Below are 114912 nucleotides of genomic sequence, written 5' to 3' on the forward strand. Positions count from 1 at the left end.
CAGCCCCATGCAGGACATAGAGATCGCCGACACCACCGATTTTGGCAAGCTCATGCGCATAGACAGTGCCATGATGACTTCAGAAAAAGATGAATTTTTTTATCATGAATGCCTGGTACACCCTGCGGCCATGAGCCATCCAGAACCACGCACCGCCCTCATCATAGGCGGCGGTGATGGAGGTTCTTGCGAAGAATTGCTGAAACACCCCAGCATCAGCAGCATCACCCTGTGTGAAATTGATGTAGAAGTTGTCAAGATGGCGCGCCAGCACCTGGGCAGCATTCATCGCGGTGCGCTGGATGATCCAAAAATACAACACCGCTACGAAGATGGCTTTGCCTATGTCCATCACAGTACAGAACAATTCGACCTGATACTGCTGGACCTGACCGATCCAGTCAGCCCAAACGGCAGTTCACTGGCAGCCACCTGCATGACAGAAGAATTCTTCCGGTCATGTGCACGTAGACTGACAGCGCAAGGCATGCTGGTCTTGCATCTGGGCAGCCCCTATTATCACCCGCAACGCTTTGCTGAGACCTTGAAAAAACTCAGCCTGGTGTTTCCGCAATTGCATCCCTATACAGTCTTCATTCCCCTGTATGGCGCATTGTGGGGCATGGCGATTGCCAGCAAGTGCAGCAATCCATCCGCCATAGTACCGTCAACGGTAAATCTTCAGATTAAACACCGTGGTTTGCCATTGTTAAAGTATTACAATGGTGAAGTGCATCAGGCATTATTTGCTTTACCCAATTATGTTAAAGACCTGATGCCCTAATCTCTACATAGGGAAACAGGAGAAATCGTGAGTGCCGGAAAAACTAAACAATATGGCAAACGCAGAGTCAGCCACACCCTGCCGCTCATGCTGGTGACCAGTGCAGCCCTGACTGCTTGCAGTGTCAGCAGCGATAATGCTGATGCCAGCAATAGCAGCGGCAGCCAGGAGCTGACTACCATACGTGATCAATATAAAAGCCTGGAAGACTGCCGCAAAGACTGGGGCGATGGCACGGCTTGTGAAACCGTGGCCTCCAGCACTGACTTGAATGCCGCCAGCATGCCAGCCACCTCTACAGGCAATAGCTACACAGGTACAAACGGCAGCAATGGCAGTAATTACACTGGTTACTCCCACAGCTTTTTTGGCCCCTATTATTCACCAGGCTATCGTGACACCGTGCAAAGAAATTTTGGCGTGAGCAACACAGGTAGCGATCATGCCATCAGCCGCAGCACGACCAGCAGTCGCAGCGGCGTCAGCCGCGGTGGCTTTGGTGGCACAGCCCACGGTCACAGCGGGGGTGGTTAATGATACGCACTTCATTGACACCGCGCGCAGGCTGGCAACAGCAATTTGAATCTCTGGGCTTTAGCTATCATTCGATTGATGGCCTGTACTGGGATGAGCGCTATGCCTATCGTTTTACTGCCGAGCAAGTCGACACACTCGAGCAAGCCAGCCTGGACTTGCACCAGATGTCGCTGCAAGCGGTGGACCATGTGGTCAAGCAGGGCATGCAAGAAAAATTTGCCATACCCCAGGCTTTCTGGTCGCAAGTCGAAGACAGCTGGCGCGCAAAAGAATTTTCCCTGTACGGTCGTTTCGACCTGAGCTGGGATGGTACAGGTGCACCCAAGATGCTGGAATACAATGCCGACACCCCTACCGGTCTGGTCGAATCCAGTGTCGCCCAATGGTATTGGCTGCAGGATGTCTTTCCCGACGCCGACCAGTTCAACTCGCTGCATGAAAAACTTATAGAGCAGTGGAAGAAATTCCCAGGCAAAGGCCTGTTGCATTTTGCCTGCGCGGGCGGCAATGAAGAGGATGAAGGCAATCTCTCTTACTTGCGCGACACTGCCATACAGGCGAGCTTTGCCACCAAACAATGCGCCATAGAATCCCTGGGTTGGGATGAAGATGAAGGCGTATTCGTCGATGACGCAGACAGCAGGATAGATAATCTGTTCAAGCTCTACCCCTGGGAATGGCTGTGTCGCGAGGATTTCTCGAATCACTTGCTCAAGCGCCCCATGCGCATCATAGAACCGGCCTGGAAGATGATCTTGTCGAACAAGGCCATATTGCCGATATTGTGGGAACTGTTCCCGAATCACCCCAATCTCTTGCCCGCCTATTTTGATGCCTGGCGCATCAGTGGCAATCATGTGAAAAAACCTTTGTACTCACGTGAGGGCGAAAACATTTCCATCTACGCCAATGGTGAAGTGATGCATACTGGAGGTGATTACGGTGAAGAAGGCTATATCTACCAGGCGTATGCGCCGCAGCCCAAATTTGATGATGGCACCACACCCGCTTATACATCGATCGGTGCCTGGATAGTGGGCGATGAAGCTGCGGGCATAGGCATACGCGAGGATGAAACCCTGATCACAAAAAACACCAGCCGTTTCATTCCCCATTATTTTGTCGAATAGGATGCTCCATGAGTGAACAATTACTGACACACGGGCTATTTGCCTTCTTCAGTCATATTGCTGCCGCCCTGGTCTTGCTGGCGATATTTGTAGTCATCTACATCTTCATCACACCTTATCGTGAAATCGCCTTGATACGCGCAGGCAATATGGCGGCCGCCGCCAGCCTGTCTGGTGCCGTGCTGGGTTATTGCACAGCGCTGGCCTCGGCCATTGCCAATAGTATCAGCCTGATTGATATGTGCTTTTGGGGAGTGATAGCCCTGGTCATACAATTGCTGGCCTTTGGCATCGCCCGTTTGCTGATACCTGGCATCGTCTCGGACATACCAGAAAATAAAATTTCCTCTGGCATCTTCCTCGGTGCCTTGAGCCTGGGTTTGGGTATGCTCAACGCTGCCTGCATGACCTACTGAACAATAAAGTAAAGTTACCGAATATAGAGAATTTGCATGCCACGTTTTTACTGCCCTCTCCCTTTAAGTATAGGGGCCACCATAGCGCTTCCAGATGAAGTCGCCCACCATGTTTTTGTGTTGCGCCAGAATGTAGGCGATAACATCCATATTTTTAATGGCGAAGGTGGCAGCTATGTCGCCACCCTGACCCAGGTCGCCAAGAAAAATGTGACGGCGGAAGTCAAAGTATTTTTGCCAGAAGAGTGCGAATTGCCTTATTCGCTAAACCTGGTCCAGGCCCTGCCTGAAGCCTCAAAGATGGACTGGATCATAGAAAAAGCCATGGAGCTCGGTGTCAGCGCCATCCAGCCCTTGGCGGCACAACGCTGCGTAGTCAAGCTATCGGCAGAACGTGCCGAAAAAAAACAGGCACACTGGCAAGGTATCATCGTCGCCGCCGCCGAGCAGTGCGGTCGCAACCGTCTCGCCCACCTGGCACCACTGATGAATTTCAGCCAGTGGCTGGGACAGCAGGACATGCATCAGAGAATATTGCTGACGCCACGCGCAGAACAATCACTGGCGGACTGGTCACGCCACCATCCGGCACAAGCCGTCAGCCTCATGGTCGGGCCTGAAGGTGGTTATTCCGACGAAGAAGAAAACCTGGCCATCAAGCATGGCGTACTGGCACTGGGGATGGGCCCGCGCATCTTGCGTACCGAGACTGCGGGCCTGGCCGCCATCGCCATACTCAATGCCGCGTGGGGCGGCATGTAAGCACATAAATTGCTGCCCTGCCACCAGGCAAGATTTCACTAGCCGTAAAACATTGTCAAATTTCATACAGAATTCACAATTCCTGCCGATACCCGGATTTACACTTGCTGCACTTTATTAATTCAGAAAGGAAAATCATGGGCTTACTCGATAGCGCTTTAAGCATGTTGAGCAGTACGAATCAAAATGATGGTGGTAAGGCCGCACTGATGCAGGCGGTAGTGAGCATGCTGGGTGATAAACAACCAGGTGGTGTAGGCTTGCAATCCCTGATCAGCGCATTTCATCAGGCTGGTCTGGCCGACATCGTACAATCCTGGGTAAGCTCAGGACAAAACATGCCCATCTCTGCCGCACAAATCCAGCAAGCTCTGGGGGGCGGACAGCTACAGCAACTGGCGGATGCTGCCGGTATTTCGCATGAAGGTGCGGCCAGCCATCTGGCTGACTTTTTGCCTGGCATCATTGACCACCTGACACCACACGGACAAGTGCCAGAAGCGGGCAATATCAACCCGGCGGCGGTGCTGCAACAGTTTTCTTCTTTGTTTGGGAAATAAAGCGCGGTTGCTGATCACGATAAAACAGCGACGTACATAAATGGATGTCGCTGTTTTTTTAAGGTGCCAGGTAAATCTCCACCCTCTCCTTACCCCGCCCTATATTATTGCGCTTCAACCTGATCTGACCTAGTTCACCCGTACGTTTGACGTGCGTACCACCGCAGGGTACGCGGGAAAATCCGGCAATTTCCCAATAGCGTTTTTCTGTTACCTCATCTTCAAAAGCACACTGAATATCAAGATTGGCATCTATGATAGCTTGCACTTCCTTGGTGTAAGCCGGCAGCAAGGGAGCTATGCTCTCGCCCCAGACAAAGTCTATACGTGCCTTGTCCTCAGCGATATGTGCCCCGACTTTTCCTATGTCAGGAAATGATTTGTAAAATAATTCCAGCACCAGTTCAGCAGCAAAATGAAGACGCATGAGGCGGTAGCGTCTTGCCCAGTCTATGCTGACTTCTACTTCCTGCCCTACCCACAAGCCATGCCCCTCTGCCAAGGTATAGACCAAGTCCTGCCCTTCCTTACGGGCAGCTAAAACAGTGTGCCCGGCTATACTGCCCGCATCACTTTCCTGCCCACCTGAGAATGCAAAGAAAATCGTCGAGGCGAGGTAAATATCATTGCCGTCAAGCTTGCTGACCTGGGTCTTCAAGCTGGTTTGATAGGGGTCATCCCAAAACTTTTTTTTCGTCAACTTATACATCCTCTGGTCGCCAGATTTAATCCTTACAATTTCCCAGTAGCTTACGAAGTTCTTCCACAAATTGCTCAAGTTCACGCTTGCCCTGCGTGTCTCCCTTCAAGTGACTCAGACGCAATTTGACAAAATTATTATTCAATCCTGTCAAATAAGTGTAAGACGATAATACCTTGTCTCCCATATCCAATTCATAAGCACGCCACATGAATTGTGGGCCGCAGCCTTTAAAATTTGAAATAGTGCTCCCTCCCGCCAGATTGACTGCCTTGACTTGTCCGGTTGTTGCAAGCTGCTTGACTTCATTAATGACCTGGATAAAATGCTGATGAATGATGGGCGAACCAACACCAGTCGGGATTTGACTGAGTCCAGAGTTATAAATATAAATTGACCCGACAACTGGGCCACTGCCCAGATAGCGGATATTCACGCCCAGTTCTTTCTTGGGAAATTCTTTCTTTTCGCTGAAAGTCAGTGTCGCCACTTTATCGGGAAAAGTAATATTCACTGAATTTTCATGGACACTTGCCACAGCATTGCCAGCAATGCAAAAAAGTGCAAAAGAGAATAAATAGCGGTGCATGATCTGACTTCCTTAATAAAAAAATCTTGCCTGAAATGTTGATTGAATTGATTTTTTACTGGTTTGCACTGTCCTGATATACATCTGCACGACCGCAAGCATCGCATTTATTTCAGATTTCATGCATCCTTGATGCTATATCCTGCACCTTTCAAAATCGACAGGCCATCTTCTATACTGTGCGTCTGGCGCGAGGCTTTCCAGCCCGGCTCCAGTCCAGCGATTATCAGCAAACGCGCAAAGCTGGGGAGGTGTAAATTGACTTCGCCAATTCCAGATGTCAGCCAGTTACCCATCGCCGTCGCGCTGGTGTGGAAATGAATATACAGAGCCGTCGTCTTATGTGCTTCCAGAAAGGCGGTAAATTTCACATGCACAGGATAGTCAATCATCGTTGCGGTGCGTGGCAGATGCGTATCCTTTACAGTCCAGAGAAAACTGTCACCGCCTATCTTCAATCGTCTTAATTTTGATTTCGCCATACGCTTGCTGTTGGTGGCTGTTGATGGCTCATGACGCGACAGGGCAACTGCGCCGGATTGATTCATGACTCATTAAAAATTTCCAATAATGTTCATAGTCAGGCAAATCAGTCACTGCCACCCCAAGGTCCACGGCCTTGCGATAGATGATGGCGACGAAAATATCAGCCTGAGTGAATTGTGTACCAACGGCAAACTGACTGCCCAGCCATAAGCGTGACTGTAGCTTTTGCAGATTCATCAACAGCCACTTTGCTCTTAGCGGACGCATCTGCTCCCTGCTCCAGTCTGGATGGAAAAATCGCACCGTGCTACCGTTTTGCTGAGGATGTATGGATGAATTGACTGCCTCGCAAATTTCACGCACCTGTGCTCGGGCAAAGGCTGCTTGGTATTGCAAAGCTGGACTGGGGGCGATCTCTTCTATGAATTCTGCCATGGCCATGGATTCGCTTAAAGCGACTCCATCCACTTCCATCACTGGCACGCGAGCAAAGGGATTCAGCAATCTGACTTGATCGCCAACATCACCCAGCCCGACATCAATACGCTCGTAATCGACTTGTTTGTAATCGAGTATCCATAACAAGCGTTCGCAGCAGTTGGCGTCTGGCGCATGATAAAACCTGATCTTCACAATTGCCTCCAAGCATTCATTGGGTAGCATATCTTACCTCGATTTACCAAAGCAGATTATCGTGGCACCTTCAGCCTAGATTGAAAACATTTTGCATCACATGTATAAAAAAACCCGCCAGGTCTGGCGGGTTTCTCTTTTCGACTTGAACGATCTGTTCAAATGTATTTACTGGGCGATGAGCGATATATCATCCAGCAGGAAAGAAGTCGCAGTCATACTGCCTTCCACCCCAACAAAATACACACGTATGGTCTGGCCTTTATAACTGCTCAGATCAAAGCTCTTATTGACATAGGTGCTACCCTTATTCAGGTTGGAGTAAGTCGCCAATGTCGCCAATACCGTGCCGCTGCTATTTTGTATTTGCAGTTTCAGGGTATCGTAAGCCTGTGTCGTCGTGGTTTCATCCGAGCTGACCTTCAACCAGAAACTCAGGCTGGCTGAGGTTGCCGCAGCAGGAATAGTCACTTGCTGATACAAGGTATCAGTATGAGCACTGCCATAGCCATTGAGCCAGGCTTTGTAGCTGCCCGTGCGCGAGACTTCTGACCCACTATTGCTGATCACACCGGAACTGGCAGTCCATGAACTGGCACCACTCTCGAACCCACCATTGGCGATCAATTGTGTGGAAGTACTGTTATTGACAGTAAAACTCACTGCCGATGAAGTACCCACATTATTGGCGGCATCATAGGCTTTGGCCACCAGACTGTGGCTGGCATTTGACAAGGAAGTAGAATTTAAAGTCGTTGAATACGGTGAAGTCGTACTGGTCGCCTTCAATGCTCCATCAACATAAAACTCTACCTTGGTCACGCCTACATTATCTGTCGCAGTCGCTGACAAAGTAATATTACCGCTGCTGCCGCTTTCACTGGCCGAGACCGTAGGTGGGGTCGTATCACTGACAGGGTTATTGATGGTGAAGCTGACTGCCGATGAAGTACCTACATTATTGGCAGCATCATAGGCTTTGGCAACAAGGCTATGGCTGGCATTGCTTAAGCTTGTCGAATTCAAGGCTACGCTATAGGGGGTGCTGGTGGCTGTGCCTTTGAGTGCACCGTCAACATAAAACTCCACCCTGCTGACACCGACATTATCCGTTGCGTTTGCAGACAAAGTGATAGTGCCACTGTTGCCGGATTCCCCTGCGCTGACTGTAGGCGGCGTGGTATCTGCACTATTTGACTGCGTTACCCAGACAGGTGCAGACCACAGTATATTGCCATCATCCTGGGTGATTTTTGCATAATAAAAATGCTCGCCCAATGTTGGTGTAATAGTCGTGGTTGCCGTGCTGGACATTTGCGTCACCGTGCCATTGCGGCCTGGTACACCTTCGTAAATCGCTACTGTCGAAGCAGTGCGGCCACTGGTGCTGGCAAAATTGCTGACCAGGGTCAGTGCACCACTGTTGGTGAAGCGTTCACCCATGATATGGCCATTGGCAGTCAAGACAATTTGCGAATTCTTGTCCATAGTGGCAAAGATGCGGCGGGCCTTCAATGCTTCAATAAAGTTTGCCGTAGTCAGTGCGGCACCGTTGGCCAGCAGGACGCCTGTGCGATTGGTATAAGAAGCACCCCAGTTGGCACAGTGATTATCCTGGTCCGTCGTAAAGGCAACGTGGTAACCAGCTTCCAGCGCCTTGTTGCAAGCACCTTCATAACTGCTGCGGCTGGTTTCTGTCTCTGTGGTATTGGTCGAGAAGGCTGAGCTATTCAAGACTTCGCAAGCGACCATGGCCTGGTCGCCATCTGCCGTATAACCCAGGGCAGTGCCGTTAACAATGAACTGACCACTGGTGGAGGGATGATTAAACTGTCCTATCCAGCCACGCTGGCGCATCAGGGTGTACAGGCCAGCGTAATCGTTTTTCGCAGTCAGCGTATCAGCAATCAACTGGTTGCTGCTGTTGTATTCCCACCCCAGTAACTCACTGGAGTTGAAAATATTCATGTGACCGCCGTTGCTGATGACACCCCACTCCAGACCGTAAATCGCCAGAAAGCCAGCATGACCAGAATTAAAGCTGGCGGCAGCCGTCAAGCCAGATTGAAACAGGTTTTTGGCAGTGACTGGGTTGGCCGAAGCATTGGTGCCATCAGAACCATCATACATATGATTGTGTTCAGACGTCATCAGGAAATCCAGGCCCTTGTTCAAGGCATACTGATAGGCATCAGTAGGGCCATACGCAGCAGATTGCGGGTTTTGCGCACCAGTACATGAAGTCAGCTCACCACCGCCATCACTATGATTGGTTTGGCTATGCAGGTTGCCGTAATAGATGGTGTAAGGCAGTGAACCTGTGGCAGGTGCCGGTGGTGGTGCCATGCCAGCCACGGCTGGACGTGTCGCCTTAGCTGATGCAGCAGCCAACTTGCTGGCCTTGGTTGCCAAGCCTGCGAAGCCAGGCATTTTCGGTGCGGCCACATTACCTACTTGCAGCGGCCAGCTTTGCGTGATGATTTCGCTGTCATGTTTGGCCAGTGCACGCTCTACCGTTGTAGCAACTTCACCGGCCGGTGCTGCCTGTATAAGGGCTGTGTCAGTCGCCTTGGCAGTCAGCCTGACTTGATAGATGCCATCCTTCAATGCTGCACCGGTGGGACCACGCCCACTCCAGAACATTTGCGCAGTCACGGTTTTTTTGAATAGTTTTTCCGTGCCATACCAGCGATCAACTACGCGGCCATCTGCACCTAATAATTCCAGACGCCAGGTAACTGTCTGTTCCTTGCTGACATAAGGATATTCGAACTCCATCGTAAAATAACGGGACTCGGCACCCGCCTTGGCATCAGAGCGATATGGTACGTGCAGGCTGGCATCAAATTCATGATGATCCGGGATCGATGCCTGGGCGGAAGGCATGATGGCAAAACTGACTGTAAAAATAAGGCCCATTTGTAAGGCCAGCGTTTTTAGTTTGCTGGCTTTATGTAGATCTTGCATGAAAAATTTCCCCTGAATGATTATTGATATGTGTGGCTGTCCCATATACATCTTCATTCAGTTGGAATTTTCAAAACAGAGAAAAAAACCAATTTACGCCAGTGCACGTGACCGCAGCACTGTGTTCTCTCGCTTCTTGTATTCCAGCCTTGTTCAGATATCTGTAAGCAGCCATTCTTGTACATCTCTACCTATTCTTCTTACCACCATGCTGTTTGCAGCTTCCTAGAAACGAGATTTAACGACAGTTGAATTAAGCAATCGTTTGCGCAAACGATTACTAGATTAACATTCGCTTATGTCAATTTTGTTACCAAGGTTTGACTTTTTTTAACATATTTGTGAAAAAACCACTCTTGCTTATCTGTTTTGTGCATTTCCATGAGTTTTGCACCAAAATTGCTGCAAGTGCACCAAAACAGACAAGGGAATATTTTTCCATAGGGAAATTTAAATTACTTTGATGCAATATTTATCTTGAAAAGAGCGGAAATAAATGTCTGGAGAACAGGCTTTGCTGTTTCAGGCTTGCAATGTGGATTGATGTTTCTTCAACCAAGCGATTTGTTCCTCAGTATCAGGAACCGTAACACCACGGGCCTTGCTGATCATGGCCAGCGCAGCCTCAGCATCAAGCCCATGTCGCATCAATACTGTCGCTGCAAGCAATCCAGTCCGTCCTATCCCGGCACGACAATGGATCACCGTATTGCGCCCTTTGACAACATCATCATGCAATTGCATCACCAGTTTCTGCGTGGCAGAAAAAGAAGATGGCAGGCCTCTGTCCTTGATGGGGAAATGCACAAATTCGACCTGATTTTGTGTGCATAGGTTAGGTGCAGTTTGCAAACCCAAATCACGAATTTCATGCGCCTCAAGCAGAGAAACCAGCCTGTTAATACCAAACTGGGCTATTCCGCGCAACTCATCTGCTATCCACTCGCCCGCGACAGGCTTGGCCATGACAGCCAGGAAACCTAGGCCTAATTGATTAACTTTGTAAATGTCGGGGCGCATGGATAAATTTTTTAATATGGATAAGGTGCGCCTACTTTAGCGCATCTTTTAACATCAACTTCTTGATCATTCCCACTGGCGCGCTGCCATAGCTCAGGAATTGCTCATGAAATTGTTTGAGTTTGAACATGTCGCCCTGCTGCTTTTTGAGCTGCTCGCGGAATTCCAGTATCTCGCTATAACCGCTGAAATAGCTGGTCAATTGCACCGAGGTATATTGCACACGCAGCCATTTGCCATCAGATTCTGCCTTGGTCTGGAAAGCCTGGTTCGTCAAAAAGTCCTTGGCCTCTGCCTCTGTCATACCCAGCACATGTACCTGATAATCGAGGATGGTATTGCAGACGGCACGCAAATTCCATTTGTAATACATGAGCCACATCTCTGGCGTGTTGCCGCCATAGCCAGACTCCAGCATCATGCGTTCGCTATACACAGCCCAGCCTTCCACCATGGCACCATTGCCAAACAGGGTCTTGATCACTGATGGCGATTTATTGGCATGTTGCAGTTGGGTGTAATGACCAGGTATAGCTTCATGGATATTCAATATCTGCAAAACCCAGTGATTGTATTCACGCAGGGTGCTTTCAATTTGCTCGGCTGGCTGGCCATCGAAAGGAGTGACATTGTAATAGGTTTTGTCATTCGGCCTGAAAATGCCTGGCGCTTCTATTGAAGCGACGGTCACACCGCGCTGGTATTCTGGCGTTTCACGTACGACCAGGGGCTTCTTGAGGTCCAGGCTGACCAGATCGTGTTCACGTATCCATTTTTCCAGCTGCGGCAATTGCTGGCGGATTTCCGGATACAAGTCCTTCGCTGCCACATGTTTTTCTGACAGTTTATCGATGACCATGGCGATTTTCTTGACGCGATCTGCAGGCCTGGCTTGCGCACCCATGGTTTTATCCCAGAGCTGGTCGGCCAGTTTTTCCATATTATTGTGCGCTTCTTCCTTGGCTGTCAGGGCGCGCTGATAAGTCTGCTCCGCAGTCAGCGAAGACTGGATATCTGCCGTGAATTTCCCCTCATATAAGTCCTTGCCTATGCGGAATGAACGCGCAGTTGCAGGGTCAAATTTCTTTTCCAGGTTTTCCAGGAACTGTACATAGTCACCGACAGCAGCACGGGCGTTTTTTAAACCTTCGTCCAGGGCTGTCTTGTCTTTCGCTGTCAGTTTTTCCTGGCTGGCAGTTTTTTCCAGCTCTGCCAATACAGAAATGGCACCGGCACTTTGCTTGATCGCCAGGCGGGTATGCTCAGGCGTGGGATTTTTTATGCTAGCTTTGGCCGCAGCATAATAGGCAGGCACGGCTTGCAAACGCTGGATGGCGACCAATACCCGTTTGCCTTTTGGCGCAAAGTCAGTATTAAGAATGGCATCAAAACTGCCCGCAATATTGTGTTGCGACGGGTTCCATTCAAATTCACGGAACTGTGTCAGATACCAACGAGTGCCATTCAGGTAATTGCGTATCAGTGCCAGGTCGGTCTGTTCTTTCGCCGACAATTTTTCTGCATCCAGCTTGCCTGTCTGTGCCAGCCAGTTGTCAACAAATGCGATATAAGCATCACGGCTTGCCTGATCTGGCAAAACCAGCTTATTGGCATCTTCGTACCGGCCTGCCGACATCGCCGTATCCGGGTCTTGCTGCCACAATGCCTTCAAGAAAGCTGTCTTGACCAGGGCAAAGCTCTGGTCTGCTTGTTTGCTGATCGTCACTGGAGCAGCAAGGCTGACAGGCCCGGCAAGAACAAAAGAAGAAAGTATGCTGGCAATCAATACTGGGCGGAAAAGTTGGGGCATGACGAGTCTCGCAGGCTTAATATATTAAGAGGCAAGAGGTTAACATAAGTTAGTGATGACTACATGTATTTTTGTTTAATGAGCAGCAAAGAAAATTATCACAAGTGCAAGATCAATAAAGGCCCTGGCCTTAAACCTCATGTGCCAGCTTTTATTTGTTACACTCCAGCCTTGGCAAGGCGAGACAGCCCTGCCCCGACTACCAACAAAGAAAACATGAACAAGCCCTTCCCGGAATTGCACTGGACAGAAAACGATGAAGCACGCTCATGCCGCTGGCATTCCGAAAGTGGTGCACCAGCACCCAAGCGCGTGCAAATTGCCGATGACCGCATGAATGTGGAAACTGCCTACAAGCTGGCTTGCGAAGGCACAGCCCTGCTATGGCGCGGCGACTATCACAATGCCAAGCAGCTATTGCAGGCGCTGGCACGTCGCATCGATAAAAAACCGGCCAAGGCCAGCAAAAAAGCCAAAGTACCTGAATCTGCCAAAGAAGCATTCAACTTGCACCGTCAGGCGCAATCGCAAAGAGCACGCGTGCTGGCCATGGTCTTGATCCCCTTTGAAGCCGACTACCGTATCACCCTGCGCCGTGCGCCGGATGTCACGCTAGCTTGCAAGGAAGTCTATGGTGAGCCCAGCACTGCCTTTGTGGCTTCTCTGCGTGAATTGCTTGGCCTGATAGGCGCGCATGAATGGCGCAAGAATGGTGTGGAAATCGCCGCGCTGGGTGCAAAAATCCATCCTTACTACGGTGTGTTCTCCCCCGTCCGTGGTGAATACATAGACTTGCTGGCGAAAGCCGCGCTGCCATCAACGACACTGGCTTTTGATATAGGCGTCGGTACTGGTGTACTGTCTGCCATGCTGGCTAAACGTGGTATCAAGAAGATCGTCGCGACCGACCAGGACCAACGTGCGCTTGCCTGCGCCCGTGAAAACATAGACAGACTGGGTCTGGCTGCGCAAATTGAATTGGTACAGGCAGACCTGTTCCCGCCTGGCCGCGCCCCCCTGATAGTCTGTAACCCGCCATGGTTGCCAGCACGCCCTAATTCGCCGATAGAATATGCCGTATATGACCCCGACAGCCGCATGTTGCGCGGCTTTTTGGCTAGTGTGGCAGAGCATCTGGAGCCGCAGGGCGAAGCCTGGCTGGTCATGTCTGACTTTGCCGAGCACCTGGGTCTGCGTGGCACCACGGAATTACAGGATTGGATAGCTGCCGGTGGTCTGACAGTCGCAGGCAAGACAGAGATCAAACCGCGCCACCCAAAATCCACCGATGAAAATGACCCCTTGCATGCAGCGCGCGTCAAAGAAGTTACTTCATTGTGGCGTTTAAAATTAAAATAGCAGCTATGATTTGTGGTCAGTAGCTATCAAAACACTGACCACATGAATTGATTAATTGTTTAGAAAATTAGCATCATGATCAACAAACCCGCCCGCATCCTGACCTTTAAATGTAAAAATTGCAGCAAATCCGTCCAGGTATTCCTGCAAAAAGTTTCTGCCTGTTCCCACATCCAGCCTTATCAGGGCATTTGCAACTGCGGTGAAATCATGAAACATGCGACTGGCAACAAGGAAGCTGTGCAGTCTTATCTAAGCTCCAACGATGTTTTGTGGTCACATCATCATTGATTCATACGCCAAATGCTGAGAAATGGAATGATTTCACGAATTAATCCCTTGTGAAATTTGCATTTCTACCTCAGATCAAGTCTATAGCCAGAGGAAAACATTTATAATCCAAGGCTTTGCAGCAGTTTTCTGGAAACAATGAAGGTATTTCGCGGACTCCCAAATGCAGCCTCCCGTGCCCCCTGTGCGCTGGCGATAGGCAATTTTGATGGCGTGCATCTGGGCCACCAGACTTTGCTTGCCCGCTTGCGGGATGCTGCAACTCGTCTGGGCATAGAAGCTGCCGTCATGACATTTGAACCACATCCGCGTGCTTTCTTTGCCCAGATGATGGGGGACTTGTCGAAAGCACCAACACGTATCGCCAATTTGCGCGACAACATGGCTTCACTGGAGGGCGCTGGCGTTGACCGTGTCATCGTTGAACATTTCAATGCCCACTTTGCTGCGCTGTCACCACAAGATTTCATAGAAAAAGTGCTGGTCGATGGCCTGCATGTGAAATGGGTCATGGTGGGTGAAGATTTTCGCTTTGGTGCCAAACGCGCTGGCGACATCGCTACTCTGACTGAAGCGGGCCAGCGTTTTGGCTTTAGCGTTGAAACCCTGCCTTCAGTACAAAACAAGGGCGTGCGCATTTCTTCATCGGCAGTTCGCCTGGCTTTGGCCAATGGTGATTTTGACGAGGCAGAAGCCTTGCTCGGCCACCCTTACCGCATTTCAGGCCATGTGGTGCACGGCCAAAAGCTGGGTCGCACCATAGGCTTTCCTACACTCAACCTGCGTATCGCACATCACCGCCCTGCCCTGAATGGTATCTTTATCGTACAAGTACATGGTCTGGCTGACCAGCCTTTGCCTGCGGTGGCCAGCCTGGGTGTGCGCCCTACCGTCGATGACAGTGGCCGCGTATTGCTGGAAACCCATGTATTTGATTACAGCGGACATGCATATGGCAAAGTCGTGCAGATAGAATTTCTTAAGAAGCTGCGCGACGAAGAAAAATACATAGACCTGCCTACCCTGACTGCGGCCATCAACAAGGACGCTGAACAGGCACGTGCCTATTTTGCTGATAGTCACCGTCCCGCACGCTCTGCCACTGACCGAATTTGAAGCTCACACATCGTTTTAATTCCTTGTAGTTTGTTGTGACTTCATCCCGATTTTAAAAATAGAAAACTCATCATGTCTGAAAACAAAGCGGCGAAAACTGCCAGTAAATACCCGGTCAACATGACCGAAACTGCATTCCCCATGCGTGGCGATCTGGCCAAACGCGAACCCAAGTGGGTCAAGGAATGGCAAGACAAGAAAATCTATGAACGTGTGCGCAAGGCATCTGCCGGTCGCCCGAAATTCATCCTGCATGACGGCCCACCCTATGCCAATGGTGATATCCATCTGGGACATGCCGTCAACAAGATCTTGAAGGACATGATCGTCAAAGCCCGCACCATGGCTGGCTTTGATGCGCCGTATGTGCCAGGCTGGGATTGCCATGGCATGCCTATCGAAATCCAGGTAGAAAAACTGTTTGGCAAAAACCTGCCAGTGGCAGAGGTGCACGCCAAGGCACGCGTGTATGCGAATGAACAGATAGAAAAACAAAAAGCTGGCTTCATCCGTCTGGGTGTTTTGGGTGAATGGGACAATCCCTACAAAACCATGGCGTTTGGTAATGAAGCAGATGAATTGCGTGCGCTCGGCAAATTGCTGGAAAAAGGCTATGTCTATCGCGGCCTGAAACCGGTCAACTGGTGTTTTGATTGCGGCTCTGCCCTGGCAGAAGCCGAAGTCGAATATGAAAACAAGCGCGATCCATCTATCGATGTTGGCTTCCCGTTTGCCGAACATGACAAGCTGGCAGCAGCTTTCAAACTGGACAAGCTACCACTGGACAAAGGTTACTGCGTCATCTGGACCACAACGCCATGGACCATCCCGTCCAACCAGGCGCTGAACATGCACCCTGAAATCACCTACGCCCTGGTCAAGACCCAGCGTGAAGGTGAAGACATCCTGTTGATCCTGGCAAAAGACCTGGTTGAAGCCAGCCTGACCAACTACGGCCTGACGGGCGAAGTCATCGCCACTTGCCTGGGTGCGGATTTGTCTGAAATCAAATTCAAGCATCCCTTGTCAGCACTGGATGCGGGCTATGACCGTTTTTCTCCGGTCTATCTGGGTGAATACGTCAGTACAGAAACCGGTACCGGCGTGGTCCACTCTGCGCCAGCTTACGGTATCGAAGATTTCCAGTCATGCAAGGCGCATGGCATGAAGGATGATGACATCATCGCCCCAGTGATGGGTGATGGCAAGTTTGCATCCAGCCTGCCTTTCTTTGCTGGCATGACAATCTGGGAAGCATCCAAACCTATCTGCGACAAGCTGCGTGAAGCTGGCACCCTGTTCTCGTTCAAGATGTTCGAGCATAGCTATATGCATTGCTGGCGTCATAAGACACCTATCATCTATCGCGCCACTTCACAGTGGTTTGCCAGTATGGACAATACGCCTAAAGCGGGCGGCGACAGTTTGCGCCAGACAGCATTGAAAGCTATCGATGACACGGCCTTTTTCCCGGCATGGGGCAAGGCACGTTTGCATGGCATGATCGCCAACCGTCCTGACTGGACCTTGTCACGTCAGCGTCAATGGGGCGTGCCTATGGCTTTCTTCCTGCATAAGGAAACTGGCCAATTGCATCCACGCACACCAGAATTGCTGGAACAGATCGCCAAACGTATAGAGCAAGAAGGCATAGAAGCCTGGCAAAAAATCGAAGTCACTGATTTGCTCGGCGATGAAGCTGCCATGTATGTGAAGAACCGCGATACGCTGGACGTGTGGTTTGATTCTGGCGTGACGCATCAGACTGTCTTGCGAGGTTCGCATAAAGAGCAGTCGACTTTCCCGGCAGACCTGTATCTGGAAGGTTCTGACCAGCATCGCGGCTGGTTCCATTCTTCGCTGTTGACAGCGTCCATGCTGGATGGCCGTGCGCCTTACAAGGCTTTGCTGACTCACGGCTTCACCGTCGATGGCGAAGGCAAGAAAATGTCCAAGTCTTTGGGCAATACCCTGGCGCCGCAAAAGATATCTGACACCCTGGGTGCAGACATCCTGCGTCTGTGGGTAGCTTCGTCTGATTACTCTGGTGAGCTGTCTATCTCTGACGAAATCCTGAAACGTGTGACGGAAGCTTATCGCCGCATCCGCAATACCCTGCGCTTCCTGCTGGCCAACACCTCTGATTTTGATGCAGCGAAAGATGCTGTTGCGATCAATGAATTGCTGGAGATAGACCGCTATGCCATCGCCAATATGGCAGCATTGCAAAAAGATATCCTGGCGCATTTTGATGCATTTGAATTCCACCCTGTGGTCAGCAAATTGCAGTCATTCTGCTCAGAAGATCTGGGTGGTTTCTACCTCGATATCCTGAAAGACCGCTTGTATACCAGCGGTGCGACTTCGCATGCGCGCCGCTCCGCACAAACGGCGATCTGGCATATCACGCAATCGCTGTTGCGCCTGATGGCGCCGATGCTGTCTTTCACTGCTGAAGAAGCATGGCAATTCTTTGCCGCTGCCGATGCCTACAAAGACAGCGATGAAACCATCTTCACGCAAACTTATTACAGCTTGCCAGAAATCGCTGACGCAGAAGCCTTGCTGACCAAGTATGCCGCCCTGCGTGCAGTGCGCACGGACGTGACCAAGCAACTCGAAGAAGTACGTGTGGCTGGTGGCATAGGCTCATCCCTGCAGGCAGAAGTGACGATCAAGGCCAGCGGCAGCAAGTTTGATGTATTGAAGAGCTTTGCCGACGACTTGAAATTCACTCTGATCACTTCAGCAGCAGGTGTGGAACAAGTTGCCAGCGAAGCAGAAGAAGCGGTAGTTGTCACACCATCCAAATACGAAAAATGCGAGCGTTGCTGGCATTATCGCGCGGACGTGGGCAGTAATGCAGAGCACGCTGGACTGTGCGGCCGCTGCGTCAGCAATTTGTTTGGTAGTGGCGAAGCACGTCGCTTTGCCTGATTTTTGATCCGGTGAGGCTCTGTATTGAGCCTCACGTTTGAGCTTCACTCGTCCCGTCTAAATAACATTTCTCCACCATGGCAACCAAAAAACGCAGCACCGCTTCTGGCCGCCCATCAGGCTCTTTGGCATCTAGCTCAGCTACGGTACTCTGGCTGGGATTTGCCGCCATAGTCATTTTGCTGGACCAGGTCAGCAAGATCACTATAAGCAAAGCCTTTACTTATGGCGAAACCCTGAGCATCACTTCATTTTTCAACCTGACTCTGGCGTATAACAAGGGGGCAGCTTTCAGTTTCCTGGCAGCAGAAACAGGCTGGCAGCGCTATCTCTTTACTGCCATAGGCCTGCTCGCCGCAGCTTATATCACTTATCTGCTAGCAAGCCATGCAGGTCAAAAACTGTTTTGCACTGCCTTGTCTTTGATCATGGGCGGCGCTCTCGGCAATGTCATTGACAGAGTCATGTATGGCCATGTCATCGATTTCCTGGATTTTCACTACCAGGAAATTTATCACTTCCCGGCTTTCAACGTCGCTGACAGCGCAATTTGTCTGGGTGCGGCATTATTCATCCTGGATGAATTACGTCGTGTCAAAAAATAAGGAATAGCACCATGAGTCTGCGACTGGCTGGTAAAAAGATTGTTCTGGGCCTCACTGGTGGCGTGGCCTGCTACAAGATTGCAGAACTGACACGGGCACTGGGTAAGGCCGGAGCTAACGTGCAGGTGGCGATGACAGAATCGGCCACCCATTTCATCACGCCAGTGACCATGCAAGCCCTGTCTGGCAATACGGTCTACACAGATCAATGGGATGCGCGCATCAATAACAATATGCCGCATATAGACCTGACACGCGATGCCGACGCCATCGTCATTGCCCCATGCAGTACAGACTTTATTTTCAAACTGGCGCATGGTGCCTGCAATGATTTGTTGTCTACTTTGTGTATCGCCCGTCCAGCCAGCCTGCCTCTGCTGATAGCACCTGCCATGAATGTGGAAATGTGGCAAAACCCTGCCACCCAGCGTAATGTGCAACAAATCAGGACTGATGGGATACAGATCATGGGCCCTGCTGCTGGCGACCAGGCTTGTGGCGAAACCGGCATGGGCCGCATGCTGGAACCTGATCAATTGCTGGCAGAAATCACTGCCGCCTTCCAGGCCAAGACCCTGGCCGGTAAACATGTATTAATTACCGCTGGCCCTACTTTTGAACCGATAGACCCTGTGCGGGGCATTACCAATCTGTCCTCAGGTAAGATGGGGTATGCAATAGCCCAGGCAGCCTGGGAAGCAGGTGCCATCGTCACCCTGATTTCTGGTCCGACTGCGCTTGACGCACCCTATGGCGTACGTCGCATCAATGTGCAAACCGCCCAACAAATGCATGATGCTGTCATGGCGCAATTGAAGCAGCAAAAACAGGAAGTGTTTGTCGCCGTGGCGGCCGTTGCCGACTGGCGCGTCGCCAATGCCAGTCAGCAGAAGCTGAAGAAAACTGGTGACAATGACATGCCGCAACTGCAATTTGCGCAAAATCCAGACATCCTGGCCTCCGTAGCAGCCATGCCAAATGCGCCTTACTGTGTGGGCTTTGCTGCCGAGTCAGAGAATCTTTTGCAATACGGTTCTGCGAAACGCCAAAAGAAAAACGTCCCGCTACTGGTAGGCAATATAGGCCATCACACCTTTGGCAAGGATGAGAATGAATTGGTACTGTTTGACGTGCATGGCCACACCATCTTGCCACGCGCCGACAAGCAAACCCTGGCCCTGCAACTAATCGCCGAAATCGCCTTGCGCACCAGCCTGATGTAAATCTTCCATTCATGCTCAAAGAGCCTTTCTCTTTGAGCATTATTTATTTGTTCGATATCATGAAAAAAATAGACCTCAAAATCCTCGACAGCCGCATGAAGGACTTCCTGCCATCGTATGGCACACCCGGTAGCGCTGGCCTCGACCTGCGCGCCTGCATAGACACAGCCATCACCATACAGGCGGGCCAGACAGTGCTTATCCCTACCGGTTTGGCGATTCACATCGCCGACCCAGGCTATGCCGCCATGATCTTGCCCCGCAGCGGCATGGGCCATAAAAACGGTATTGTGCTGGGCAACCTGGTTGGCTTGATCGACTCTGACTACCAGGGTCAACTCATGGTATCGACCTGGAACCGCGGCCAGGCAGAATTCACCCTGCAGCCTATGGACAGACTGGCACAAATGATCATCGTGCCGGTGTTACAGGTGGGCTTTAATATTGTCGATGAGTTTGGGCAGAGTGAGCGTGGTGAGGGTGGGTTTGGGAGTACTGGCAAGCACTAAGAAATTTTGCCGGGTTAGTAAGTGCATCATTCTTCAACTTGCGGCATTCATAGCTTCGTCGCTCCAGCCTGCACTGGAGCGACGATACAAGGTTGGCAGTCATTCAAGCGAAACACACATCCAGCCAGCTAGTGCAGCCGTTGTCTCGACTTAAGCAAAAGTAGCCAACGCCGCCACCAATTTAGCCTTCAATTCCTCATTCTTCAATTCCTGTTTTTCCACATCAAAATTATCGTAGAAAGTCGGAATCGACAAACTGGCTTTCAGGTCAGCGCCAAAGAATGGCGCTGAGCCTGTCGCAGCAGTCAATACACTGGCACCGCCACGCGCGCCAGGAGAAGTCGACAGCATAACCACGGGCTTGCCCTGGAAAACCTTGCCATTGGCGCGCGAGCACCAGTCAAACAGGTTTTTATAGGCGGCACTGTAAGAGCCATTGTGTTCGGCGAAAGAAATGAGGATGGCATCGCTGGCAGCGATCTTGTCCAGAAATGCCAGGGCCAGTGCAGGCTTGCCCAGATCAGCTTCTTTATCTACGCTGAACAAAGGCAATTCATAATCATTCAAATCCAGCACCTCCACTTCTGCACCTGCAACCAGTTTGGCAGCATATGTGACCAATTGCTTGTTGACAGATTTTTTGCTGCTGCTGGCAGCGAAAGCGAGTAATTTCATAAACATATCCTTGATAAAAAATCGGATTCGGATTTTGTACAAACAATCCACTTGCGATATTGTAAATCAGGATAGACACTCTTCCTTGCTACATTAACCAGTTAAACCGGATAAAACCTGAATCAGTAATCTGGATTAAAATGCTGACTAAACTACATCACCTGGAAAATGATGGCTGGCATACATGCAGTGACCTTGCCATATGCCGTCCTGTCCTCTGTCAGGAATGACACCAACATCGTAGAAAATTTTCATAGAAAAATCATCATGAGTCTCATCAGCCTGACCATACCTGCACGCAGTAAAGACCTGGGCGGTTTTACTGTCGGGCGCATCCTGCCATTTGCCAAACGCCATTTGGTTGGCCCTTTCATCTTTCTTGATCATATGGGGCCAGCACAGTTCGAAGCCGGGCAAGGCATGGATGTGCGCCCTCACCCCCATATAGGGCTGGCAACTGTTACCTATCTGTTTGAAGGGGGCATGTATCATCGCGACAGCCTCGGTTCACAGCAGGAGATACTGGCTGGCGATGTCAACTGGATGACCGCCGGGCGTGGCATCACCCATTCAGAACGCAATAGTCCTGAACAAAGGGCGCAAACACGTACCACCCATGGCTTGCAAAGCTGGGTAGCCTTGCCCAAGGAGTTTGAAGAAGTTGAACCAGAATTTCATCATCATGCTGCCGACAGCCTGCCAGCATTTGCCATCCATAATGTGGCGCTGAAATTGATCGCAGGTTCTGCTTACGGTCATACCGCACCCGTCAAGATTTTTAGTCCGCTGTTTTATGTGGAAGCAAAAATGCCTGCTGGCACACAATTGCAAGTGCCGGAAGAATATGCAGAGCGTGCCCTGTACCTGATCTCAGGCCAAGTACGTGTAGGTGATGAAGCCATCGCAGAACGCACCATGCCAGTCTTTGCTGAAGGTGCAGATGTCATCATTACTGCCACCAGCGATGCTCACCTGGTTTTGCTTGGTGGCGCGAGTTTGCCTGAACAACGCTATATCTACTGGAATTTTGTCTCCACTTCCGAAGCCCGCATAGAACAAGCCAAAAGCGACTGGAAAAACGGGCGCTTTGCCAAGGTCCCGGGCGACGACGAATTCATCCCATTACCAGAATAGGAAAATCTCTATGTCAGACCAAATCATCTCTGCCCACGTTACAGAAACAGGCGAAAACGCCTTTGCCGTGGACATCAATGTTTCCGGCCATGTAATCAAAGGTGATGAGCCACTGGATGCCGGCGGCGGCAACCTCGGCCCTGCCCCTTTTGATTTATTGACGGCAGCCCTGGGCGAATGTACGGCCATGACAGTGCGCTGGTATGCCAACCAGCATCAATGGCCATTGGACAAGGTTGAAGTTAACTTGACGCATCACAAGGAAGGTGTACAGGACATCTTCAAGAAACAAGTCATACTGTATGGTGAGGGCTTAACTGAAGAACAACGCACAAGGTTAATTGCCATCGCGGCAAAATGCCCGGTGCACAAAACCATCACCAGTTCACCCATCATAGAAACCAGCGCAGGCTGACAAAGCAAAAACCCGGTCCAATTCAATCTGATCCGGGCTTTTTGTTCTTGCCACTATTTTTTCAATTTGCGGCTGCGTCCTGCTGATTCGCGCAAAATGGTGTAACTCCAGTCATCACTATGTGCACCTACAGAGACGCGGAACATATCACCATCCCCTTTCATGCGCTTGCCTAAGGCTACATGCTTTTTGCTGACATCGCTGCGTTCATAGACATCAACCTCGACTTCATTTCCTTCCAGGGCGGCCTGGGATAGAACTGCGTCTATGGTCTTGGTTGTGTATTCCAGTACATATGTGGGAAGTGTCAGGCCTGCCATACTTGTCTCCATCACGCAAAAAAACATACAACCGTCAATGAAATACCCCGGCCGCAGCCGGGGCAGACAAGGGTGGAATTATTCTACTTCGACCACCTCTTGTGATGCCTCTGGTGGGGTGGCGTCGCCTTCAGAAAATTCCAGTTTGACCTGGTCTTTATCATCAAGGTCGACAATCACACGTCCGCCTGTCACCAGCTTACCGAATAAGAGTTCATCCGCCAAGGCTTTACGTATCATATCCTGTATCAAACGCGCCATAGGTCGTGCGCCCATCAAAGGATCAAAGCCCTTCTTGCCAAGGAACTTGCGCAAATTATCAGTAAATGTGGCCTCGACTTTTTTCTCGTGCAATTGCTCTTCTAGCTGCATGAGGAACTTGTCGACGACACGCAAGATGATCTCTTCGTCGAGTGCGCGGAAGCTGATTATGGCATCCAGACGGTTACGGAACTCAGGCGTAAACATGCGTTTGATATCCGCCATTTCATCGCCAGCCTCTTTGCTGTCATTGAAACCGATAGAACGTTTTTGCAAACTTTCAGCGCCCGCATTGGTCGTCATGATAATAATCACATTGCGGAAATCTGCCTTGCGACCGTTGTTATCTGTTAACGTGCCATGGTCCATCACCTGCAACAAGATATTGAATACATCCGGATGGGCTTTTTCAATTTCATCCAGCAGCAGTACTGCATGCGGTTTCTTGGTAATGGCTTCAGTCAGCAAACCGCCCTGGTCAAAACCCACATAACCTGGAGGAGCACCAATCAGGCGGCTGACGGCATGACGTTCCATGTATTCCGACATATCAAAGCGTATCAGCTCTATGCCCAGGGTAAAGGCCAGTTGCTTGGCAACCTCGGTCTTGCCAACGCCGGTAGGACCAGAGAACAGGAAAGAACCTATAGGTTTGTCCGTCTTGCCCAGGCCAGCACGCGCCATCTTGATCGATGATGCCAGGGCTTCAATCGCAGGCTCCTGACCAAACACGACATTCTTCAAGTCACGCTCTATGGTTTGCAGCTTGCTGCGGTCATCCTGATTCACCGTTTGTGGCGGAATACGGGCGATTTTCGAAATGATGTCTTCGATATCGGCCTTGCCTATGGTTTTCTTTTGCTTGGACTTGGGCAAAATACGCTGCGCAGCACCAGCCTCGTCAATGACATCAATCGCCTTGTCAGGCAAATGACGATCATTGATGAAACGCGCAGACAGCTCTGCCGCAGTTGTCAGCGCAGATGCTGAATACTTGACGTTATGATGCTCTTCAAACTTGGATTTCAAGCCGCGCAAAATTTGCACGGTTTGCTCTACCGTTGGTTCGTTGACATCAATCTTCTGGAAGCGACGTGCCAGGGCATGGTCTTTTTCAAAGACACCACGGTATTCTGTATAAGTGGTCGCACCTATGCACTTCAGCTGTCCACTGGACAAGGCTGGTTTCAAGAGGTTGGACGCATCCAGCGTACCACCTGATGCTGAACCAGCACCGATGATAGTGTGGATTTCATCTATGAACAGGATGCCATTCGGTGTGTCTTTCAACTGTTTGAGCACGCCTTTGAGACGCAACTCAAAGTCGCCGCGGTATTTGGTGCCAGCCAGCAAAGCGCCCATGTCCAGAGAGTAGACGATGGCATTTTGCAGGATGTCAGGTACATCACTCTGGGTAATGCGCCATGCCAGGCCCTCGGCGATGGCGGTTTTACCAACACCAGCCTCACCTACCAGCAAAGGATTATTTTTGCGACGACGACATAAGATCTGGATCACGCGCTCGACCTCATTATCACGGCCGATCAAGGGATCTATCTTGCCTTCGGCTGCCAGCTTGTTCAGGTTTTGCGTGAACTGGTCAAGCGGATTTTCCTTGGCCTGTGCTTCTGCCTGGTTTTCTTCCGTGCCTTCGGGGGATTTTGGCGGCTCATTGTGGCTGTCTTTACGCACACCATGCGAAATGAAATTCACCACATCTAGACGAGTCACGCCCTGCTGATGTAAATAATACACAGCATGCGAGTCTTTTTCACCAAAGATGGCGACCAGCACATTCGCGCCAGTCACTTCTTTTTTACCATTCGATGCAGACTGCACATGCATGATAGCGCGCTGTATCACCCGCTGGAAACCCAGCGTGGGTTGGGTATCAACCTCATTGGTGCCCGGCACTGTGGGGGTATTATCGGTGATGAAATTACCCAGGGTTTTGCGCAAATCCTCAATATTGACTGCGCAGGCCCTGAGGACCTCCGCAGCAGAAGGGTTATCCAGCAAGGCGAGCAAGAGGTGCTCTACCGTGATGAATTCATAACGAGCCTGCCGGGCCTCCACAAAGGCCATATGCAGACTAACTTCCAGTTCTTGCGCAATCATACTTCCTCCATCACACATTGCAGGGGGTGTCCTGCCTTACGGGCGTGCGTCAAAACGAGTTCCACTTTGGTCAGCGCAATATCCTTGGAATAGACACCACATATCCCTTTGCCATCCCTATGTACTTTGAGCATGATCTGCATTGCAGTCTCACGATCCTTATTAAAATATTCCTGAACGATCGCCACCACAAACTCCATAGGAGTGTAGTCGTCGTTGAGTAAAATAACCTGATACATGGAGGGCGGTTTTAACTTCTGCGCCTGACGTTCCAGTATCGTACCGTTTTCTTGCTTGTTTCCCATACGTATATTCTAGTACGTTGATTCATTTCAGAGACAAATAATAAGCGAATAAAAACGGCTTAATTTTCTCTCTGGTCAATGTTACGCCCTTTCTGCATTGTTCGCAGATGGTGATTAATTCCTTTAGATCAAGTTTCAATGACAAAACAATTTCTTCATCTTCAGAATAGGAGGATTTTCTTGTCATTAAGTAAAAATACAACAGTACTGCAAAACTACTTCATTTGTAACCAGAAGTTTCTTGACTTTAGCTTTTTTTCCGCCAAGAATGATATTTATTGACAAATAAAGTAGTAAATCGTCAATATGAAGTGAGCAGGTCAAGGGGGAGGTAGCATAGTGCTAGGTTTCTTGCTTTTACGGCTCGTGTGATTAGTTTTTATTTGAAAGATGCATTATGGCAACAGGTACCGTCAAGTGGTTCAATGATTCCAAAGGTTTCGGCTTTATCACTCCGGATGACGGTGGTGAGGATTTGTTCGCCCACTTTTCCGCAATCCAGATGAACGGCTTCAAGACCCTGAAAGAAGGTCAAAAAGTTTCGTTCGAAGTCACGCAAGGCCCTAAAGGCAAGCAAGCTTCCAACATCCAAAACCCTTAATCCTTGATTCTTCACTGATTTTGGTTTTTTAAAAAACCCCGCAATTGCGGGGTTTTTTTTCATTAACTTCACAGATTAAATATTACTATCCAATTTTAAATTGTGCATGAGCTGTCTTCAAGGCTACAGTAGATACCTTTACAAAGCGCGAATCCCATTTTCTGAATGAAGCTCAGGCATAAAATCATCTTGTTGGCAGTTGCACCACTATTACTGGCATTTTCAGGTATCGCGATGGCAGTGTTTTATCAAGCCACTTTTTTGGCCAAACAACAAAGAAGCACGGTAGAGCAAGCCTACCTTTCCAGCAAAGAAGCCGAACTCAAACATTATGTCACCCTAGGTACCGCGGCGATTGCGCATTTGTACAATAGCAAGCAGCAAAGTCCCGCCACTCAAGAGGAGGCCAAAAAGATATTGGCCGCCCTGGATTTTGGCGATGATGGTTATTTTTACATCTATGATTTGCAAGGTAAAAACCTCATGCATCCACGCCAGACTGACTTGGTCGGCAAGGATTTATGGAGCATGACTGATCCTCAGGGCAATTTCACTGTCCGCGATCTGATCAACAAAGCCAAGTCTGGCGGTGGTGCCATACGCTATATGTGGATGAAGCCATCCACACAAAAGCTCATGCCCAAGCTGGGTTATGTCGTCATGCTGGAACAATGGGGATGGATGCTGGGTACAGGCATTTATCTCGACGACGTCGACGAAGCCTTGAACAAAATTGACATTCAAGTGGCAAAAAACATACAGCGCACAATGTCGTGGATTGCTGGCATTGCCATTATCAGCGCCCTGTTGATCGCGCTCTCTGGTCTGGCCCTGAATATCACAGAATCACGCCTGGCCGAAGCCAAGCTGAAAGTGCTGGCACAAAGTGTCGTCAGCTCACAAGAGGATGAGCGTGCGCGCCTGTCACGTGACTTGCACGATGGACTGAGCCAGTTACTGGTGTCGGTCAAGCTGCAGATAGAATCTGGCCAGGTCAAGCTGACTCAGGGCATGGCCGGCCCCGAGGCAGCGAAAAGCTCATTTTCCCGTGCCACCGATCAGCTTAACGAAGCCCTCAGCGAAGTCAGGCGTATCTCGCACAATCTGCGCCCCGCCCTGCTCGATGACCTGGGCCTGGTGGCAGCCTTTGAACATCTGGCAGATGAATTTGAGCATGACAGCGGCTTGCCCGTCAGCTTCCATGCTGCCGGCGACTTCCATGCACTTGATGAAATCAGCAATACCGTGCTGTTCAGGGTCGCCCAGGAGGCGCTGACGAATATACACAAGCATGCCCAGCAAGTCAGCCAAGTCAATTTGCAATTACTCAATGATGCAGAAGGCATCAAACTCGTCATCGCCGATGATGGCCGAGGCTTTGACATCAAAGGCGTGGCGAACCATCCACACCGAGGCATAGGCTTGAGCAATATGCGTGAGCGCCTGGCTGCGATCAATGGCCGTTTGGAATTACAATCAGGTACTGACGGCACGACCGTGACCGCCAGCTTATCAAATGGAGAAAATTAATGACCGAGAATTTAACGGTCCAGGCAGCACCACAAATTCAATTACTACTGATTGACGATCACCCGCTGGTCAGGGATGGGCTCAGGGCGCGCCTGGAGACCATCGCCAGCATCACCATCGCTGGCGAAGCAGGTACGGCAGAGGATGCGCTGGCCATCGCTGCCAGCAAGCCTATTAACCTGATCCTGATGGATATCAATCTCGGCACCGGTAATGGCATCAGCCTGACAGCGCGCTTCAAGGCGGAATATCCGCATATCGCTGTCATCATGTTATCCATGCATGAAAAGACTGAATATGTAAATCAATCCATGCAGGCAGGTGCCCGCGCCTATGTACTCAAGGATGCGCCCGCAGTCGAAATCATCGAAGCCATCGATACGGTTATCGCTGGTGGAACGTATTTCAGCACAGGCTTGAAGAAGCAATCTGCAAACAGTGACAGTGACAGTGGCCAGATGCTGACCCAAAGAGAAAAATCCATCCTGACTTGCATCGCCACGGGAAAATCCAACAAGCATATCGCCAGAGATCTTGGCCTTAGTGTCAGGACTGTCGAAACCCACAGGCTCAATATCAAGCGCAAACTGAATATTGAAGGTCAGGCAGATTTAATACGCTATGCCTTGAGCAATGTGATTGCATAAGCAAACCGAACCAGGCAAGCTGGCATTGCAGGCACAGCAAATGAAAAAGCCGACCAGCAGGTCGGCTTTTTCGTCATCGGCAAGTGATTGCCAAATCAGTCTTACATGTTTTCTATCATGACATCGCCGAAACCGGAGCAAGACACTTGAGTCGCACCTTCCATCAGACGGGCGAAGTCATAAGTGACTTTCTTGGCAGTGATGGCTTTTTCTGTCGCGCTGATCAACAAATCAGCCGCTTCCAGCCAACCCATGTGACGCAACATCATTTCTGCGGACAAGATCAGGGAGCCTGGGTTCACATAATCTTTACCTGCATACTTAGGTGCTGTACCGTGAGTTGCCTCAAACATGGCGATAGAGTCAGACAGGTTAGCACCTGGAGCAATACCGATACCACCAACCTGAGCTGCCAGCGCGTCAGAGATATAGTCGCCATTCAGGTTCAGTGTAGCAATAACGCTGTATTCTGCCGGACGCAACAGGATTTGCTGCAGGAATGCATCAGCGATGGAATCCTTGACAGTGATTTCTTTACCTGTCTTAGGATTCTTGAATTTGCACCATGGGCCGCCGTCGATCAGTTCAGCGCCGAATTCTTTTTGTGCCAATGCATATGCCCAATCACGGAAGCCACCTTCGGTGTACTTCATGATGTTGCCTTTGTGGACAATAGTCACAGATGGCTTGTCATTGTCGATTGCGTACTGGATGGCTTTACGCACCAGACGCTCTGTACCTTCGCGGGATACTGGCTTGACGCCGATACCAGAAGTTTCTGGGAAGCGGATTTTCTTGACGCCCATTTCTTCTGTCAGGAACTTGATCAGTTTCTTAACTTGATCAGAGCCTTCAGCGAATTCGATACCAGCATAGATATCTTCAGAGTTTTCACGGAAGATGACCATGTCAGTTTTTTCTGGCTCACGCACTGGGGATGGCACGCCTTTGAAATAACGCACTGGGCGCAGGCAGACATACAGATCCAGCTCTTGACGCAGGGCCACGTTCAGGGAACGGATGCCGCCGCCTACTGGTGTAGTCAATGGGCCTTTGATGGAAACAACGTAGTCTTTCAGGACTTTCAGTGTTTCTTCTGGCAGCCAGACGTCAGGACCGTAGACTTTAGTGGATTTTTCACCAGCATAGATTTCCATCCAGCTGATTTTGCGCTTGCCTGCATAGGCTTTCGCTACGGCCGCATCAACGACCTTGATCATGACCGGGCTGATATCAACACCCGTACCATCGCCTTCGATAAAAGGGATGATAGGATTGTCAGGAACATTCAATGAAAAATCAGCATTGACGGTAATTTGTTTACCTTCAGCAGGTACTTGAATATGTTGATACATCGTTTTCTCCGTAGTTGGGCGATCAAGCGGGTGGCGCTTTTCTCATCATTTGTCTTATGTGTTTATATTTTGTAGAGCAATCACTCTTCTATAAGACACAAGACCATCATTTCGTATTATGCACTACTATTTTACCGTATGCCATCAGTTTGTCAGCTTTGCTGTCGATGTAGCGACCGTGGCTTTTCCATACTGAAACATTTGAAAATATAAAATATCATCAGCTTGAGAAACCAGGCTTTTGCTTATTGCCACATAAAAGATATAAAAGCCCATTTTATTGCAATGCTAGAACCAGTCTCATTCCGGTTTGTCCCGGTGCATTTTACGGTTACCATATTGCCATGAAACTGATTTTACTCAACAAACCATTTAATGTGATGTGCCAGTTTTCGGCACACTCCAGCCGCCCCACCCTGGCTGATTATGTCAACATCCCGCATATCTATCCGGCAGGCAGGCTTGATGCCGATAGTGAGGGATTGATATTACTGACTGATGACGGCCAGCTACAGAACCGCATCAGCCATCCAGATCATAAACAACCCAAGACTTATCTGGTGCAAGTCGAGGGCACACCTGACAGCCCAGCCCTGGAAAAACTGCGCCACCCCCTGGACCTTGGGGATTTTACAACCCAGCCATGCATAGTCAAACATATACATCCACCAGAATGGTTATGGCCGCGCACCCCGCCTGTGCGTGAAAGGGCAAGCATACCGACCAGCTGGCTATGCCTGACTTTATCAGAAGGGAAAAATCGCCAGGTCAGACGCATGACTGCGACAGTGGGCTTGCCTACCCTGCGCCTGGTGCGTATCAGCATAGGTGGCTTTTCACTGGAAACCCACCCTTTACTACCCGGTGAATGGCAGGAAGTTAAAATTTAAACAATGTTTGCACAGAAATACAGAAAAAAATCCATAAACGTTATAAATTAATTAGAATTCCTGTCAACGCCCCGTTCACTGGCTGCGTTATTTACCTTGATTCAATTGAATCACTCTTAACCAATACTTTATGAAGGACACCAAAATGAAAAAATTGATCGCCGCTCTGGTCGTAGGTCTGTTTGCTTCTACTGCTTTCGCCCAAGCATCTGCTCCTTCAGCAAAAGCATCAGCCCCAGCTGCTTCGGCTGCTGCAGCTGCATCTACAGATGCTTCCAAGCCAGCTAAAAAAGCGAAGAAAGCTAAAAAAGCTAAGGCAGCATCCGCATCCGCTTCTGCATCCATGTAATTTCTGTCGTTTTTCAGTACAGAAGCAAGGCAGGCTTACCCCTGCCTTTTTTTGCGCCTGAAATTAAGCACTGACCGCCCAAAGAAATTCAAATGACACAAAGGCCGACGCAAAAAGTAATTGTGAAATACAAAAGCAAAAGCCGCAATAAATTGCGGCTTTTTTTCACTTCAGGCAATCAGCAAATTAATGCCGACCTTACAGCTTTAAAAACAGACTTAAAAGATTAAGCCAATGCTTTCAAAGCGGATGCCAGACGGCTCTTATGGCGAGCTGCCTTGTTTTTGTGAATGATTTTCTTGTCAGCGATACGGTCGATAACCGATACGGAGCTTTGGAAAATTGTTGCTGCAGCAGCTTTGTCACCAGCTTCGATTGCTTTACGAACAGCTTTGATCGCTGTGCGCAGCGTGGAGCGCTGGCTGGAGTTGTGTGCATTCAGTTTAACTGCTTGACGAGCACGTTTGCGTGCTTGTGCGGTATTTGCCATGAGATTTCCTAAACGTGGTCAAAGCGACGAGCTCAAAACATTTGATTTAAATGCCACGCCGCAAAATTCTATACAGCTTTGAAGTATAACTGGATTTTTTTTTGATAGCAAGCTTTCCTGTCGATTCTTGCAACAGGCAGCAATCTTTCTGCTTTTTTTAGTGAGATTTGCGCAACTGTCACGCTCAAAATCTGCGCGACTGTATCTATGCGCATGCTGTGATGGATGCAAAACTAAGCAAACTGATAGATTTTACTATCTATGTACTTTTTCTGCCTAATACCACCGCCAAAAGGATGAACATGCATTGCAAAGCTATTACTTTAAAGGGAAAACACGTTACCCTGGAGCCTCTGGAACAGCATCATCTGGCCGATATCCAGGCCGCCGCCGCCGATGGCGAATTATGGAAACTGTTTTTCACCTCGGTCCCTACCCCTGACAATACCCAGAACTGGCTCAACATCGCTCTGGAAATGCAACAACAGCAAAAAGCTGTCCCTTTCATCGTGCGGGAAAATGCAACTGGCCAAATAGTCGGCGCCACCAGATACTGTAATATGGATATCAATAACAAACGCCTGGAAATAGGCTACACCTGGTATGCACAGCGTGTGCAGCGCAGCCCGGTGAATACCGAATGCAAGCTGCTGTTACTGGGCCATGCCTTTGAGGAATTTGGCTGTATCGCTGTCGAGTTCCGCACTGACTGGTTCAATCGCCGCTCGCAGGCAGCGATTGAACGCCTGGGGGCCAAACGTGACGCCGTCTTGCGCAATCATATGATTTTGCCTGATGGGCGCATCCGTGATACGGTGATATATAGCATCCTGAGCTCTGAATGGGCGGGTGTTAAAAAGAATTTGCAATACATGCAAAACAAATACGAAATGTAAAATGTAGTAAGTAGTGAGACTAGTGAACTATGGAGAATGACAAGTGCTGATCGATTTTTTCTTTACCCTGAAAGACGCCAAGATCCCGGTATCCATCAAGGAATTCCTGATGCTGCTGGAAGCAATGGAAAAAGGCTTGATCAGCATGTCGCTCGACGATTTCTATTTCCTTGCACGTACCATCATGGTCAAGGATGAAGCGCATTACGACAAATTCGACAAAGCCTTCGGCCTTTACTTCAAGGGCATAGACACGATATTTGAAAAGCACCCTGACATCCCGCTGGATTGGCTCATGAAGCGCATGGAGCGCGAATTGACCGACGAGCAAAAAGCCGCCATAGAGAAATTTGGCTATGACAAGCTGATGGACAGGTTGCAGGAATTATTCAAAGAACAAAAAGAACGCCACGAAGGTGGCAGCAAATGGATAGGTACAGGTGGCACCTCCCCCTTTGGTAATGGCGGCACCAACCCGGAAGGCATACGCATAGGTGGCAAAGGAGGCGGCCGCAGCGCCGTGAAGGTGTGGGAGGCACGTGCTTTCCGTGACTATGATGCTGAACGCGAACTCGGCACCCGCAATATCAAGGTCGCCCTGCGCCGCCTGCGCAAATTCGCCCGCCAGGGTGCAGAAGAAGAACTGGCACTGGATGCGACCATCAAGGCCACCGCCAACAATGCCGGTTACCTCGACATCAAGATGCAGCCTGAGCGCAAGAATAATATCAAAGTACTCATGCTGCTGGACGTAGGCGGCACTATGGACGATCATATCGCCCAGACTGAAGAGTTATTTTCTGCTGCCAAGACCGAGTTCAAGAACATGGAATTCTTTTATTTCCACAATTGCGTCTATGATTACCTGTGGAAAAACAACCGCCGCCGTCATGCAGAAAAATTCCCGACCTGGGATGTCTTGCGCAAGTATACGCCGGACACCAAGGTCATCTTCGTCGGTGACGCCACCATGAGTCCCTACGAAATCCTGCAGGCTGGCGGCTCTGTCGAATACAACAATGAAGAAGCTGGGGCGACCTGGTTGCAGCGCTTTACCTCAGCCTTCCCGAAATACATCTGGCTGAACCCTGAACCTGAAGGCTTGTGGCAATACCGGCAGTCTATCTCTGTCATCAAGCAGATTATGAGCAATCGTATGTTTCCGGTGACGATAGAGGGGCTGGAGCGGGGAATGCGCCTGCTAAGCAAATGAGGCAGGCAAAAAAATAGCTTCGCCAGATGGCACTGGCAAAGCTTATCTTATTGCATCAGAAAACCGGGGCTCCAGACCATGACGGGTAAGGACCCCGCCCTCACCGCAACTGCAAAAACTTCTGTATGGTCGACAAAACCTGCTTCCTTGACAGAGGTTTGGTCAAAAAGCCTTCACACCCTGCCTGTTGCGCATTGGCTAATTTATAATTAAAACTCTTGTCTACCAGAAAGATTACTGTCGTCCTACGGTCAGTATTTTGTTTTTTTAACTCAGCGCACAAGCGATAAGGATCAATATCCGGGGTTGAAGAATTAATCATCGTCATGGCATGACGATTATTTTTATCCAGCATCAGAGCACTACGTTCATCGCAGGCCAAAGTCACAGTGATGCCATATTTATCCATGATCATGGCGACATATTCGCGAAAACGCATATCCTTGTCGACAATCATGATGCCGCCGCGTGGTACGCTTGGACGGCGCATTTTTTGATACTCGCTGGGGTCGGTAAGGTCCATATCCAGACGCTCGCGAAGACGGCGCTCAGGCACTGCCACTTCGCCGAAAGCGCTTAAAGTAGTCAGCAAGAGCTGGCGACGGTCTATCAATTCATCCAGGACATCGAACAGCTTGCGCCAGCGTATGGGGCGTGGCATGGATTGATAATGTAAATTGACATCGGTCTTACCAATGAGCAATACTGGCTGCGCTCCGCCCAGATTGAGGTCGGACAGGGTGGCCAGGGCTTTTAAATCTTCTGCGTTGACAATATGAATGTCAGGATCTTGTAAACTACCGGTCTTTAAAACCAGATAGCGATAACCCTTCTCGCGGAGAACGGCAAGAACGGTTGAGAAGGTTTCTTCCTCTTTTGGAGAAAATCCAAGCAGTCGGATCGCGATCGTTGGAGTTTTTGTTGGCATCGTTTTTCCATCTTACACATTGCAGCTTCGATCATTGCAGCTACAATAGCTGCAAAAACGCTGCAAGAATACAGCTTAATTCTGCCAGCCTCGCAAAAAAATTGCAAAACATCATCAAAAAATTAACCAAAACAACAGATTTTCATTCGCATGGCCACTAAAAAAAATACTTCTCCGTCAGACTATAGCGAATCATCCATCCGAGTACTCAAAGGCCTGGAGCCGGTCAAACAAAGACCGGGGATGTATACCCGCACCGAAAACCCCCTGCATATCATACAAGAGGTCATCGACAATGCCTCGGATGAAGCGCTGGGTGGACATTGTAAAAATATCCTGGTGACCATCAATGCTGATACCAGTATCAGTGTAGAAGATGATGGCCGTGGTATTCCAGTCGGTTTGCACCCTGAAGAAGGTGTGCCTACAGTGGAAATCGTCTTCACCCGCCTGCACGCAGGGGGTAAGTTCGACAAGGGTTCTGGCGGTGCCTACGCCTTTTCCGGCGGCTTGCATGGCGTCGGTGTATCGGTCACCAATGCCTTGTCCAAGCGTCTGGAAATCACAGTCTGGCGCGAAGCCGGCCTGCACAACCTGACTTTTGCCAACGGCGACGTCATAGAACCGTTGCGTAGCCAAGCGCTGGCGCGCGGAGACAAAAAGAGTGGTACGCGTGTCACTATCTGGCCGGATGCCAAGTATTTTGACAGCGCCAATATCCCGCAAGGTGAATTGCAACGCCTGTTACGCTCCAAGGCAGTCTTGCTGCCGGGCGTCAAGGTCACGCTGCTGAATGCGAAAACCGGTGAAAGCCAGACCTGGCAATATGACCAGGGCTTGCGCGGTTATTTGACCGAAGCACTGGCGCAGTCTTCCCATGGTGAGCCACTGATCCCCTTGTTTGAAGGCGAGCAATTTGCCAATTCCGACAGTGACGGCTTTGCCGAAGGTGAAGGTGCATCCTGGGTAGTGGCCTGGACTGAGGAAGGCAATGTCGTGCGCGAATCCTATGTCAACCTCATCCCTACGCCCGCTGGTGGTACACATGAATCCGGCTTGCGCGAAGGCCTGTTTGGTGCGGTGAAAAGCTTTGCCGAGATGCATTCCCTGCTGCCCAAGGGCGTCAAGCTCTTGCCAGAAGACGTATTTGCCCGCGTATCCTTTGTCTTGTCAGCCAAGGTACTGGACCCGCAATTCCAGGGGCAGATCAAGGAAAGGCTGAATTCACGCGATGCCGTGCGCCTGGTGTCATCCTTCACCAAGCCGCCACTGGAGCTGTGGCTGAATTCCCACGTGGAATACGGCAAAAAACTGGCCGAGCTGGTCATCAAGCAAGCACAATCGCGCCTGCGCTCTGCCCAGAAAGTGGAAAAGAAAAAATCTTCAGGCGTGGCCGTCTTGCCAGGCAAGCTGACCGATTGCGAATCGAATGACATTACCCGCAATGAAATCTTCCTGGTGGAGGGTGATTCTGCCGGTGGCTCTGCCAAGATGGGCCGCGACAAGGAGTTCCAGGCAATTTTGCCATTGCGCGGCAAGGTGCTGAACTCTTGGGAATCTGAGCGCGACCGCCTGTTCGCCAATAACGAGATCCATGATATCGCCGTTGCCATAGGTGTCGATCCACATGGTGTGAATGAGATCGTTGATTTCACCAATCTGCGCTACGGCAAAATTTGCATACTCTCTGATGCGGACGTTGATGGCTCGCACATTCAGGTCTTGTTGCTGACGCTGTTCTTCCGCCATTTCCCGCAACTGATTGCTCGTGGTCACATTTGTGTGGCGCGTCCACCGCTGTTCCGCGTCGATGCACCTGCACGCGGCAAGAAACCGGCACAGAAAATCTACGCACTGGATCAAGGCGAACTTATCGCTATCGAAGACAAATTGCGCAAGGACGGTGTCAAGGATGGCGCCTGGGCAATTTCCCGCTTCAAGGGTTTGGGTGAAATGAATGCCAGCCAGTTATGGGAAACCACCATGAACCCTGATACGCGCCGCCTGCTGCCAGTTTCTCTGGGTGAGTTTGATCAGATCTTTTCTGAAGGCCGTTTCAATATGCTGATGGGCAAAGGCGAAGCCGCAGCCCGCCGTGCCTGGATAGAAGAGCATGGGAATGCTGTTGAAGCTGATATATAAAATATCTGACCTTACAGACCACAAAAGAATACAAAAAATACGAATAGAACCATGAGCGAACAAGCGAATTTATTTGATCAAACTCCACCGCCACCAGGCGATGGTGAAACCCTGACCCTGGCGACCTTTGCGGAACGCGCCTATCTTGACTACGCCATTTCGGTCGTCAAAGGTCGAGCCCTGCCCGATGTCTGTGACGGTCAAAAACCAGTCCAGCGCCGCATCCTGTATGCGATGAATGAGCTGGGACTGAACTCTGCTGCCAAACCGCGCAAATCTGCCGCTGTGGTTGGTGATGTACTGGGTAAGCTGCATCCGCATGGCGACCAGTCTGTCTATGATGCCTTGGTACGGATGGCGCAGGATTTCTCGCTGCGCTATCCGCTGATTGATGGTCAGGGTAACTTCGGCTCACGCGACGGCGACGGCGCAGCGGCGATGCGATATACAGAAGCGCGCCTGACACCCATCGCCAAGTTACTCATGGATGAAATCGACCAGGGTACAGTCGATTTCCAGCCTAACTATGACGGTACTACCGAAGAACCAAAATTACTGCCTAGCCGCCTGCCCTTCGTCTTGCTGAATGGCGCATCCGGTATTGCCGTCGGTCTGGCGACAGAAATCCCTTCGCACAACCTGACTGAAGTCGCCAAAGCTGCAGTAGCCCTGATACGCAACCCGGCCATGAAGCATGCTGAGTTGATGGAATACATCCCCGGCCCGGACTTCCCGGGTGGCGGGCAAATCATTACGCCAGCATCCACCATCGCCGATATGTATGCGACAGGCCGTGGCAGTATGAAGGTGCGGGCACGCTGGAAAATAGAAGAAATGGCGCGAGGTCAGTGGCAAGCCGTGGTCACAGAATTACCACCTGGTACTTCCTCACAAAAAGTGCTGGAAGAAATCGACGAGCTGACCAATCCCAAGATCAAGCTGGGCAAGAAGACGCTGTCGCCAGAGCAGGCTGCATTGAAACAGGTCATCCTGTCGGTGCTTGATACCGTGCGTGATGAATCCGGCAAAGATGCCCCTGTGCGCCTGGTACTCGAACCTAAATCCAAAAATCAGGACCAGGCCGAGTTCATGCAAATGCTGCTGGCCCATACTTCTTTGGAGACTTCAGCATCGATCAACCTGGTGATGATAGGTGGTGATGGCCGTCCGCGCCAGAAAGGTTTGCTCGATATTCTCAGTGAATGGATAACCTTCCGCTTTACCACCGTTACACGCCGTACCCAGTTCCGCCTCAAGAAAGTAGATGACCGCATCCATATCCTTGAAGGTCGTGAAGCGGTACTGTTGAATATCGACGAAGTCATACGCATCATCCGTGAATCTGATGATCCAAAACCCGCGCTGATTGCGGCCTTCAAGCTGTCAGATGTGCAGGCTGAAGATATCCTGGAAATCCGCTTGCGTCAGTTGGCGCGTCTGGAAGCGATCAAAATCCAGCAACAACTGGATGAATTGCGCAAAGAAAAAGCAGGCCTGCATGACTTGCTGGAAAATCCTTCTTCAATGAAGCGCATGCTCATCAAGGAAATCGAAGCCGATGCCAAACAATTTGGCGATGCCCGCCGCACTGTCATAGAAGAAGCAGCTAAAGCCTCGGTAGAACAAAAAGTCATCGATGAACCAGTCACCGTGGTCATCTCGGAAAAAGGCTGGGTACGCGCACGTACTGGTCACGGTCATGAGAATGGCCAGTTCACCTTCAAGGCTGGCGACAGCCTGTACGGCACCTTTGAATGCCGCACGGTAGATCAATTGCTGGTATTTGGTTCGAATGGCCGCGTATATTCCGTCGCCGTTTCTGCACTGCCCGGTGCCCGTGGTGATGGCGTACCTATCACCACCCTGATAGATCTGGCAGCAGGCAGCAAGATTCTGCATTACTTTGCTGGCAGTGCCGACATCAGCCTGCTGCTGTCATCGACTGCTGGTTATGGCTTTACGGCCAAAGTCGGCGACATGGTAGGCCGCATGAAAGCAGGTAAAGCCTTCATGACACTGGAAGAAGCTGACCAGCCATTGCCACCTGCTGTAGTGACTGACGACGCCAGCGCAATTGCCTGCTTGTCAGAAAAAGGTCGCTTGCTGGTCTTTGGTCTGGCAGAAATCAAGCAACTCTCCAGCGGTGGCCGTGGCGTGATCTTGATGGAACTGGAAGACAAGGAAAGCCTCTTGTCAGCCCAGGCCATCAGCCAGCGTGGAGTGCGCGTGCTAGGCATAGGCCGTGGCGGCAAACCTCAGGAAGTGAATCTCAGTGCAACTGGTTTGGGTATCCATATCGGTAAGCGTGCGCGTAAGGGCAAGGCACTGGAAGCCAAGATCAAGGCTAGTGGCTTGCAGAAAATTACGGCAAAAGAGTAATGGCTGTTTGCGTTTGATCAGTAGTGTTTGCTGATTGTGACATTGAAAATCGTCCATGAAATAAGTGTCATGGACGATTTTCTTTTTCAAAGCTGTCGATAAAAGCGGGCATACCACTGTATGCACTGACAATACTTGACTAGAGCGGTAATATTTCTTTTCGTGACCTTTTCGAAAATCTTGTCTTCCACTCGATTACATAGTCCTTTGCTTGCTTGATATCTTTTGCTGTCATGGCTAAATCAGCTATTTGTAAATAACTGTCAGCAGTTTTGCAAACCTTGCAATCTTTTATCGAGTTTGACTTTGCAATCAAAAGCCACTTATAGGCTTTGACTGAGTTAGCAGATTTTTTAAAGAAAGACTCTGCCCCAAGGTTTCCACTCCTGTCATACCTGTCAAGATAAAACTTAAAAAGCAGAAATTGTGTTTCGACGTCACCTTGATCAGCGGCCTGTTCAAACCTCTTTTCCGCTTCTATATCATCTTGCGGGACGCCATCGCCATCCATGTAAGCAAGACCATGCTGCGCGTTGACGCTACCCATATCGGCTGCAATCCGGTACAGCCTCATTGCTTCAGCTTGATTTTTTATCGTTCCCTCACCACGACGGCTGGCACTCGCCAAACGCGTCCACGCTTCCGCCATTCCATGATCGGCCGCTTTTCTATACCAGCTTAAGGCCAAAGCACTGTCTTTCTCTACACCCAGACCTTCCTGGTATAAGTGAGCAATGTTGAATTCACCCATAGGAGAGCCCGCATTGGCAGCCGTCTGATACCATTTCAAGGCTTCAGCATAATTTTGTTTTACACCAAAACCTTGCTCATATAAATAACCCAGATTGGCCATCGATTCCAGGTGCCCTTGTCTGGCGGCCTTGCTGGTCCAGGTAAATGCTTCATCGCCATTCCTGGCAATATCTTCACCTGTCATGTAAATGAAGCCCAGACGTGCCTGAGCAGCGACTACGCCTTGCTCTGCCGCTTTCCGGTACCACTTCAATGCCTTGCTGGCGTCCTTGGAATGTGGCTGATTTCCTATCTCCTGGTCATACAGCATTGCTAAATTATTCTGTGCGACAGGGTCGCCATGATTCGCAGCCTTTTCATACCAATACAGCGCCTGGGCATCACTCTTCGTGACAGCAAATCCATTGGCGTACATAAATCCCATGGATGTCTCGGCCTTTGCCGAGCCACGTTGAGCCGCAGGACGAAACCATCTCAATGCCTCATCATAGTTTTGAGCAGCACCCTTGCCTGTTGCATACATCAGACCCATTTGGTATTGAGCATCTGCGTCGCCCTTGAAGGCTTTCTCACGTATGCTCTGAATCTTCGCCTCATCAAGTACTACACTGCCTCCGGGCTTCGCATCTTTTTCACTTGCGGTCGACATGCCTGCTGCGCTGTACATCAAGAATGCCAGGCAAATTGCACGCAATAAACTACTTCCTGAAATGCGGCATTCGATCATTTTGACATCAATGTTTTCTTTACTCATCTCTTCTCTCAATTTTGCATATGTCGTATGGATTGCGGTATCCACAAAAAAATCATGTGCCAAATTATAAAGATTTTTGAGACTCAAGTTGATGCCACTTTTGATTTTCGCAATTCCTATACGCACAGGGTCTCTATCGGAAAAAAATCTCGCCTAACTGATCGAGATCCTTGCGCAAGAGAATTGGAGTGCACCACAAGGGTCAACCTGGCTACGCATCTGAGATAAATGAACCTGCACAGAATGCGATGAACGCCGTTAGATTCCTGCTTAAAATACAGAGGAATGACACCACTAAGACTGTTGCATTTGACATGAAAGGCGTCTTTAAAAGATGCCCTACTTCCTTAACTTCAACACCCATCTCGGCAACAGATTCAATGTCGCAATTAGCCACTTCATCTGCCAGGGAAACACGACCCTGTCGCGCCGCGCAGTAATCGCATCCACAATCAGAGCCACCGCCTGCTGCTCAGACATGATAAAAGGCTTGTGACTGGCATCGCCCTCATTCAAGGCGCGCAACTTTGCGGTATCAATATAACCAGGCACGATAGCTGTCACGGCAATGGCAAAAGGTTTGAGTGCAATGCGGTAGGTATCGCACAAACTCAATACACTGCGCTTGGTCGCGCTATAGACAGATGCGCCGGGATAGTCATGCAGCAACCCCGCAACCGATGAAATAGCCACGAGTTGGCCTGACTTTTGTGCGAGCATTTTTTCAGCTGCCAGTTCAAAAGCATGACTCAGGCCGCTGACATTGGTGCGCAACATATGCAAAGTCGCTGCCTCATCCAGCAAATGGCTGCGGGTATTGAAATAGATACCTGCAGTGACGATCAGCATGTCAAGTCTTTGCGCAGCAAAATCATCGATGGCTTGAGACAAGCTGGCGCGATCTGCGATATCAAGCTGGTAACTGACTGCACCGTGAAAATCCTCAGGCAGGCGTTGCAGGTCGCGGCCACAGACTGCTACCCTGTCGCCGCGCTGCAAATAGTGGCGGGCCAGGGCCAGGCCTATGCCACTGGTGCCGCCTATCACCATGATATTCATGCTCAGGCCATGCCCCGGCTATATTTATCACTGCTGCGTATCATGGTTTCGTCATACGCTGCCTTGCGGGTAAAGGCTTCCATGCCACGTGCATAGCCATATCGCCATTGTGCCTCCATATAGGCGACATAGGTGGCATGATTTTTTGGCATTTGCAAAGTGATGCGGTTACGCAGCCAATCCAGTTTCTTTTGCACGGCTTCTTTGTCCAGCACTGTCGCCACGTCTGAAGTATCGATACGCACATCGACGGGCTGACCATTCACATAGCGTAAACGAGCATTTCCATCCAGGCCCAGGACTGTGCGCCAGGCAGGGATGGAAAAAGCCTGATCGAAGCTTTGCTTGAATTCCATCATGACTTCATCAGCCAGGCGTCTGGCCACTTCTATGGGGAACAAGTCCAGCACGCCGCCAAAATAATGTCCGTTGGCATGGGCGTGGCAACGGAAGTAGAACATGTCCGTAATGGAAATGCGTGCCGCCAGGCTGGTTGGCGTTTGCACATCACATAATAAGTCTTCAGAGATGGCATGCTCGCCCCAACGCGCATCTGCCAGCGGTGAAGCCATGCCATCCAGCAAAGCTGCGGCTCGTGGCTCGCAAAAAACGGTTTCGGCAAATAATTTGCGCTGACCACGTGGCTGCCCGACTTGGTTTTCATCAAACAGCAGTTTGCCACCTATGATGGCGGTAGCGACTGATTGCTCGCTGGCCGCTAGCTTGGGCAAAGGCAATTCTGGCGGGATTTCAAACAGGTATTCATTGAAGAGGTCTGGTATGGTCGCAGCAGAGTCGCGTGAAAAACCACGCTTGGCCGCCAGGGCCAGGGTGCGGACTATGCCAGCCCTGGGAGAGGATTGCAAGCCGCTCCAGTAATGGTACATGTCTTCCGAATTGAGCCATGCCTTGCGCTGAGCATCATCAGGAAAACCAGAAATAATACTGGCTGCGATGGCACCGCCACAGCTGGCCAGCAGTAGATCCGGCGCACGACCAGCCTCACAGGCTGCTGCGTACATACCCAGATAAATACCAAAACGAAAACCACCACCTGCAAATACCATGCAGCGTTTATATTTTTTAACTTGATTCATCCTGCTAAAATATCACACTGTTAAGACCATACGCATCTTAAATGCCGTCCACTCCTGCAACTGTGCAACACCGCTTGCGTCATTTGTTGCTGAATTCCTTGACGTTTGCCCTGTGTTATCTGACCGCTAATGCGCTGGCACAGCATTTGGGCGTCAGTCGTCACGCTGTCTTGCCATTTGAGGCTGGTATCCCATTTTTACAATGGATGATCTTGCCCTACCTGAGTTCTGGTCTATTTTTTTGCCTGGCCTTCTTCATGGTCAGCAGCCAGGATCAATTGCGCTTGCTCAGCCAGCGCCTGCTGTTAGCAACGATCATAGCGGCCTTCATCTTTGTGCTCTACCCCTTGCAATTCAGTTGGCCCCGACCTGCCATTTCATCTGCATGGTGCGCCTATCTATATGATTATCTGGCCTTGATGGATAAACCGTATAATCAATTACCATCCCTGCATGTTGCTTACTGCGTATTATTTTGGACCGCCTTGCGCAGACATGTGCGATCTACCCCCCTGCGCATAGCCCTGGCAGCCTGGTTATTACTGACCGCCATCTCTACCCTGTTCACTTACCAGCACCATCTGCTGGATGTGCTAGCCGGTCTCTTGCTTGGCTGGCTTTGCATGCTACTGGTCACGCCGAAAAAGACTGAACCCCAGGTCGCATTCTATTACCTGATATTGGCCAGCCTGCTCCTGATTACAGGTGTCCTCGCCAGGCACAATTTGTTTGCCCTATATATTGCGTGCAGCCTGCTGCTGGTCAGTCTGGCTTACTATCGCCGCGACCGGTATTTCCTGCACAAGAAAAAGGGACAGCATCCCTGGTGGATCTGGCTTTTATATGCACCTTATCTGATTGGTTACCAGCTGACCTGGTATGCCGTGGCGTGGCGGGAGCGACGCAAGCCTGTGATTATCAAGCTGACTGAACAATTATTGGTAGGCCGCCGCCTGAGTGCTAAAGAAGCAGCACAACTGCCATCAGATTGCAGCATCATAGACCTGGCAAATGAACTCAGTGAAACCCCTGCTTTGCGTAGTCATGCCTACTGGCATTACCCTCTGCTGGACCTGACAACACCAACAAGCGTAGCAATGAACGAGATTTTGCAGCGCCTGCGCGCAGAAATCGCTGATGGCAAAACGGTATACCTGCATTGCGCCATGGGTTATAGCCGATGTATATTGCTGGCCAAACTGTATATGTCACAAGGAGTACTAAGCAAGTCATGAGCTTTTCCATTTACCAGTTGAAGCCGCGCTTCCAGCAATTGCTGCAACCTTTGCTGGCGGGTCTGGCAAAGCGACATGTCACACCGAATCAAATCACTTTGCTGGCGATGTGCTTGTCCATCATCTATGGTATTGCGCTGGCCTGTTATCCACAAAATAAAAGCTTGTGGCTGGGCTTGCCGATCTTCATGTTTGTGCGTATGGCGTTGAATGCGATAGATGGCATGCTGGCAAATTTCACCCAGCAAAAAACAGCGTTTGGTGCCATCCTGAATGAGCTTGGCGACCAGGTCTCAGATGCGGCCCTGGTCTTGCCTTTTGCCCTGGTGACAGGTATACAAATACCCTTGCTGATGGCAGTCGCCATGCTGGCACTGTTGACAGAGTTTGCTGGCGTGGCGGCCTTATTGGCAGGTTCCAAACGCCGCTTTGATGGCCCCATGGGCAAAAGCGACCGCGCTTTTGCCTTTGGTTTGCTGGCCTTGCTGGTAGCGTTTCAACTACCTGCAATCTGGCTCAATGCCGTATTGATTGTCGTCCTGCTGCTTTTATTCTGGACTTTGTTCAATCGGATAAAACGGGCATTGCCGCATCACGCTGCGCCACCGACACCGTAAATATTCCGGCTATGCCAAGTTGGGTGGCAATTTTTTTGCACCCTATGCTGGCGACCAGGGCATCCATCTCAGCCTGTGGACGTGGGCGCATTTGCCAAGCTTGTCCTCTCAGGCTATTGAGTGTCTTGGCGATCATCAACAACTGCGGGTGCCATGGCTGGCCGGTGTACACCAAATGCCCCCCAATTTTCAATTGTTGCTGTATACCACGCAGGGATGCCAGTACCAGCACATTGTCGCTGAACAGCTCATACAAGCCCGAGACGATAACAATGTCATAGGCATCTTCTTCAACCAGATAGCTGGTTGCGGCAAAGGCATCGCGGCATTGGTAGCTGATCTTGTTTTTTAGCTGTAAACGCTCTGCCAGCAACTTGGCCTGATCCAGATTGGCCTGGTCAAAATCACGCAGGCTGATTTCTATATCGCGATTTTGGAAGCGCTTGATGGTTTCCAGCACATAGCGGCCACCACCAGCTGCAATATCAAGTATGCGCACCGGCTGGTCTGCCGGGCATTGCTGTATCAGGTCAGACAGGGTCTGCTGCATCTGCGCCTTACGCTGGCGTATGCCGCGCCAGCCTATCGCATCCAGATAGCCACGGTCTATCGTGCCACCGATCAGCAAACGACCACCAGCCTGGTTACGATAGACATAATCCAATGATGCACCGGAATCAAAGCCATGTTCCAAACCTATGCGCATGCCATTGCTGAGTTTGCCCAAGTGACTGAGCATGAATTTTTGCATGCCGTAAAAGGCATTTTCCAGCGCTCCGCCCAATTTACCTTGCTGTAGTGCCTGGTACTGGCGGGCGCTCTGGCTTAAGGTATCCGCCTTGAAGTAATGCTGCAAAGGTAACGGCTCTTTGGCATAGCATTCGACAATGAAATCCTTCGCCGCCTGTATGGCTTGCTGCACCTGGTTTTCACTCTCATAAAAAATCGCATGATGGCAGTTTTCTATGAGGACATAGCGTTTCAGTGTGGAAGAGATACTCTCAAAGAACTGCTTTTGCGGTGCCTGCTTGACCACATAATCTTTGTCAGCGACCAGCATCAGCACTGGTGCATCGATCGCCTGGGCATCCTGTACCACGCGCTTGGCAGTGTCGGCCAAGTCCAGCAAAACTCTTGCAGAAATATTCTTGGTAATCAGCGGGTCCGCATCATAGGCTTTGGCCTGCTCAGCAGAATGCGTGAGCATGGAGGAACGTATATAGCTGGTGACAAACAAATCAGGTTTGAAGCAGGTGGCAAAACGTAGCGCTGGCTTGGCCAATGGTACATACAGGTTGATATCAAATGCCGCAGCCGCCATGACCACACCACGCACACGCGGCGCATAGTCATGCAGCCAGGTAGCAGCAATCACTGCTCCTACACTGTTAGCCACGATGAGCATGTTTTCTTTGGCGATGCCATAGCCTTGGTGTAGATGATTGATGAAACTGTCAAAATCGCGCACCATGGTTTGAAAATCTGGCGCATCACCACGCTCGCCAGGCGAATTGCCATGGCCACGCGCATCCCAGGCAAATGTCCAGTCATTGGTAAAACCAAATTGTTCCACCAGTGGGCCTATACGACCAGAATGCTCATGCCCGCGGTGTAAAAATATAAGGGCTTTTTGCTCTTGCCTGGCTGGAATAGCTAGCGGTTGCCAGATGCGGTAAAACAAACGCGTGCTGTCATGGCTGTCAAAGCCAGATTCACTGCACAGCCATTTTGTTTGCAATTCTGTTGTCATGCATAGTCCTTTTTTAAATATTCATTTTTCAGAACAGGAGACCCAGATACAGCAAGGGGGCGGTCAAGACCAGGCTATCCACCCTGTCCAGTATGCCACCATGGCCGGGTATCAATTCAGAAAAATCTTTAATCTTCAGATAGCGTTTGGCTGCCGAAAAAATCAGGTCACCAGCAAAGCCGCCAAGCGACAACAAGATCCCCATTAACAGCAAATAGCTAGTGCTGGCCAAGTGTAAATACATGCCTAGGCCGGTCGATACCAACATGGAAATCAGCACGCCACCCATCAAACCCTGTACAGTTTTATTTGGACTGATGGTCGGAGCTATGGTTTGTTTACCAAAAATTTTGCCACTGACAAACTGGGCGATGTCATTCAAGGCAGTGACGACAAACAGGTAAAAAAACCAGGCCATCCTGACTTCGTTAGAAAACGGCAGCGTCAACAACTCCAGCATGAAGCTCAAGCCATAGCAAAGCAGCAAGAACAACATCAAGAGTAACTGATTACGTCGCCGCCAGATGAAGAACTGCAAGGCTTGCATGCACAATAAGGCTGGCAAAATCAGGCTGGAATCGAAGCTGTCTGCATATTGCAAGGCAACTTGCAGCAACACGAGTAACAGACAAGGCAAGAGAAAGCGCCAGCGTGGCCCGGTATAGTGCAGGGATAATTCTCGCACTGCCAGCAGTACAATGAGCAACGCCATCAATAAGGGGCCAACTGGATACAAAAACAGGCTCAGGCTGACAACAGGAAAAAGAAACCACCAGGCATTGACCTGTTTGCGTAACTGACTCTCGGGCGAGCTATGCCTGCCCACGCTAACACTTGCGAAAGCCAGAAGCAGGTAGAGCATCAACATGGCACCCAGAGTAGGGTTGCCGAGAAGAAATTTTGGAAACACTAATCAACCTGAACAACGATGAAGATGTTTCAGTGTACACCGAACTTGCTTTTTGAATATGTAAGCATTGGAAACAAGCAGGGTCTATCCTGCGTCTGAAACATAACAGGCCAAGTTGATTGGCCTGTTATGCCGTAGCAGAAGATCAAGCCAGACTAATGCGATTCCTGCCTTCCTGCTTGGACACATACATGGCGGCATCAGCAATATCAAATAATTCGTCTGCATCCAGGGTAGACTCAAGATCAGCCACACCGCCCGAGAAACTTACAGAGAAGTGCCCTCCTTCGCAATGCTGCTGTATTTTGGCAAATGCCTGCCGGACTTGATCAAGTACCCGGCGGGCAGTAGTCGCATTGGTATCCGGGAAGATCACAGCAAATTCCTCACCGCCATAACGGCCTACGATATCGCTACGTCGCAGACGCTGGCGCAAGAGTCTGGCCAAAGTGCGCAAAACCTGGTCTCCCGCAGGATGGCCATAGGTATCATTGATATATTTAAAATTATCCAGATCTATCATGGCCAATGCCAGCGGTGAACCAGTGCGGCCAGCCTGCGATATCTCTGACGATAATTGTTCCTTGATGGCAGTGTGATTGAACAAACCAGTCAAACCATCGCGCATGATGAGGGCACGCAAAGAACGATAACGCTCAGCCCTGGAAGCAATGGATGATTTCAGGTATTCCGGCGCCACTGGCTTGGTAATGAAATCGTCAGCCCCGGCCCTGACAGCATCGAGTTGCTTGCTTAGATCAGCTTCGCTGGACAAAAATACGATAGGCACGTCGACATAGGAATTGTCTTGCCTGATCAGGCGTGACAACTCGACACCGCTGCACACTGGCATATAAATATCCATGAGCAGTAATTCAGGGCGAAAGTCCGTCATGACTGTCAATATTTGCGTAGGATCATTAAGCAGGTAGACATTCATGCCTGCATCACGCAAAATCGCTCCATAAAACTTCGCCGTAACCGCATCGTCATCAATAATGAGGACGCGATAACCCTTGTTCTCGTCGAGTTGCAACAGGGATTCTATACGCTCAGTCAAGGCGACGACATCAACAGGCTTGGTAAAATAACCATCGCCGCTGGCACGTACTGCCAATAATCGCGAATCAAAACTGCTGGAGCGCGAAACAAATACAGTAGGAATGCGAAAGCGCTCTATCTGTTTGATACGGGCTATCTCTTCTGCGCCAGCAACCTTGCCTTCCGGGAAACTCAATTCTATGACAATCACATGAGGCCGTCGGGTAGCTACTGCCTTGGCCAGCGCGCCCAGGTGATTGATGCGCACTATTTCATAACCGAAATGCTCAAGTTGCACCGTGATTTCCTGATTTTGCGCTTCATCTTCGTCAACCAGATAAATCAGATGCGGGTCGCTACTATCACGCTCTTCTTCCTGCACGCTTTCGGCAACACCATTGACTGGTACATTGTCGTGCTGCAAAGCATATTCAAAATAGCGATTGACCTCATCGGCATAAGCTTTCAATTCCTCGGCTTGCCAGGTTTTGCCCTCAAGGTGAGGTTTCAGGGTGGATTCAAATACCCGGGCCTGGGCTCCTATTTCTGCAAAGCCAAAGGTGCCGGCAGAACCTGCCATAGTATGCAGGTGCCGGTGCAGGACGACCATGGACTCTTTGTCATCTGGTTGTTCTACGACCTTTTGCAAGGTTTGCGTAATCTCATCAAATTTGGAAGGCAATTTTTGTAAAAAAATAGCCTCGAGAGCACGCAATTTTTCTTGCAGGCTATCATTTTTGTCAGACATTTAGGCTTTCTCCTGCCATAAGCCCCGCACCTGAATTGATAGTTCCATAGGATCAAACGGTTTTGCAATCACGCCTATGGCGCCCAGCGATTTATAAAATTCCATTTCCGATGACTGCACTTTGGCAGTCATGAAAATAACAGGTGTAGTCTTTGTGATAGGCAATTTGCGTAATTCAGCCAGGGTGGTCGGGCCATCCATGTTAGGCATCATGACATCCAGAAGCAAGAGGTCAGGAACAAAACCTGCACTGACTTCAGCAATAGCCTGTGCCCCCGAACTACAGGTTTTTAAACTAAAGCCACCTACTACTTCCAAAGCAATCTGTGCCACGGTTTGTATATCAGCATCATCTTCGACATACAAAATGCTGGCGAGCGTTGCAGAAGTCATTGCTACTCCTTATTGCAATTGGTAAAACAGATAAAATCAGGATAAATCAAGATTACCTACAAAACAACAATAAATCTTGCGGTGTGTCTGATATTGGCTAAGAAGTATGTTTTTCGCAGGTCTGAGGGTACAAAGACTGCTTTCACAAAAGAAACAATATCATTACAGCAATGGTTTTCTTATCTGGCTGAGCACTTATTTCAGCAGAAAATCCACGCGACTGGGGCTCCCTTTGTCCTTGATGCCATCGGCATTCAATTTGGGAGCGATCAGAAATAATCTTTCTCTTTCTATGCCAACCACATCTTCCAGGTAGTCACGCACTGCATCTGCACGTTTTTGTGCAAGGGCGCGCAAGGCATCCGGCGTCACCTGGGTATTGGCAAGTATCATTTTTTCTGCTTCTGCACTTGGCAAAGTCTTGGCCATGCCTATGGCATTGCGTGGCTTGGTGAATTTTTCTGCCTGATAAACTTCTTCCAGATATTTGACCTTTTCAGCATCTGTAATGACGATATCGTCTTTTTTAACGGTACGGTCTTTTTGGTGCACGTCTTTCCATTTCAGCTCGCGCATTTTTTGCAGCAGCAATAATTGGCGTATGCCATCGCCATCTGTTGCAGGCTCTACCCGGCCTATGATGTCCAGTTTCAGACCGCTACGATTCTTGAGTGCCTTGGCCAAAGTATCCAGCTTGGCCGTAGTAGCAGGCGTCAGGCTGCTTTGCCCAGGTAAAAATTCGGTATAGGCCAGCTCTTCGCCGCCACCAAACATCGACCCCAATAAAGCAAATGGTGAGGTCACGGCCTTGGTAATCACGTTCATGAAGACCTTGAAAATGATGCCGCCAACTGAAAATTGTGGATCAGACAAGGAGCCAGTAATAGGCAGATTGATGGAAATCCGGCCCTGGTTATCACGCAACAAGGCTACCGCCAGCATCACAGGCAGCTTTGTTGCAGACGGGCTCTCTACTCTTTCTCCAAAAGTCAATTGATCCAGCCTTACATCATTCTCTGCCTGCAATTGCTGGTTTTCTATACGGTAAGACACCTGCATGGACAGCTTGCCCTTTTCTATGGCATAACCAGCATACTTGGCTGCATAAGGCGTGAGTCGGGTCAGTTCCAGGCCATTGGCACTGGCCTTGACATCCATGAAGATGGGATTGGACAGCGGGTTCAGGGCACCTGATATCACCAGGGGTGCATCATCATCGACCTTGCCATTCAATTCTATGGTCGCTGGCTGATTGCTATCGGAGGCAATGGCACCTATGGTCCCCGCCACTCCAGTCAGGTTGGCGGTGTAATTCGGCTTGACGAAATTATCAGTGAAGTTGATATTGCCACCGCTCAACGTGGTCTGGGCTATGCGTATGATGACAGGGTTAGCTTTCTCTGGCTTGGCTGGCAAAGGTACTGTCACGATATTGCTGGTAGCAGTCTTACTGATGACGGGCTTGGCTGTCGTGTCGTCCGCCTTTGCCATCTGAGCGCTTGTACCAGCCTCACCCTCTTCAGCATCCATTTTTTTTGTGCTGAGTATGGTTTGTATATTCAACTTGCCTTTGGCAGATAAAATGGCACGTGCATAAAAATCATTGAGCGCCAGTTTTTTCAGTGTGACCAACTGCTTGTCGCCACCTATCTGTGCACTAATGCCATCCATGGATATATTTTTCCACTCCAGGAAATCTTCATCTGCACCGTTTTCCAGCAAGTGGAAGTCATTCAGCGCCAACATACCGTCGTAATTGATTTGCCTGCTGCTATCGAGCACATTATTCAGATTCAGCTTCCCTTTGAGATCGGCACGGCCTCGTGTCAGGGCCGCGTTCACATAGGGTGAGACATAAGGGAACAAGGCAGATACTGGCAAGCCCTGGCCATCCAGGTTCATGGCGATATTTTTTAGCTGGCTGGACGCTGTTGCATCGAGGCTGAGTTTGGATTTTTTACCTATATTGGTCTGCAAGCTCATCTTGACCGCTTGAGACATATCACTGCTGAGTTTTTCAGCATGCAAGCTAAAACCATCAAGCTTCAGCTTTACCTCAGGCGACATGTACTTGTCATTGAAGCTGAACGCACCATCCTTGAAATCCAGGCTTGCAAGATTAACTTTCCAGGCCGATGCAGCACGGGTGCTGGCCGCACTCCCCTCTGTAGCCACAGGTGCGCTTGTGGGCGCTGTCTGGTTGGCGCGCAGCCATTTTTTAACATTCAATACCGCCTGCTCATCTCGTCGTATATCGCTTGTCAGTCCATCCAGCAAGATGTTCGCTATATTGACTTGCTTACTCTCCATGTTCAGGCTGAGCTTGTCTATCGTTAATGCCTTCAGGCTGATGCTGCCATCATCGGCAGACTTGGGTTTGATGCTGAATTGCGCGAGCTTCAAACCCAGGTCATCCACTTGCAGCATACCATTTTGCACTTGCAGTTGCGCCTTGGCCTCAAGCAAACCGTTCACATTGGCCAGCAAATAATTATTCAGTACAGGCTGATAAGTAGCCAGTGACCAGGCATTCAAGGCAAGTTGGGCTTTGAGACTGCCATTCACGGGTTGGACTTCACCTTCCAGTGCCAGGTTTTCATCATGTTCGCCATTCAACACCAACTTGAAAGGTACTGGCTTGGCATCGGCAGCAGATGAGAAATGCTGAGCTTTCAAACTGATATCTTGTAAATGTATGATTTGCGCTGGCACAGCATGCTTGGCATCGCGAAAATGCACTTGCCCTTTGGCGACTTGTAACTCGACCAGTTGCAGCAAGGGGCTATGTGGTTTGGGTGCTGTCGTTGCCATTGAAGAAGCAACAGAAGTGGAAGCAGCACTGGCAGCAACTGACGCAACAGCGTTCTTGCCATCAGCTTTTGCTGGTGTTTTTCCCTGATCGGCCAGGTTGGCCCAATTCAATTGCCCCTGCTGATTAATATCCAGCCACAGCTCTGGTGCGTTCAATTCCAGCTTGCTGATATTGACAGCTGCCGTCATGACATTGACTTGCTTAATTTGTGCATGCAAGCTCGCCAGTTTGAGCAAAGGAGCATCAGATTTGTCATTGACGTCGACGTCATCCAGATGCACCTCACCTGCCAGCAACAATTCTGGATGAGTATTCTTACGGCTAAAAATCAGGTCCAGCTTGGTGGATAGTTTGGCGCTGCTTATCTGTACCGGCATGGCCATGGGCACATAGGGCAAATACTGGGTCAGATCCAGTTTATCAAGATCTATCGCCAAAGAAGTGTCCAGACTATTAGCAAATGGCCTGGCCCTGCCCTTCAGGGAAAAATGCGAGCCATTTACTTTTGCCGACAGCATGGGTTCGACAAAACTTTCCACCTGATTTGGAAAGTTGGAAACAAATGGCACGCCGATTTGCAAAGCTTCTATCTTGAATTGCTCATTAACGACCTTGTCATCTATCTCTATGCGACCGCCCGCCAATTGCAAGTTCGCCAGTGAAAACTTGGCAGGCGTTTCGCTCTTGGGCATGGCAGCAATTTTATCGAGGACATCGCTGAAATTATATCGGCCATAGCCTGCTCCCGAAGTGCGGATAATATGCACATACGGCTCAGCGAGCTTGACCTCATCAACGATGAGCGCTTGACGGAACAAGGACGCCAGCGAGAGATTGAGCACCAGTTCCTTGACTTTGACGGCAGGCGTGTGCTGGTCAGCTTCATACAGATTCAAACCTTCTATCGTCAGCGCCAATTTAAAAGGCGAAAAACGGATTTCTGCCATATCCAGTTTACGGCCTATTTGCTGCTGCACTTGTTCGGCGGCGACACGCTTGACTATGCCCGGCAGAAAAGCCCAACTCAATACCACCAGCAATAACAGCAGCCCGGCAAAACCTGCAGCCCAGCGCCCCAGATGCCAACGTTGGTTTGCGTTCGTGATTTTCTGTTTTATTGTCGTCATGGCGTAGTCTGCTGCGTTTGTGTTCTAAACAAGATTATAGTCGCCAGTGACTGCGATAAAAAGAAAACCCCGCAATTGCGGGGTTAAAGAATGTCAATCAGCAAAGATTTTAAGCATACTAAGCCAGCAATTTGCCCGCAAACACCTTGGCCTGCAAAGGATTGCCCCCTATGTGGTAGGCCAGGTCAGCTGGTCTGGCGATATCCCATATAGCAAAATCCGCAGCCTTGCCCACTTCCAGGCTGCCAGTTTCCACCTGTAAGCCCAGTGCTTGCGCTGCATGACAAGTCACCCCTTGCAAGGCTTCAAGCGGTGTCATGCGGAATAGTGTGCAAGCCATATTCATGGTCAGCAGCAGCGAAGTCATGGGTGAAGTACCAGGATTGCAATCCGTTGCCAGCGCAACCGGCACGCCAGCCGCACGCATGGTAGCTAATGGCGGGTATTTGGTTTCGCGCAAAAAGTAAAAAGCACCTGGCAAGAGCACCGCGACCGTGCCACTGGCCGCCATGGCGGCTATGCCTTCATCTGATAAATATTCCAGATGGTCAGCCGACAAACCCCGGTATTTTGCCGTCAATGCTGCGCCGCCCTGGTCTGATAATTGTTCAGCATGCAGCTTGATCGGCAAGTCGAACGCTTGTGCCGCCTGGAACACCAACTCCGTCTGCGCTGGCGTAAAGCCTATTTTTTCACAGAACACATCAACGGCATCGACCAGATCTTCTGCCACCAGAGCTGGCAACATCTGTTCACAAACCAGTTTGATGTAATCATCAGCCCTGCCTGCATATTCTGGCGGCAAGGCATGCGCGCCCAGAAATGTAGTCTTGACGCGCAACGGAAATTCACTCCCTATGCGTCTGGCAACGCGCAATATGCGCGCCTCGGTTTCCAGGTCCAAGCCATAGCCGGACTTAATTTCCAGCGTAGTCACTCCTTCGGCCAGCATTGCATGCAGACGTGGCAGCGTTGCCGCCAGCAATTCATCTTCACTCGCAGCACGGGTGGCACGCACTGTGGCATTGATACCGCCACCCTGTCTGGCGATTTCTTCATAGGCGACACCATTCAGGCGTGCTTCAAATTCATTGCTGCGGTTACCGGCATACACCAGATGAGTGTGGCAATCGATGAGGCCTGGTGTCAGCCAGCAACCCTTGCCATCATGGGTTTTAGCAGCGGCATACCCGGCAGGCAATTCACTTTGCGGGCCCAGCCAAGCGATCTTGCCATCCTTGACGGCGATGGCAGCATCCCTGACTTCACCATAGCCATCAGTCATACAAGCCAGGTGAACGTTGGTCCACAAACTGTCCCAGGATAAAACTGTAGCACTCATCAGCTGTCACCCATGCTCAAGAATTGTATGCGTATCAGGTACAGCACAGCATCTTCGTCAGCAAGCAGGTTCAGACGTATCCCCTTATGCTCATGCTCTTCTTCAAACAGGCAGCAATCATAGTCTTGCAAAGTCTCACCTGTGGCAAGACGAGCACTGCCTTTTGCGCAGAAAAGCAAGAGCTGCTGGGCATCATTGGCTTCGATGAAATGCTTGCCAGCTTCCAGCCTTTGCATATGATGGGTGCAGACATCGCGCCGCGTCATCATATTCAAGTCCAGCACGGTACCATGCAAGAGTTCGGCATTGATGGGGGTCTCACCCCGGAACTGGTGCGGCAGGCTGTCTTGTTTGAGGAAGACACTCTGCCCATGAACCTGCTCGTTATCACTATGCAGTATCAGGCCATCACCAGACAAAATAGCTAAGGTCCTGTCTATCTGGGCAAAATGCGAAAACGGGCCATTGCTGCTGACTTCGGCAGTACTTAGTCGCCAAATGAAATGATCGAGACCAGCACCAGTTGGATAGATCGCCAGCTCAGTCGTGCTGCCGCCGCCATTTTTCCATGGCATGGTTTGATAGTCTAGTTTTGTCCACTTGCGCATATATCCAAAAGCTTTCAGCAAAATACAGAATGGCCCTCTCGGACGAGAGAGCCACTATCTTAATACAAACCTTCAAACAGAATCAGAACAAAAGAATAGAACCAGAAATCAGGCCAAATACAGATTCTGATACAACTGCTGGCATTGTGCGCTCAAATGGCCTTCGACGACCAGTGCTTTGGCTGCTTCTATATCTGGGGCAAAGAACCTGTCTTTGTCATAGAAAGCTACTTTTTCGCGTAAAAGCGCATGTACTTGCTTCAACATCGCGGATGTTTGCAAGGGCGCATGGAAATCCACACCCTGAGCCGCGGCCAGCAATTCTATGCCAACGATGGTCGCCGTGTTGTGGGCCATTTCATGCAAACGGCGCGCACCATAGGTCGCCATGCTGACATGGTCTTCCTGATTGGCCGAAGTCGGAATACTGTCCACGCTGGATGGGTGAGCATGTGATTTGTTTTCAGATGCCAGCGCTGCTGCCGTCACATGAGCAATCATGAAACCAGAGTTCAAGCCGGATGATGGCACCAGGAAAGGCGGCAGGCCAGAGATAGAAGAATCGATCAACAAGGCAATACGGCGCTCAGAAATAGAACCTATCTCTGCAATTGCCAGCGCCAGGGTGTCTGCCGCGAAAGCCACAGGCTCTGCATGGAAGTTACCACCAGAAATGACTTCACCGGTTTCCACGAACACCAGCGGATTATCCGTCACCGCATTCGCTTCTATCAGCAAAGTGCGGGCCGCATTATTGATGATATCGAGGCAGGCACCCATGACTTGTGGCTGGCAACGCAGGCAATATGGATCTTGCACACGCTCATCATTGACGAGATGTGACTGACGGATTTCACTGCCTTCCAGCAGGCTGCGATAAATCTGCGCTGTCGCGATCTGGCCAGGCTGGCCACGGCTGCTATGGATGCGAGCATCAAACGGGGCATCACTGCCCTTGGCAGCATCGACCGACAAGGAGCCAGTAATGGTGCCCGCTTCCAGCAAACGCTCTGCCAGGAACAGGCCATTCAAGGCCAGCGCAGTGGATACTTGCGTACCATTGATGAGTGCCAAACCTTCCTTGGCTGCCAGAACCACAGGCTTGATACCGGCCGCGGCCAGTGCTTCTTTAGCTGGCACCAGCTTGCCATTCACCCGTGCATCGCCCTCACCCAGCATAGCCAGGGTCATGTGCGACAAAGGGGCCAGATCACCGGATGCACCAACTGAGCCCTTGACCGGGATAGTCGGCATGATGCCTGCGTTATACATGGCGATCATGCTGTCGATCACAGAAGCACGGATGCCAGACACACCACGCGCCAGGCTGGCAATCTTCATCGCCAGGATCAAGCGCACGATCTCGTCAGAAATAAATTCGCCAGAACCAACTGAATGCGAAAGGATGAGATTGCGCTGCAAAAGTTCCAACTGGTCATCAGGGATACGGGTCTTGGCCAGCTTGCCAAAACCGGTATTGATGCCATAAGCAGCGTCACCCTTGGCAACGATTTTATCGATGGTCGCGGATGATGCATTGATGGCTGCATAGGCAGACTCTGCCAGCTTCAAAGGCTGCGCCTTGATCCAGATAGAGCGCAAGTCGCTCAGTGTGAATTGGCCGGGTTGAATTTCAAAATGATTACTCATGTGTTTTTCCTGAATACTTTAAATGTCGTCGTTCCAGCGCAGGCTGGAACCCAGTGTCGTGTGTAGGTTGTGCCGGGCCTCGCTAGGCTACGTCTCATCAGCCCAACACTGGGCCTTCGATAAAAATACGTTCTTTAAGCGCTGAGTGTTGGGCTGGTAAACCGTAGCCTAGCGAGGCCCGGCCCAACCTACGGCATTATCCCAATCACTTATGCTTACTTACCGCCCTTAATCATAGGCAAATTCAACCCCTCACGCTCAGCACAAGCAACAGCCTGTTCATAGCCCGCATCCGCATGGCGCATGACGCCAGAACCGCAGTCATTGACCAGTACACGTGCCAGGCGTTTGGCGGCAGCGTCAGTACCATCTGCAACAATGACCATGCCAGAATGTTGAGAGTAACCCATGCCCACGCCACCGCCATGATGCAGCGATACCCAACTGGCACCGCCAGCAGTATTGAGCAAAGCATTCAGCAATGGCCAGTCGGATACTGCATCCGTACCATCGCGCATGCCTTCGGTTTCGCGATTGGGGCTGGCGACTGAGCCTGTGTCCAGATGGTCACGACCAATGACGATCGGTGCTTTCAATTCGCCATTCTTGACCATTTCATTGAAAGCCAGGCCAGCAATATGACGCTCACCCAAGCCCAGCCAGCAAATACGTGCAGGCAAACCCTGGAAGGCAATGCGCTCGCCAGCCATTTCCAGCCATTTGTGTACGCCCTTATTTTCAGGGAATAGTTCCTTGATCTTGGCATCGGTCTTGCGGATATCTTCCGGGTCGCCAGACAAGGCTACCCAGCGGAATGGGCCTTTGCCATCGCAGAACAAGGGGCGGATATATGCAGGTACAAAACCGGGGAAGTCGAAGGCATTCTTGACGCCAGTATCAAACGCCACCTGGCGAATGTTATTGCCGTAATCAACTGTCGGTATGCCCATGGCGTGGAAGTCGAGCATGGCTTGTACATGTACAGCACAGGCTTGCGAAGCATCGGCAGTCAGTTTGGCATGTTGGGTAACGTCTTGTTGCGCAGCCTTCCACTCGGCCACTGTCCAGCCTATAGGCAAGTAACCATTAATGAGGTCATGGGCAGAGGTTTGATCTGTCACCAGATCAGGTTTCATACCGCCCGCTTTGGCGCGCTTGACCAGCTCAGGCAATATTTCTGCGGCATTGCCAAGCAAGGCAATCGATACTGCTTCTTTACGGTCGCAATGATGCTTGATCAAAGCCAGAGCATCATCCAGATCTTTGGCTTGCTTGTCGACATAACGGGTACGCAGACGGAAGTCTATGCTGGATTGCTGGCATTCGATGTTAAGAGATACTGCACCGGCAAAGCTGGCAGCCAAAGGTTGCGCGCCACCCATGCCACCCAGGCCAGCTGTCAATATCCAGCGGCCACCCCAGTCACCATTGAAATGCTGGCGACCTGCCTCAGCAAAAGTTTCATAGGTACCCTGAACGATGCCTTGCGTACCGATATATATCCAGCTACCGGCAGTCATTTGGCCGTACATGAACAGGCCCTTGCGATCGAGTTCATTGAAATGTTCCCAGTTGGCCCACTTTGGTACCAGGTTGGAATTGGCGATCAGCACGCGGGGGGCATCTTCATGGGTCTTGAATACGCCTACCGGTTTGCCAGATTGGATCAGCAGGGTTTCATCTTCATTGAGTTCTCTGAGTGACGCCAGTATCTGGTCATAGCATTCCCAGTTGCGGGCGGCGCGGCCTATGCCGCCGTAGACCACCAGATGCTTGGGGTTTTCTGCCACAGCAGGGTCAAGATTATTCTGGATCATGCGGTAGGCCGCTTCGGCCACCCAGGTCTTGCAGGTTTTTTCTGGGCCGCGTGGGGCGTGGATTTCGCGGCTGGCATCCCAGCGTGGATCGTTATTCATCGTCTCTCTCCATCAATCTTTACATACAGGATAGCGGTAAAACAGCAGGAATACCGCGCAAATATAAAAATCCGGCCAAGTGCACAAAAACGCAAAAAACCAGACAAAGCTCAATCACTGGAAGAAAGTTTAAGTTGTATATACAACTTTTGCAAGCGAAAAATACGAGGTATTTTAAAAAATGTTCACGCTTCACACTTTGGCGTGATCTTACTGGATCATGCCGTTAACGCCACTACCCTGATAAGCCTGCGAAGCCGACAATGAGTACATCTTCAACCACAACATGAAAGGCAAAACCCATGTCCATCGTTACTGAAGTCGCCGCAGCCAGCAGCACAGAAGCCATCGCCCATTTTGCAGATACGCTGCGCTTTGAAACTGATTGCTGGGATGCCCATGACGCACTCTCCAGCGGCAATGCCGACTTTGTCATCCTAGATGTACGCAGCCCCGAGTCTTATGCCAAGGGCCATGTCCCAGGTGCCATCAACCTGCTCAGGGGCAAGATCATCGCCTCGAAACTGGCCAGCTATCCAGCCGATACCCTGTTTGTGACTTACTGCGCCGGTCCACACTGCAATGGCGCAGCACGTGCAGCCATCAAGCTGGCGCAACTGGGTCGCCCCGTCAAAATCATGGTGGGTGGCATCACCGGCTGGCTGGATGAAGGTTTTAGCCTGACGACAGAAGTCACTGAACTGGCATGAGTGCCATCACAGAACCATCGACATTCTGCATACGCCCCGCCCTCGCCGCTGACGCGGCAGGCTTGTTGCAACTGATGCGAGAACTGGCCGTTTTTGAAGGCTACCTGACTGAATTTCGCGTCACCGTCGAGGATTTGCTGGTACGCGGCCTGGATGCAGAGCGACCGCAATTCAGGGCTTATGTGGCGGCGACACCAACAGGAGACTTACTGGCTTACGCAGTTCTCGTCGAAGTTGCTTTTACCTACGACCTGCATCCAGACTGGCGACTCAAGGAATTGTATGTCACCACACCGGCACGCCAGCTTGGCATAGGCAGTACCCTGATGCAAGCCGTGATAGCTGCCGCCAGGCAATATGGTTGTGGCAGATTAAAATGGGATGTACTGCCAGGCAATAGCAATGCAAAGCGGTTTTACAGACAGCTAGGTGGTGAGCCGGTAAGGGATTGGGAAGCATGGATATTGCAGCTTGCGCCCTAAATTTTTCAAACGAAATCAGCATGGCGAACGCAGCCAAAAGAATGCGTTTGGGCAAAGCAGCATAGGATATTTTTCATCAGATCATCCAGCGTGGATGATCTGTTTTTCAACACCTTATCAGGTGTTCATTTTAGCCATCAACATTCAAGGCCGCATTCATATAAGGATAACTGAGCTCATGTTTGAATAATGAAGTTGTCTGCCCCTGATGCAAAAACTGCCGCACCCCCTCCCTGCCGTGGTGATAAGCGAGCTGGAAAGGCACAGGCCCCAGAGAAAAACGGCGACAACCCGCAGCAAACAATTGATTAATGTCCGGCATGCCAGGCACGGCCATGATGTTGACAGGGATGTCGAGTGTCTGCGCAATTGTAGAAATGATCGCAGTATCGCAAAGCCCGGGCAAAAACGCAGCGCTGGCTCCGGCCGCCTGGTAGGCTTGCGTACGGCTGATTGCCATTTGCAGGGCAGCATCGCCACTCGCCAATCCACGCAGATAAACATCTGTCCTGGCATTGATGAAGAATTCAGCACCAGCCAGCTTGCTACGGATAGCCTTGATTTTTGCGACCAACAATTCAGGAGTACCACCACCATCCTCAAGATTGATGCCAGCCACGCCGCATTGCTGCAGGTCTGCCACCAGCGCAGCAACAGCGTTAGCATCGTCACTATAACCCTCTTCAATATCCACAGACAAAGGCACTTTGATGACGCGCAAAATGCGTCGCACAGCTGCCAGTAATTCTTCACGTGGCACGGTGCCACCGTCAGCATAGCCCAGCGCCCAGGCCAGCGATGCACTGGAAGTGGCAATCGCAGTGGCACCATCACGCTCGAACAGGATAGCACTGGCGGCATCCCAGGCGTTGGGTAGCAGCAAGGGTGTATTGCCCTCATGTAGTTCTTTGAAGGTACTGAAGCTTGTAGTTGTCATGAAAAACTCCGAATATGAGTCAAGTAAAAAACATCGCCATCTTAAGCAATGCGACAGGATATATCCCGCCGGATTCGGCCATCATTGTCACACAAAAAAAGCCGGGCTGCGCTGCACAAACCTGCAGGCAATCCGGCTCCTTGATTCATGCATTTTTATCTGTCCATATCAGGCATCAAAGCCACCATCAGCCTTGAGATTGGCACCAGTAATAAATGCCGCATCTTCACTCGCCAGGTAAGCAACCAGGCTGGCGATCTGTGTACCTGTACCGTATTTGCCGGTCGCCATGTAGCTACGCATGGTGTCGGCAAAAGCACCGTTGGCGGGATTCATTTCAGTATCAACCGGGCCAGGCTGTACATTATTGACGGTGATACCACGAGCGCCCAGATCGCGTGCCAGGCCGCGGGTGAATGAGGCTACTGCACCTTTGGTCAAGGCGTACAGCGACAGGCCAGGTACGGGCACATAATCACTATTGACGCTACCTATGTTGATGATGCGGCCACCCTCTTTCATATGGCGCTGCGCTTCTTGCGAGGCAACAAACACGCCAGTCACGTTCACGGCAATCAGGTGTTGATAGTCTTCCATGCTGATATCAGCAATACCACCAGCGACCAGCGCGCCTGCATTGTTGACCAGAATATCAAGGCTGCCAAATTCTGCCACTGTTCTTGCAACAGCCTGCCTGACGGCACCGGCATCTTGCGCATCAGCACGAATAGCCAGCGCCTTGCCACCGGCTGAACGTATCTCTGCAACCAGTTGTTCTGCCTGCTGCGCACTGCTGGAATAAGTGATGGCAACGGCAGCTCCGTCAGTCACTAGCTTGCGGGCAATCGCTGCACCTATGCCGCGTGAACCGCCAGTGACCAGGGCTGTTTTACCGGCCAGGTTTGCTTTGGATGTGTTTGCTTGTTGTGTGTTGAATGCTTGTGTCATGTCGTTCTCCTGTTTGCTTCGGTTGAATTTCTGTAATCCCTGATTGGATGAGGCTATTTTGCGCTTTAAAACTAATTACAAATAGTCCATAATCGATTACATTACTTTCAACCAAAGGTTGAAAGTAATCAGGAAAAATAAGGAGAAATCATGGAAACGCTGGCAAGCATAGAATCTTTCGTACGCAGTGCAGAAGCAGGCAGTTTTTCGCAGGCAGCGCGCAATCTGGGCTTGACACCGGCAGCTGTCAGCAAAAATGTCGCCAAGCTGGAGTCACGTCTGGGGATACGTCTGTTCCAGCGCAGCACACGCAGCCTGATGCTGACTGAGGCCGGAGAAGTATTTCTGGCCCAGGTCAGTGGCGGGCTGGACAGCATACAGGCCGCGCTGGCAAATGTGGAAAACGTTGCAGGCAAACCCGCTGGTGCATTAAAGATCAGTCTGGCACTGGCCTTTGGGCGTGATTATGTTTTACCAGCGGTGAATGATTTTATTAGCACTTACCCCGATGTCATTCCCGACCTGCATTTTGACAACCGCAGCGTAGACCTGATTGCGGAGGGCTTTGACGTCGCCATCGGCGGCGGCATAGAGCTGGTGCCGGGGGTGATTGCCCGTGAGATCGGGCGTGCCCATGTGATACCGGTGGCCTCGCCTGCCTACATTGCTGCACACAAGATGCCGCGCAGTCCCGCCGACCTGGCAGATCTGGATGGCATCATACGCCGCTCACCACAAAGCGGCAGGTTGCGCTCGTGGACGCTGCGCAATGCTGCGGGTGAAGAAGCCCATATGGAACTCAAGACCCGCATCATCATGGATGACCCCGAAGCCATGTGCCATGCTGCCTTGCTGGATTTGGGTGTGGCCATGGTGCCGAGGCTACATGCCCTACCTTATCTGGAAAGCGGTGCGTTACTACGCTTGCTACCCAGTTGGCATGCAGATATAGGCGCGATTTCACTCTACTATGCCAGCAGCAAACTCATGCCTGCCAAGACCAGGCTGTTTGTTGATTTCATCCTTATGCGCTTCCGTGAACTCGATATTGCCAGCAAATTTTCTGCCCTGCCGCGCAAAAAATGACAGTGCTGGTCAATATATTCGCTATCGCTGACTTGCTATGAGAAAATGCAGGCACCCATTACTTCCATGTCACCTATCCTGTGAAACCCAGCAAGCCAGAAATTCCTGCTTTTCAAGTCATCAAAGATACCCTGCTCCAGGAAATCCAGTCAGGCAAATGGAAAGAAGGTGATGCCATCCCTGCCGAAACTGCGCTGGCCAGCCAGTTTGGTGTCTCGCGCATGACAGTCAACCGCGCCGTGCGCGAACTGACCAGTGAACAAATCCTGACACGCATACAAGGCTCCGGCACCTATGTGGCGCAACAAAAATACCAGGCAACGCTGGTAGCGATCAAAAGTATCGCTGAAGAAATCCGTTCACGCGGCCATGACCACCGCAGTGAATTACATGAACTGAAGGCAGAAGTCGCAACCGAGCAACTGGCAGCAGAATTCCAGGTACAGCCTGGTCATTCTTTATTTCATTCCGTCATTGTCCACTTTGAAAACGAAGTGGCAATACAGGTGGAAGACCGCTGGGTCAATTCCAGCGTGACGCCAGAATATCTGCAACAAGACTTCAGCACCATGACACCGAATGAATACCTGGTGGCAGTCGCCCCCTTGCAAGGCGTTGATTACAGCATAGAAGCCGTGCTGCCCCCCAGGCAGATCGCCGAGATGCTGCATATCTCAGCCAAGGAAGCCTGCCTGGTCTTACACAGAACCACACGTTCCCGCGACATGATCGCCACCAGCGTGACCATGTGGCATCCGGGTAAGCGTTATCAGTTTGCCGGAAGTTTTTAAATTCAAGACCTCTCAACACAGAGGCACAGAGACACAGAGGGTAGAGAGAAATTCTTTTGAATTTATGGCGCATGAAAATGTCGTAGGAGCGGCTTCAGCCGCGAAGGTCTGGCCGTGTCGGTGATTCTTGTTTTTTAAACATTCGCGGCTAAAGCCGCTCCTACATGTTTTTGCTAAGACCATCCTTTCTCTGCTTTGATCTGTCCAGTTTTTATATTTCGTGTTTCTGTCACCCAAATCACCCATCACCGCGTTATATCTTAACAATCTGGCACCTGCTAGCTGGTATTTAATGCAGCCGTCACACCTCCATAGTGCTGGCAAGTTAAAATACGGCCTAGACTCCTATAAGCACCTATAAGCAAGAAAGAAACATCATGGCAAAAAAGAATGAACTGGATCCAGAAACCGAGGCGTTGATTGCCTGGTGCACTGAAGTAGAAGGCTTCCTCGTTGCTGGCGGTGCTACCGTCAACCAGGCGCAAGACCATATAGAGGAGCAGATAGAATGGTTCACTGATCTGTTTTTTGATGGATTAACACCAGAAGAGGCGGCCAAAGAAGCGCTGGCTTGAATGCCCGCACAAGCTCACCTCGACCAGCATATTGAAATAAAAATGATTCACCGCAAATTATTTGTACCACTCGCCTTCACCCTGGCTTTGTTAAGCGCCTGCACTACTACCAAGCACGCTGGCTTGCAGCATGAAGAATTTGGTGCTACCGGCGTATTTACCCGTAGTTTCCCCGGCACTGAAAAAAGTGCCTGCGAAGCTGCGCGCCGCGCCCTGCTGAGCCAGGGTTATGTCATCAGCGACTGGAAACCCTCAGTCCTCAAAGGCCGCAGGAAATACCAGCCAGAAGCCGACATCCATGCAGAAATAGAATTCAACGTCGTCTGCGTGGCCGACAGCAAGGGCAGCAACAGCACCACCGTCTTTGCCAATGCCGTGCGTGACCGCTATTCGCTGAAAAAGAGTAATACTTCCGCCAGCATCGGTGTCAGCGCCATAGGCTCTGTCTCCCTGCCCTTTGGCTCTACCGATGACGCCCTGGTCAAAGTCGCCAGCGAAACCATACCTACCGGCCAGTTCTATGAGCAATTCTTTGAATTGCTGGACCGTTATCTGGATAGCGTGCCCTATATCCAGGAAACCGAGGAAGAAAAGAAAACCGTGGCAGCGCCCCCTGCATCACCGGCGAGCGCAAGCCAGACAGCAAGCAGCACACCACCCGCAGAATCCGGTAAAAAGTCAGAGGATTAACACCATGCAAGCCGATGATCTGCAAAGACTGCTGAGTTTTAAAATGCCCTACGGTAAATATAAAGATACTGTCATCGCTGACTTGCCTGGCAATTATCTGGGCTGGTTTGCACGGGAAGGATTCCCAAAAGGTGAAATTGGTCGCCTGCTGGAACTGATGTATGAGATTGATCACAATAATCTCGGCGAATTGCTGGCCCCGCTCAGGAAGAAAGCATAAGCAATACAAATCAGGGTGGCGAAGGCAAGCCTGACATTACCAAGCCAGAACGACAAAAGACGGACATGTTACATGCCCGCCTTTTTCAATGGCAAAACCCTACTACAATCTTACTAGTTGGTTTTGCTGTTATCTTTGCTTTGACGCTTGCCTGCCGCAGTTGCTGGCAAGTACTTCATAGGGTCATTCACACCTGCTGCATAGGCAGTCACCAGACTACGCTGCCTCATGCAGGAAGCGCTCAATACTGTTGCATCAGGTGCAGAAGAATTCACACAAACCTGCAAATCCTTGACAGTATCCAGCGGTATGCCAGCAGCAGCAGCCACAGAAACGATGGATTGTGGATTGGCACCACTGGCAACCAGACTATCCACAGTGGCTTGCAAATTGCTCGTCGTTGTCAGGGCATTGAAAATGCCGTCAACCGAGGTGTCCACGCCTTCAGCAAAGGCCACCGACATGCCACCGACCAAAGCCAGCCCTAACAAAGTGTTTTTCATCATTTTTTTCATCAGTATCCCCCAACATGTTGACAAACCATTTTGTCTCACGCGACCAATTCTAAATAAGTGTAAATCAAATTGAAAGCAGATATTTGTAACCTGCCAGCAATAGCAAATGTATTTTCAAATTAGCTATTTAAGTACATTTAGACACTTTTGTCACTGGTATGTCTGATTTAGCATACCTTTGCATGCCTTTGGGATATTGAGCCACAATAAAAAGCCCTTCACAGATGACGCCATCAGCGCCCGCAGTGAAAGACTTTTTAAGGTGCAAGTTTCCTCACATTATGACTGGTCACATCCTTGCCAGTCAGCGTGAGCTATCAAGCCGCTTGCTGAACCTGCGCCCTCAAGGCGGCAAGGGCATTGAGTTCATCAATAATCGCCTGGTCTTTTTCCAGGGTTTTCGCCGGTGGTATTACCAGCGTCGTGATTTGCCTGTAATTCATCTTGGGTAAATCACCCAGAGGCAACTTGTCTATGCGTGTTTTTTCCAATGGGTCGGTGGCTGCTTCATACAAAATAACTTCATGATCCAGCGGATAATACTGCGCCAGCTTATTCACCAGGATTTGCAAATGTGCTGGCTCTGTATCAAAGCGCTTCAAGGTCAGGTCACCTGCTATACCCACCTGCCACAACACCAGCAAGGCCGTTGGGTCCAGAGTACGCTTGTAAATCATGAATTGTGTCGATTCCATTGACTGCATGCCATAACTGCCTGGATCTATACCCAAATCAGCGACCAGGCAATCCAGTGCAGAAATACCCGGCTCCATATGCGCCTCATAGCCCTCTTCTCGCGCCTCGGCAATAGCCATATGCGAGATGCAGGCAAATATGCCAGGGTGACCATAAAAAGCCGCGCATACCTTTTTGCCAGCGCGCACTTCTTTCAAAATAGTATCGGCCATACGCCTGTAGGTGTCACGCCTGGTCTTGCCATCCACCTTGGTGTCGTCATAATGATCATTGAGACAGACATATTCCTTGGCCACACCCTGCAGCCATTTACGCGTAAAAATATTGGGCACTGCTGCAATGACGATATCGAAAGATTCCATATAACTTTGCGCAATCGGCGTCAATTGGCCCGCCATACGCATGCCAGTACCAACACAGACCAGTGAACCTTGTTTTTGAATTGTCATAGATTTTTAAAATTGAATATTAAAGAAAATTGAAAAACTCAACTGAGCAGAACCATGATGAAAGACCTCACCAGGTTCTACCCATGAAAAGCAAAAAATAGAAATCTACCAAAGAAAGCAAGCCTATGTAGCAAGAGCAACTTACGTTTCATAAGATACGTAATTATCTTCGTGATCAAATCGCGTCACGATAGAATCAAGTGCATCAAAATCGCGGAATGGAATATCCAGAAAAGCTGAAATTTCACTCCTGTCCTCACGCAACAAAACAATTTGTTCATCTACAGATAAGCCAAAATCCCGTGCAGCTTGCTCGGGGTCATTTTTATGTGCCTGAATAAGAACTGCATTGGTGTCGAGTGCATTCAGATAATCTAAGAGCTTGGACATGCTGATCTCCTTGGTTTGCAAAACTTAGGGGTAATGTCGCTAATGATTTTATGCTTAATCTTAAGACAATGGAAATATATTTTCGACAAGTCTAACTTTTAAAGCAGGCTTATTTGAAAGATACATGCCTTCAACATACAACTCTCCAGCCATCATCAAAAAGAGCCGGGTCACATGGCTGCGACCCGGCCCATCATGTCTGTGTTTAGACTGGTAATTTTGACTCAGGCAACAACTTCCAAGTCAGCATCAGTAGCTTCTTTTTTCACCGCTGGGCCAAAATAAGTTTCTACAGAGTCGATGGCATCAAAATCTCTGAATGGGATATCAAGAAAGGCGGCGATCTGTTGTTTATCGCGTGTAGTCATTACTAATTGCTCGTCATCTGACAAACCAAAATCACGGGCAGCTTTTAGTGGATCACTTTTATGTGTCTGAATAAGGCTTGCATTGGTGTCAAGTGCATTTAAGAAATCTAACAACCTGGACATACATATCTCCTTGGTTTGCAAAACGTGGGGTTAATGCCTCCTAAGATTTTATGCTTAATTTTAAGGCAATGGAAAGTATATTTTCAATAAGTCCTAGATTTCGATGCCAGCTTACTTCAAAGCTTTATCACTCACAGTCATTATTAAATGAGCCACGTCACATAACTGTAACACGGCCCAAATTTGAAAAATCAACATCTAAATTTTAATTCAAGCAACAAGTTCTGCCTCGCATGCATCTACTAACCTTTTTTTGACCCCAATACAAAAATGGGTAACCAAAGTGTCAAGCGCATCAAAGTCACGGAAAGGTATGTCGAGGAATGCTGCAATTCTTTGCTTATCCTGTTGAACTAAAGCCAATTGTTCATCTGAAGATAAACCAAATTCCCTGGCTGCTTTGAGTGGATCGTTTTTATGCGCATGAATAAGGACAGCATTGGTGTCGAGCGCATTCAGATAATCTAATAGCTTGGACATACTTTCTCCTTGGTTGGTAATCTAGTGGGTAATACCAAGGGTGATTTACGCAAACATATTAAGAAAATTGAAATATATTTCAACAATTATTGAAAGACTAAGTAGATCAGGCTTGCCTGTAGACATTGACACAGTTCCGGCCTTCGGCCTTGGACCTGTACAAGGCTTTGTCGGCTGCTTCAAGAGTTTCATCAAAACTGCGTAGCCCATTGCCATCTACGGTTGCCACACCAAAACTGGCAGACAAAGAAAAAATATGGCCACTAGGCTCGGTGTCTATCATTGCAATTGCCATACGGCAACGCTCTGCCAATTGCAGGGCCGAAGCCTGACTGGAGTCTGGCATGCAAATACCAAATTCTTCTCCACCCAAGCGCCCAAACAAGTCAACTTTGCGCAAATGCGTTTTGACAGTTTCACTGACACTTTTCAACACCCAATCACCCGTGGCATGACCATGAGTGTCATTGATATTCTTGAACAAATCCATATCAAACAGGATAACGCTGACGCTGCCTGTACGCATTTTGAATGCCTCATTCGCAAAGCTAATGAAATGCATGCGATTCGCAGCTTGAGTAAGCCCGTCTGTCTGGGAAAATTGGCGGAACTGGTTTTTTTGTTGCAAGGTTTTAAGCAACCAAAAACTTAAGATGATCAGAATAACTACCACTAAAGAAATGAGTAGCCATAGATTCTGATTATTCTTTTTTTCCAGTTCGCGTTCAACGGCCAGAATTTTATTTTTTTGCTCAAGTAGATTCAGTTGATTCGCTTTATCCTGAGTATCAAACTTAACACGCTGAAATGCCAGATTTTTATGTAGCTGATCATCCAGCACTCTATTTTTGAGGACCAACGCCGCCTCATAATATTCTATGGAACTAGCATATTGTCCTTGCGCACGCTTAATGCTGGCCATAGTTTCAGCTGTTTTTTCCATTATAAGGACTGCATTCCCATCTTTAGCTCTTTGATAAGACTGCAATCCATAGCGTTCGGCCTGTTCTAAATTTCCAGTATTAAGATATGCACGGGCCAATGCCTCTTCAAGTTGGGTTCCATAATCAGAGCTTTGATTCAATTTTGAAAATTCTTGCAACGTCTGCAGAGCAGCTCCTTTTCCTTGCAAATAGTTCCCAGAATCAATTAAGTCTATGCAAGCTAGCGCATTCAACAACAGAGATATGATCTTTCCTCTCTGGGAATTACATGTTTGTATTGCCTCAGGAAGAATCGATCTTGCACGCTGACGTTCACCACGCAAAAAATTGATTTCAACTTGATTTCCTAATGCCATGCATTTCAAATCACTTTTTTCTTTTCCGGTATCAAGCGCTAGCATCCTATCTGCAAAAAGCAAGGCTTCATCATAAGCATGCAAAGAATTCAGTACGGAAATTGCTGCTTGCAAGACATCAGATTTAGCATCTTCATCAATCAATTTTGGCAAGAGTAGAACGCTTTGATTCATTGCTTGAAGAGCTTTTTCATATTCACCTAAATTAGTAAATCCAGATGACATCTGATATAGCAACTTCACCCTATAATAAGGATCTTGCACTTGATCCAATACTGATTGGACTAACTCCACACGTTCTTTATGGCGCCCTCGAAACCCTAAATTTGCAGCACTAAACAAATAAAATTTTGTTCGTTGAGTATCTGTGAGTTGATCTTTTATCGCATTTAACTGATCGATCGTTGTTGCCGCTTTTTCTGGCGAAGACCGAATTTCCTGTATTGTCCGCTTCAGCAGTTCTTCGACTCTAGAATCATCCTTAGCCGAACCGGCATCAACAGAGTAAACATTTCCGGCGACAAGCAAAAAGGACGCAAGAAAAAAAGCTAACTTAACCAAGTTCATTGCTTGTGCCGAAAATAATTACTTAATATGTGCCAACTAAAGAGTCAAGTGCAGGCAAATCGTCCACCTCAAGACCTAACACATCTGCAACGGCTTGTTTACTGCCTACGTGTACGGCGGCTTGCTCTTTATCAGTTAAACCAAAGTTTGTCATTGATCCTGCTGGATCTTTAATATGCGCTTCGCGTGCGTCCGCGTCTTTATCCAGTGTATTCAAATACTCAAGCAATTTAGACATAGTGTATGACCTTTCAGTTATTTCTCAGGTAATAAAACAGGGGGAATCCCGGGAGGGATTCTATTATGATTCTGTAAAAACTTGTAACAATTTTCAAAAAATCAATGCATTATTCGCAACACTGGGTAACGGCGCCATTCTGGTTCTTTGAATCTGGCGCATAGACTGAAAATGAAGTCCAGTACGGCTTGCTGATTGCTGAGTAACTCCGGGTGTGCTTGCTTCCATTGCTCGAAAGCCTGTTTTACTTCTGGTTCGGTATTCAAAATGTCGGTGGCGGTGTCCTCAAATACGTAATCTGAATATGCTTCTTTCTTTTCCAATACACTATTAAAGAAGCCCCAGCGGAAGTAGCTGTCGTGCGCTTGCGGCTCCAGAGTTTCAACGATATAGCGGGCCTGCGGCTGGTCCAGTGTGACCAGATAATCACCAGCGTGAGCCGTGATATGGTCGCCAAAAGCCTGCAATTGCACAGCGTCGTGGAACATATGACCTTCATAGGCATGAGGGCGCGATTGCACAGACTGTATGCGATATACCTCAGCCTGCATGCTGGTATCGGCTTCCAGCCTTTGCATTTGCACGCCATTCCATTGCAGGCGTTCTATGACAGCGCGCCAGGCCTGGGGGATCAGATAAGCCTTGGGTTGTGTGACCTGGATATCAGCAATAAAGTGGTCGTAATAGGCAATCGGTTTTTCCCAGGGCTGGCTACGATCATAGGACAGGCGGGTGTAATTACCCAGCACGCTGGGGCTGTACACAGCTTGGTAACCCTTGAAGAGGAAGCTGGAAGCCTGCTTATGATCGGCCACCCAATGTACGGCCACTTGCTGGGGCTGGCTGGCAACCAGGCGAGCCTGGGCGCGCAAAGCCTGTATTTGCGCTGCATTGGCCACCGTGAATGCCAGCACCGTTTCCACCAGCGCACGCATGGAGGCATAACGGTCGGCATAGGGTTTCAGCATATGCGTTTCGGGCATGAAACCTATGGTGTGATGCAGAGCTGCATAACCGGTAGAAAAACGCGGGGTTTCCAGGAAATCTTCTATGCCATGGTCAGGGCTGTCCTTGACCGGGTTCACATAGGGGCAAGTTGGCCAGCCACGTTCCTGCATTTCTGCATAGATGGCGGGCAACATGGTATTGCGCAAGAATGGGCCTAGTCCATAGCCTAGCTTGTCGGCCTGGGTTTGTATCAGTGTCATGGTGTAGTGGTAGTCCGCACCATTCGAGGTATGGGTGTCGACCATGACATCCGGGCTCCATTCGCTAAAAAAGCGGTTGAAGACCTGGGCGTTTTCACTATCGCATTTGATGAAATCACGATTCAGATCAAGGTGCAGGCCATTGCCACGAAAGCCGAATTGCTCAGGACCATCCTGATTCACACGTGAAGTATTTTGGCGGTTCAGGCAACCATCGACGTTATAGACAGGGATAAACAGGAACACTGTCTTGCCCAGCGCAGCAAGGCGTTCAGGCTCAACGCAAAAGTCGCGCACCAGGGCCATGCAGCTATCTATGCCGTCCGGTTCGCCAGGGTGTATGCCATTGTTGTTGAAAAAAATGGGGCGTTGCTCTTGCTTGATACGGGCGCGGTCAAACACACCGTCAGCCGTGACGATACCAGCATGGATGGGCTTGCCATTGTCAGAAACACCGATCTGGCCAAACTGCAAGACAGCCGGAAACTGCGTCGCGAGTTCCTGATAAAACTGTGTGCAGGATTCCCAGGTTGTTGTCTGGTTTTGGTTACCAGCTTCATAGGGTGTAATGAAGCTGGCAGTATTGGCTGTATGTGATGACATGCGGTACACCAGTGTTTAGTAAATATATTCCGTAATTCTAGCTTACAAGTCAGCAAACTGGCATGGCATACTGGTGCTTGATTGAAACAAATTGAGCTTTATCTTCCTATAAACCGCTGGAGATTCTCTTGACTGATGCAGAAATAAGCGCACTGCGCCTGAGTTGCCCTATCCACCTGCCTGGCCACAGAGCCATTACACCGGCACAGAGCTTTGCGCAGATGGCCACTTGGTGCGAGGAGCATCAGGTACAGCATGACACTTATGGCGAAGGTGAACTGGTACAAGACTTTGAAAAAAAAGTCGCTGCCTTGCTGGGCATGGAAGCGGGCTTGTTCTGCATCACTGGCACCCTGACCCAGGTCACGGCACTACGCCTAGCCTGTGAAGAAAGGGGCAGCTCACTGGTGGCCCTGCATGCCAGTTCCCACATACTTGTACATGAACGCAGCAATTATCAGTTGCTGCAACATTTCCAGGCCTTGCAAATTGGCAATCCACATCGTCCGTGGACCAAGAAAGACTTGCAGGCCCAGCCGGAAAAAATCGCTGCAGCCCAGTATGAATTGCCTATGCGTGAGATAGGCGGGCAATTGCCTGCATGGGAAGAACTGGACGACATCAAGACCTATTGCCGGGAGCAAGATATCCACCTGCACATGGATGGCGCACGACTATGGGAAGCCGCTGCTGGTTATGGCCGCAGCCTGGCAGAAGTGGCCGCAGGCTTTGATACTGCCTATGTCTCCTTCTACAAAGGCATAGGTGGCCTGGGTGGCGCCATGTTATTGGGCAGCTCTGATTTCCTTGCCAAGGCAAGGGTGTGGATGCACAGGCAAGGTGGCAGTGTATTTCGCCGTAGCCCCTATGTGGTGGCAGCCGCCATGCAGTTTGATGCCAGGCTGGCTGCCCTGCCCGCCTGTTTTGCACGCACGCAATGGCTATATGAAGAATTGCGCGCCTATCCGCAGCTCAAGCTTAATCCGGCCACACCACAATGCAATATGTTGCATCTGCACCTGCCTGTCGACAAGGAGAAAGCCATTGCCATCCGCAACCGTATCGCGCAAGAGCATGGGATATGGCTGTTCAATAATGCGGTACACACAGCCTTGCCGGGCCAGTGCATGTTTGAGTGGTATGTAGGGGGCAATTTGCTGACGCTGGAAGACAATACCGTCAGGCTAGCCCTGCAGCTGCTGGCCGCGGCCTTGCAGGATCATGCTTAAAGTCTGACTGGCTTCAATCCTTCTCTTATGTGAGTTATCGCACATACAAAATTTTCTCAATTCATTAAGCTGGCTGAACTTGCTTCATGAATTAAGAAAACTTAAGGAGGAATAATGATAAACCTGCTCAATCTACAGTCGGATAAAATCAAGTATGACCCCAATCGCCTATTTGATACCCTGATCAAGCGCCTGCATCTTAAAAATGATGCTGCGCTGGCCAAAATGTTGGACGTGGCACCGCCAGTGATCAGTAAAATCCGTCACCTGCGCTTGCCTATAGGGCCATCGCTGATGATTACCATGCATGAAATCAGTGATCTCAGCATCAAGGAATTGCGCGCTTTGATGGGGGATAGAAGAGAGACCTTCAAGATTACCGATGCTCAGCTAAAACCTCGCTTGAGCAAATCGCCCCGCAAAAGCAAAGAGAGTACTGTTAGTCAACAGTATTGAGGATGGCAATGATTAGCGGTACTCCGTTACTGACCACTTGCTTTTGGAAAAACCAGCTTAAGGCGAGCCCCCGGGAATTCGCTGCTGCTTTCTCCATTATCCACCTCATAGTGGGCACCATGCAGCTCTGCAATTGCCCTGATGATGACCGAGCCTAAACCCAGTGAAATGCCAGCCTGTTTATTTAACAGCCTATTTGACAAGCCAGTAAATAGCTGTCGCGTATCGCGTCTTTGTCCGAACCCGAGCATTGCATCTGCAGACATACCTGGGCCATCGTCTGCTATGGTCAGTGCCCAGCCGTCTTCAACAACCAGCAATTGTATGCGAACTTTGTTCCGGGCAAATCTGGCTGCATTATCAAACACATTACGCAAAAGCCTGGAGATGAGATATGCATCACCAGTAATGTAAGCTGCCCGTTCGCAACCAGCGTCTATCTGCAACTCAAAGAAGACAGGGCATTCCGCCTGCTGCTGCATATACAATGCGTGACTGGTCTCTGCCTTCAACAAATCACATAAATCTATGCTGGTGGCCTGATTGCGGTAACGCGGCTCGTCGATATTCGCGATAAAAAACAGGTCGTCAATCAGCTTGGTGAAATACTCCAGTTCACTGCTGACGACGGCAAAAAACTCTTCTCGCTCCTGATGCTCCATGGTTTCACCATGCACGGATAAAGTATCAATCGCCGCACGCAAACTGGTCAATGGTGTGCGCAAATCATGACCCAACTCTTGCAAGAGTTCACGTCTGGTTTTTTCTATGGTTTGCAATTGCATGACCAATCGCTGAATTTCATTGGCCATGCCATTGAAATGCTGCATCAGTCCGCCTATGGCATCCAGCCTGCCAGACGTGAAACGTGCGCTCAGGTTACCTGCCTCCATGTCTTGAATAACCCGCCGCGCTTCTGCCGAGCGGCCACGCAAATACAGGGTCAGTAATAACAGGCCCAGCAAAATTGCAGTAACAAGTGTCACCACGAACAAGGTCGCCATGGTAAAGAATGCGCCACGTGCAGGTGTACCTGGATTATGTATCAGTAAATAGCTGGGCTGGTCAGATTGCAGGCGCACAATGGCAGAAGCCGCCGTCCCTGAAAAAAATCGCCCACGCGCTATTACCTCATGGATGACTCCTGGTTTGGTACGCTGCAAAAGCGCGGCTGGTGGAACGGCATCTGCAGGGCTGCTCGCGAGTATCTGATTGTCTACATTCACTATCCACATTTCCAGCGGGATTGCCGGTGACTCGCTACGGTAAGTCTGTACAAGACGCAGACCCTAGGCATAATCATGTCCCTCCACGATACGGGCGATAAACAGATACATGCTGCGCTGTACTTCATCCCCGGGGCGCGTGGTTACTTCCCTGATCATCCGCAGATAGAACAGACTCAGCAGCAATGCAAAAAATACGCTGATCGCAAAAAAACGCAACCATAATGAACGACTCATGCATGCTCCAGTTTATAACCTATGCCATAAATAGCGACGATACGCTCAGTCGCACCGGCGTCCTTTAATTTACGGCGCAAATGGCTAAGGTGGGAATCGATGGTGCGGTCGTAAATGATATTACTGTCCTCAAACTGACTCAGTATCTGCTCACGGGTGATGGCATCGCCATTGGCGCGCACCAGCAACATCAGCACATCATATTCTTTCTTGCCCAATTGTAGCGCTACTCCTCTGGCGCTGACATTGCGGCGCTGCACATCCATCTGGATATCACCAAAGCTGATGACGGCTCTGGGCTCCCTGGCTGCCTCGGCTTTGACCAATAGACGGCGCATACGTGCACTAAGTTCCCGCAGTCCGCAGGGCTTGCGTATGTAATCGTCGGCACCGCCTTCCATGCTGGCAACCACGGCGCTTTCATCGGTCCTGGCTGACAGCATCAATATCGGCGTTGCCGGGTGCAATGCGCGCAACGCCCTGCACAGGCCGATGCCGTCACCATCAGGCAGGCCCACATCCAGCAATATCAGCTCGAACGCCTGCTGCTCCAGTAAGTTCATGGCAATAGCGATGCTGCCTGCATGGCTGAGTTCAAAACCCTCATAGCGCAAACCCATGCTCAAGGTACGGGCGATCATTGGGTCATCTTCTACAAGCAGGACGGTAGTGGCAGGATTCATGGAGTTTGAAACATGTGGTAACAAAGTTTACTCCTTCATTTTGCCATACTGCAGAAGAAGAGAAACTCTTCCATCAAAATTACAGGATTCATGTTTACAGTTTCTGACAGCGGGCCTGCACCTCACGATCTGAAAAGCGGGTCTGTCCATTATCTGATCCCTACTGGAGATAACATGAACTATCCTGCTTCCGTGCTGAGCCTTGCCACTATGGCGGCTGCAGCCAGTTTGCTGAGTGCCTGTGGCGGTGGTAACCCTGGCAGTCCTGGCAGTCCTGGCACTACAACTGGTGCTATACCACCCGTTTCGGCCAATGTTGCCAATTCCACCATCCGCCTTACCGCTGCCATCGCTGCGGCCAAAAATGCAGCAAACACAGACCCCATGTGCACCACTGACAAGCTAGGCGATTTTTACTGGGAAATCGGCAATGCCACCGACAATGCGCCCATAGTCTCTGCTTCGCAAGGCGCTGGCAGCGTTAAATCAAACAGCTACTTCAATATTGCCTCTGCCTCGAAATGGATATTTGGTGCCTATGTGCTGGAAAAGAAAGGCATCAACCAGGTACGCAGCAATAATAGCCTGAAGGATGGTTTGCGCTTCGTGTCCGGTTATACCAGCTTTAATGAAGACGCCTGTGCCGGTACAACAAATGTCTCCGCCTGCTATTCGGCAGGCATGGGCGACAACAGCGAACAGCCCAACCAGAACACCATTAACAAATTTGATTATGACAGCGGCCATGATCAGAAGCTGGCCGTCAAGGATCTGGGGCTGGGTAATTTCACGGCAAACCAGCTGGATACGGAATACCAGAACACCATAGGCCTGAGCAAGGGTTTCAACATGGCCGCGCTTGATCCGTTGATGGCAGGCGGCATGATGGGTACAGCCACCGACTATGCGCTATTTCTCAAAAAAATCATGAAACAGGAACTGGTGATAGGTAGCTACCTCGGTGACGAGGCAGTCTGTGCCCTGCCCTCTGCCTGCCCCGGCAAGGTGGTGTTCTCACCCATATTGCTGATGAATGAACCCTGGACTTACTCTTACAATCACTGGGTAGAATCAGAGAAAGGCAATGGCAGTATTGATGCGTATTCCAGCCCGGGCAAATGGGGTTTCTACCCATGGGTCAGCCCGGACAGGAAATACTATGGCATTCTGTCGCGCCATGACAAGGCAGCCGGTGCCTATGTAGAATCCGTCAAATGCGGTCGCCAGATACGCAAGGCCTTCATGAATGCTTTATGAAGCAACAGGATGCGCGGGCGGCAAGACAGCAAATTGCCGCTCTGCATAGGTTGTCAGTGCGACGATGCGCTTTTCTGTCTCGCGTTTGAATTTCAGGCACAAGATAGGCGTCAACAGCCATGACAACCAGCGAGGTTTGGCCGTAATGTTATAGGAAAACCTTACACGGGTCAGCCCGTCAGACAAGGCTTTGAAATGCCAGCCGCCAGCGAACTGGTCAAAAATATAGGGGCCGCTGACCATCTTGACGGCGGCCACTTCATTTGGCTTGTATGACACATATTCTATATCCATCGCCAGGCCATTGCCGTCTATGCAGCGCGCCTGCGCACCTACGGCGGCCTGTTTTGCGTTCAGCAGATAGGACTCGGTAGTCAAGGTATCCCATTCTTGCCTGAGCGTGTAATCCTGGGTCAGGTCAAACAGATACTTGGCGCTCGCCCTGACTTCAAATTCATGTTTGATCAGCATATCTTGCCTTATGATGTTAATGGAAGAGAACTCATTGATCGCCTGCCGAAAACTGGCTCGGTGGCACACCAAAGTGCCGCTTGAACATGGCGATAAAGGCGCTCAGACTATCGTAACCCAGTTCAAGTGCAATGCTGGTCACCGCAGTCCCTGCTGCCAGCAATTCCAGCGCCCGCATGAGCCTGGCGCGTTGCCGCCAATCAGAAAAACTCATGCCCGTTTCGTCAGCAAAATGGCGGCTCATGCTGCGTGGTGCAATGCCTGCCCAGGTCGCCCACTCTTGCATGGGGCGCGGGTCGCCAGGATTTTCCAATAATGTACTGGCGATTTTGACGAGGCGGCGGTCGGTGGGCATGGCGAGTACAAAATCCTGAGATGGCAAGCTCGCCACTTCATCGACAATGACGGCCAGCACACGCTCTTGAGCTGTATTCAACTGATCGCTGACACCCCAGCTCGCCGCACGTAAAACTGCTTCCCGCAATAAACCAGATACCGGAAACACTTGCGTCTTGGCAGGCAGTTTTTCAGAAGGTGCGAGATAGGCACTCCAGCCATTGAACAAATGGCTGGTACGCAAGGCATGGGGGATAAACGGTGGCAGCCAGATGGCATAGCCCTGAGGCACAAGCAGATGCTGCTGTTCTGCTTCGAGCACCAGCACACCTGTCGTTGCCGCCAGCAACTGGCCGCGGGCATGGCTGTGTTCTGGCGTCATCCTCGCGTGCGCCTTGCTGGAGACAGCGTAGGCAATCGCCCCGCCATCCGCATTGGCGTGCTCAGGATCTATCAGGGGTAAGGACTTGGCCTCAGTTCGACACATGTTGGCATTATATCGCAAGCGACTTTTGGGCATGAAGCGCAAACTTCAGTCTCCATTCACCCACAAGGAAACAAGATGAAAGCCGAAGACATACTACCAGATCATATCAACACGACCACTATTGACGGCCTGACTATCAGAAAAGGCACAGTCGCTGCCTTCGTGGTCAATGCAAAGACCTATCTGCAGCCAGACAGTTCTGCAGACGAACGCGCTGATGCAAAAGCAGCCGTAGTCGAAGCCCTGCCCGCCTTGAAGGCTTTGGGTATATTTGATGTGTTCGCTATTGCAGACCCTGGCCTGCGTGACATGCTGGCCACACATCAGTCGTAATCAGACTCTCACCATGCAGATCGTCAATGAGGCAAGCCAGCACCCTGGTCATTGCCCTCATTGACGGCGCAGGTTTGCCAGCACAGTCTTGTCGAGTTTTGCTGCCACACCTACACTGCGCCCGGCCAGATTGGGAATACTGAAATGAATTGCGCTACCCAAAATCTGCGCACACTCTGACAGGCTGAGCCCGTAATCCTGTTGCAACCACTGCACCATGCCGCTGCTTGCTACCCGCAGGGCATCATCCAGCGAGCCTGCCTGTCCCAGCACCATGATCTGCGTTGGTGACTCCACTCTTGGTGTATTGACAGATTTTCCTTTAATGACACCCACGGTAAATTCCACGTCCATGGATGTTTCCAATGCATATTGCGAAGTCTCGCCATCTCCCTGCAAGGCGTGGGCATCACCCAGATACAGCAAGGCACCGGGTTGCTGCACAGTCAGATAGACGGTATTACCTTCAACGACCTCGTTAAAATCCATATTGCCACCAAAGCGGCCAGTGTCACCTGTAGATATAGGTGGCGAACCATTGCCCGGCGCAACTGCCAGCCCACCCAGCATGGGGCGCACTGGCAGGCTCAAATTACGCAACCCTGCTGTGGGCGTCTCCGGACTTGCCAGACCACGCTCTCTATCCAGCTTCCAGCGTATGGGCTTGCCAAGATTTGTGGCTTTGGCTGCCAGTGCTGTACCCATTGCCCTGCCGACGATACTGTCGAGGCTGTCTGCATAATCGCGGTTCAGGCGCAAGCGTTTAAGATGTACTACCAGCGTATCACCCGGTTCAGCAGTGCCGACAAAAAACGGGCCAGTCTGCGGATTGCCATACAAGGCTTTGGTGACACCATTTTCATCAACTCCACCAGAATCTATGGTCTTGGTCTTCACGGTGTCACCGGGCCAGATAGTCAACACTGGCAGACGGTGCGGGTCAAATTCATTGGAATAATCCGTAGGCTGGAAATCGTATTTTCGTGCCGCTCCGGCAGGGCGATCAGGTATCCTGCGTGCGTTGAATGTGTGTGCGGCTCTTGCCTGCGGGTTATTTGTATCAGGAAAATCAGCGGTGCCCTGCATGGCATCCTTGCTGACTGTGCCGACATAGGAATACTTGGCCTTGTCAGCATCCGTTACCGTGAACGCAATGCCTTTAGCGGTGCGCGTACCAAGAAGCTGGTCACCATCAAGCTTGCCGCTGATACTGCTACCATTCGCTGTCAGACTCAAGGTCTGATAAGAACGGTTACCCCATCTATCGACTTGCAATAGCCAATGCTCTTCATCTGCTGCAGTCGCCAGACAAGGGGCAAGAAAGATCAATAACATCGCATATCGCAGCATGTTTTTTCCCGTGAAAAAAAATTAAATGTAGCTGCGATACTAAATTATTCTGCGCCTAAGCTTCATTAAATGCGATGAACTGCCAATTGTCATGCACAGACTGCAAACGCAGTCCCTTTATTGGGCTGCCTGCCCCATGGATGCCGTCAGCATTCCCTGCACCCTCGATCGCACAAAAGCGATATGACTGCGCAAGCCATATAATTCCTCGGCATAGGACAAGGGTATGGTGATACGGTTGACCTTTTCTTCTATCTCATCAAGTTGGCGCAATTGCTTCTCCGCGACGCTATGCCTGTCTTCTAATGCGACTTCTTCTATCGCCTGCTCGACCAGCCGCAACTGCCCATACCAGCGGTAAATGCGCGAACGTATCCGCCAGACGTACAGGGGCGGAATAATTTTTGACAGTGGCAGGAACAAGGCACCGAGGGCGACGATGACTACCCACATGCGCTCTATGAAATTGGCAATCCAGAAACTCAGGTAACGCTGCAACATAGGCGGGCCGTTTTTATAGAATTTCTCGGCCTCATGCGCTACCGGTATTTCTGTATATTTATCAGACGGGAATTCACCCTGGCGACTGAACCAGTCGGCACCACTATGTATCCTGTGCGCGGCCTGCAGTAACAGGCCCATCAAGGCAGGATGCAGGCTTTCATGCGCTACCAGGGTTGCTGTTGGTGCGATCAAATGATAATCATGAGCAGGGATATCCTTACCTATATCGACAATGCCACGCGGCAGGATGACATGCGACAGGAAAGGGAAACGCCTTGTATAAGCTTCTGCCTGTACAAAATCAAACAAACGTATGCCTGGTGTTTGCAATAGCATTTGCACCAGAGGCGAATCACTGGCTGAACTGAAGATCAGTACATCAACCTTGCCATCCAATAAGGCGACCGTACCTGGCGTGTCTGCCAGTTTTTGTATGCTCACGTCTTCTTCTGACATGCTGTTGACACTTAAAATCTGGCTGAACAGCTTGGCAACGCCGTTACCATCAGGACCAATATTGACGGTCTTGCCCTTGAACTGGCTGATGGTGGTGAACTCCTTGGGGTCGCGATAAAACACCCAGATAGGTTCATAGAACAGACTGCCCAGCGATATCAGGCCACGCTCGTGTGCTAGTGCTTCATCGGTAGAACCGCTGCGCACGAAACCGACTTCAATTTCAGACTCAGGGTCACTGATACGGCTCAGGTTTTCTTCCGAGCCTTGCGAATATTGCTGGCGCAAGGTGATCTGATTTTTTTGCAGCTCTTGCGCATAGCGTTTGGCGAAGCGCTCATAGGAACCGTTTTCCTGTCCGCTGGAAATATCAATCACACGCGGCGGGGCCGGGTCCACCAGCCAGTAACCTACACCACAGACTATCACCACCATCAGCGTGACCGGGCCAAAAGCGACCAGCAGATCACGTAGATTAAAGAGGGTGAACTTGATTTTTTGCATTGTCATGCAGTCTTGGCAGGAGTAGGAATGTATTCTGCCTTCAATTGCTGCAAGCCTTCCAGCATTTTTTCATAAGCGACAGGCACTTGCTGCTCATCGCCCTTGACGCCCAACTCTATATGCCTGCGCTCGGTTGCGCTGCCTACTGTGGGCAGGCTGAAGACTTTGATGAGCGGAAAATCTGCTTCCAATTGCTCCATCAAAGGGGTCACCATGGATTCAGCAATTTCATACACCAATACCGATTGCTCAAATTGTGCATGTTGATGGAATAAATGAGAAAAATGCGTATCCAGGACCCACTCCAGCATAGGCCAGGCCATGACCGGGAAGCCAGGGACGAAAAAGTGATTACGTATGGAAAAACCAGCGATCTTATTGAAAGGATTGGGAATAATATCCGCCCCTAGCGGGAACTCGCCCATCTTCAACCTGTGTAAATGATCAGGCGTCGTCAGGTCAGCCACTTCGCCTTTTTCTTTGGCGATATCCATGATACGTTCCTGTATCAGCAGTTTGGCTTCAGGATGCAAGACTATTGGTAAATCCAGGGCCGCCGCTGCACACTGGCGTGTATGGTCGTCTGGCGTCGCCCCTATGCCGCCTGTGCAAAACACCACGTCGCCACTGGCAAAACTGCGCATCAGGGTAGCGGTGATACGCTCACGGTTATCACCTATGTATTCAACCCAGTCCAGCTGCATGCCACGCGCCTTGAGCAGTGCAACGACCTTGGACATATGCTTATCTTCACGCTTGCCAGATAAAATTTCATCACCAACGATAATCAAACCTATTGCCACGATTTCTCCTTTTTTATACAGCAGGCTGCGCACTGCGCTGACGTTGCAGGGATTCAAGACAATAATGCTGGAACCACAGACCGGTGAATACAAAGACCAATACATAAACCCAGATTGCAGCCCCCGCCAACACCGGTAAAAACAGGGTAGACATAGCCCCACCCAACCACAACAGACCAGGCGCTGCACCGAACAAGCCAGCGATGATGCCCATGCTGAGCAAAGACCAGCGATGCTCTTGCATCAGGCTGGTTCTTTCTTCTGCATCTGCGTGCAGGGCCAGTGCATCGTACACCATGACTCTATAAGTCAGCCAGCCCCACAAAAGCGGCTGCAAGACCAGGCCGACAAAGGGTATCAGGTTCAGGGGTAAAGTCAGCACCCACATGATGGCGAAGATGGCAAATGAAGACAGGGAATGCCAGATACTACCCAACAAAGTCCCGCCATTCTTTTGCTCAAGATCAGGGTAGTCACGTCCACCCACATGCTTGTTAATAGCAGGCATGGCAAACAAGGCTATGCATAGCAAGGATGTGAATATCATCAGCGGCAACAATACCCACATAGCTACCAGGGGCACGACTATCATCTTCAATGCGAGTAGGCCCACCATGCTCAAGACACTACGGACTCGTGCAAAACCATCGTGTTCAGTGAGCCAGGTCTGGATAAAATCCATTGCTTCCTGCAAACCCAAGTACATGAGCACACCCCATAATATAAGGGCGACCATAAATGGCAATATAGTCAGCAGCAACATACGATAGTGTAATTGTGCTGCTACTGCCCTGCCCCAGGCACGCATGACAGATGCCATATTCATGTTTGTTTTTCCTTATCAAATCCACACATGCGCTTCAGCCCCAGCCATTGCTGTGACCAGAATCCTTCGCCATAGTTGCGCCCGCTGCCTTCAGGAGCAGCCAATTGATCACGTATGCCAGTCAGAGAAAATTCCTTGCTGAACAATGCCGTGCCAAACAGCACATCCCAGATCGGGAACAGAACTGCAAAGTTATGCCCGCCCAGAGTGCCCTTGCCATGGGTTTCATGGCCTATGCCTATGGCATGGTGGGTACGATGGTAGCGTGGTGACACCAGCAGGTATTCACCGATAAGCCCAAAATGGATGCGCACGTTGGCATGTTGCAGGCTTTGCAGCATTTGTGATGCCATCACCAGCATGACGTATTGCCCCGGCTCTACACCGATGACGATGGCGATCAGGCCCATATAAATATCGCGTATGAAATCATCCAGCAAGTGATTGCGGTTATCGCTCCACAAATTCATGTCGCGCTGGCTATGGTGCAGGCTATGCAAAGCCCACCACCAGTTGAACTGATGTTCGGCTCGGTGATACCAGTAATCAAAAAAATCCAGCACAAACAAGTACACTAAAAACAGCAAGACTGGATATTGCAGCATGCCTGGCCAGATATTTTCCAGGTTGAAGGGGTTCACGCCTTGCAAATGCAAAATAGCCGTTAGTTGGTCGAGCAAGGGATCGAGCACAAAAAACACCAGGATAGAAAATGCGCCCAGTCTGTGCAAGGCGGTATAAATGAAGTCATTCCAGCGTGCATAGCGGTTCTTGATCTCATGCACGGGCATCCAGGCCTCTAGCGGACGCAGGATGATGAACAGCACGATCAATTGCAAAATACCGAGCATGAACCACTCGACGCCTTCATAGGAGTCTTCCACAAACTCACCCAGGCCCAGGTTAAACATCAGGGGCTGTACTATCGTTTCAAAAATCCAGGCTTGCAGACTTGTGAACAGATCGGAAATAGTCATTATTTTTTCTGCTGGTTTAAATTATGGTAAGCGGGATGTTCGCGTAGAGTAGCAAAACAAAAGGATTTTTGCTCAAGGCCAATGAGCAAGGGTTCAAGGTTTTCTGGTGCCCAGGCTTGTTTGCGTGACCATATGCCCAAATGTGCCATGAAAATATCGCCATCCCTGAGCTTGTCGAGTAAATTTCTGAGCAACAAGGGATTGCTGAATTTTTCGCTGGATAATTCATCACCAGAAAAACCTGCAGGTGACCAGCCTACATGCTGGTAGCCACAAGCCTGCCCGGCTTTGAGCAAGTTGGGTGTCAACTTGCCACCAGGTGCACGCCAGTAAGGATCGAGCTTCTTACCGGTCAAGGCAAAAAACCGTTGATCGACACGACGCAACTCCTGGCAATACTCTTGTGCCGTCCAGTGCAGGGTTTGACCAGCTTGCGCACCAAACTGCGGCTTGACGGCGATACGTCCCTCTGGTAAATCACCGACGACATATACATGGTCAAAAGTATGGCTGCCAAAAGCATGACCTTCTTCAGCCAGCTTCTTCCAATAGGATGACCAGCTCATGTCCAGCGAATAATCGCCCCGCACGGTTTTTTCATTCGCCAGGAAGAATGTCGCCTTGGCTTGATGGCGGCGCAAAGTCGCGGCGATTAGCTCTGCCTGTGACTGGCTGCCAGTATCAAATGTCAGGTAGACCGTTCCCTTGCAACTGCCTGCCATGGTAGTTGCCACAGTGGTGGCAGGCACAGTCAACATGGCTGCCATGGCCCATCTGACCAGATGCGCAGGTCGCAACAATTTACATATTGCCAGCACGGTTGGCAAAGTACACACCATGCGGGGAGCGGCCTACCGGTATCATTTTGATGACTTTGCGGGAAGGGATATCAATGACAGCCACTTTTTTGATCCAGCGCAGCGTAGTCCACAGGGTTTTGCCATCTTCACTGACTTCCATGCAGTCAGGCCCACCAGGCACAGCGATGCTGCCTACCATTTCCAGGGTTTGTTGGTCCAGGATATTGATTTCATTGGAGGTGCGGTTAGAAACAAAGGTATGGCGCTTGTCGCCCAGGGCACGGAAATTATGCGTACCCTCGCCCGCCTTGATCTTTTTCACTGTTTTTTGGGTGCGCCAGTCTATGACTTCCACATAATTGCTGCCCATGATACCGACTAGCAAGTATTTATCATCGGGTGTCATGGATATGCCTGCTGGCAGCTTGCCGACAGGCATAGTCCATTTAACTTTTTGGGTGGCCAGGTCAATTGCCGAGACCTGGTCGCTACCTTGCTGGGTAATAAACACCGTGGTACTGGCCGCATCAAAAGCCATGTGGCTAGGTAATTTGGCCAGTGGCACACGTTGTACCAGCTTCATTTCCTGGCCATCAAATTTATAGAAATCAACACGATCCAGACGAAGGGAGTTTGAGACAAACCATTTTTGGTCTGGTGAAAAGCCGATTTGATATGGATCAGCAATGTCTTTCACGCGACGCTGGATCTGGCCACTCTTGGGATCAAGAAATACCAGTTCATTGCCTACCGCATTAGCGACTATCAGGGACTTATTGTCGGGCGTGGCCATCAGATGATGAGGTTCCTTGCCGACAGGAAAGGTACCGATTTCTTTATAGCTGGTCTGATCAAGCAGGCTCACGGTTGCATCGCGCGAGTTCAATACCACAACGACATTGGCCTGGGCAGCATATGCTGAAAAACCGGAAATGAAAGAAAACGCCAAAGACGACAACAAAATACGACTACGCATGAAAGAAGACCGCAAAAAATAAATCGAACTGGCATTTTACAGCGCATGACAATAAGGAAAGAGCTTTCCTTCAATTGTTTTTCAGCTTTTTTACTTAATTTGTTCAAAATCAAGTCAAGTCATGTTGCTCTTAGGGCAAGAAAGTAAAGTGTACTGTCCCAAGTCTTTTCTTTTGCTCTACAATTGCGCCAGCTTTTTTCGATGTAATGCAAAAAATCATGGAAGAACAGTGGTTTCAACTCTGCCTCTGGCAGTCTGGAAATTACCAAAAAGCAATAAATAATAGAGTATCCGGCAATCTTCGCTTTAACCTGCATCTAGGGGTCCAAGCGCGCAAACAACATGCCGGAATTGAATGAACAGCGTTATAAAACGCAAAATCAAGGAAAAACAATGAGCACTATCACAACAGTAAGCGGCCTGCAATATGAAGATAAAGTTGTAGGTGAAGGCGCAGAAGCACAAGCCGGTAACCACGTCGATGTTCACTACACTGGCTGGTTGCAAAATCCTGACGGTAGCGCAGGCAAGAAGTTTGACTCCAGCAAAGACCGTGGTCAGCCATTTTCTTTCCCTTTGGGTGCTGGCCATGTCATCAAAGGCTGGGATGAAGGCGTACAAGGCATGAAAATAGGTGGCACACGCATCCTGACTATCCCATCCAGCCTGGGTTATGGCCCGCGTGGTGCTGGCGGTGTTATTCCTGGCAATGCAACACTGATATTTGAAGTGGAATTGCTGGGCGTGTAATCTCAGCCCCTGCCCTCAAGAACAGCATGGCTGACTTGAAACAGCCCGTGGCAGCAGTCACGGGCTTGAATCACTTGACCTTATCAGTCTCGAACCTGGAACGCTCTTTCCATTTTTATGTGGACATTCTGGGTTTGAAACCCGTTGCCCGCTGGAAAAATGGCGCTTATCTGCAGGCTGGCAATGACTGGATTTGCCTGTCGCTGGATAGTGATTGCCGCAATAGCATCCCCGCCGAATACACCCATAGCGCTTTTTCAGTCACAGCCGATACCTTTGCCGTTTTTGCAAAAAAGGCAGACGCCGGTGAGCTGCTTCTATGGAAAATCAATAAAAGCGAAGGTGATTCGCTGTATCTGCTGGACCCGGATGGTCACAAGCTGGAATTGCATGTCGGTGATTTGCAATCAAGGCTGGAGAGTTTGAAAATCAAACCGTATGAAGGCCTGATCCTGTTTTAAGCCGATAATGCTTAGTGCAGATTCGTGGATAATCGTGAATAAATATGCAAAAAGCCAGGTTGACCCTGGCTTTTGTGCTTTAATCAACAATTCCTGACTGCTTATTCCTTGATGAAATGCTGGCGATAGTATTTCAATTCTTCTATCGATTCCAGAATATCTGCCAGTGCAGTATGTTTCTGATGCTTTTTAAAGCCGGAGGCCAGTTCTGGTTTCCAGCGGCGGCAGAGTTCTTTCAAGGTCGAGACATCCAGATTGCGGTAATGGAAGAAAGCCTCCAGCTTGGGCATGCCACGCGCCATGAAACGGCGGTCCTGGCATATGGTATTGCCGCACATGGGCGACTTACCTGCAGGGACATAGGGCTTCAGGAAAGCGATCAGGGCGGCTTCTGCATCTGTTTCTGTCACGGTAGAGGCTTTGACCTTGTCGATCAGGCCAGAGCGACCATGTGTGCCCTTGTTCCAGTTATCCATCTTATCCAGGGTTTCATCGGATTGATGAATGGCAAATACCGGGCCTTCTGCCAGCACATTCAATTGTGAATCTGTTACCACCACGGCCACCTCAATGATACGATCTGTATCTGGGTCCAGGCCTGTCATTTCCATATCCAGCCAGATCAGGTTCAACTCATTTGGACGGGATGGCGCGGCAGGATTTGCGGTGTTTGTTTGAATGTCGGTCGCTTGTGACATAATTCTTCCTTGGCTATTACTTATCGAATGTCACATTTTCCCATGATTTCATCCGTTTTTTCGGTTTTATTCGTTTCCTTCCTGCTATTGAGCCTGATTATTCAGTTCTGGCTGGCCTCTCGCCATATCCGTCATATCCTGCAGCACCGTGCAGCCGTGCCTGCGCAATTCGCAGAAAAAATAGGTCTGGCTTCCCATCAAAAGGCGGCAGATTACACGATTGCCAAGACCAAGCTGGGCATGATCATGTTGCTATTGAATGCCGCCGTCCTGGTTGGCTTCACCCTGTTTGGAGGTTTGCAATGGCTGTCCGTACATCTGGTGAAGCTGGTAGGTCCCGGCATGTGGTATCAAATCAGCCTGCTGGTGGCATTTACCATTATTAGCAGCGTGATTGAATTTCCTTTCAGTTACTACTCACAATTCGTGCTGGAAGAAAAGTTTGGTTTCAACAAGATGACACTGGGCCTGTTTTTCACTGACATGGTCAAGAATACCTTGATAGGTGCGGTACTGGGCCTGCCCCTGATCTGGGTGATACTGACCCTGATGGAAAAGGCAGGCAGCCTGTGGTGGCTATATGCCTGGGCATTCTTCATCGGTTTCCAGATGTTGGTCATGTTGATCTTCCCGGTCGTGATCGCCCCCTTGTTCAATAAATTCTGGCCGCTGGACAATGAAGAAGTACGCGAACGCATAGAAAACCTGAGCAAGCGCGTCAGCTTTGCACTAAAAGGTATCTTTGTCATGGATGGCTCAAAACGCTCTGGTCATGGCAATGCCTACTTCTCCGGCTTTGGTGGCGCCAAGCGCATCGTGTTTTATGACACCTTGCTAGAACGCCTGGCACCCAATGAGATTGAGGCTGTGCTGGCACATGAGCTGGGGCACTTTAAACTCAAACACATCATCAAACGCATGGTCGTCATGTTTGCCTTGTCGCTGGTTTTCATGGCAATGCTGGGCTTTTTTAAACAACAAATCTGGTTCTACACTGGCCTGGGTGTAGACCCCATGTTGCTGGCGCAAAATGATGCGATGGCTATCATCCTGTTCATGCTGGCCTTGCCGGTGTTTACTTTCCTGTTTTCACCACTGAGTGCGATCACTTCACGCAAACACGAATTCGAAGCCGATGCCTTTGCCGCCAAACATACCAATGCCAATGACCTGGTCACTGCCCTTGTCAAAATGTATGACGACAATTCATCTACCCTGACGCCTGATCCCCTGCATTCGGCTTTTTATGACTCACACCCCTCAGCATCGGTGCGCATCAACCACCTGCTGGCTGCACAATAACGGAGATATCATGATTAAATCCACAGACTTACTGGCAAAAAAATCCCAGCACACAGAAACTGGCCTGGACGACGCCAGCCTGCCAGCCTACTTTGCCGCCACCCCTGAATGGGCACAAGATGGCCCGCGCATCGTCAGGACTTTCCAGTTCAAGAATTATTATGAAACCCTGGCCTTCATCAATGCGATTGCCTATGTGATCCATGCAGAAGACCATCACCCGGAATTGGTGGTCACGTATAACCGCTGCGTCATCAAATTTGATACGCATACCGTCAATGATGGCAAAGGTGGCATTTCAGAAAATGACTTTATCTGCGCTGCCAAGATAGACGCGATTTTTCAGCAGAGTTTTTCCTGATGGCGCGTTCACAGGCTTTAGTCATTGCAGCGCATGGTCGTCATTACCTGGTACAGGCCGAGATAGATGGTGAGCAAGTCAAGCTCCATTGCGTTACCCGTGGCAAAAAGAGCGATGTCTCGGTAGGTGACATCGTTGAATACGCCCTGACATCAAAAAACCAGGGTGTGATAGAAGCCATCACCACGCGCAAGACTTTGCTGTATCGCTCTGACCAGTATAAATCCAAGATGCTGGCGGCCAATCTCACTCAGTTGCTGATTGTGGTTGCGACTGAGCCCAGTTTTACCGATGACCTGGTATCACGCGCCCTGGTAGCGGCAGAATCAGCTGGCATCAAACCACATCTGATCCTGAACAAGGTCGACGTCACCACCTCCCTGCCCAAGGCCAGGGAGCGCGTAGGCCTCTATGCAAAACTGGGTTATCCAGTGCATGAAGTATCCGTCAGAACAGACCCGGAAGGCACGCGCCAGCTCATGCACAATCTGATGCAAGGGCAAAGCACTATCCTCATCGGTCAGTCTGGCATGGGAAAGTCTTCGCTCATCAATTTGCTGATCCCCGATGCAGAAATCGCCACTCGCGAAATCTCGGCGGCGCTGGACACCGGCAAGCATACGACTACCTTCACCCGCCTGTATCACATGGATGCCAACTCCTATGTGATCGACTCACCAGGCTTCCAGGAATTTGGTTTGCATCACCTCAGCGAAGGCATGCTGGAACGCGCCTTCCCAGAATTTTTGCCACACCTGGGCAAATGCAAATTCTACAATTGCCACCACCATAGCGAGCCTGGTTGCGCGATTCTGGCGGCCGTCAAGGATGGTGAAATCTCGACCATGCGGCATGACATGTTTGAACAACTGGTGCATGAATCCAAGCAAACAATTGGGTATTGAGGCGTATGAATTTACTACGAACAAGTTGTAGAACGAGCCTGGTAATCGCGCTACTCTGCCTGCAATCACCTTTATCTTTTGCACAATCTGCCGACGCTCAGATGGATGTGAAGGAGTTGTGCAAACAGATTTTTTGCCGCACACCAAACTTCAAGCTCCAGCTTAATAATCAAGATGTATTTGAGGCCGATTTTGAGACGCCGCTGCCTGTTCTTGCCAATAAAAAATTAATCTCCGTTTTTCCGGGTGAAACAGTGTTCGTAGAAGCAAGCATCATTAATGGAGCAATCAGCCTGAAGCAAGCCGTCAGTAGCAATGCACATCCCGAGCGCACTTTGGTATTTAAATTTCAGCAGATGGATAAACAAAAGGACATGCTGCTCGAAGTAGAAAACCCATTTCCTGAAGATATTAAATTCAAGATGGGATATATGCAGACAGACTCCAGCAAGATATACGCGACTTCCAGTTGCCCTGTGCGCGGCAAACTAAAACTTTTTGAACACTGGCCCTACCCCATCTATCAATTACTGATTACCCAGGCAAAGGTATTGAGCCAGTCGGACAAGAGAGTGTGTAATTAAGCCAGACCTGAGCAGCATGCCACAACAAACAGTAAACACCATGCAAGATGATTTATCGACTGATCACTGGCCACCTCCAGGCTGCCCCGATTTGTGCTGGCCAGAACAACTCTCTTCAGAGAGCAGACCAGCATGGTATCGTGCCGTCATTACCGCCTACGCCGCGCTATGGGAAGGGCATGTTAGCCAGGCACGCTTTGCTCCGGTAACCGAAGCCGATTTGCTTGATCTGGAAACGCGTTTGTCCTGCCCGCTGCCGCCCGCCTTGAAGGCTTATCATCGCGAATTTGGTGCTTTATCCTTGGCAGAAAAAATATGCAGCGTCAGTCCGGCTGGTTATACACCTATCCAACCCTTGCTGGAAGCCTATCCGGGAATTACTGATATGCTGGAAGATGGTGACAATACCGATGTGCTGGAACTGGTAAAAGACTTGATTGCTTTTGGTGACTATCTGGGCAATGGCAATATGTTTTGCTTTCATCGTGAAAACCATCATGTATTTTACTTTGACCATGACGATGGTGACATGCTCAGCCCCTTCTTCACTTCAGTGGAAGAATACCTGGATGCACTGATGATACGCTGCCTGGCAGAAATACATGAGAACGAAGACACAGGCCTTGATCTGCTTGCACAACGCCATGGGCATGGGTTGGTGAAGAAGTGGCTGTATTAATTATCCCATTCTCGTCAGAACGCGTGCGTATCTGAATCAGTATACAGGTCACGATTTTGGCGTTCGGTCAACCAGCCCTGGCATAAAAATGGAACAATACTGCTCGCCTTGCCACGCATGAACCTGAAGCCATAAGGCAGCTTGTCCATTGCCAGTGCAACCAGTATTTTCTCTGCCCTGCCCCTCGCAGCTTTGACCAATGAGGCTGCGGGAAAAACAGTCAATGAGGTGCCGACCACGAGAACCTTGGCAGCGGTTGCGATATGCCTTCTGGATTCTTCTAGATATTCAACATCTTCACCGAACCAGACTATGTCAGGGCAGAGTTGCGTACCGTCTTCACAGAATTGCCCCAATTGTATAGGCGCTGCATCAATACGGTAACGCCTGCGCGCTTCAGAAGTGCCACGTGCATGATTCAACTGCCCATGTACATGAATGACGTTTGAAGAACCTGCTCTTTCATGCAGATCATCAATATTCTGGGTGATCACAACAACTTCATAGGCCGATTCAAGTTCAGCAAGAGCAAGATGTGCGGCATTGGCTTGCGCCTGGGCTGCCTGCAACCTGCGTTCATTATAAAATTCCAGCACGACCTCGGGATGGGCGCGCCAACCGCTTGGACTGGCAACGACTTCCCAGGAATAGTTATGCCACAGGCCATTTGCATCGCGAAAAGTAGGGATACCGCTTTCAGCACTAATCCCTGAGCCTGACAAAACGACGATTTTATTTGTTTGTATTTCTGCTTTCATAAGCAATGTTGGCGCGCTGAAGGGAGTTTCCCGTGGAAATCCAACGCCACAGTATCAAGTGGAAGTTCAGCATATCATATGTCGAAAAAAATGCCGCCGGAGCTAACTCATGCACCGTCACTAAATTCATAAGTCTCCAGAACTCGCCAGGGATGATTGCCGCTTTGTTCTATCAGACAAATGCTGGGGAAAACAAGCTGCAAGGGTGTCGGCAGGCTGGCTGTAACTTCCAGGGAATTGCCGGGATCCTTAGGGTTTCTGGGGTGGGCCAGGGTCAGGTGTGGGCGCTGTATCCTGATGTCTTTTGAATCCAGCACAAACTCACGCAGATGAAGAAATGCATCCTCCCCTGCTATGCAATGCATGATCAGGCCGTGCCCGTAGAATATTTCTGCAGGAGCGAAGCTCAGGGATATGGCAGGCCGGCGCAAGTTTTGCAGCCTGCTCCTGATCGCGGGTAAATCCCCCAGTTCATCTTCGCGGCATAAAGTTATATGTGCCGGGATAAGACTGCTTTGCACAGGATCGACTACCCGCCGCACTTGCTCCAACTCTATGGCGACTTGCACAGGTACAAACATGCTCAGCTGCTGACGTGAATTTAGCATGGCCCAAATCCCAAGCAAATCAGGATTATGACTTAAAAGTCTCCAGCCATTTTTTCTCTGAAGCAGTCAGCGTTTTTTGCAGCATGCGTTCTGGTACTTCCCAGACTACGACTTTAGGAGGCTGGGTTTTGAATTCCTTGCTGTTCAGGTAGGCGTAGGCTGCGCCGTCAAAGTCCCCGCCGTCCTTGGCCAGATTGGCAACCGGGGCACCGAGGTGCTGGCTCAGGAAAGGCACGAAATTCGCAGCGCGGCTAAAGGATGTGCCAACCAGGGCCACGGTCGGCAGGCCTGCGTCGCCAAACAAATCATCACTCGCTACAGCCACGGGTGCAACCTTGCTGACCTGGGTGACTTCTGTTGCCGGACGCATCCATGCAGGCAGGCCTTCAAGATTGGAAACGCGCATGAGGTCACCGGAACGCTCGGTCGTATTGCTTTGTATGGCTTTGGGGTCAAGCGGTGCTACCGGTTTGTCCACCAGCTTCAAGGATTGCAGGTGCTCTGCCAGGGTCATTGCAGCCACGTTGGCCCCACGTTCATTCCAGTGTGAATCACTGCGGTAATAACGCTCTTCTTTCATGGCAGCCAGCGCTGGAGCAAAACTCAACACTTCCACCTTATTATTTGTCAGCGTGCTCACCCAGTCATTTAAACGATTGGCAAACCCCGCAGGGCGATGCAGGCCACATAAATGGCTTTCTTCTATGCGAGTTTTATCGGGCACTACAGCAACCACCAGCTTGATGCCACGCATTTGCAGGTCAGCGGCAGTCTGGGTAATGATCCTGGCCCTGGCTGCCGCATTTTCTGCTGCATGAGCATATGGCGTGAGTTCATCCGACAAAAACAACCAGTCGCCACAACCACGCCGTACAGATGCGCCGGTATCGCCAGCTATCGCCCAGGTGACACCGCGTTCAATTTTGGCGAAAGCTTTACTCAGCAGGAAATGATCATTCAACTGGGTTGAAAACTGCCGCGTCGCCTCCCCATCCAGCAGACGGCTAATTTTGCCTATACCATCCCATTTTTCTTCGGGCACATCGCGTAAGGACGTCTGGGTAACGGCAAAACCGCCCAGTATGATGACGCCGAAAGCAGCAACGGGGATGAAGCGTGTCCAACCTGCTTTTTTGGGATCAAATCTAAAACACTCGCTCATGTTGATCTCCTAAAACTGGAAATACAGGAAGGGAATCGCTTTTTGCCCGGCCAGAACCACGACGGCATAAGCAAAAGTCAGCACTGGCCAGGTCATGCTCCAGCCTGCATAACCCAGGCCACCCTGCTTGCCTATTCTGGTCGCGGGATATACGACACAGACCAGACCAAGCATAAAAGTCAGGATGATGCTGGGGCGTAGCGCCTGGGCAATGGCATCCCCCATGGCAACACCATGCAAGCCGAACTGGCCTGCCCAGATATCGGTGGCAGTAGCAAAGCTCTCAGAGCGGAAAACTGTCCAAGCCAGCATGACGACGAACAAGGTCAGCGCCCGCGACAGATAGTCAGGCATGGACAATCCTCGCTGGGTAAATGCGCGGTCACAGCACAGGGCTGTGCCCTGGATGATGCCCCAGATCAGGTAATTCCAGTTTTCGCCGCCATGCCAGAGACCACCGATTGCCATGGTCAGCAAAAGATTGATGTAGGTGCGGGCTGGGCCGCCACGATTGCCACCCAGGCTGATATACAGATAGTCACGCAGCCACGAGGACAGCGTCATATGCCAGCGCCGCCAGAAATCCTGTATCGACACGGCCAAGTAAGGGTTATTGAAATTTTCCTGGAAATCAAAGCCCAGCATCAAGCCCAAGCCTATGGCCATGGCACTATAACCGGCAAAATCAAAATACAATTGCAGGGTATAGGCGGCACAAGCAGTCCAGGCATCGATCAAACTGGGATTATGCAAGCCAAATCCCAGGGTCACGATGGGTGACAAAGTGTCAGCAATCAAGACCTTCATCGAAAAGCCGACCATGAAACGGCGCACACCAGCAGCAAACTTGTCGATGGAAAAAACCCGTTCACGCAATTCTGTATCGATGACCTTGTAGCGCACAATCGGGCCGGCAATCAAATGCGGGAACATGGCCATATAGGCACTGAAAGAAATGATGCTGTATTGCGCAGCCACCGTCTTGCGGCGCACATCAACAATATAAGAAATCGCATGCAGTACCGTGAAGGACAAGCCTATAGGCAGCATGAGGTTTTCCCACGGTATGATGGGCATGTCACGGCCAGTCAGGATGGTATTGAGCGAATACACCAGCATATTGGTGTATTTATACCAGACCAGCGACAACAGATTGAGAACGATGGCGCTTACCATCAAACGAGTTTTGCGTTGTTCGCTCTGGCTCTTGTCTATCAGTATTGCTGCGCCCCAGGCGAGTACCGTCAAAGCGATAATCAGCAATAAGAATTTTGGCGTCCACCACGCATAAAATAACCAGCTGCCGACCAATAATGTGTGGTTACGAAAACGCTGGGGCGTGATCAGATAGAGCGCAAAAAATAAGGGGAGGAAGAGTGTAAGAAACTCCAGGGACGCAAATACCATAGCCAGAACCCGTAATCAGATCAGGACGTACTGTCGCGTACAAAGAAAGTCTGGCGTGCTTTTTTGCCAGGCATGAGAACCACACTATAACGTTCGCCGGGTTGCAACTGCCCCAGGTCTACAGTCTTGCCCACATCCTTGGCATCACAAATCGCCTGGGTTTTCAGGCTGATAGGATTGACCAAGCGGCGCTGTAAACTGGCTGGTTTCACGGCTTCCAGTATTGCTGTATTTTTTTCTGCCACATTCAAACCCGCGGCATTGCAAGTGCCATCCAGATTGAGCAAGGCAACAGAAGCTTTGCTGGCATTGAAATCTGTTGGTGTATCCCTGACTACTACCGTTGTTATGCCAGTACCATTGCTGACGATGGCGATAGTGACAAATTCGCCTGGTTTGGCGACGACTTCGACATCAGTCTTGGCATTACCGACCTGCACATTGGCTGCCAGTTTGGCACCCGCCTTGACTGGATAAAAACGGGAAACCCTGGCATCCCCCTGGGCAGCCAGAGCCACTTTGGCTGCGCCATTGACCACACTGGCCTTATCTTCGCTTGCATTGAGGAACCTGACAAAGGATGAATCCTGGGCAGGCCCGGTTTCATACAAAGGATTGTCAGCATGCGCTGCCAGAGTCAAGACTGAAGTCAGGCAAGCAAAGATAAGCTTTTTCATGTGAGGTCAGAGTCCGTAATTATTTTTTGATGTTTTGCAAAACGGCTGGGGAAGAAATGGCATTGCCAATTGCAGTGCCCCAGGCTTTGTAACCAGCCAGATCAAAATGCTGGCCATCAGACGATGCCCATTCACCCGGTTTGGACATGGTCAGAGAATCGATATAAGTACAAGGAGCGACGATCTCGGACAAATAGCCCGACATTTCTTTGGCGCGGGCAAAAGTCTTGTTGAACTTGCCGCCTTCAGTACCCCAGGCTGGGCCAACCCAGACGCAACCTACTGCATTGTTCTTGACACCCTTGGTCAGACGTGACACTTGTTGCCAGATCCAGGTCTTGGGTAATTCCGGGGCGGTATACGAAGCCATGGTGTCGCCATTGACGACGACAACCAGATTTGGCTTATAGGTTTTTACCAGTTCGTTGAACGGGCGTGTCATGGCATCCTGACCGGTCTTCACTTCTACCGGACCATCCTTGATACGCACGGCACCACCACAAGGAGATTGGCTTTTCACCATCCAGTCGCCCGCTGCGACACCGCAGGCACCAAAGGAATACACCACGGCACCTTTGCTCATCAAGTCATCATGCAAGGTAGTGATGAGATAATCCTGGGTGGACATATGGCTATCGCCAATAATGAGGACGGTCAGTCCGGCTAAAAGTGCGCTCATAGTATGTTTGCTTTACGTATTCGTTTAAAAAATATTCGCTTTTTGTCGGCTACATTTTTCAAGCAGGGGTGCCAAGCGAATTCCACATTTTGAATATTGCATTTATTAACAATTTATTGCATTTGCTTACAATTGTTCCGGAATTTCGCCCAAACTTAAGGTTAGATACCAACATTTATGTAAAATACAGCAATGAAATCTAGTTTAAACAAACCAATATGAAATTCCAGCTAGTTGACGAAAGTTCACAAATACATTTTTTTAAGCAATAAATTTAGGCAAGCAATAAATAAACATTCTTTGCATGTAATTTGGGCTAGTCTGACGCGAGACAGGTATTTAGTGCTAAGCTTGAGCGAGCTGAAGATTAAGCGGCTAAACAGCTTATTTTTCAGGCAAGCTCCAAGTTATATGGATCAAACTTGCCTATTCCCGGAATTTAATATGGGCAGCCCTGATTAATCCCTTATAATTAAGCAGTTATGACAAGCGGCGGCATGTAAATGCTGCCCGTTTTATTTATGGCTATCAAACATTTCCTGCAGTTCTCCGATTTCACCTTGTCCGAGTTTGAATACCTGATGCAGCGCGCGCGTATCATCAAGCAGCGTTTCAAGGCATATCAAACCTACCACCCTTTGCTGGATAGAACTCTGGTGATGGTGTTTGAGAAAAACTCCACCCGCACCCGCCTGTCATTTGAAGCAGGCATGCATCAGCTTGGGGGCGCTGCGATTTACCTGAACACTCGTGACAGCCAGTTAGGCCGTGGTGAACCAGTAGAAGATGCTGGTCAGGTCATGTCACGCATGTGCGATATCATCATGATCCGTACCTTTGAGCAGGAAATGATAGAGCGTTTTGCCGCTAACTCGCGCGTGCCTGTCATCAATGGCTTAACGAATCAACATCATCCTTGCCAGGTGCTGGCCGATGTGTTTACCTATATTGAACACCGTGGTTCCATCACCGGCAAAAAGGTGGCGTGGATAGGTGACGCCAATAATATGCTGTATTCCTGGTTGCAGGCAGCCCAGGTGTTCAACTTCCATCTGCACATCTCCACACCCAAAGGCTATGATATGGATATGGCACAGGTGACGGCGGACAAATCGCAGTACACAGTCTTTGACAGCCCATCCGACGCATGCGCTGGCGTTGATCTGGTCAATACCGATGTCTGGACCAGCATGGGTTATGAAGATGAAAACCAGGCACGCCTGAAAGCCTTTGATGGCTGGATAGTCGATGAAGCCAAGATGGCCCGCGCCCATCCAGATGCCCTGTTCATGCACTGCCTGCCCGCGCATCGCGGCGAAGAAGTGTCTGCTGGTGTCATCGATGGTCCGCAGTCAGTAGTCTGGGACGAAGCCGAAAACCGTTTGCATGTGCAAAAAGCCTTGCTGGAATATTTGGTGGTTGGCGAGATTCGCTGAGTTTGTCATTTTAAGAAAAGACCTCTCAACACAGAGGCACAGAGACACAGAGTCAGCACAGAGAGAAAACCGAAGAAAATCTTGTTGGTCCGGGATTACTCTTGAATCAGTAACCTGTGAATGAAATCGTTTCTCTGGGAATCGCATTTGTATTGGAAAGGTAGGGTCAAATAAATCTCTGTCATCGAAGCAAAGAAGCAGGCAAATGAATGATGTTTTTTCTCATGCTTTTCTCTGTGTCTCTGTGTCTCCGTGGTGAGCTTTTTGGTCTTCCTTATTATTTATTTTTGAAAGCACATCATGAGCGATACTAAAAAAGTCGTCCTCGCCTATTCTGGCGGTCTGGATACCTCTGTCATTTTGAAATGGCTGCAAGATAATTATCAGTGCGAAATCGTCACTTTCACTGCTGATCTGGGCCAGGGTGAAGAGCTCGAACCGGCGCGTGCCAAGGCCATCAAGTTTGGCATCAAGCCTGAAAATATTTTTATCGATGATGTGCGTGAAGAGTTCGTGCGCGATTTCGTCTTCCCTATGTTCCGCGCCAATACCGTGTATGAAGGTGAATACTTGCTGGGTACGTCCATCGCCCGTCCATTGATCGCCAAACGCCTCATCGAAATCGCTAAGGAAACTGGTGCAGACACCATTTCCCACGGCGCGACCGGCAAAGGTAATGACCAGGTACGTTTCGAGCTGGGTGCCTATGCGCTGATGCCAGGTATCAAGATCATTGCCCCATGGCGTGAATGGGATTTGCTGTCCCGTGAAAAACTGATGAAATATGCTGAAGATGCAGGCATAGAAATCGACCAGAAGCATAAAAACGGCGGCGCGCCCTACTCCATGGATGCCAACCTTTTGCATATCAGTTTTGAAGGCCGTCACCTGGAAAACCCAAGTGCCGAAGCCGAAGAATCGATGTGGCGCTGGACAGTCAGCCCTGAAGCTGCACCAGACCAGCCAGAATACCTGAATGTAGAATTTGAGCGCGGTGACATCGTTGCCCTGAATGGCGTACGCATGTCGCCAGCGACCGTACTGACAGAATTGAATCGCCTCGGTGGCAAGCACGGCATAGGCCGTCTGGACTTGGTAGAAAACCGTTATGTCGGCATGAAATCCCGCGGCTGCTATGAAACACCAGGTGGCACCATCATGCTGCGCGCCCACCGCGCAATAGAGTCCATCACCCTGGACCGTGAAGTCGCCCATCTGAAAGATGACCTGATGCCACGTTACGCCAGCCTGATTTATAACGGCTACTGGTGGGCACCAGAGCGCGTCGCTCTGCAAACCCTGATTGACCATACCCAACACACTGTCAATGGCTGGGTACGCCTGAAGCTGTACAAGGGCAATGTCATCACGGTATCGCGCGATTCCAAAACCGATTCGCTGTTCGACATGAACATCGCAACCTTTGATGAAGATGGCGGCGCCTACAACCAGGCTGATGCAGGCGGCTTCATCAAGCTGAATGCATTGCGCATGCGTATTGCTGCCAATGCCCGTGCAAAACGCGGTCAGTAACGCTTCAATAAAACCTGAATATTTAAACTATTCTCGACCCGCCCATTGATTTGCGCGGGTCGTTTTTTCTTGGAATTTAAAAATGTCTACCCAATTCGATCAAGTCAGCGTCGTCAAAAAAGCCAATTTGTTTTTTGATGGCAAATGCGTTTCCCACACTGTATTGTTTGCTGATGGCAGCAAAAAAACCGTGGGCATCATCTTTCCTTCCAGTCTTGTCTTTAACACTGGCGTCGCAGAAATCATGGAATTGAATGCGGGCAAATGCCGCGTGCGCATCAATGATGAAGCCGAATGGTCCACTTATGAAGGTGGCCAGCAATTCAATGTACCAGCGAATGCAAAATTCGAGATTGAAACCCTGGAGACTCTCGATTACGTCTGCCATTTTGCCTGATTCGCTATGAATCCCTGATGGGCCGTAGAACTATCTGCGGTTCATCATTGCAGTGCAAGCTGAAACCCATGCTAATCCTGAGCGACGGTCTGCTCATGCAATTGATAGCATTGCCAGGCAAGCTCACGCAGGCGCTGGCGCAATGCTGGCGGCGCAAGCACTTCAAGTTCTGGCCCTATTCCCAATAACATTTGCGCCGCATGCTCTATGGTTTCTATAGGCAGGGTGATGGTTTGCCATACGCGATCCGGGGCGTCAGCCATAGCACCCCGCTGCGCCTCTACTACCTGCGCTGCGAAGGCACCCAGTTTGCTTATCCTGTCCAGACCTGTGGCCGACACGCGCAGATGTGCCGTGTTTGATCTCAGTTCTTTTTCAAACCTTGCGGTTGCTGCATTCCAGAAGTCGGGCAAATCAAAATCAACGGGTCTGTCAAAGTGCTCTTCCAGCACTTGCATGTCAGTGATGTGCACGACTTTGAAAATACGTAATTTTTTAGAGCTGCTGGCTCGGCTCTGGCTATTTGCCACCAGATACCAGGCACCCGCCTTGAGCACCAGGCCCAGGGGCTCCATTTGCCATTGCCGCAAGCCAGACCAGCTTTCATAACTGGTCTTTAATTTCTGCTGTGCCAGTACGGCGCGGGCAATGCGTGGCAACGCTATGGTGCTTGGCTCATTGCGATACCAGTCATTGCTATCCAGATGAAAGCAGTCAGCGATACGGCGCGAACCTTCGCGTAAGCTGGGTGGCAACGACGCCATGAGCTTGCGGCTGGCGCGCGTTGCAGCATTGCCCAATCCCAGCGCCATGGCAGGTCCAGGCAAGCCTATCATGAACAGGGCTTCGGCCTCGTCGTTTTCCAGGCCAGTAAACTGGCTGCGATAACCTGCCATCAATTGGAAACCGCCATGTGGCCCACGATCACTCTGTACCGGGATACCGGCTGCACTCAGCTCATCAATATCCCGGTAGATAGTACGCACTGAGACTTCAAATTCCGCAGCCAGTGCTTCGGCCGCCACCCTGCCACGTAATTGCAACAAGATCATGATGGAAAGCAAACGGCTGGCACGCATAAATGACTACTCCGAAATAATTCCTGACATACTTTGTCAAGAATTGCAGCCTATCATGGCCAGGCTTTTCAGAACAAGCTCAATTCACAAGCTCAATCAAGGAGACATACCATGAGTGCAACAAGCCACGATCCACAAAGAAGAGTCTTGCTGCAAACCGCAGCAAGCATCGCCGTCAGCCAATTAGCCGCCAATGCAGCCGCAGCCACAACAGAAAGCACAAAACCCATGGACAAGAAACAGCACAATGGCAAGCCTGGTGAATTCGATTTCCTCAGCGGCTCATGGAAAATCAGTCACCGGCGGCTGAAGAACCCAACCACTGGGGAATGGGATGTGTTCGAAGGCGAAGCTACTTGCTGGAGCATACTAGGCGGGGTCGTCAGTGTTGAAGAACTGCGCATACCAGCACGCAATTTCAGCGGCATGGGCTTGCGCACGCTGGATGTGGAAAACCGGCAATGGTCAGACTTCTGGGTCAATGGACGCAATGGTGTGCTCGCACCACCGGGTGTCATCGGCGGTTTTGAGAATGGTGTCGGTTTGTTTGTGTCAGATGAAGAAGAGGAGGGTAAACCCATTAAAGTACGTGGCATCTGGGACAATATCTCTGCCGCAACTTGCCGCTGGCAACAGGCGGCTTCCCGCGATGGTGGAAAAACCTGGGAAGACAACTGGATCATGGATTGGGTAAAAACCAGTTGACCCTCATGAACCCTTACTTGGGATCATATAGCTAAAGCTGCGGCAGGCCCGCAAAGTCTGCCCCACATTTTGCGCTACCCTATAAGGTTAATATTTACTTCACTACCTGTTTTGCAAAAACCTGATCAACTCGGGTGAGTTTTCCAGTTGATATTTGATCAGCAAATCCCGGTACTGGCCAGTTGCCAAAAAATTTCTGAATTCCTGATCGAAACTATCACGCAGCGAAGTCATTTTTTTGGATTTTGCAAATGCCAGGTAACTGGGAACGACATCAATCGCGACAGGTAATTGCACAATTTTATCCGCCCATTCCTTATTCCTGGGCAGCTTGAGTAAGTGTGAGGCAGAGTAATAATTACTGGGGAACAAATCTATCCGTCCTATCAGCAATTTTTTCATGCTTTGCTCAAGCTCATAGGCTTCATCAAGCTTTAACTTGGCACGCATATCGTCAAAACGCTGTCCATAGCTGATTTTGCGTACTGTCCCTATACGCCAGCCTGCCAGGCTGGCAATATCACCATTGAAAACAATAGGGGCATCTTTTTTGGTATAAAAATACACCACTTGTGGAAGGATAGCTTCTGCACTGAAGTCAAGAAATTGCTCACGTTCTGGCGAATGAAAAATAGTGAAGATACAGTCGCGCTCACCCGTCCTGAGCATTTCCAGGGACCTGGCCCAAGGATAGATTTCAACGTCTATCGTATGTCCCATGCTCTTGAAAACCGCACTGACGATGTCCACCGCCAAGCCTTTGACGCGGTTATCACTATCTTTATAGATCAAGGGTGGATAATCCAGCGATACGCAACGATAATTCCCTGCCTGTGCAAACACGGGCATGAGCATGCATAGTAGCAAAGCCAGCCTATGTCCTCGCTTCACGACGACCTCCTTCAATAGATTGCTACCAACTGCCGTGCACAGATAATTCAATACGCCAAACGTCCAAGCAAAGCATCAAAAGGTAAAGCGATCTGCTTTTGAAAAGCTGGCCGTTCTTGCAGGCGCGCATACCATGCGAGCACATTTGGTGGGCGTTCCACTTCCAGCCCCATGGCAAAGTAGCGATGCAGAATAGATCCGGCAGGAATATCTGCCATACTGAATCGTGTGCCTGCCAGATAATTTCTGGTCGCCAGATAGCCATCCAAAACGCGAAAATGCTTTTGACAGGATACTAGCAAATTGCTTATCGCTTTTTCATCGCGTTGTGCTGCAGGTGTACGGTAATAACTCCAAAAAAGGCGTATGAAGTCTGCCTGCAAGGTGGTGGCAGACCAATCCATCCAGCCATCGGCCAGTGCACGCTCCGCCACAGACTCTTGCCAAAGTGTAGCACTTCCATAGCGGGCTGCCAGATAACGTACGATGGCATTTGACTCCCAAACAACAGTATCGCCATCTTGCAGCACAGGCACCCGTCCGTGTGGATTCATGGCAAGAAATTCTGGCATATCCAAACCACCAAAGCTGCCGCCAGCATTTCTATGCTTGTAGGCCAGGCTCAATTCATCCAGTGTCCACAACACTCTCTGCACATTGTATGAAGTGTCCCTGCCCCATACAGTGATATTGCTTACATCCATATTACGCTCTCATGGTTTATGATTTTCTTCATCAACAAATCGCTACTTTCATCACAGTTGCGCTTTTTTCAAACTGGCCTGATATGCCTGTATGTGCGGCAACAGTGCGACTCGCCTCGTCAGACTGGCTGCGGACCAATATTGTTCCCTGTCGTAATACTGCGCCATCACAGGCGCATTACCAACCAACTTGACCCATGGTTGCTTTGATTCAGTATAAATATGGATGTCTGGCGGTAAATGATCTGGTCGATCCAATGTACCTACCCGCACAAATCGCAATAAGGGGCCGGCACCGGCATAATTGCTCCATATGGCAACACGACATGTAGGGCACCGGGCAAACAATTGCCCCTTGCCACTCGCTGAGGGGGTATCCACCATCTCTGGTTCTGCGCCAACATTCTGCAGGCGGTCTGCTTCTATTACCGCATTGAGTGCAAAGGCTGCGCCACTTTCACGCTGACACCAACGGCAATGGCAGCAATGCACGATCAAGGGCTCACTGAGCAGGCGATAGCGCAAATGCCCACAATCACAGCCGCCTTCAAGTGGATAAATGGATGCAGTCACCATTTTGGCTCTCCTGTCTGTGCCAGGCTTGATCCTGAATATGCGTTACAAATGCAAGCCAAAACGACCCAGACCAAGAATACCAATGAGGCCGATGGCAATGAGGTAAAGTGCAACGATAAAACTCACGAGTTTAGGTTTGATCAGGATGCATATGCCAGCAACCAGTGCGAGGATGGGCATGAGGGTCAGGTGTATGTTCATGTATGGCTATTTTATGGTTGAGCAAGTTGACGACTGATGGCAATCCTTCCTGCCATGCATACCATATAGTTCCACATAGCCATACTATGTTCAAGTCTCAAGCACATGTTTTTTGATCTTACTTACTCAGCACCTCCTCGACAATTTTTTGAATTTCTCCAGACTTTTTCATGTCCACCAGAATCTGATTCAATAAGCGTGAAAAATCAGCTTTGTAGGAATAACGGCCATTGTCACGGTTGGTGTATCCAAGATATGCCAATTCCTGACTGATCACGGCGGCTTCCACGATAACCTGGCTATTTTCGGCGTAGACGCCATCCGCCTTGATGCGTTCAATTTCCCAAAGGATAGAGAGACGGTCATTGAGATAACAATCTATGCGACCAAGCAAAAGTTTGAGTATATTCGAACGATTGCTGGGCGCCTGGTCTTCAAACATTTTGCCATCCTTGACAGCTTTCTTATATTTTTCACCTCCGACGTTAAAACCAGCGTTAACACCTACTTTCAGGCCGTAGAAATCATCTGGCCATGTTGGTGGATGTTTTCCGGTTTTTATCGCGCTCTCACGACAAAAAGCCACGACTTGCTCGCTTAACACTGGTTCTGAAAGAGTAATATAGGGGCGCTCTAAGGGACGGTCATAGGGTGGGAACAAAGCCAGGCCCTGCCCAGTTTCTATCAACATAAGTCCCCGCTTCCACGCCACTGGCTTGATTTGCACTTTATAGCCTGGCATGCGTTCGAATGCTTTACTGAAGATGGCTGGATAAACCCCTTTCGCCTCACCACCTTCTTTATACGAATAAGGCGGATAGGATTCATCTGCATAGACGCTCACTTCAATGACATCCGCAGCCGCCGCTGGCCCTGCCAAAGCAAACCCCAGCAAGAATATGGCCTTCATGAATATGGCCTTCATGAGCATTGTCCTTGTCGATTGAAAAACTCATCTTGTTCAGGTCTTCCAAAATAAGTCTAGCCAGCCAAAACCGCATATACAAGCCAAAGATAGTCAATCACAAATGAAAAACTGCAGACTATTACACAATTCACAAGCTTCCTGCTATCTTAGCAATCTTATTAACTTGCAATTTCATACATAACAATAATCCAACATCAGAGGAGAGCAAGATGGCGAACAATGCAACGGTACAAGGAATCGACGTGTCCCATTACCAGGGAACCGTGAATTGGACTGCGGTCAAGAATGCTGGCATAGGCTATGCCTTTGCTAAAGCCACTGACGGCAATACCTATGTTGATACGCAGTTCCAAACCAATTGGGCAGGAATCAAGGCAGCAGGCCTGCTACGTGGCGCCTATCATTTTTATGAAAGCAATGACGACCCGGTAACGCAGGCAAATAACTTCATCAAGACAGTGGGCAGCCTGGCAACTGGCGATTTACCACCTGTTATCGATATTGAAGCTTACAAGGGTGACTTTGGCAGCACCACACTGGTAGCAAACGTGCAGACCTGGCTTAACACCGTGGAGCAAGCATTGGGATGCACGCCCATGATTTATACCGGCCCGTCTTTCTGGAATCAATATATGAACAATTCCTTTTCCAGATATGCGCTGTGGGTCGCGCAGTATGGGGTAACCCAGCCTAAACTTCCCAATGGCTGGAGCAAATGGACTTTCTGGCAAAATTCTGAATCGGGGACAGTGGCTGGTGTTACTGGTAATGTTGATACCGACATCTTCGCTGGGTCCATGGCTGACTTGCAGGCTTTTGCCAGGAACAAATAAAGTATCGCGTGTAGCTGGCGGCAGGTGTTACACATCCATCTGCCCTGTATGCTTATCGCCTGGATTTGGAAATATCTTAGATTTTGTAGATGCTTATCATATTAGCCACGGCTTCCATGACTTTCTGGCGCAATTCTGGTGGCTCCAGCACTTCTGCATCACCGCCAAAGCGTAGAATTTCTGCACAGGCCATAGGCAGGGAACCAACCGGTATCGTCGCCGTGCACCAGCCTTCTGCATCAAGTTCACTGGATAACTGCATTTCAGAATAGACATAGGGCGACAAAAAAGCTTCCCGCCATTTCGCCCCCCTGGGTGACAGGCGTATGGTCGCGGTATTACCATGCATGCCCTGCTCCAGCCTTTCTGTGGATTTGCGCCAGTAAGCAGCCAGGTCAAATGGTGCTGGCCTGGGGAAATGCTGATCAAGTACGGCAATTTCCTGTATGCGCGAGATCCTGTAGGTACGAGGCATATCATCCACCCGCCCTACCAGATACCATGAGCCCCCTTTCATGACCATGCCCAAAGGTTCTAGCGTACGTTCTTTGACGCCTTTCCAGCTCTGGTAGCGTATATGTATGCGTTTCTGCTCCCAGACTGCGTCTGCCACCATGGGTAAATATTGCGGCTGCTCGGACTGAGAAAACCAGGCAGGTGCGTCGAGGTAAAAACGTGAACGCATTTCCAGCGCGCCTTCGCGCAAAGAGGCAGGCATGGCAGACAGTAATTTATTTTGCGCCGCCATCATGACCGAACCCAGACCCATATCGGTGGCCGCGCCTGCCAAACCGCTCATGAACAAGGCTTCTGCTTCTTTGGCTGACAAGCCATTCAATTGTGTACGGTAACCATCCAGCAAGCGATAGCCGCCACCAGACCCACGCTCGCTATAGATGGGAATGCCAGCCTCGCTCATGGCATCGATGTCGCGATAAATGGTGCGCAGGTTGACGGCACACTCCTCTGCCAACTCTGGCGCAGTGGCAAAACCACGGGCTTGCAGGATAGTCAGGATGGAGATCAGTCGGCTGGCGCGCATAGTTTTTACAAGATTTCCTGCATTATTTTCAAAATAGGAATGAATAGTAAACCAACCTGACAAAAGATGTCAGGTATAGAGGCATATTCTTATATCAACGGCCAGGCAATTCCGCCTGCGCCATGAAAAGAAAGGTCTTACCATGAACAATGCAGACAATATTACTCTGTTCTATGCCCCACAAACCCGCGCCACCGGTGTGCTGATTTTGCTGGAAGAGCTGAGCGCGACATATAACTTGCAAGTCTTGAACATGAAAGCTGGGGAGCAAAGGCAAAGTACTTATCTGGCGATTAACCCCATGGGTAAAGTACCAGCACTACATCACCGCGGTGAATTAATTACAGAACAAGTGGCGGTTTTTTTATACCTGGCAGATTTATTCCCTCAGGCGGGCCTGACCCCAACTTTGGACAGTCAGTTGCGCGGTCCTTATCTGCGCTGGATGGCGTATTACGCTGCCTGCTATGAACCGGCGCTGGTAGACAAGTTTGCGCAACACCCGCCAACAGCTCCTTCCATGTGCCCTTACAGTGATTTTGATACCATGCTAGACATCATCAAGGCACAATTGGAAAAAGGTCCCTATCTGCTGGGTGAGCAATTGACGGCAGCAGACATACTCTGGGGTAATGCCTTGCAATGGGGCACCATGTTCAAGCTCGTGCCCGAATCCCCCGTCATCATGGAATATATCCAGCGCATTTGCAGCAGACCCGCCTTTATCAAAGTCGGCTCCATGGATACTGCCTGGGCAGCCGAGCATGAGCGCTTGGCTAATGAGCTGAAAGCCGCCTGAATCAGCAAAAAAAAGGAAAGTAAATAGCTTATATTGGCCTGGATGAGTGTCCGGGCTATATAGCTTTGCGAAATACCCGAATGTCTTCCACCTGCTTTTGCTAAGAGCATAACTCCGCAACATATACACTCCTCCGATCTTCCGTAGAAGTTCCTTTATTAGCAAGATCAATACAGCCACCCGCACAAGACTTGCAAGCCCAAAGTGCCCAGGCACCGTCATACTTTTTAGATTCCAAGACAAATAATTTCCCGCAGAAAATACTGCAATCAGAGCGGAAAATATTTATTGCAACAAAAATAATTTATTCTTTCTCTCGTGGCACAATTACCGATTCAAATCTTGATATGCACACTTACAGAAAATTACCAAATAGCCAGCCGCAAACTGTTGTCTTGCAGGCTAGCTTTGGATAGTATCCGTGCAATAAAAAAGCCATACCCCCGAGGGAGAATTCATGCGTCGTATTTGGATCGTCACCGGCACTGTTGTCACAGTTGCCGCTGCTGCTGTCGCCTACCAGTTAAGTAAGCATTTGAAGGATTACCATTATGTTGGTACCCGCCTCATGGTGGATATGTCACAACCGGATGCCTTGATACGCACCACCAGTCTGTCGAAACTGCCTCGCGACTTGCTTCAAGTGCCTATCGCCAAAGATGTCTTGACCGAAGACCTGGCCTTTTATTACGAACAGAATGAAGACCGCATGGGTTTGAATGGTGCCGTCAAACGCATTGCCTACGAGCATGACCTCGACTGGCAAGACAAGCTGTATGCCAGCATTTTCAATGAGCCAGCTGAAGTTGCCTTCTGGCGCGATGGCAAAGGCGCCTTGCGCCACTATGCGGTTGTCATGCGCATGGGCTTGTTCAATAAAGCCTTGCAAGAAGCCGCCAAGGTCGCAATGAAAGATGGTCAGCTCAAACTGGCTGGCGATATCAGCACCAGCAATGGCAAAGCCCAGATCATGGCGCTGGAAGTCAATCCACGCCGCACCCTGCTGCTGATCAGCCAGGGCGATCGCGTCGTGGTCTTGTCTGATCCTGGTCTTTTATTTGATGACAAAAACGGTGTCGTGACAGAAGCCCGTGCTGCTGTTACCAAATGGCTGGAACATGATGGCGCACTGTCGCTGCAATTTGATCTCGACAATATTGCACCTGCGCCAGCCCAGGCTGCAGGCACGGCAAAACATACGATGGCGATAGGTGCACCAACCATGGCCCTAGGTTATGGCGCTTTTGTATCCGGCTTCAAGGGAGTGCGCTTTGACTTTGGCGGCAACTGGTCAACTTCAGTCTGGCTGGATTCCAAGAAGACTTCTTCTGCCCAGTTACTTGACCCTGCCTTGTGGACTGCCGCACCTGCCAACCCCAGCGCATGTATCACCGTGCCAATTGACTGGGGCATGGTCAATACCGTGTTGAAGGAAGCGGATGCCAAACCCAAGCTGCCAGATCAGGCACTGGCACCACTGTCCGGCCCTGGCCTGGCTTGCTGGTATCGTGAATCGAATTTGTATTCTCCAGTGTTTATCACCAAGCTGCCTTTGAACACCGCCAACCGCGATGCCACTTTGCAAGCCATGGCGACCTGGGCAATTGCCAGCGGTGAACAGGCGACACCAGGCAAAGGCACGACTAAGGCCAAGCCTGAGCAGAAACTATGGCGCAATACCAAAAGCATGGCTACGCTGGCCGCCAGCGGCGACTTTGTGGTGTTCTCGCCCGATGGCGGCCTGGTAGAAAAAGTGGTTGATACCATCGCGCGCAGCAATCCCAGCGTGGCTGACCAAAGTTCAGACACACAAAGTATGCTGGGTCTGATTACTCCGCGACCATTATCAGAAATGGCTCAGCGTGAAATCTATGCAGCCCTGTCCAAACCTGAAGATGCCAACTTCCTGGAAGCCGCAAAGACGCATCTGCCCGCCCGCATCAAAGCCTTGGCGACTTACCCGCCGATACGCCTGGAATTGAGCAAGGCACAGGCCAGTGGCAAAGCCTGGCAAAAAGTTGACTGGGTCAGCAAGGAGAAATCCAATTGAAACGCCGGCATGTACTGACTGGCATGCTCGCCACCAGCACCATGCTGGGCTGGCACAGGCTGGCGCTGGCCAATAAGCTCACAGCACCTGCTGTGCCATTGCCTGCCGTAAATGCTACCAAAGCTGGAACAACTACAGCTCCTGTCGTCACAGCACCAACCGCTGCACAAACATTAACGCCAGCCCAGTCGCGCAGTTGCCGCGCCTGGATGACACGCATCATTGCCGCCCAGTTGACTGCAGGCCCGACACCGCGCTGGCAGCAGCGTGATTGCGTGGGTCTGGTGCGTTTTGCTGTGGCAGAATCCCTGCGCGAGCATGATGAAAAATGGAAGCGGGCGAATGGCATGCTGGGCACTGCCCTGCCGCCAGAAATTGATCTCGATCAAAGCACGCAATCAGTGCGCCACCAATGGCGGCTGGCTGACGGCACGGTCTCAGCCTACGTCAGCGCCATAGAAATGGTGCAGGAAAATGCCAGGTTCCGTGGCAAGGACTGCAATCTGGCGTCCCCCGGTGACCTGCTGTTCTATGACCAGGGCGACGCCCAGCATCTGATGGTGTGGATGAATTCTTACATCGCCTATCACACTGGCACGGTCACACCCAGTGACAATGGTCTACGCGCCGTCAAGCTACGTGACCTGCAAGCCTGGCGCGATACGCGCTGGCACCCTACCCAAGAGAATCCCAATTTTGCTGGCGTGTATCGCCTCAATTTCTTGTCCGCCTGAAAGCGCCCAATGAAAGCTACATTAAAACAATCCCGCTATCTCACCTTTTTGACTGCACTCTGTGCACTCTTGCTCTTCCTGCCTGCGACCGCACAGGATGGCAGCGGTGGCTCCTCTTTCTTCCTGCTCAGTGATGCAGCCTATGGCTCTGGTGATAATGCCATGGTGCGACTGGAAGCCCAGGACATGGGGCAGATTTCTGAACTCGGCGGTGTTGACGTCTATGTCTATAAAGTCAAAGACCCGCTGGAATTTTTAAAGGCGCAAAAGAATTTGCACCGCATTGATGCCCAGGGCAATTACAAGGGCAAAGGCGTGTCCGATGCGCTGGCTCGCACCTGGGATAACTGGTGGGATGCTTCACGCCGCATGTGGCGCAAACTGTTTTCATCCGATGCCAGAAAAGCCGTGACCACCCAGGCACCAGAAACACGCCTGCACCCGCTGGTCAAAGCAGCTACACCGCAGCAGATGAACCCGCTGTACCAGCCGCTGAAAGCACATACCCTGGTTGACAGCTTCCGCTACCCAGTGCATATCGCCCAGCCTGTACAGCCACCCAAAGGTGTCAAACTGGATGGCAGCAGCAGTGAATTCATCATCTCACCAAAAGGCAATGTACTGATACCTCTGGGTAAAAAAGAACCCGGTCTGTATCTGGTCGAAGCCATGGTCGGTAGCTATCGTGCTGTGACTTTGGTGTTTGTCTCTGACTCTATCGCTGTGACCAAGGTATCGAGCAAACAAATGCTGGTCTGGGTCGCTGATCGCCGTAGCAGTCAGGCCGTAGCAAATGCCAAGACCGTGTGGACAGACGGCGCAGGCATCCTGAGTACAGGTGCAACAGATGCCAGCGGCATCGTTAATTTTGAACGTGATGCGCCTGAAAAAACTTATGTATATGGTGAAGACAGCAAAGGCGGCGTGTTTGTCGCAGAAAATTATTATTACGATAGTGAAATCTATAACACCAAGCTGTATGCGGTGACTGACCGCCCTTTGTATCGTCCTGGTGAAACTGTGTATGTGAAATTTTTGGGGCGTACTTTTGTGTCAGCTCGTGAATCCACTCCTATCACCGCAGGTGAATTGAAGTTGCAGGTATTTGATGCAAATGGCTTCCCGGTCGCAGCACAGACCCTGCAAATGACACCGCAATCTGGTGGTGATACGGTATTCCAGTTGCCAGACAATGCCGTCGCAGGTGGTTATGAATTGCGTTTCAGCTACAAGGGTAATAGCTATGGCGCTGCCTTCCGTGTGGCTGAATACCAGAAGCCGCATTTTGAAATCAATGTCATGCCCGGCAAAAAAGATTACAAAACCAACGAAGAAATCAAGGGCAAGCTGCAACTGGTTTACCCCGATGGCAAGCCTGTCGTCAATGCCAAGGCAGACCTGACAGTCCGCGCCCAGCGCCTGACTATCGTTGAAGGCGATCTGGGTTACGCAGGCCAGTTCCCGGTACAGATGAGCACGACCACATTTACGACCGATAGCAACGGTTTCGTTGAATTCAAACTGCCAGCAGCAACTGAACCTAGTCGTTATATTTTGTCGGTGCTGGCTACTGATGGCGCTGCTTACCGCGTACGTTCTACCAAGGAGATACTGGTGGAACGTAGCGCTGGCACCTATAGCCTGAAGGCAGAACGCGCCTTCTGCGCCGTTGGTGAAAACATGAACTTCGCGCTGACTGCCCTGCCTGTACCTGGCAATACCGTCAGCACAGTCAGTGCGCCAGCAACATGGGACTGGGTAAGACTGGAAAACCAAAAGAAATCAAACGGAAAGCTCGCCAATACTGGTAAATTGACACTGGCTTTTGCTGAACCTGGTACCTATACCCTGTCTGTACGTGATGCAGCAGGCAATATCCTTGGCGCGACTTCGCACTATGTCAGTGGTGCAGGAGTCAGTGCACCTCAGGGCTCGATAGAAATGGTGTTTGACAAGACCAGCTACAAGCCAGGTGAAACTGCCAGTGCGTTGATCACCTTCCCTCAGCAAGTCGATCAGGCATTGTTCACGCTGGAACGTGACAAGGTAGAAAAAACTGCCTTGATGAATGGTGTCAACTCGAATACCAGCGGCTGGCTCAGTGCCAAGCGTCTGTCACCGATGCAATGGAAGGTAGAACTGCCTGTGCAGGATACCTATGGTCCCAACATCACCCTGTCTGTGGTGTATGTCAAAGGTGCCGACTATGTTTTCCAGAACCTGGGTTTGAGAGTTGAACAACCACGTATCAACGTGGCCGTCAAAGCCGACAAGGCCGTCTATGCGCCAGGTGACAAAGTCACGCTGGACCTGACTGCCATGGTCGATGGCAAACCAGCCGCAGGCAGCCAACTTACTGTTGGTGTCGTCGATGAAATGATCTATGTATTGCAGCCTGAAATTGCACCAGATATTTCTGACTTCTTCTATCACCCGCGTCGTAATAATGTGCGCACCTCGGCCAGCCTCTCTTTTATCGCCTATGACCTGGCCGTGCCGCCATCCAAACTGGCCTTGCCTGCCAACGGGCAAACCCATGAGCGCGCCATCAAGGTATTGGAAAGACCACGCCGTGAAGACAAGGACACCGCCTTGTGGCAACCGAATGTCACGACTGACGCCACAGGTCGTGCCCGTTTGACTTTCACCATGCCAGACTCCCTGACACGCTGGCGCATTACTGTGCGTGCGACGGAAGCTGGTGGCAATGTAGGTCAGAACATCGCCTACGTACGTTCAGACAAAGACTTTTATGTAAAATGGACCAGCCCGAACTGGATGCGCGTGCAGGATGCACCGAATGCCAGCGTTGCCATCTTCAATCAGGGTAACCAGGACGCCAGTGCCAACCTGAATATCACAGGTTCCGGCGTCAACAAACAAGAAAGCCTGAAGCTGAAACCTGGTGCGAATTTTATCTCGGTGCCTTTGAAAGCCAATGGTCTCGACAACAAGATAGACCTGTCACTGGCTGTAGGCGGCAAGACTGTTGATGCACTGAATGTGCCACTGAAAGTTGTTCCTGTGCATTGGCTGAGCCAGCGTTCGGTCAGCGTACCTGTGACTGGCAAGGAAACAGTCTTGAAGCTGCCGCCTGATGCCAGCAACCTGCAACTGCAATTTGCTGACAGCGCCAGCACGCAGTTCCGCCGTTTGATGGATGACCTGATCGACTATCCATATGGCTGTGTCGAACAAACGTCCAGCCGTCTCATCCCTTACAGCCTGGCCTTGCAATCAACTTTGCCTAGTGAAGAAAGACTGACTGCACAATTGACGCAAAGGCTGTACAGCTACCGCTTCCGTCTGGCGCAAATGGCCGGGCCAAACGCGACTTTTGGCTGGTGGAGTGTGCCAGAAAAAGATGGCGATGCCCTGCTGACCACCTATGCCTACTATGCTGACTGGCATGCCAGCCGTGCCTTGAAACTGTCACTGCCAGAAGGCCATTTTGACCGCCTCAATGATGTCTACCGCAAGGACGGCGTCAAGCAATCACACTGGCAGCGTGCCCTGATGCTGTACTGGATGCAGGACATGGGCTTGCCAGTAAAATCCATGGCAGAAGCCCTGAGTGAAGAACTGGGTGCCAAAGGCGCGTTTGCCAAACCTGTCGTGATCACCCCGCGTTCAGGCATGAACAGCATGATCTTTGCCAACAAGGATGATGATGTACAACATGCCATGAGCACCTTGCTGGCTGCCTACGTGGTACAGCAAAGCAAGGGCAACCTGACAGGCATTACCGTCACGACCTTGCCAGAAGCCGCAGCCCGCGTACACCAGGCCGAC

General features: G+C 50.2%; 115 protein-coding genes (2 of these 115 running past the window's edge). 52 read left to right on the forward strand and 63 right to left on the reverse strand.

The genetic code is table 11. The annotated features are described in order from the left end of the window. The 6 genes from speE to ACO0LC_RS11620 all read left to right on the forward strand — a co-directional run. On the forward strand, window positions 1-784 hold the 3' portion of the coding sequence (speE, locus tag ACO0LC_RS11595) for a polyamine aminopropyltransferase (protein ID WP_423003130.1). 452 nt of this gene lie to the left of the window's left edge; 784 of the gene's 1236 nt are visible here — the last part of the coding sequence; the start codon falls outside the window, past its left edge; the stop codon is at window positions 782-784. A 27-nt stretch (window positions 785-811) separates the two neighbouring features. Next, window positions 812-1318 carry a hypothetical protein gene (locus ACO0LC_RS11600; protein WP_423003132.1) on the forward strand — a complete coding sequence of 169 codons (507 nt, stop codon included), beginning with the start codon at window positions 812-814 and terminating at the stop codon, window positions 1316-1318. Continuing rightward, complete coding sequence (locus tag ACO0LC_RS11605; protein WP_423003134.1) at window positions 1318-2451, forward strand: glutathionylspermidine synthase family protein; 1134 nt, start codon at window positions 1318-1320, stop codon at window positions 2449-2451. The genes ACO0LC_RS11600 and ACO0LC_RS11605 overlap by 1 nt, the downstream gene beginning before the upstream one ends. Window positions 2452-2459: 8 nt before the next feature. Continuing rightward, on the forward strand, window positions 2460-2867 hold the full coding sequence (locus ACO0LC_RS11610; RefSeq protein ID WP_423003136.1) for a DUF350 domain-containing protein: 408 nt from the start codon (window positions 2460-2462) through the stop codon (window positions 2865-2867). Between the two features lie 36 nt (window positions 2868-2903). Further along, complete coding sequence (locus ACO0LC_RS11615; protein ID WP_423003138.1) at window positions 2904-3629, forward strand: 16S rRNA (uracil(1498)-N(3))-methyltransferase; 726 nt, start codon at window positions 2904-2906, stop codon at window positions 3627-3629. 137 nt (window positions 3630-3766) lie between these two features. Beyond that, window positions 3767-4189: a YidB family protein gene (locus ACO0LC_RS11620; RefSeq protein WP_423003140.1), complete on the forward strand. Its 423-nt coding sequence runs from the start codon at window positions 3767-3769 to the stop codon at window positions 4187-4189. 58 nt (window positions 4190-4247) lie between these two features. On the opposite strand, the gene ACO0LC_RS11625 is transcribed toward ACO0LC_RS11620, so the two are convergent. From ACO0LC_RS11625 to ACO0LC_RS11655, 7 genes are all read right to left on the reverse strand, one after another. Beyond that, window positions 4248-4889, reverse strand: coding sequence for an alanyl-tRNA editing protein (locus ACO0LC_RS11625; RefSeq protein WP_423003142.1), 642 nt, complete (start codon window positions 4887-4889; stop codon window positions 4248-4250). Between the two features lie 25 nt (window positions 4890-4914). Continuing rightward, window positions 4915-5478 (reverse strand): hypothetical protein, encoded by a 564-nt coding sequence (locus tag ACO0LC_RS11630; RefSeq protein WP_423003144.1) that lies wholly within the window; start codon window positions 5476-5478, stop codon window positions 4915-4917. A 119-nt stretch (window positions 5479-5597) separates the two neighbouring features. After that, window positions 5598-6026, reverse strand: a complete 429-nt coding sequence (locus tag ACO0LC_RS11635) for a hypothetical protein (protein ID WP_423003146.1) — start codon at window positions 6024-6026, stop codon at window positions 5598-5600. Next, window positions 5989-6597 carry a glutathione S-transferase family protein gene (locus ACO0LC_RS11640; RefSeq protein ID WP_423003148.1) on the reverse strand — a complete coding sequence of 203 codons (609 nt, stop codon included), beginning with the start codon at window positions 6595-6597 and terminating at the stop codon, window positions 5989-5991. The genes ACO0LC_RS11635 and ACO0LC_RS11640 overlap by 38 nt, the downstream gene beginning before the upstream one ends. A gap of 168 nt (window positions 6598-6765) precedes the next feature. Continuing rightward, window positions 6766-9564: an Ig-like domain-containing protein gene (locus tag ACO0LC_RS11645; RefSeq protein WP_423003150.1), complete on the reverse strand. Its 2799-nt coding sequence runs from the start codon at window positions 9562-9564 to the stop codon at window positions 6766-6768. Between the two features lie 522 nt (window positions 9565-10086). Beyond that, on the reverse strand, window positions 10087-10584 hold the full coding sequence (locus ACO0LC_RS11650; protein WP_423003152.1) for a protein-tyrosine phosphatase family protein: 498 nt from the start codon (window positions 10582-10584) through the stop codon (window positions 10087-10089). Between the two features lie 31 nt (window positions 10585-10615). Then, window positions 10616-12394 carry a DUF885 domain-containing protein gene (locus ACO0LC_RS11655; RefSeq protein WP_423003154.1) on the reverse strand — a complete coding sequence of 593 codons (1779 nt, stop codon included), beginning with the start codon at window positions 12392-12394 and terminating at the stop codon, window positions 10616-10618. A 216-nt stretch (window positions 12395-12610) separates the two neighbouring features. On the opposite strand from ACO0LC_RS11655, the gene ACO0LC_RS11660 reads away from it, so the two are divergent. The 7 genes from ACO0LC_RS11660 to dut all read left to right on the forward strand — a co-directional run bounded on the left by ACO0LC_RS11660 (window position 12611) and on the right by dut (window position 20434). Further along, a complete protein-coding gene (locus tag ACO0LC_RS11660; protein WP_423003156.1) occupies window positions 12611-13753 on the forward strand; it encodes a methyltransferase in 1143 nt (380 codons plus the stop codon). Window positions 13754-13828: 75 nt separating this feature from the next. Then, on the forward strand, window positions 13829-14044 hold the full coding sequence (locus ACO0LC_RS11665; protein ID WP_110257360.1) for a hypothetical protein: 216 nt from the start codon (window positions 13829-13831) through the stop codon (window positions 14042-14044). A 138-nt stretch (window positions 14045-14182) separates the two neighbouring features. After that, complete coding sequence (locus tag ACO0LC_RS11670; RefSeq protein ID WP_423003158.1) at window positions 14183-15160, forward strand: bifunctional riboflavin kinase/FAD synthetase; 978 nt, start codon at window positions 14183-14185, stop codon at window positions 15158-15160. A 72-nt stretch (window positions 15161-15232) separates the two neighbouring features. Next, on the forward strand, window positions 15233-18097 hold the full coding sequence (ileS, locus tag ACO0LC_RS11675; protein ID WP_423003160.1) for an isoleucine--tRNA ligase: 2865 nt from the start codon (window positions 15233-15235) through the stop codon (window positions 18095-18097). Window positions 18098-18174: 77 nt separating this feature from the next. Continuing rightward, window positions 18175-18702, forward strand: coding sequence for a signal peptidase II (lspA, locus tag ACO0LC_RS11680; RefSeq protein WP_423003162.1), 528 nt, complete (start codon window positions 18175-18177; stop codon window positions 18700-18702). 17 nt (window positions 18703-18719) lie between these two features. Next, window positions 18720-19925: a bifunctional phosphopantothenoylcysteine decarboxylase/phosphopantothenate--cysteine ligase CoaBC gene (gene coaBC / locus ACO0LC_RS11685; protein WP_423003602.1), complete on the forward strand. Its 1206-nt coding sequence runs from the start codon at window positions 18720-18722 to the stop codon at window positions 19923-19925. 59 nt (window positions 19926-19984) lie between these two features. Then, window positions 19985-20434 carry a dUTP diphosphatase gene (dut, locus tag ACO0LC_RS11690; RefSeq protein WP_423003164.1) on the forward strand — a complete coding sequence of 150 codons (450 nt, stop codon included), beginning with the start codon at window positions 19985-19987 and terminating at the stop codon, window positions 20432-20434. A 150-nt stretch (window positions 20435-20584) separates the two neighbouring features. On the opposite strand, the gene ACO0LC_RS11695 is transcribed toward dut, so the two are convergent. Then, window positions 20585-21109 (reverse strand): NADPH-dependent FMN reductase, encoded by a 525-nt coding sequence (locus tag ACO0LC_RS11695; RefSeq protein ID WP_423003166.1) that lies wholly within the window; start codon window positions 21107-21109, stop codon window positions 20585-20587. A 267-nt stretch (window positions 21110-21376) separates the two neighbouring features. On the opposite strand from ACO0LC_RS11695, the gene ACO0LC_RS11700 reads away from it, so the two are divergent. Further along, window positions 21377-22243 carry a pirin family protein gene (locus ACO0LC_RS11700; RefSeq protein ID WP_423003604.1) on the forward strand — a complete coding sequence of 289 codons (867 nt, stop codon included), beginning with the start codon at window positions 21377-21379 and terminating at the stop codon, window positions 22241-22243. Between the two features lie 10 nt (window positions 22244-22253). Next, entirely contained in the window at window positions 22254-22658 is a 405-nt protein-coding gene (locus ACO0LC_RS11705) for an OsmC family protein (protein ID WP_423003168.1), read from the forward strand. A gap of 53 nt (window positions 22659-22711) precedes the next feature. On the opposite strand, the gene ACO0LC_RS11710 is transcribed toward ACO0LC_RS11705, so the two are convergent. The 3 genes from ACO0LC_RS11710 to clpS form a co-directional block, all read right to left on the reverse strand. Then, a complete protein-coding gene (locus ACO0LC_RS11710) occupies window positions 22712-22978 on the reverse strand; it encodes a hypothetical protein (protein WP_423003170.1) in 267 nt (88 codons plus the stop codon). Window positions 22979-23056: 78 nt separating this feature from the next. After that, complete coding sequence (gene clpA, locus ACO0LC_RS11715; RefSeq protein ID WP_423003172.1) at window positions 23057-25357, reverse strand: ATP-dependent Clp protease ATP-binding subunit ClpA; 2301 nt, start codon at window positions 25355-25357, stop codon at window positions 23057-23059. Further along, the gene (gene clpS, locus ACO0LC_RS11720) at window positions 25354-25662 is read right to left on the reverse strand and encodes an ATP-dependent Clp protease adapter ClpS (protein ID WP_110257372.1); all 309 of its coding nucleotides are present in this window, start codon (window positions 25660-25662) and stop codon (window positions 25354-25356) included. The genes clpA and clpS overlap by 4 nt, the downstream gene beginning before the upstream one ends. Before the next feature lie 397 nt (window positions 25663-26059). On the opposite strand from clpS, the gene ACO0LC_RS11725 reads away from it, so the two are divergent. The 3 genes from ACO0LC_RS11725 (at window position 26060) to ACO0LC_RS11735 (ending at window position 28440) form a co-directional block, all read left to right on the forward strand. Continuing rightward, window positions 26060-26263, forward strand: coding sequence for a cold-shock protein (locus ACO0LC_RS11725; RefSeq protein WP_110257373.1), 204 nt, complete (start codon window positions 26060-26062; stop codon window positions 26261-26263). A gap of 165 nt (window positions 26264-26428) precedes the next feature. After that, window positions 26429-27793 carry a cache domain-containing protein gene (locus tag ACO0LC_RS11730; RefSeq protein ID WP_423003174.1) on the forward strand — a complete coding sequence of 455 codons (1365 nt, stop codon included), beginning with the start codon at window positions 26429-26431 and terminating at the stop codon, window positions 27791-27793. Continuing rightward, window positions 27793-28440 (forward strand): response regulator transcription factor, encoded by a 648-nt coding sequence (locus ACO0LC_RS11735; RefSeq protein WP_423003176.1) that lies wholly within the window; start codon window positions 27793-27795, stop codon window positions 28438-28440. Before ACO0LC_RS11730 ends, ACO0LC_RS11735 begins: the two co-directional genes overlap by 1 nt. 101 nt (window positions 28441-28541) lie before the next feature. On the opposite strand, the gene icd is transcribed toward ACO0LC_RS11735, so the two are convergent. Beyond that, on the reverse strand, window positions 28542-29795 hold the full coding sequence (icd, locus tag ACO0LC_RS11740; protein WP_110257378.1) for an NADP-dependent isocitrate dehydrogenase: 1254 nt from the start codon (window positions 29793-29795) through the stop codon (window positions 28542-28544). 344 nt (window positions 29796-30139) lie between these two features. On the opposite strand from icd, the gene ACO0LC_RS11745 reads away from it, so the two are divergent. Then, entirely contained in the window at window positions 30140-30685 is a 546-nt protein-coding gene (locus ACO0LC_RS11745; RefSeq protein ID WP_423003178.1) for a pseudouridine synthase, read from the forward strand. A gap of 87 nt (window positions 30686-30772) precedes the next feature. On the opposite strand, the gene ACO0LC_RS11750 is transcribed toward ACO0LC_RS11745, so the two are convergent. Both ACO0LC_RS11750 and rpsT read right to left on the reverse strand, forming a co-directional pair. Beyond that, a complete protein-coding gene (locus ACO0LC_RS11750; protein ID WP_423003180.1) occupies window positions 30773-31030 on the reverse strand; it encodes a hypothetical protein in 258 nt (85 codons plus the stop codon). 230 nt (window positions 31031-31260) lie between these two features. Then, complete coding sequence (gene rpsT / locus ACO0LC_RS11755) at window positions 31261-31524, reverse strand: 30S ribosomal protein S20 (protein ID WP_162040741.1); 264 nt, start codon at window positions 31522-31524, stop codon at window positions 31261-31263. Window positions 31525-31820: 296 nt separating this feature from the next. Between rpsT and ACO0LC_RS11760 the strand changes: the two genes are divergently transcribed. Together ACO0LC_RS11760 and ACO0LC_RS11765 are read left to right on the forward strand one after the other, a co-directional pair. Continuing rightward, complete coding sequence (locus tag ACO0LC_RS11760) at window positions 31821-32420, forward strand: GNAT family N-acetyltransferase (RefSeq protein ID WP_423003606.1); 600 nt, start codon at window positions 31821-31823, stop codon at window positions 32418-32420. Between the two features lie 43 nt (window positions 32421-32463). Next, the gene (locus tag ACO0LC_RS11765; RefSeq protein WP_423003182.1) at window positions 32464-33633 is read left to right on the forward strand and encodes a vWA domain-containing protein; all 1170 of its coding nucleotides are present in this window, start codon (window positions 32464-32466) and stop codon (window positions 33631-33633) included. 100 nt (window positions 33634-33733) lie between these two features. Here ACO0LC_RS11765 and ACO0LC_RS11770 read toward each other — a convergent pair whose 3' ends face one another. After that, window positions 33734-34561: a response regulator gene (locus tag ACO0LC_RS11770; protein ID WP_423003184.1), complete on the reverse strand. Its 828-nt coding sequence runs from the start codon at window positions 34559-34561 to the stop codon at window positions 33734-33736. Window positions 34562-34711: 150 nt separating this feature from the next. On the opposite strand from ACO0LC_RS11770, the gene ACO0LC_RS11775 reads away from it, so the two are divergent. Both ACO0LC_RS11775 and parC read left to right on the forward strand, forming a co-directional pair. Further along, complete coding sequence (locus tag ACO0LC_RS11775) at window positions 34712-36703, forward strand: DNA topoisomerase IV subunit B (protein ID WP_423003186.1); 1992 nt, start codon at window positions 34712-34714, stop codon at window positions 36701-36703. A 51-nt stretch (window positions 36704-36754) separates the two neighbouring features. Then, a complete protein-coding gene (parC, locus tag ACO0LC_RS11780) occupies window positions 36755-39082 on the forward strand; it encodes a DNA topoisomerase IV subunit A (protein ID WP_423003188.1) in 2328 nt (775 codons plus the stop codon). 139 nt (window positions 39083-39221) lie between these two features. On the opposite strand, the gene ACO0LC_RS11785 is transcribed toward parC, so the two are convergent. The 3 genes from ACO0LC_RS11785 to ACO0LC_RS11795 all read right to left on the reverse strand — a co-directional run bounded on the left by ACO0LC_RS11785 (window position 39222) and on the right by ACO0LC_RS11795 (window position 42745). Continuing rightward, window positions 39222-40676, reverse strand: a complete 1455-nt coding sequence (locus ACO0LC_RS11785; RefSeq protein WP_423003190.1) for a tetratricopeptide repeat protein — start codon at window positions 40674-40676, stop codon at window positions 39222-39224. Between the two features lie 252 nt (window positions 40677-40928). Next, entirely contained in the window at window positions 40929-41648 is a 720-nt protein-coding gene (locus ACO0LC_RS11790) for an SDR family NAD(P)-dependent oxidoreductase (RefSeq protein WP_423003192.1), read from the reverse strand. 2 nt (window positions 41649-41650) lie between these two features. Further along, the gene (locus ACO0LC_RS11795; protein ID WP_423003194.1) at window positions 41651-42745 is read right to left on the reverse strand and encodes a hypothetical protein; all 1095 of its coding nucleotides are present in this window, start codon (window positions 42743-42745) and stop codon (window positions 41651-41653) included. Window positions 42746-42786: 41 nt separating this feature from the next. Between ACO0LC_RS11795 and ACO0LC_RS11800 the strand changes: the two genes are divergently transcribed. Both ACO0LC_RS11800 and ACO0LC_RS11805 read left to right on the forward strand, forming a co-directional pair. After that, window positions 42787-43980, forward strand: coding sequence for a phosphatase PAP2 family protein (locus ACO0LC_RS11800; protein WP_423003196.1), 1194 nt, complete (start codon window positions 42787-42789; stop codon window positions 43978-43980). Next, the gene (locus ACO0LC_RS11805; protein ID WP_423003198.1) at window positions 43977-44597 is read left to right on the forward strand and encodes a CDP-alcohol phosphatidyltransferase family protein; all 621 of its coding nucleotides are present in this window, start codon (window positions 43977-43979) and stop codon (window positions 44595-44597) included. Before ACO0LC_RS11800 ends, ACO0LC_RS11805 begins: the two co-directional genes overlap by 4 nt. Here the strand turns inward: ACO0LC_RS11805 and ACO0LC_RS11810 are convergent. The 9 genes from ACO0LC_RS11810 to hutU all read right to left on the reverse strand — a co-directional run bounded on the left by ACO0LC_RS11810 (window position 44545) and on the right by hutU (window position 58894). Then, entirely contained in the window at window positions 44545-46347 is a 1803-nt protein-coding gene (locus ACO0LC_RS11810) for a bifunctional alpha/beta hydrolase/class I SAM-dependent methyltransferase (RefSeq protein WP_423003200.1), read from the reverse strand. The genes ACO0LC_RS11805 and ACO0LC_RS11810 overlap by 53 nt on opposite strands. Before the next feature lie 28 nt (window positions 46348-46375). Continuing rightward, window positions 46376-47257, reverse strand: coding sequence for a phosphatidate cytidylyltransferase (locus ACO0LC_RS11815; RefSeq protein ID WP_423003202.1), 882 nt, complete (start codon window positions 47255-47257; stop codon window positions 46376-46378). 145 nt (window positions 47258-47402) lie between these two features. Then, window positions 47403-49046: a diguanylate cyclase gene (locus tag ACO0LC_RS11820; protein WP_423003204.1), complete on the reverse strand. Its 1644-nt coding sequence runs from the start codon at window positions 49044-49046 to the stop codon at window positions 47403-47405. Next, window positions 49047-49439, reverse strand: coding sequence for a response regulator (locus ACO0LC_RS11825; RefSeq protein WP_423003206.1), 393 nt, complete (start codon window positions 49437-49439; stop codon window positions 49047-49049). A 195-nt stretch (window positions 49440-49634) separates the two neighbouring features. After that, window positions 49635-53378: a DUF748 domain-containing protein gene (locus ACO0LC_RS11830; protein WP_423003208.1), complete on the reverse strand. Its 3744-nt coding sequence runs from the start codon at window positions 53376-53378 to the stop codon at window positions 49635-49637. A gap of 118 nt (window positions 53379-53496) precedes the next feature. After that, complete coding sequence (gene hutI / locus ACO0LC_RS11835) at window positions 53497-54720, reverse strand: imidazolonepropionase (RefSeq protein ID WP_423003210.1); 1224 nt, start codon at window positions 54718-54720, stop codon at window positions 53497-53499. After that, on the reverse strand, window positions 54720-55295 hold the full coding sequence (locus tag ACO0LC_RS11840) for a HutD family protein (RefSeq protein WP_423003212.1): 576 nt from the start codon (window positions 55293-55295) through the stop codon (window positions 54720-54722). The genes hutI and ACO0LC_RS11840 overlap by 1 nt, the downstream gene beginning before the upstream one ends. Before the next feature lie 141 nt (window positions 55296-55436). Continuing rightward, a complete protein-coding gene (gene hutH, locus ACO0LC_RS11845; protein WP_423003214.1) occupies window positions 55437-56978 on the reverse strand; it encodes a histidine ammonia-lyase in 1542 nt (513 codons plus the stop codon). A 215-nt stretch (window positions 56979-57193) separates the two neighbouring features. Beyond that, window positions 57194-58894 (reverse strand): urocanate hydratase, encoded by a 1701-nt coding sequence (hutU, locus tag ACO0LC_RS11850; RefSeq protein ID WP_423003216.1) that lies wholly within the window; start codon window positions 58892-58894, stop codon window positions 57194-57196. Between the two features lie 302 nt (window positions 58895-59196). On the opposite strand from hutU, the gene ACO0LC_RS11855 reads away from it, so the two are divergent. Both ACO0LC_RS11855 and ACO0LC_RS11860 read left to right on the forward strand, forming a co-directional pair. Continuing rightward, on the forward strand, window positions 59197-59604 hold the full coding sequence (locus tag ACO0LC_RS11855; protein ID WP_423003218.1) for a rhodanese-like domain-containing protein: 408 nt from the start codon (window positions 59197-59199) through the stop codon (window positions 59602-59604). Beyond that, window positions 59601-60086: a GNAT family N-acetyltransferase gene (locus tag ACO0LC_RS11860; RefSeq protein ID WP_423003220.1), complete on the forward strand. Its 486-nt coding sequence runs from the start codon at window positions 59601-59603 to the stop codon at window positions 60084-60086. The genes ACO0LC_RS11855 and ACO0LC_RS11860 overlap by 4 nt, the downstream gene beginning before the upstream one ends. 130 nt (window positions 60087-60216) lie before the next feature. On the opposite strand, the gene ACO0LC_RS11865 is transcribed toward ACO0LC_RS11860, so the two are convergent. Continuing rightward, a complete protein-coding gene (locus tag ACO0LC_RS11865) occupies window positions 60217-61023 on the reverse strand; it encodes an isocitrate lyase/PEP mutase family protein (protein ID WP_423003222.1) in 807 nt (268 codons plus the stop codon). 168 nt (window positions 61024-61191) lie between these two features. Then, window positions 61192-61971, reverse strand: coding sequence for a 3-oxoacyl-ACP reductase family protein (locus ACO0LC_RS11870; RefSeq protein WP_423003224.1), 780 nt, complete (start codon window positions 61969-61971; stop codon window positions 61192-61194). A gap of 150 nt (window positions 61972-62121) precedes the next feature. Here ACO0LC_RS11870 and ACO0LC_RS11875 point away from each other — a divergent pair, with 150 nt between their 5' ends. The 5 genes from ACO0LC_RS11875 (at window position 62122) to ACO0LC_RS11895 (ending at window position 65333) form a co-directional block, all read left to right on the forward strand. Next, window positions 62122-63057: a LysR family transcriptional regulator gene (locus ACO0LC_RS11875; protein WP_423003226.1), complete on the forward strand. Its 936-nt coding sequence runs from the start codon at window positions 62122-62124 to the stop codon at window positions 63055-63057. An 80-nt stretch (window positions 63058-63137) separates the two neighbouring features. Then, window positions 63138-63848: a histidine utilization repressor gene (gene hutC, locus ACO0LC_RS11880; protein WP_423003228.1), complete on the forward strand. Its 711-nt coding sequence runs from the start codon at window positions 63138-63140 to the stop codon at window positions 63846-63848. Window positions 63849-64225: 377 nt separating this feature from the next. Next, entirely contained in the window at window positions 64226-64423 is a 198-nt protein-coding gene (locus ACO0LC_RS11885; RefSeq protein WP_211324398.1) for a hypothetical protein, read from the forward strand. A gap of 42 nt (window positions 64424-64465) precedes the next feature. Further along, complete coding sequence (locus tag ACO0LC_RS11890) at window positions 64466-65113, forward strand: DUF2242 domain-containing protein (RefSeq protein WP_423003230.1); 648 nt, start codon at window positions 64466-64468, stop codon at window positions 65111-65113. 4 nt (window positions 65114-65117) lie between these two features. Continuing rightward, entirely contained in the window at window positions 65118-65333 is a 216-nt protein-coding gene (locus ACO0LC_RS11895; protein ID WP_423003232.1) for a DUF3820 family protein, read from the forward strand. 113 nt (window positions 65334-65446) lie between these two features. On the opposite strand, the gene ACO0LC_RS11900 is transcribed toward ACO0LC_RS11895, so the two are convergent. From ACO0LC_RS11900 to ACO0LC_RS11935, 8 genes are all read right to left on the reverse strand, one after another. Continuing rightward, window positions 65447-65836, reverse strand: a complete 390-nt coding sequence (locus ACO0LC_RS11900) for a hypothetical protein (RefSeq protein ID WP_423003234.1) — start codon at window positions 65834-65836, stop codon at window positions 65447-65449. A 329-nt stretch (window positions 65837-66165) separates the two neighbouring features. Then, a complete protein-coding gene (locus ACO0LC_RS11905) occupies window positions 66166-66993 on the reverse strand; it encodes an SAM-dependent methyltransferase (protein ID WP_423003236.1) in 828 nt (275 codons plus the stop codon). Window positions 66994-67134: 141 nt separating this feature from the next. Beyond that, window positions 67135-67383, reverse strand: coding sequence for a hypothetical protein (locus ACO0LC_RS11910; RefSeq protein WP_423003238.1), 249 nt, complete (start codon window positions 67381-67383; stop codon window positions 67135-67137). 224 nt (window positions 67384-67607) lie between these two features. Beyond that, a complete protein-coding gene (locus tag ACO0LC_RS11915) occupies window positions 67608-67874 on the reverse strand; it encodes a hypothetical protein (RefSeq protein ID WP_423003240.1) in 267 nt (88 codons plus the stop codon). Between the two features lie 210 nt (window positions 67875-68084). After that, window positions 68085-68354 carry a hypothetical protein gene (locus ACO0LC_RS11920; protein ID WP_423003242.1) on the reverse strand — a complete coding sequence of 90 codons (270 nt, stop codon included), beginning with the start codon at window positions 68352-68354 and terminating at the stop codon, window positions 68085-68087. 106 nt (window positions 68355-68460) lie between these two features. Next, window positions 68461-70221, reverse strand: coding sequence for a tetratricopeptide repeat-containing diguanylate cyclase (locus ACO0LC_RS11925; RefSeq protein ID WP_423003244.1), 1761 nt, complete (start codon window positions 70219-70221; stop codon window positions 68461-68463). Window positions 70222-70243: 22 nt separating this feature from the next. Further along, on the reverse strand, window positions 70244-70459 hold the full coding sequence (locus ACO0LC_RS11930) for a hypothetical protein (RefSeq protein ID WP_423003246.1): 216 nt from the start codon (window positions 70457-70459) through the stop codon (window positions 70244-70246). Window positions 70460-70560: 101 nt separating this feature from the next. Continuing rightward, on the reverse strand, window positions 70561-72270 hold the full coding sequence (locus ACO0LC_RS11935) for a M14 family zinc carboxypeptidase (RefSeq protein WP_423003248.1): 1710 nt from the start codon (window positions 72268-72270) through the stop codon (window positions 70561-70563). A gap of 128 nt (window positions 72271-72398) precedes the next feature. Between ACO0LC_RS11935 and ACO0LC_RS11940 the strand changes: the two genes are divergently transcribed. Next, entirely contained in the window at window positions 72399-73499 is a 1101-nt protein-coding gene (locus tag ACO0LC_RS11940; protein WP_423003250.1) for a threonine aldolase family protein, read from the forward strand. A 114-nt stretch (window positions 73500-73613) separates the two neighbouring features. Further along, window positions 73614-73955, forward strand: a complete 342-nt coding sequence (locus ACO0LC_RS11945; protein WP_423003252.1) for a hypothetical protein — start codon at window positions 73614-73616, stop codon at window positions 73953-73955. Window positions 73956-73981: 26 nt separating this feature from the next. Here ACO0LC_RS11945 and ACO0LC_RS11950 read toward each other — a convergent pair whose 3' ends face one another. The 3 genes from ACO0LC_RS11950 to ACO0LC_RS11960 form a co-directional block, all read right to left on the reverse strand. Continuing rightward, window positions 73982-75181, reverse strand: a complete 1200-nt coding sequence (locus ACO0LC_RS11950; RefSeq protein ID WP_423003254.1) for a HAMP domain-containing sensor histidine kinase — start codon at window positions 75179-75181, stop codon at window positions 73982-73984. 63 nt (window positions 75182-75244) lie between these two features. Beyond that, window positions 75245-75418 (reverse strand): hypothetical protein, encoded by a 174-nt coding sequence (locus tag ACO0LC_RS11955; protein ID WP_423003256.1) that lies wholly within the window; start codon window positions 75416-75418, stop codon window positions 75245-75247. Continuing rightward, the gene (locus ACO0LC_RS11960) at window positions 75415-76125 is read right to left on the reverse strand and encodes a response regulator transcription factor (RefSeq protein ID WP_423003258.1); all 711 of its coding nucleotides are present in this window, start codon (window positions 76123-76125) and stop codon (window positions 75415-75417) included. Before ACO0LC_RS11960 ends, ACO0LC_RS11955 begins: the two co-directional genes overlap by 4 nt. A gap of 150 nt (window positions 76126-76275) precedes the next feature. On the opposite strand from ACO0LC_RS11960, the gene ACO0LC_RS11965 reads away from it, so the two are divergent. Further along, a complete protein-coding gene (locus ACO0LC_RS11965) occupies window positions 76276-77358 on the forward strand; it encodes a hypothetical protein (protein ID WP_423003260.1) in 1083 nt (360 codons plus the stop codon). On the opposite strand, the gene ACO0LC_RS11970 is transcribed toward ACO0LC_RS11965, so the two are convergent. Together ACO0LC_RS11970 and ACO0LC_RS11975 are read right to left on the reverse strand one after the other, a co-directional pair. Beyond that, window positions 77353-77829, reverse strand: coding sequence for an SRPBCC family protein (locus tag ACO0LC_RS11970; protein WP_423003262.1), 477 nt, complete (start codon window positions 77827-77829; stop codon window positions 77353-77355). The genes ACO0LC_RS11965 and ACO0LC_RS11970 overlap by 6 nt on opposite strands. Before the next feature lie 31 nt (window positions 77830-77860). Beyond that, window positions 77861-78652, reverse strand: a complete 792-nt coding sequence (locus ACO0LC_RS11975; protein ID WP_423003264.1) for an AraC family transcriptional regulator — start codon at window positions 78650-78652, stop codon at window positions 77861-77863. Window positions 78653-78727: 75 nt separating this feature from the next. Here ACO0LC_RS11975 and ACO0LC_RS11980 point away from each other — a divergent pair, with 75 nt between their 5' ends. Further along, window positions 78728-78985, forward strand: a complete 258-nt coding sequence (locus ACO0LC_RS11980; protein WP_423003266.1) for a hypothetical protein — start codon at window positions 78728-78730, stop codon at window positions 78983-78985. A 57-nt stretch (window positions 78986-79042) separates the two neighbouring features. Here the strand turns inward: ACO0LC_RS11980 and ACO0LC_RS11985 are convergent, their stop codons facing one another. The 7 genes from ACO0LC_RS11985 to ACO0LC_RS12015 all read right to left on the reverse strand — a co-directional run bounded on the left by ACO0LC_RS11985 (window position 79043) and on the right by ACO0LC_RS12015 (window position 86181). Beyond that, window positions 79043-80335, reverse strand: coding sequence for an acetamidase/formamidase family protein (locus ACO0LC_RS11985; protein WP_423003268.1), 1293 nt, complete (start codon window positions 80333-80335; stop codon window positions 79043-79045). Between the two features lie 117 nt (window positions 80336-80452). Beyond that, window positions 80453-81805 carry a TAXI family TRAP transporter solute-binding subunit gene (locus ACO0LC_RS11990; protein WP_423003271.1) on the reverse strand — a complete coding sequence of 451 codons (1353 nt, stop codon included), beginning with the start codon at window positions 81803-81805 and terminating at the stop codon, window positions 80453-80455. Beyond that, window positions 81802-82602, reverse strand: coding sequence for a competence/damage-inducible protein A (locus ACO0LC_RS11995; RefSeq protein ID WP_423003273.1), 801 nt, complete (start codon window positions 82600-82602; stop codon window positions 81802-81804). The genes ACO0LC_RS11990 and ACO0LC_RS11995 overlap by 4 nt, the downstream gene beginning before the upstream one ends. Before the next feature lie 13 nt (window positions 82603-82615). Then, a complete protein-coding gene (locus tag ACO0LC_RS12000) occupies window positions 82616-83428 on the reverse strand; it encodes an EI24 domain-containing protein (RefSeq protein WP_423003275.1) in 813 nt (270 codons plus the stop codon). Beyond that, window positions 83425-84405, reverse strand: coding sequence for a sterol desaturase family protein (locus tag ACO0LC_RS12005; RefSeq protein ID WP_423003277.1), 981 nt, complete (start codon window positions 84403-84405; stop codon window positions 83425-83427). The genes ACO0LC_RS12000 and ACO0LC_RS12005 overlap by 4 nt, the downstream gene beginning before the upstream one ends. After that, complete coding sequence (locus ACO0LC_RS12010; RefSeq protein WP_423003279.1) at window positions 84405-85172, reverse strand: polysaccharide deacetylase family protein; 768 nt, start codon at window positions 85170-85172, stop codon at window positions 84405-84407. Before ACO0LC_RS12010 ends, ACO0LC_RS12005 begins: the two co-directional genes overlap by 1 nt. A gap of 34 nt (window positions 85173-85206) precedes the next feature. Further along, window positions 85207-86181, reverse strand: a complete 975-nt coding sequence (locus ACO0LC_RS12015) for a cytochrome D1 domain-containing protein (protein WP_423003281.1) — start codon at window positions 86179-86181, stop codon at window positions 85207-85209. 393 nt (window positions 86182-86574) lie between these two features. Between ACO0LC_RS12015 and ACO0LC_RS12020 the strand changes: the two genes are divergently transcribed. Next, a complete protein-coding gene (locus ACO0LC_RS12020; RefSeq protein WP_423003283.1) occupies window positions 86575-86931 on the forward strand; it encodes an FKBP-type peptidyl-prolyl cis-trans isomerase in 357 nt (118 codons plus the stop codon). Between the two features lie 26 nt (window positions 86932-86957). Continuing rightward, a complete protein-coding gene (locus tag ACO0LC_RS12025; RefSeq protein WP_423003285.1) occupies window positions 86958-87392 on the forward strand; it encodes a VOC family protein in 435 nt (144 codons plus the stop codon). A gap of 101 nt (window positions 87393-87493) precedes the next feature. Here ACO0LC_RS12025 and orn read toward each other — a convergent pair whose 3' ends face one another. After that, the gene (orn, locus tag ACO0LC_RS12030; protein ID WP_423003287.1) at window positions 87494-88090 is read right to left on the reverse strand and encodes an oligoribonuclease; all 597 of its coding nucleotides are present in this window, start codon (window positions 88088-88090) and stop codon (window positions 87494-87496) included. Window positions 88091-88132: 42 nt separating this feature from the next. On the opposite strand from orn, the gene ACO0LC_RS12035 reads away from it, so the two are divergent. The 5 genes from ACO0LC_RS12035 to ACO0LC_RS12055 are packed head-to-tail and all read left to right on the forward strand — an operon-like array spanning window position 88133 to window position 91921. Next, window positions 88133-89392: a M48 family metallopeptidase gene (locus tag ACO0LC_RS12035; protein WP_423003289.1), complete on the forward strand. Its 1260-nt coding sequence runs from the start codon at window positions 88133-88135 to the stop codon at window positions 89390-89392. 7 nt (window positions 89393-89399) lie between these two features. Then, window positions 89400-89753 (forward strand): 4a-hydroxytetrahydrobiopterin dehydratase, encoded by a 354-nt coding sequence (locus ACO0LC_RS12040; RefSeq protein ID WP_423003608.1) that lies wholly within the window; start codon window positions 89400-89402, stop codon window positions 89751-89753. Beyond that, a complete protein-coding gene (rsgA, locus tag ACO0LC_RS12045) occupies window positions 89753-90658 on the forward strand; it encodes a ribosome small subunit-dependent GTPase A (RefSeq protein ID WP_423003292.1) in 906 nt (301 codons plus the stop codon). The genes ACO0LC_RS12040 and rsgA overlap by 1 nt, the downstream gene beginning before the upstream one ends. Before the next feature lie 5 nt (window positions 90659-90663). After that, window positions 90664-91242, forward strand: a complete 579-nt coding sequence (locus ACO0LC_RS12050) for a hypothetical protein (RefSeq protein ID WP_423003294.1) — start codon at window positions 90664-90666, stop codon at window positions 91240-91242. 16 nt (window positions 91243-91258) lie between these two features. Next, complete coding sequence (locus ACO0LC_RS12055; RefSeq protein WP_423003296.1) at window positions 91259-91921, forward strand: SMI1/KNR4 family protein; 663 nt, start codon at window positions 91259-91261, stop codon at window positions 91919-91921. A 14-nt stretch (window positions 91922-91935) separates the two neighbouring features. Here ACO0LC_RS12055 and ACO0LC_RS12060 read toward each other — a convergent pair whose 3' ends face one another. From ACO0LC_RS12060 to ACO0LC_RS12085, 6 genes are all read right to left on the reverse strand, one after another. After that, a complete protein-coding gene (locus ACO0LC_RS12060; RefSeq protein ID WP_423003298.1) occupies window positions 91936-92679 on the reverse strand; it encodes a Sir2 family NAD-dependent protein deacetylase in 744 nt (247 codons plus the stop codon). Between the two features lie 107 nt (window positions 92680-92786). Further along, complete coding sequence (locus ACO0LC_RS12065; RefSeq protein WP_423003300.1) at window positions 92787-93287, reverse strand: 2'-5' RNA ligase family protein; 501 nt, start codon at window positions 93285-93287, stop codon at window positions 92787-92789. A gap of 25 nt (window positions 93288-93312) precedes the next feature. Then, complete coding sequence (locus tag ACO0LC_RS12070) at window positions 93313-94449, reverse strand: alginate O-acetyltransferase AlgX-related protein (RefSeq protein WP_423003302.1); 1137 nt, start codon at window positions 94447-94449, stop codon at window positions 93313-93315. Window positions 94450-94458: 9 nt separating this feature from the next. Next, window positions 94459-95856, reverse strand: a complete 1398-nt coding sequence (locus ACO0LC_RS12075) for an MBOAT family O-acyltransferase (protein WP_423003304.1) — start codon at window positions 95854-95856, stop codon at window positions 94459-94461. A 20-nt stretch (window positions 95857-95876) separates the two neighbouring features. After that, entirely contained in the window at window positions 95877-96533 is a 657-nt protein-coding gene (locus tag ACO0LC_RS12080; protein ID WP_423003306.1) for an alginate O-acetyltransferase AlgF, read from the reverse strand. A 19-nt stretch (window positions 96534-96552) separates the two neighbouring features. Beyond that, window positions 96553-97212 carry an SGNH/GDSL hydrolase family protein gene (locus ACO0LC_RS12085; RefSeq protein ID WP_423003308.1) on the reverse strand — a complete coding sequence of 220 codons (660 nt, stop codon included), beginning with the start codon at window positions 97210-97212 and terminating at the stop codon, window positions 96553-96555. Window positions 97213-97733: 521 nt separating this feature from the next. Between ACO0LC_RS12085 and argF the strand changes: the two genes are divergently transcribed. The 3 genes from argF to ACO0LC_RS12100 all read left to right on the forward strand — a co-directional run bounded on the left by argF (window position 97734) and on the right by ACO0LC_RS12100 (window position 100578). After that, the gene (gene argF / locus ACO0LC_RS12090) at window positions 97734-98648 is read left to right on the forward strand and encodes an ornithine carbamoyltransferase (RefSeq protein WP_423003310.1); all 915 of its coding nucleotides are present in this window, start codon (window positions 97734-97736) and stop codon (window positions 98646-98648) included. A 300-nt stretch (window positions 98649-98948) separates the two neighbouring features. Continuing rightward, window positions 98949-100181 carry an argininosuccinate synthase gene (locus ACO0LC_RS12095; RefSeq protein ID WP_423003312.1) on the forward strand — a complete coding sequence of 411 codons (1233 nt, stop codon included), beginning with the start codon at window positions 98949-98951 and terminating at the stop codon, window positions 100179-100181. 82 nt (window positions 100182-100263) lie between these two features. Next, window positions 100264-100578, forward strand: a complete 315-nt coding sequence (locus ACO0LC_RS12100) for a pyrimidine/purine nucleoside phosphorylase (RefSeq protein WP_186954131.1) — start codon at window positions 100264-100266, stop codon at window positions 100576-100578. Between the two features lie 71 nt (window positions 100579-100649). On the opposite strand, the gene ACO0LC_RS12105 is transcribed toward ACO0LC_RS12100, so the two are convergent. Beyond that, the gene (locus ACO0LC_RS12105; RefSeq protein WP_423003315.1) at window positions 100650-101657 is read right to left on the reverse strand and encodes a helix-turn-helix transcriptional regulator; all 1008 of its coding nucleotides are present in this window, start codon (window positions 101655-101657) and stop codon (window positions 100650-100652) included. 111 nt (window positions 101658-101768) lie between these two features. On the opposite strand from ACO0LC_RS12105, the gene ACO0LC_RS12110 reads away from it, so the two are divergent. Then, window positions 101769-102362 (forward strand): hypothetical protein, encoded by a 594-nt coding sequence (locus ACO0LC_RS12110; protein WP_423003317.1) that lies wholly within the window; start codon window positions 101769-101771, stop codon window positions 102360-102362. 102 nt (window positions 102363-102464) lie between these two features. On the opposite strand, the gene ACO0LC_RS12115 is transcribed toward ACO0LC_RS12110, so the two are convergent. The 5 genes from ACO0LC_RS12115 to ACO0LC_RS12135 all read right to left on the reverse strand — a co-directional run bounded on the left by ACO0LC_RS12115 (window position 102465) and on the right by ACO0LC_RS12135 (window position 105659). Beyond that, entirely contained in the window at window positions 102465-103253 is a 789-nt protein-coding gene (locus ACO0LC_RS12115; RefSeq protein WP_423003319.1) for a substrate-binding periplasmic protein, read from the reverse strand. A 47-nt stretch (window positions 103254-103300) separates the two neighbouring features. Continuing rightward, window positions 103301-103957: a glutathione S-transferase family protein gene (locus tag ACO0LC_RS12120; RefSeq protein WP_423003321.1), complete on the reverse strand. Its 657-nt coding sequence runs from the start codon at window positions 103955-103957 to the stop codon at window positions 103301-103303. A 51-nt stretch (window positions 103958-104008) separates the two neighbouring features. After that, entirely contained in the window at window positions 104009-104533 is a 525-nt protein-coding gene (locus tag ACO0LC_RS12125) for a GFA family protein (protein ID WP_423003323.1), read from the reverse strand. A 42-nt stretch (window positions 104534-104575) separates the two neighbouring features. Then, on the reverse strand, window positions 104576-104734 hold the full coding sequence (locus tag ACO0LC_RS12130) for a DUF3096 domain-containing protein (RefSeq protein WP_186954124.1): 159 nt from the start codon (window positions 104732-104734) through the stop codon (window positions 104576-104578). A 118-nt stretch (window positions 104735-104852) separates the two neighbouring features. Continuing rightward, window positions 104853-105659 (reverse strand): substrate-binding periplasmic protein, encoded by an 807-nt coding sequence (locus tag ACO0LC_RS12135; protein ID WP_423003325.1) that lies wholly within the window; start codon window positions 105657-105659, stop codon window positions 104853-104855. Between the two features lie 212 nt (window positions 105660-105871). Between ACO0LC_RS12135 and ACO0LC_RS12140 the strand changes: the two genes are divergently transcribed. Next, window positions 105872-106495 (forward strand): glycoside hydrolase family 25 protein, encoded by a 624-nt coding sequence (locus tag ACO0LC_RS12140; protein ID WP_423003327.1) that lies wholly within the window; start codon window positions 105872-105874, stop codon window positions 106493-106495. 76 nt (window positions 106496-106571) lie between these two features. On the opposite strand, the gene ACO0LC_RS12145 is transcribed toward ACO0LC_RS12140, so the two are convergent. After that, the gene (locus tag ACO0LC_RS12145; RefSeq protein ID WP_423003329.1) at window positions 106572-107537 is read right to left on the reverse strand and encodes a helix-turn-helix transcriptional regulator; all 966 of its coding nucleotides are present in this window, start codon (window positions 107535-107537) and stop codon (window positions 106572-106574) included. 142 nt (window positions 107538-107679) lie between these two features. On the opposite strand from ACO0LC_RS12145, the gene ACO0LC_RS12150 reads away from it, so the two are divergent. From ACO0LC_RS12150 to ACO0LC_RS12165, 4 genes are all read left to right on the forward strand, one after another. Continuing rightward, window positions 107680-108336: a glutathione S-transferase family protein gene (locus ACO0LC_RS12150; RefSeq protein ID WP_423003331.1), complete on the forward strand. Its 657-nt coding sequence runs from the start codon at window positions 107680-107682 to the stop codon at window positions 108334-108336. Window positions 108337-108793: 457 nt separating this feature from the next. Continuing rightward, complete coding sequence (locus ACO0LC_RS12155) at window positions 108794-110386, forward strand: DUF2138 family protein (RefSeq protein WP_423003333.1); 1593 nt, start codon at window positions 108794-108796, stop codon at window positions 110384-110386. Beyond that, window positions 110383-111120, forward strand: a complete 738-nt coding sequence (locus tag ACO0LC_RS12160) for a DUF1175 family protein (protein WP_423003335.1) — start codon at window positions 110383-110385, stop codon at window positions 111118-111120. Before ACO0LC_RS12155 ends, ACO0LC_RS12160 begins: the two co-directional genes overlap by 4 nt. A 9-nt stretch (window positions 111121-111129) precedes the next feature. Next, window positions 111130-114912: the 5' portion of an alpha-2-macroglobulin family protein gene (locus ACO0LC_RS12165; protein WP_423003337.1), read on the forward strand. 897 nt of this gene lie beyond the right edge of the window; 3783 of the gene's 4680 nt are visible here — the first part of the coding sequence; its start codon is at window positions 111130-111132; the stop codon falls past the right edge of the window.

Source organism: Undibacterium sp. JH2W (assembly GCF_049340425.1).
In the GTDB taxonomy this organism is placed as follows: Bacteria; Pseudomonadota; Gammaproteobacteria; order Burkholderiales; family Burkholderiaceae_D; genus Undibacterium.

Coding starts and splice junctions, on each gene's coding strand:
- ACO0LC_RS11605 (WP_423003134.1), top strand. CDS start 1,318: ATGATACGCACTTCATTGACACCGCGCGCAGGCTGGCAACAGCAATTT.
- ACO0LC_RS11610 (WP_423003136.1), top strand. CDS start 2,460: ATGAGTGAACAATTACTGACACACGGGCTATTTGCCTTCTTCAGTCAT.
- ACO0LC_RS11615 (WP_423003138.1), top strand. CDS start 2,904: ATGCCACGTTTTTACTGCCCTCTCCCTTTAAGTATAGGGGCCACCATA.
- ACO0LC_RS11620 (WP_423003140.1), top strand. CDS start 3,767: ATGGGCTTACTCGATAGCGCTTTAAGCATGTTGAGCAGTACGAATCAA.
- ACO0LC_RS11630 (WP_423003144.1), bottom strand. CDS start 5,478: ATGCACCGCTATTTATTCTCTTTTGCACTTTTTTGCATTGCTGGCAAT.
- ACO0LC_RS11635 (WP_423003146.1), bottom strand. CDS start 6,026: ATGAATCAATCCGGCGCAGTTGCCCTGTCGCGTCATGAGCCATCAACA.
- ACO0LC_RS11645 (WP_423003150.1), bottom strand. CDS start 9,564: ATGCAAGATCTACATAAAGCCAGCAAACTAAAAACGCTGGCCTTACAA.
- ACO0LC_RS11650 (WP_423003152.1), bottom strand. CDS start 10,584: ATGCGCCCCGACATTTACAAAGTTAATCAATTAGGCCTAGGTTTCCTG.
- ACO0LC_RS11655 (WP_423003154.1), bottom strand. CDS start 12,394: ATGCCCCAACTTTTCCGCCCAGTATTGATTGCCAGCATACTTTCTTCT.
- ACO0LC_RS11660 (WP_423003156.1), top strand. CDS start 12,611: ATGAACAAGCCCTTCCCGGAATTGCACTGGACAGAAAACGATGAAGCA.
- ACO0LC_RS11665 (WP_110257360.1), top strand. CDS start 13,829: ATGATCAACAAACCCGCCCGCATCCTGACCTTTAAATGTAAAAATTGC.
- ACO0LC_RS11670 (WP_423003158.1), top strand. CDS start 14,183: ATGAAGGTATTTCGCGGACTCCCAAATGCAGCCTCCCGTGCCCCCTGT.
- ileS (WP_423003160.1), top strand. CDS start 15,233: ATGTCTGAAAACAAAGCGGCGAAAACTGCCAGTAAATACCCGGTCAAC.
- lspA (WP_423003162.1), top strand. CDS start 18,175: ATGGCAACCAAAAAACGCAGCACCGCTTCTGGCCGCCCATCAGGCTCT.
- dut (WP_423003164.1), top strand. CDS start 19,985: ATGAAAAAAATAGACCTCAAAATCCTCGACAGCCGCATGAAGGACTTC.
- ACO0LC_RS11695 (WP_423003166.1), bottom strand. CDS start 21,109: ATGAAATTACTCGCTTTCGCTGCCAGCAGCAGCAAAAAATCTGTCAAC.
- ACO0LC_RS11700 (WP_423003604.1), top strand. CDS start 21,377: ATGAGTCTCATCAGCCTGACCATACCTGCACGCAGTAAAGACCTGGGC.
- ACO0LC_RS11705 (WP_423003168.1), top strand. CDS start 22,254: ATGTCAGACCAAATCATCTCTGCCCACGTTACAGAAACAGGCGAAAAC.
- ACO0LC_RS11710 (WP_423003170.1), bottom strand. CDS start 22,978: ATGGCAGGCCTGACACTTCCCACATATGTACTGGAATACACAACCAAG.
- clpA (WP_423003172.1), bottom strand. CDS start 25,357: ATGATTGCGCAAGAACTGGAAGTTAGTCTGCATATGGCCTTTGTGGAG.
- clpS (WP_110257372.1), bottom strand. CDS start 25,662: ATGGGAAACAAGCAAGAAAACGGTACGATACTGGAACGTCAGGCGCAG.
- ACO0LC_RS11725 (WP_110257373.1), top strand. CDS start 26,060: ATGGCAACAGGTACCGTCAAGTGGTTCAATGATTCCAAAGGTTTCGGC.
- ACO0LC_RS11730 (WP_423003174.1), top strand. CDS start 26,429: ATGAAGCTCAGGCATAAAATCATCTTGTTGGCAGTTGCACCACTATTA.
- ACO0LC_RS11735 (WP_423003176.1), top strand. CDS start 27,793: ATGACCGAGAATTTAACGGTCCAGGCAGCACCACAAATTCAATTACTA.
- icd (WP_110257378.1), bottom strand. CDS start 29,795: ATGTATCAACATATTCAAGTACCTGCTGAAGGTAAACAAATTACCGTC.
- ACO0LC_RS11745 (WP_423003178.1), top strand. CDS start 30,140: ATGAAACTGATTTTACTCAACAAACCATTTAATGTGATGTGCCAGTTT.
- ACO0LC_RS11750 (WP_423003180.1), bottom strand. CDS start 31,030: ATGGATGCAGAAGCGGATGCGGATGCTGCCTTAGCTTTTTTAGCTTTC.
- rpsT (WP_162040741.1), bottom strand. CDS start 31,524: ATGGCAAATACCGCACAAGCACGCAAACGTGCTCGTCAAGCAGTTAAA.
- ACO0LC_RS11760 (WP_423003606.1), top strand. CDS start 31,821: ATGAACATGCATTGCAAAGCTATTACTTTAAAGGGAAAACACGTTACC.
- ACO0LC_RS11770 (WP_423003184.1), bottom strand. CDS start 34,561: ATGCCAACAAAAACTCCAACGATCGCGATCCGACTGCTTGGATTTTCT.
- ACO0LC_RS11775 (WP_423003186.1), top strand. CDS start 34,712: ATGGCCACTAAAAAAAATACTTCTCCGTCAGACTATAGCGAATCATCC.
- parC (WP_423003188.1), top strand. CDS start 36,755: ATGAGCGAACAAGCGAATTTATTTGATCAAACTCCACCGCCACCAGGC.
- ACO0LC_RS11790 (WP_423003192.1), bottom strand. CDS start 41,648: ATGAATATCATGGTGATAGGCGGCACCAGTGGCATAGGCCTGGCCCTG.
- ACO0LC_RS11795 (WP_423003194.1), bottom strand. CDS start 42,745: ATGAATCAAGTTAAAAAATATAAACGCTGCATGGTATTTGCAGGTGGT.
- ACO0LC_RS11800 (WP_423003196.1), top strand. CDS start 42,787: ATGCCGTCCACTCCTGCAACTGTGCAACACCGCTTGCGTCATTTGTTG.
- ACO0LC_RS11805 (WP_423003198.1), top strand. CDS start 43,977: ATGAGCTTTTCCATTTACCAGTTGAAGCCGCGCTTCCAGCAATTGCTG.
- ACO0LC_RS11810 (WP_423003200.1), bottom strand. CDS start 46,347: ATGACAACAGAATTGCAAACAAAATGGCTGTGCAGTGAATCTGGCTTT.
- ACO0LC_RS11820 (WP_423003204.1), bottom strand. CDS start 49,046: ATGTCTGACAAAAATGATAGCCTGCAAGAAAAATTGCGTGCTCTCGAG.
- ACO0LC_RS11825 (WP_423003206.1), bottom strand. CDS start 49,439: ATGACTTCTGCAACGCTCGCCAGCATTTTGTATGTCGAAGATGATGCT.
- ACO0LC_RS11830 (WP_423003208.1), bottom strand. CDS start 53,378: ATGACGACAATAAAACAGAAAATCACGAACGCAAACCAACGTTGGCAT.
- hutI (WP_423003210.1), bottom strand. CDS start 54,720: ATGAGTGCTACAGTTTTATCCTGGGACAGTTTGTGGACCAACGTTCAC.
- ACO0LC_RS11840 (WP_423003212.1), bottom strand. CDS start 55,295: ATGCCATGGAAAAATGGCGGCGGCAGCACGACTGAGCTGGCGATCTAT.
- hutH (WP_423003214.1), bottom strand. CDS start 56,978: ATGAGTAATCATTTTGAAATTCAACCCGGCCAATTCACACTGAGCGAC.
- hutU (WP_423003216.1), bottom strand. CDS start 58,894: ATGAATAACGATCCACGCTGGGATGCCAGCCGCGAAATCCACGCCCCA.
- ACO0LC_RS11855 (WP_423003218.1), top strand. CDS start 59,197: ATGTCCATCGTTACTGAAGTCGCCGCAGCCAGCAGCACAGAAGCCATC.
- ACO0LC_RS11860 (WP_423003220.1), top strand. CDS start 59,601: ATGAGTGCCATCACAGAACCATCGACATTCTGCATACGCCCCGCCCTC.
- ACO0LC_RS11865 (WP_423003222.1), bottom strand. CDS start 61,023: ATGACAACTACAAGCTTCAGTACCTTCAAAGAACTACATGAGGGCAAT.
- ACO0LC_RS11870 (WP_423003224.1), bottom strand. CDS start 61,971: ATGACACAAGCATTCAACACACAACAAGCAAACACATCCAAAGCAAAC.
- ACO0LC_RS11875 (WP_423003226.1), top strand. CDS start 62,122: ATGGAAACGCTGGCAAGCATAGAATCTTTCGTACGCAGTGCAGAAGCA.
- ACO0LC_RS11885 (WP_211324398.1), top strand. CDS start 64,226: ATGGCAAAAAAGAATGAACTGGATCCAGAAACCGAGGCGTTGATTGCC.
- ACO0LC_RS11890 (WP_423003230.1), top strand. CDS start 64,466: ATGATTCACCGCAAATTATTTGTACCACTCGCCTTCACCCTGGCTTTG.
- ACO0LC_RS11895 (WP_423003232.1), top strand. CDS start 65,118: ATGCAAGCCGATGATCTGCAAAGACTGCTGAGTTTTAAAATGCCCTAC.
- ACO0LC_RS11900 (WP_423003234.1), bottom strand. CDS start 65,836: ATGAAAAACACTTTGTTAGGGCTGGCTTTGGTCGGTGGCATGTCGGTG.
- ACO0LC_RS11905 (WP_423003236.1), bottom strand. CDS start 66,993: ATGACAATTCAAAAACAAGGTTCACTGGTCTGTGTTGGTACTGGCATG.
- ACO0LC_RS11910 (WP_423003238.1), bottom strand. CDS start 67,383: ATGTCCAAGCTCTTAGATTATCTGAATGCACTCGACACCAATGCAGTT.
- ACO0LC_RS11915 (WP_423003240.1), bottom strand. CDS start 67,874: ATGTCCAGGTTGTTAGATTTCTTAAATGCACTTGACACCAATGCAAGC.
- ACO0LC_RS11920 (WP_423003242.1), bottom strand. CDS start 68,354: ATGTCCAAGCTATTAGATTATCTGAATGCGCTCGACACCAATGCTGTC.
- ACO0LC_RS11925 (WP_423003244.1), bottom strand. CDS start 70,221: ATGAACTTGGTTAAGTTAGCTTTTTTTCTTGCGTCCTTTTTGCTTGTC.
- ACO0LC_RS11930 (WP_423003246.1), bottom strand. CDS start 70,459: ATGTCTAAATTGCTTGAGTATTTGAATACACTGGATAAAGACGCGGAC.
- ACO0LC_RS11935 (WP_423003248.1), bottom strand. CDS start 72,270: ATGTCATCACATACAGCCAATACTGCCAGCTTCATTACACCCTATGAA.
- ACO0LC_RS11945 (WP_423003252.1), top strand. CDS start 73,614: ATGATAAACCTGCTCAATCTACAGTCGGATAAAATCAAGTATGACCCC.
- ACO0LC_RS11955 (WP_423003256.1), bottom strand. CDS start 75,418: ATGAGTCGTTCATTATGGTTGCGTTTTTTTGCGATCAGCGTATTTTTT.
- ACO0LC_RS11965 (WP_423003260.1), top strand. CDS start 76,276: ATGAACTATCCTGCTTCCGTGCTGAGCCTTGCCACTATGGCGGCTGCA.
- ACO0LC_RS11970 (WP_423003262.1), bottom strand. CDS start 77,829: ATGCTGATCAAACATGAATTTGAAGTCAGGGCGAGCGCCAAGTATCTG.
- ACO0LC_RS11975 (WP_423003264.1), bottom strand. CDS start 78,652: ATGTGTCGAACTGAGGCCAAGTCCTTACCCCTGATAGATCCTGAGCAC.
- ACO0LC_RS11980 (WP_423003266.1), top strand. CDS start 78,728: ATGAAAGCCGAAGACATACTACCAGATCATATCAACACGACCACTATT.
- ACO0LC_RS11985 (WP_423003268.1), bottom strand. CDS start 80,335: ATGCTGCGATATGCGATGTTATTGATCTTTCTTGCCCCTTGTCTGGCG.
- ACO0LC_RS11990 (WP_423003271.1), bottom strand. CDS start 81,805: ATGACAATGCAAAAAATCAAGTTCACCCTCTTTAATCTACGTGATCTG.
- ACO0LC_RS12000 (WP_423003275.1), bottom strand. CDS start 83,428: ATGAATATGGCATCTGTCATGCGTGCCTGGGGCAGGGCAGTAGCAGCA.
- ACO0LC_RS12005 (WP_423003277.1), bottom strand. CDS start 84,405: ATGACTATTTCCGATCTGTTCACAAGTCTGCAAGCCTGGATTTTTGAA.
- ACO0LC_RS12010 (WP_423003279.1), bottom strand. CDS start 85,172: ATGGCAGCCATGTTGACTGTGCCTGCCACCACTGTGGCAACTACCATG.
- ACO0LC_RS12015 (WP_423003281.1), bottom strand. CDS start 86,181: ATGCGTAGTCGTATTTTGTTGTCGTCTTTGGCGTTTTCTTTCATTTCC.
- ACO0LC_RS12020 (WP_423003283.1), top strand. CDS start 86,575: ATGAGCACTATCACAACAGTAAGCGGCCTGCAATATGAAGATAAAGTT.
- ACO0LC_RS12025 (WP_423003285.1), top strand. CDS start 86,958: ATGGCTGACTTGAAACAGCCCGTGGCAGCAGTCACGGGCTTGAATCAC.
- orn (WP_423003287.1), bottom strand. CDS start 88,090: ATGTCACAAGCGACCGACATTCAAACAAACACCGCAAATCCTGCCGCG.
- ACO0LC_RS12035 (WP_423003289.1), top strand. CDS start 88,133: ATGATTTCATCCGTTTTTTCGGTTTTATTCGTTTCCTTCCTGCTATTG.
- rsgA (WP_423003292.1), top strand. CDS start 89,753: ATGGCGCGTTCACAGGCTTTAGTCATTGCAGCGCATGGTCGTCATTAC.
- ACO0LC_RS12050 (WP_423003294.1), top strand. CDS start 90,664: ATGAATTTACTACGAACAAGTTGTAGAACGAGCCTGGTAATCGCGCTA.
- ACO0LC_RS12055 (WP_423003296.1), top strand. CDS start 91,259: ATGCCACAACAAACAGTAAACACCATGCAAGATGATTTATCGACTGAT.
- ACO0LC_RS12060 (WP_423003298.1), bottom strand. CDS start 92,679: ATGAAAGCAGAAATACAAACAAATAAAATCGTCGTTTTGTCAGGCTCA.
- ACO0LC_RS12065 (WP_423003300.1), bottom strand. CDS start 93,287: ATGCTAAATTCACGTCAGCAGCTGAGCATGTTTGTACCTGTGCAAGTC.
- ACO0LC_RS12070 (WP_423003302.1), bottom strand. CDS start 94,449: ATGAGCGAGTGTTTTAGATTTGATCCCAAAAAAGCAGGTTGGACACGC.
- ACO0LC_RS12075 (WP_423003304.1), bottom strand. CDS start 95,856: ATGGTATTTGCGTCCCTGGAGTTTCTTACACTCTTCCTCCCCTTATTT.
- ACO0LC_RS12080 (WP_423003306.1), bottom strand. CDS start 96,533: ATGAAAAAGCTTATCTTTGCTTGCCTGACTTCAGTCTTGACTCTGGCA.
- ACO0LC_RS12085 (WP_423003308.1), bottom strand. CDS start 97,212: ATGAGCGCACTTTTAGCCGGACTGACCGTCCTCATTATTGGCGATAGC.
- argF (WP_423003310.1), top strand. CDS start 97,734: ATGGCTATCAAACATTTCCTGCAGTTCTCCGATTTCACCTTGTCCGAG.
- ACO0LC_RS12095 (WP_423003312.1), top strand. CDS start 98,949: ATGAGCGATACTAAAAAAGTCGTCCTCGCCTATTCTGGCGGTCTGGAT.
- ACO0LC_RS12100 (WP_186954131.1), top strand. CDS start 100,264: ATGTCTACCCAATTCGATCAAGTCAGCGTCGTCAAAAAAGCCAATTTG.
- ACO0LC_RS12105 (WP_423003315.1), bottom strand. CDS start 101,657: ATGCGTGCCAGCCGTTTGCTTTCCATCATGATCTTGTTGCAATTACGT.
- ACO0LC_RS12110 (WP_423003317.1), top strand. CDS start 101,769: ATGAGTGCAACAAGCCACGATCCACAAAGAAGAGTCTTGCTGCAAACC.
- ACO0LC_RS12120 (WP_423003321.1), bottom strand. CDS start 103,957: ATGGATGTAAGCAATATCACTGTATGGGGCAGGGACACTTCATACAAT.
- ACO0LC_RS12125 (WP_423003323.1), bottom strand. CDS start 104,533: ATGGTGACTGCATCCATTTATCCACTTGAAGGCGGCTGTGATTGTGGG.
- ACO0LC_RS12130 (WP_186954124.1), bottom strand. CDS start 104,734: ATGAACATACACCTGACCCTCATGCCCATCCTCGCACTGGTTGCTGGC.
- ACO0LC_RS12135 (WP_423003325.1), bottom strand. CDS start 105,659: ATGAAGGCCATATTCATGAAGGCCATATTCTTGCTGGGGTTTGCTTTG.
- ACO0LC_RS12140 (WP_423003327.1), top strand. CDS start 105,872: ATGGCGAACAATGCAACGGTACAAGGAATCGACGTGTCCCATTACCAG.
- ACO0LC_RS12145 (WP_423003329.1), bottom strand. CDS start 107,537: ATGCGCGCCAGCCGACTGATCTCCATCCTGACTATCCTGCAAGCCCGT.
- ACO0LC_RS12150 (WP_423003331.1), top strand. CDS start 107,680: ATGAACAATGCAGACAATATTACTCTGTTCTATGCCCCACAAACCCGC.
- ACO0LC_RS12155 (WP_423003333.1), top strand. CDS start 108,794: ATGCGTCGTATTTGGATCGTCACCGGCACTGTTGTCACAGTTGCCGCT.